Origin of the sequence: Xanthomonas theicola, from assembly GCF_014236795.1 — a bacterium.
In the GTDB taxonomy this organism is placed as follows: domain Bacteria; phylum Pseudomonadota; class Gammaproteobacteria; order Xanthomonadales; family Xanthomonadaceae; genus Xanthomonas_A; species Xanthomonas_A theicola.
In genome coordinates this window covers 3,392,801-3,507,523 of record NZ_CP049017.1, presented here as the reverse complement: position 1 = coordinate 3,507,523, position 114,723 = coordinate 3,392,801, and the positions used below count along the sequence as shown (strand labels likewise).

Genomic DNA, 114,723 nt, shown 5'->3' with positions numbered 1-114,723 from the left:
AGCGTTCGACCAGGTTGAGCCATGAGGCCGAGGTCGGAGTGAAGCGGACGTGGTAGCGGGGATGGGCCGCCAACCAGGCACGGACCTTCTCCGTCTTGTGCATACCGTAGTTGTCCATGATCAAATGGATCTCCTGCTTGCCCGGCACAGTGGCCTCGATGGTTTTCAGGAACCGGAGACATTCCACGCTGCGGCGGCGGGGCTTGAGCTGTCCGATGACCTTGCCGGTGGCTACATCCAATGCTGCAAACAGCGCGGTCGTCCCATGACGCCGGTAGTCATGGGCGCGCGTGGCTGGCTTGCCAAAGCTCAGCGGCAAGCCGGGCTGGGGGCGGTTGAGCGCCGGGATCTGGCTCTTCCCATCGACGCACAACACCAGCGCACGGTCCGGCGGAGCCAGGTACAGCCCCCACCACATCACGCCCCTTGTCCACGCAATGCGGATCCGTGGACAGTTTGAAGGTCTCTTGCAAGTGCGGCTTGAGACCGAAGGCATGCCAGATGCGTTGCACCGTGGCTGGCGAAACGCCGGTCTGCCGGCTCATTTGGCGCACGCTCCAATGCGTGGCGTTTGCTGGCGCGCTCTGGCGGACCTTGTCCACAATCTGCTGGACCTGTTCATCGTCTGCGCTGCGCGGACGTCCTGTACGCGGAGCATCCGTCAGCCCGGCCAATCGGTAGGCCTCGTAGCGTCGCCTCCACTTGGATACCGTCTGGATCGTGGTCTGCAAGCGCTCAGCGATCACGTTTCCCGGCTCCCCTGCTGCGCAACCCAACACGATCCGCATGCGTAGTTTCTCGTCCTCCGGCGCCTTGCGTATTCGCAGGCGGCCCTTCAGTTCCGCGCACTCGGCATCAGTGATCTGCAGCTTCGTGACGGGGCGTCCCGTGCGAGCCATCGCTATCGTCTCTTACACGGAAAACACTTCGACTGCCAAGTTGCTACATGGTTCATATTGTTTGTGAGACACCGCACTAACGCGGCGCAGCGGCCACGGTCGTGCGCTCAACGCGCGCCGTACAGCACCACGGTCTTGCCGCGGGCGTGCAGGAGGCCGTCGACCTGCAGCTTCTTCAGCACGCGGCCGGCCATCTCGCGCGAGCAACCGACTAGGCGCGCCAGTTCCTGCCGCGACACGCGCAGTTGCATGCCCTGCGGATGGCTCATCGCCTCCGGCTCCTGGGCCAGATCGTGCAAGGTGCGCACGATGCGGTCGGTGACGTCGAGGAACGCCAGGCGGCTGGCCTTGCGCGAGGTATCGAGCAGGCGCTTGGACAACTGCACGCCGATCGCGTACAGCACCCGCGGCGCATCGGCCGACAGCAAGCCCAAGAACAATTGATGCAACCGCTCGTAGCTGATCTCGGCCAACTCGCACGGAGTGCGAGTGCGCAGAATCACCTCGCGCTGGTCGGACTCGATGAACAGGCCCATCTCGCCGACAAACTCGCCGCTGCCGAAATAGCCCAGGACCAGTTCGCGGTCGTCGTCTTCCTCGGCGATGATGCTGACCGAGCCGCTGACGACGTAATACATGGTTCCGGCAGGATCGCCGGGCCTGAACACGTCGGTCCGCGCCGGATAGCGGCGGCGGTGACTGTGAGCCAGGAAGCGATCGATGGTGGTGGTGTCCAATGTCAGAGGACTTGGAGCGATGCGCACAGGTGACGCGGTGGAGGTGTTTCCGGGGCTCATGGCGGTTTCGCTACTGCGTGATTGTCGAAGCTTAACGGGACATGTTGTCTGCGGCAAACGCGCGCCATATCGCACGTTCCGCTATGGGCGTGTTTGGCCCATAATTGCATCCCTTTCTCCCCCCCATCATCTTTTTAGAGGATCCGCGCCGTGGTCAAGCCGTTGCCTCGCCTGAGGCTGCAAGGTTTCAACAACCTCACCAAGGCATTGAGCTTCAACATCTACGACGTCTGCTACGCGATCTCCGAAGAGGAGCGCCAGCGCTACATTGAGTACATCGATGAGCAGTACGACGCCGACCGCCTGACCCAGATCCTCACCGACGTGGCCGAGATCATCGGCGCCAACATCCTCAATATCGCCCGCCAGGACTACGATCCGCAGGGCGCGTCGGTGACCATCCTGATTTCCGAGGAGCCGGTGATCGACAAGAAGGCGGCCGGCAAGGAGATCATCTCCGACGCGGTGGTCGCGCACATGGACAAGAGCCACATCACCGTCCACACCTACCCGGAAACCCATCCGCAACACGGCATCGCGACCTTCCGCGCCGACATCGACGTGGCCACCTGCGGGGTGATTTCGCCGCTGAAAACGCTCAACTACCTGATCGAGCGGCTGGAATCGGACATCGTGATCATGGATTACCGCGTCCGCGGCTTCACCCGCGACGTGAAGGGCAAGAAGCACTACATCGACCACAAGATCAACTCGATCCAGAACTTCCTGTCCAAGAACATCAAGGCGCGCTACGAGATGTTCGACGTCAACGTCTATCAGGAGAACATCTTCCACACCAAGATGCACCTGAAGGACTTCGACCTGGACCAGTACCTGTTCGAGGAAAAGGCCAAGAACCTCTCTTTCAAGGAACGCATGCGCATCGAAGCGCTGCTCAAGCGCGAGATCGAGGAACTGTTCCACGGCCGTAACCTGGCCGAATAAAAAACGTCACGCGCGTCGGGACGGCTGGCCCGCCGCGTCGCGCGGCGCTTCCTGGCGACGGCGGCCCGATTGTAGACATCGGGCCGTTTTTGTTTTTATTTGTCTACGGAGACAGACAATGTCATGGCTCTATCTGCTGCTCGCAGGTGTGTTCGAAATCGCCTTCGCCCTCGCCCTCAAGTACAGCGAAGGCTTCACCCGGCCCTGGCCGACCGTGGCCACCGTGGCCGGCGCCGGCCTGAGTCTGTGGCTGCTGACCAAGGCGCTGGAGCACATCCCGCTGGGAACGGCGTATGCGATTTGGACCGGGATCGGCGCGCTGGGCACCGCAGCGCTGGGCATCGCGCTGTTCGGCGACGGCGCCTCGCCGGCGCGGTTGGCCTGCATCGGCCTGATCGTGGCCGGCGCGATCGGCCTGAAACTGGTCCAGTCCTGAGCGCTGCCACGCCTGCCCAGGGCGCGGGAAGACGCCTGCGCCGTCGCCAGGCGGCGTCCGGCAGCGACGGCGGCGCGGCCGGGCAATTCAGGCCACGGCGGTACGCCGCGCGCCGAGCACGCGCCCGATCAACGCTTGATGCGCGATCGCGGGCAGCAGCGCGGCGATCGACAGCGCGATCGCCAGGCGGGTGAGCAGCCCGCCAAGGTTGCCGGCGTACTGCAACTGGTCGAGGCGGCCGAAGCGCCCCGGGTCGGCATTGGCGTAGGCGATCTCCACGGTGGCGCCATCCAGCAGCAGCGCCCGGGCCTCGGCGCCGCTGGCCTCGAACGCGCCGCGGTGCAACTGGCCCTTGCTCTGGAATACATAGTGGAAGCGATAGCGCAGCAGCGGCCCGAAATGCCCGTCGAAGGCGCCATGGTCGGCGATCACCGGCACGGTTGCCACCGAATGGTCGCGCAGGATAGCGCTGGCATGGCGATAGTCACCGAGCAGGTGGTACAACAGCGCGCCGCCGCTGAGCGCGAACAGCGTTGCGAACAGCAGGCGCGAGAGCCAGCGGGCCAGCGACGACGGAAGATGGCGGGAACGAGTGGACATTGGTCTGTAGGCAAGGCGTGCACGAGCATGCCGTGGCGGGATGGTGCAAATCGGGTGCGAACAGCGCCGGATCGGGGAGCCCGGCGGTCCTGCATGCAGGTGGAAAGCTGACGTGGATCAAGTCAGCTTTCGTTCACTTTACCCCGACGGCGCCTGCATTGCCAATAGCGCCGCGACGCAGGCCCTTGCGCCGCCTGCCGCCGCCGCACGCCTGCGCAGCTACAGCCGATAGGCCACGGCCTTCATCAGCCGTGAGGCGGCCGCCATCAGCGTCGGCAGCGGCAGCGGCAGCTTCCGCGCCCCGGCCTGTTCGGCCTGCTCGGCGTGGCGCGCCTCGTCGGCCTTCATCACCTTCAGCACGTCTCGGCTGCGCAGGTCGGCCGACGGCAGCGTCTGCAGGTGCTCGTCTAGGTGCGCCTCGACCTGGCGCTCGGTCTCCACCACGAAACCGAGGTTCCAGCCATCGCCGCGCAGTCCGGCCAGCGTGCCGATCGCATAGCTGCCGGCGTACCAGACCGGATTGAACAGGCTCGGGCGGCTGTCCAGTTCGCGCAACCGCGCCGCGCACCAGGCCAGATGGTCGGTTTCTTCCTGTGCCGCGTGCAACAGGTGCGCGCGCGTCGCCGGATCACGGGCGACCGCGGCCTGGCCGAAGTACAGACCCTGCGCGCAGACCTCTCCTACATGGTTGATGCGCATCAGTCCGGCGGCATGCCGGCGTTCGTTCGTCGCCAGCACCACGTCGGCGGCGGCGGCCGGGTAGGGTCGCTGCGCCGGCGGGTTGCCGAAGACCGTCTCCAGCGCGCGCTGGGCCTCGACCAGGGCGCGGTCGAGCGGGGTGTGTAGGCGGGAAGTGGTCATGGGGGAGAGCTGGGGCGACGGGGGGCTCGATTCTCCCCTCCGGCCGCGGCGAAGCCAAGCGCGCCGGTCGGTGCCGGTGTCCACGGCAGGGGTGGGCTTGCATGCGCCGCCGCAGCTGCGTAGAATTTCCCCTCTTGCGTTTTTGCAATTCACAACGCGTGGCAAAGTTCAGGCAGCGAGCGGCCTGAATCCGCCCGACCAATCGAGTCTTTCAATGAGCACCTTCACAGCTAAGTCCGAGACCGTCCAGCGCGACTGGTATCTCGTCGACGCCGCCGGCAAAACGCTGGGCCGGCTTTCCACTGAACTGGCCCGCCGTCTGCGCGGCAAGCACAAGCCGGTCTACACCCCGCATGTCGACACCGGCGATTACCTGGTGGTGATCAACGCCGAGCAGATCGCGGTCACCGGCAACAAGCTCAACGACAAGAAGTACCATCGTTTCACCGGCTACATCGGCAACCTGAAGACCGAGACCCTGGCGCAGGCGCTGGAGCGTCACCCCGAGCGCGTCATCGAGATCGCGGTCAAGGGCATGCTGCCAAAGGGTCCGCTGGGTCGCGCCATGTACCGCAAGCTCAAGGTCTACAAGGGCTCTGAGCATCCGCATACCGCCCAGCAGCCGCAAGTTCTGGATATCTAAATCATGGCGATCACGCAAAACTACGGCACCGGCCGCCGCAAGTCCTCCACCGCCCGCGTGTTTCTGCGCAAGGGTACCGGCAACATCACCGTCAACGACCGCCCGTTGGACGAGTTCTTTGGCCGTGAGACCGCGCGCATGATCGTGCGCCAGCCGCTGGAGCTGACCAAGAACACCGAGAGCTTCGATATCTTCGTCACCGCCGCCGGCGGCGGCACCACCGGCCAGGCTGGAGCGATCCGCCTGGGCATCGCCCGCGCGCTGGTGGAGTACGACGAGACCCTGAAGTCGGAGCTGCGCAAGGCCGGCTTCATGACCCGCGACGCCCGCGAGGTCGAGCGCAAGAAGGTCGGTCTGCACAAGGCCCGCCGCGCGACCCAGTTCTCCAAGCGCTGATCCACCGCGCCTGGCGTGGAATCCTTCGGGATTCCCCTGGGAAATACGCAAAAGCCTGGTTCCGGCCGGGCTTTTGTCGTTTCCTGATTATCCCTGACTTTCAGTAATGGGAATTGCTCGCCGCACGCAGAAGTGGTTCCGGGCAGGGCTTGCAGCGCAACACGGCGATGGCCAATGGCGGCAGCAACTCGCGCAGCCGGAACCGTCGGTTGAAGCGGTCGGCGGCCTCGGCCAGGTAGCGCCGGGCATACTGGGCCTGCCGGATCGGGTGATAGACCCCGCGGATCGCGCTTGAGATTGGCCAGCACCACGTCGACCCACCGCGCCCCGGGCGCTTCGGTGGCCGCAGGCCCCCCGGCCTGCAGCGTGGTGTGGGCATGCCCGGCCTCTTCGAGCCGACCGAAACACGCCAGGCCATCGCGGTCGACCTCGCACTCCGGCGCCAAGCGGCGCGCAATCCAGTCCTTGAGCGAGGCATCGTCCAAGCCGCGTACCGGTTCGATCACCGCAAACGTGGGATGTTGGTCAGGCGCGTCGGTCTGCACGGCGATCTTCGTCGGGGCGCTTTGCGGCCGCGCGGGTGCGTGCAGCACAAGGTGATCGCTTGCGCCAGGAAGAATGGTGGTTGATCGAATGGCCCAAAGGCGAGACAAGCCGACCCGATACTTGCTGTCCAACCTGCCGGCGAACCGGTCGCGCAGGGCGCTGGTGAACACGGTCAAAGCGCGCTGGCGGATCGAACGCGATGATCAGGACCTGAAGCAGGAGTTCGGTTTGGACCCACGACGAGGGTCGTGGTTGGCGTGGTTTCCACCATCACGCCACGCTCTGCATTGCCGCCTACGATTATCTGATGGCCGAACGCTTGCGCGGATCGCATCAAAAAAACCGCCACGATGCGCGCAACCTGCCTTGCCCGAGAATCATCTCCCACGCGGCGCGCCCACAACGCGCTCAGCGCCACGTGGCCAACTCGCACATCACTCCTTGATAACGCCAACTACCGGCCCCCGATGGGGTGCTTGTCCAGAACCGGCGCGACGCCGAGCCTGGAAATATACATCTGATCGATCGCTTGATTCAGGCGCAATGCCTCTTCTTCGCCCAGCATTCTTTGCGGGACCGAAAGCGGCTTGGCGATCATCAGCTCCCTGGCTATTCCAGCCCGGGCATCGCCGCGCATTTCAACGACGCGCGAAAGCGCATACGCCGCCACAGGATCGCCCTTGCTGCTTCCGCCCTGATAGGACGCAAGCAGGCTCGGAGCGAACAGGTTACCCTCGGCACCGGCCTTGACGAGACGCCTTAGACTCAACTTCCAAGCGCGACACCCTCTCAGCCAGTAGGGTGTATGCATGTCAAGAAGCTATCTCCACCTGAGCGCAGAAGAGCGCGCGGTACTCCAAATCGAAACGCGACGTGGTCAGAGCTTACGCTCGATATCCAGGCTGCTGGATAGAAGCCCGTCGACATCGAGCAGGGAGCTGGCCAGGCAGCAAGCCACGGTCTACCGTGCTCGAGAGGCGGCCATGCGTTACCGGACAGGACGTCAGCACAGCGTTCGGCGGCGACGGCTGACACCGGGAACGGATTTATTCCAGATGGTGCGCGATCATCTGGTGCTGTGGCGCTGGTCGCCCCAGCAGATTGCTGCCAAGCTGCTCCTCATGTCCCCGGATGATCCTGCCCAGCGCGTCAGTCACGAAACCATCTACGCCACGATCTACGCGCACCCGCGCGGCGGCCTGAAAAAGGAGCTTGTGGAGGCGTTGCGCCAGCGCAGGCCGTCCCGGGGATCACGGCGCACGACCGCCGCCAAACGCAGCTGGGTGCCTGAGGAACCGCGGATCGTGCACCGACCCGAAGAGGTGCAACAGCGGTTGGTCCCAGGACATTGGGAAGGTGACTTGATCAAGGGAGCGTTCAATCGTTCCTGTATTGGCACCCTGGTGGAGCGCAAGACGCGTTTTGTGGTGCTGTGCCGGATGGACGGCTGCACCGCCACAGACGCACCGGAAGGTTTCACCCGTCAGATGAAGAAGCTCCCCGCATCCATGCGAACCAGCTTGACCTATGACCGTGGCACCGAAATGACGCGCTATGCCGAGCTGATGGAACGGTTGAACATCGACCTGTGGTTTGCCGATCCGCACGCACCGTGGCAGCGCGGAAGCAATGAGAACACCAACGGTCTACTTCGCCAGTTCCTGCCCAAGGGGGCGGACCTATCCGCCGTCAGCCAGGAATACCTCAATCACATCGCGTTGCTGATGAACACTCGCCCTCGCCAGACACTTGGCTGGAAGACGCCTAGCGAGGCAATGGAAGCGGACATCGCAGCGTTCAAATCACGTGTTGCACTTGAATCTTGAGACCGCCCGCTGTTGCGCGGTGACATCGGCGGGCAGCAACCTCGCATCGAGCATCGCCTGGGCGGCCCTATTGCCGGCCTCGGTCGCTTGTCGCAAGAGCACTTCCGGCGCCAGCGCATCGGCTTCCCATTGCTTCTCGTTCGGGTAACCGTGGCGGTCCAGCCATGCCTGCTCCGCCTTGCTTTCCGCACCTGACGGATCGTTTTCGAAGCTCATTCCCTCTCTTGTCCGAGGGACGTCCGGGAATGGATGTCTGACGCGCTGGGTTTTCAGCGGAGGCGGCGGACCCGGGGACTGCGCCGTTGCAGCCGGATCGGCACCACCGGCAGGTGACGTCCCAGACGAGGCGATTTTTTCGGCGGCAGCGATCTCGCGCTCCGGCGTTTCATTCTTCCCGGCGCGCTGCATCAAGACGGCGCCCACGATGACGATCAGCGCGAGCGCGCCCAGCCAGACCAGTTTATTACGCATTATTATGCATAATCCGCCTCAATGTGATTCCGTTGACGCTGCACAGTGCGCAACCCCTTTCCTGGAATAACTCTGCGCCCGAGGTCGCTGAGTGCCAATCCATTGCCTGCCACGGTTGCGAGGCCGGATTGCTACAGCGCGACTGCCGGCACGCGCCGTGCATCGCGGCCGCTCCTGCAGGTTCCGGTGGCGGGCCTATGCCGCCACCGACGCGTCGGCCACGCGCAGATGGTCGACGAACACGCGCAGCTTCGGCGGCAGATGCTCGCGCGCCGGGTAGTAGATGTGGAAGCCGGAGAACGGCCGTTGCCAATCTTCCAGCACCCGCACCAGCCGGCCCGCCGCCACATCGTCGGCCACGGCCGCGTCGAACAGTTGCGCCATGCCCAGTCCGGCCCGCGCCATGCCCAGCGCCACGTCGCTGTCGTTGACCAGCAGCGCGCCCTCCACGTCCACGCGGAAGTCGCGGCCGTCGCGGGTGAACTCCCAGGCCCAGACGCGTCCGCTGCTGCCGCGGTGGCGGATGCAGCGATGCGCGGCCAGATCCTGCGGCTGTTGCGGCGGCGCATGGCGGCGAAAGTAGTCGGGGGTGGCGACGATCGCCTGTCGCTGCGGCGGCCCGATCGGCAACGCCACCATGTCGCGCGCCAGGCATTCGCCAAGGCGGATGCCGGCATCACAGCCGCTGGCCACCAGGTCGGTCAGCGCCGGATCGATCGACAGTTCCACCTGCACCTGCGGATAGCGCGCCACGAACGCCGGCAGTTGTGGCAGCACCAGCAGGTCGGCGGCCACCCGCGGCAAAGTGATGCGCAGGTGGCCGGCGGGACGGTCGCGCCGCAGGTCCAGGTCCTGGAACGCGGCGTCGATCTGCCGCAGCCCGGGCGCGACCTGCTGCAGGAAGTGCGCGCCCTGCTCGGTGAGGCCGACCCGGCGCGTGGTCCGGTGCAGCAGCCGCACCCCGAGCCGGGCCTCCAGCGCACGCACTGTCTGCGACAGCGCCGAGGGCGACACCGACAGCTCGCTGGCGGCGCGGGTGAAGCTGGCATGATGCGCGACCCGCGCGAAGGCGATCACCGCGGACAGGGAATGGCCAGCCATTGTGAAGTGCTGCTTCATACGGGATTCCGATTCTGCGGATTTATCGGCCCCGCGACCAGCCCTAGAGTGAGCGCTCCCCTGGTTCTGGAGTCGTCCCATGTCGCTGGATCACTACCGCCTGCTCGGACGTTCCGGCCTGCGCGTCAGTCCGGTCGCGCTGGGCACGATGACCTTCGGCCACGACCGGGGCTGGGGCGCCGACGCTGCCGAGGCCGGGCGCCTGTTCGCGCGCTACATCGAACTCGGCGGCAATTTCGTCGACACCGCCAACACCTATGCCGACGGCAACGCCGAACGCCTGCTCGGCACATTCACCGCGGGCCGCCGCGAGCGCCTGGTGATCGCCAGCAAGTACACGCTCAATCCCTTCCCCGGCGATCCCAACGGCGGCGGCAACCACCGCAAGAACCTGCTGCAGTCGGTCGAAGCCAGCCTAAAGCGGTTGCGCACCGACTACCTGGACCTGCTGTACCTGCACATCTGGGATGAGACCACGCCGGTGCAGGAAGTGATGCGCGGCTTCGACGACCTGGCCAGCGCCGGCAAGATCGTCTACGCCGGCATCTCCGACACCCCGGCCTGGCAGGTGGCGCGGATGCAGACCCTGGCCGACCTGCGCGGCTGGTCGCCGCTGGTGGCGCTGCAGATCGAATACAGTCTGGCGCAGCGCACGGTCGAAGCCGAGCTGGTGCCGGTGGCCGAGGCGCTGGGCTTGGGCGTGCTGGCCTGGTCACCGCTGGCCATGGGCATCCTCACCGGCAAGTACAGCCGCCAGGACCTGGCCGCGGTGCAGCGCCGCGCCGCGCTCGGCCAGCCCGGCAGCGGGCGCGGCGATACCGCGCATGCGCACCAGATGCTGACCGAGCGCGCACTGGACATTGCCGAGGCGGTCGAGCAGGTCGCCGTGGAGATCGGCCGTTCGCCGGCCCAGGTGGCGCTGGCCTGGCTGCTGCAGCGGCCGGGCGACGGCGCGATCCCGATCGTCGGCGCACGCACGCTGGCGCAGCTGGACGACAACCTCGGCGCGCTGGCATTGTGCCTGGGTGCACCACAGCTGCAGCGGCTGGACGCGGCCAGCGCGGTGGCGCCGCCGTTCCCGCACGCGTTCATGCGCCTGCCGATGCCGCGGCAACTGGTGTCCGGCGGCACCCGCCTGCGGCCGCGCTCGCCCTGGCCCTGAGCAGGGCGCCGGCAGGTGGCGGAACGCGGCGCCGACCCGGCGCAAACGCCGGTCGTGGCATGGTCGTCGCGTGTTGCGAATCCCTGCGCGATTCGGTCTCGGGATCGGACAAGGATCCCGCGCGATCGCGACAACCCGTCACCGCACTGCGATTGCGGCCTGTCTCGGCATGCGAGGACACAGGACGCACCGCGTTTCTCCCCCGCATCTGTTTTCCCACTTCGCACACAGGAGCTTTCCGATGCAAACCCGCACCCTGGGCCGCAACGGCCCCCGCGTCTGCGCCCTCGGCCTCGGCTGCATGGGCATGAGCGCGTTCTATGGCGGCCGCCGCGACGACGCCGCCGCGATCGCGGTGATCCATGCCGCGCTGGACCGCGGCGTCACCCTGATCGACACCGCCGACATGTATGGCCCACATACCAACGAAGTGCTGGTCGGCAAGGCGCTGGCCGGGCGCCGCGACCAGGCCGTGCTGGCGACCAAGTTCGGCATCAAGCTGGACCCGAGCGACCCGGCCGCGCGCGGCATCGACGGCCGCCCCGAATACGTGCAGGCCGCCTGCGAGGCCAGCCTGCAGCGCCTGGGCGTGGACCATATCGACCTGTACTACCAGCACCGAGTGGACCCGAACGTGCCGATCGAGGACACCGTCGGCGCGATGGCGCGGTTGGTGGAACAAGGCAAGGTGCGCTTCCTCGGCCTGTCCGAGGCCGCCGCCGAGACCATCCGCCGCGCGCACGCGGTGCACCCGATCACAGTGGTGCAGAGCGAATACTCGCTGTGGTCGCGCGAGCCGGAGAGCGACGGCGTATTCGCCACGGTGCGCGAGCTGGGCATCGGCTTCGTGCCGTACTCGCCGCTGGGCCGCGGCTTCCTGACCGGCGCGATCCGCTCGCCGGCGGACTTCGAGGCCGAGGACTACCGCCGCCACTCGCCACGCTTCCAGGGCGAGAACTTCGCGCGCAACCTGCAACTGGTGGAACAGGTGCGCGCGCTGGCCCAGGCCAAGGGCGCGACCCCCGGCCAGCTGGCGCTGGCCTGGGTGCTGGCGCAGGGCGAGGACCTGGTGCCGATCCCGGGCACCAAGCGCCTGGCCTACCTGGAGGAGAACCTGGGCGCGCTGCAGGTGACACTGAGCGCCGAGGAACGCGCGCAGATCGACGCGATCTTCCCGGCCGACGCCGCCGCCGGCACCCGCTATCCGGCGGCGATGATGGCCACGCTGCGGCGCTGACCCACGCCGGCCTGCGTCAGGCCCGTATGGGCAGCGCGCCTGCGCCGGCCGGCACGCGGCGCGGGCCGATTTGCCCGCGCCACGCCGGCGTCGCATGATGCGGGGCGTGATCTCGTTCATCGTCCCCGCCCACGACGAAGCCGCCCTGATCGGCGACACCCTGGCGTCGCTGCATGTCGCCGCGCAGGCATTGCGGCTGGACTGCGAGACCCTGGTCGTCGCCGATGCCTGCAGCGACGACACCGCGCAGATCGCGCGCCGCCATGGCGCGCGGGTGCTGGAGGTGCGGCTGCGGCACATCGCCGCCACGCGCAACGCCGGCGCCGCCGCCAGCAACGGCCGCTACCTGCTGTTCGTCGATGCCGATACCCGCGTCAACACGCCACTGCTGGCGGCGGCGCTGCGCGCACTGCACACCGGCGCGGTCGGCGGCGGCGCGCAGGTGCGACTGCTCGGCGACGTCGCCTGGCACGAACGCGCGGTGCAGGCACTGTTCGGCTGGCTGTTCCGCCGCACCGGCATCGCCCCAGGCTGTTTCCTGTTCTGCACGCGCAGCGCGTTCACCGCCGCCGCCGGCTTCGACGAACGCTACTACGCCGGCGAGGACGTGGTGCTGAGCCGCGCGCTGGCCCGGCGTGGCCGCTTCGTGATCCTGCGCGAGCCGGTGCACACCTCCGACCGCAAGCTGCGCAGCTTCAGCAAGCGCGAGCACCTGGGCCTGCTGCTGCAACTGCTGCGCCGCGGCCGCGGGCTGCTGCACTCGCGCGACGCGCTCGGTTTCTGGTACGGCCCGCGCCGCGGGCGCTAGTGTGCCGTTCTCGAAATAAATTACCCATGAGCCTGTGACGCCATCGCCTCACGGCGCGCTGAATTTTGTTCAAAATATCTTCGCCCTTGGCGTTCCAGACATACCGCGTCGGTTGAGCATTTCGAAGTGCTGGAAACGTCGCAATTGAAGTTTCCAGTTCGCGTATCGACCCGAAACTACCATCGCGCAAATACACTGTGATGTCCCGAAAAAAGCGCTCGATCATGTTCATCCATGAACTGGAAGTCGGCGTGAAATGCATGTGCAAGCGTTTGTGCTTTTCCAGCCACGCCTTCACCTTTGGATGCTTGTGGGTGGCGTAGTTGTCGACAATCAAATGCAGTTGAAGGTGCTTGGGTGTTTCTCGGTTGATCTTCTTAAGGAAATCCAACCACGCCTGATGCCGGTGCTGGCACTCAATACTACTGATCAAACGGCCCTGAAGATAATCTAGCGCGGCGAACAACGTGACGGTGCCATGGCGTACGTAGTCGTGCGATTGTGTGCGGATGCGGCCAATCCCCAGGGGCAATCCGGGCTGGGTACGTTCAAGCGCTTGCACCTGGCTCTTTTCATCGCAGCAGAGCACCAGGGCCTTCTCTGGCGGGTTGAGATAGAGGCCGATAACGTCCCAGAATTTCTCTTCGAAGTTCGGGTCATTGGACCGTTTGAAAGTGCGGGTCAAGTGCGGTTTCAAGTCATTAGCCGCCCAGATCTTATGTACGCTGGTTGCCGAAATCCCCGCCGCTCGGGCCATGCTGCGACAGCTCCATCGAGGTTCGCCAATGTGCGGTTTAGTGACTTGCTCAATGACGCGCTGCACGGCTTCAACCGGCAAACAAGGCTTACGGCCCCGGCCCGGCTTGTCGATTAAACCGTCCAGTCGTTCAGCCTGGAAGCGTTGACACCAACCGGTGATAACGGGAAGTGAGAGTCCCGCCAGCCTGCCGATTCCAGCTCGCGCACAACCTTGGGACGCTAACAGGATAACTCGTGCCCGACGACCATCGCGCTGGCTGATGGTGGCTGATCGCACGCGCCGGCTTAGCTCGGCATGTTCTTCTGGGGTAAGGACGATTTTGGCAGTGCTCATCGGCGCTTCTCCGAACGTTGGATGACACTGCAAGTGTAGCCAAGATCGGTGAAATGTTGATTCGAGAACAGTACACTAGCTGACACTGCCTCGGCTGTTATGTTACGCTCAGTTAACAGGGGCACATTCGGGGAGGGCGGGCGTATGGCGTTTATCAACGATGCAGGCCGTAAGCGCTTGTGGGTAGGGTTGTTCGGCTGCATCGCGACGTGTTCGGTGCATGCCGCCCTGGCTGCGACGCCACCGAGTTTCACCGTGGGGTCCGCGAACGTCGCAACAGCCGATCCCACTGTGCCCAGGCCACCAGGCAAAGCTTGCACTGTCGAGCTGTTCAGCGGCTTTACCTTTCGTGATTTTTCCAACCATCCCTTCACCTATGCGCCGCCCGCTGGTTGCGGCACGTCGTGGTCGAAGGTCGTGCTTGAGGCCGACTTCGCGGTGACGGCAGGCCACCAATTCGACCGTACCGCGTCGTTATGGCTGGGGGGCGCGAATATCTACTTCGGGACGACACAGGAGCCCTCCCCCACCGTGTCGCCTAGTTGGCACATCGAACGCGACGTCAGCGACTTCGCCAGTTTGCTGAGCCAGCCACAAAGCGGCCAGGCAATCCTGGAAAACGTCGTCGATGACACCTATACCGGCATCATCAGCGGCTCGGCCCGGTTGGTCTTCTATCCGGCCAACATCTTGGCTCCGAAGGTGGACGCGCCCGACGCGGTGTTCCCATTGTCCGACAGCGCCGTGGGCGGTACCGGCGTGCTGTCACGCACACTCACCTTACCCACGAACGTAGAGCGCGCCTATCTTGACGTGTATGCACAGGGGCAGGGGCAGGGGGAGTTCTGGTTTTCCTGCGACCAGGGGCAGGGCTGTGCCGCGGGGCCGTATCGTGAAGTGCAGGTCTCCATCGATGGGCAGCAGGTGGGAGTCGCGCCGGTGTATCCGTGGATATTCACCGGCGGTATCGACCCGTACATGTGGCAGCCGACGCCAGGCGTGCAGGCACTCAATTTTCTACCTTACCGCGTCGACCTGACGCCGTTCGCCGCCGTGCTCAACGATGGCAGACCGCATGCGCTGGCCATCGTTGTCACCGGCGCCAACCGCGACTTCGCCGTCATTGGCAATCTATTCGTGCACCTCGACCATGCGCGCAAGGTGGTTACGGGTGCCGTCGTCGCCAACACCTTGCAGGGCCAGCCAGCCGTGGCGTCCGTAGACAAGCATGTCACCAATGCGGATGGCGTCACGGGCAACTCGACCACCACGCATGCCTCTCGCAGCTTTCGTGTGGCCGGATACGTCGACACCTCGCAGGGTCGGATCATCACTGACGTGAATCAGACTGTGACGTTCCGCAATACACAGACCGATTCGGTGCATGACCAGAAAGGCCCGCTGCATTTCCAGAAAGACGTCGACCAACTGTCGACCGTTGACAGCACGACGACGACCCGGCAAGGCCCCCTCGGCATCGCCGTGACGACGGAGACTCACTTCGACTATCCTCTGGTCGCGAGCTTAGGCACCACCTTCGAAGGCGCAGGCAAAATGGTCAAACCTAGCGCGGTAACCCAGGGCTTCTCGCGACAGTTCAGCAAGAAGCTGGGCCGCCTCCTGATCTACCGCAGCGACATCGACAACATCATCGACACAGCCGATACGCTCAACTTGACCGAGGGTAGGATCACTGGCAATACCGCACAACGTAGCATCCAGGAATTCCGTTTCAAGGACAATTTGGGCAATTGCTACAGCCGTGACATCGCTACTGCGGCAGGTGTACTGACCGCAGCGACGGATGGCGGCGCTTGTCCGCAGGGGCGAAACCGGTCGTCGTGGTTCACCCATCCCGACGGATCGCCCGACACGTCGAGGACGGAATATCCGCGCATTTTCTGAGTCGGAGCGGGGGGCGTGAAAAGAGCCTCAGCTATCAACTGCGCCCCAGAAGTTGGACGCCCGTTCAATTTGGGGCGTTTTTCATTTCTAAACCAACCTGAGAGTTCCCCCGGCTCTGCCGGGGAGGCAGTAGAAGTTTGACGTATCCGGGAGTCCATCCCGGAGACTCCGCAACGTGAGCGGCCAAGCACACGAGACGGAGAAACCGAGATGGATGAGTTTGAGAGCTTAAGTCACACCAGGTGGGAGTGTCTGTACCACGTTGTGTTCATACCGAAGTGTCGCCGTAAGACACTGTATGTGGGTCTGAGGAAGCATCTAGGAGAGGTGTTCCGGCGATTGGCCGAGCAGAAGGAGAGCCGGGTCGAGGAGGGCCATCTGATGCCAGATCACGTCCATATGCTGTTGAAGATTCCGCCGAAGTAGGCGGTGTCGCAGGTGGTGGGCTATATCAAGGGCAAGAGCGCCATCCACCTAGCGCGGGTGTATGTGGAGCGGAAGCGGAACTTTGTAGGGCAGAGCTTCTGGGCGCGAGGTTACTTCGTTACGAGGGTAGGTCGGGATGAAGGGTTGATCGGGGCATACATCCAGAACCAAGAGGCGGAAGATCGGCGCTTGGACCAATTGCAGTTGCTGAGGTAGTCGGCCACCTTCAGGTGGCCCTAACAAGGGAGGCGCGTAGCGCTCCCGCAGCCGCTTTGAGCGGCTCACATCTCTAAAGCCCCCGGCTTTGCCGGGGGATATTTACGTAAGAGCCTCTAACAAAACCAACTTGAAAGCTGTATCGGGAGTGGCACAATTGCCGGCATGGCCCCGACGTCCCCCCGCTTTCAGTAGCGGGGCTCTTTAGGGATAGTCTGATCAACGCGGTCGGAGGATGAGGCAAGCCATATCGACCACGCCCACGGCGCTCAGACCCTCGGTTTTTCGCCGTTTCCGGCGCATTTCCGGGGTATTTCCCGGATTACAGGCACACCCTCCCCACGACAGGCAGCAACTGCTTTCGCTTCAGCCACAGGTTCGACAGCGCAAACAGCGTCAGCACTTGCGCCGTGTTCTTCGCCAGGCCGCGATAGCGCACCTTGACGTAGCCAAACTGGCGCTTGATCACCCGGAACGGATGCTCCACCTTCGCCCTCAGGCTGGCCTTGGCGTGCTCCCAGCGCTGTGCCCACTTCAATTCGCGCTTGCTCTTGATCTGCTTCAGCTTCGAGGGCTTCTCCGCGATCAGATAGCGCAGCTTGCGCTTGCTCGCCATCTCCTCGCGCTTGGCCAGCCCGGTGTAGCCGCTGTCGCCGCATACCGTGTCTTCCTTGCCGTGCAGCAGCTTGTGCGCCTGGGTGATATCTGCGGCGTTGGCCGCCGTGCATTCCAAGTGGTGCACCAGCCCGGACTCATCGTCCACGCCGATGTGCGCTTTCATCCCGAAGTAGTACTGATTGCCCTTCTTGGTCTGGTGCATTTCCGGGTCGCGCTCGCCGTTCTTGTTCTTGGTCGAGCTGGGCGCGGCAATGATCGTGGCGTCCACGATGGTGCCGCCGCGCAGGCTCTGGCCCTTGCGCGATAGGTGCGCGTTGACCCGGTTGAACAGCGTGCGCGCCAGATCGTGCGTCTCCAGCAACCGGCGGAAGTTGAGGATCGTGGTCTCGTCCGGCACCTCATCCAACCCGCCGATCCTGGCGAAACGGCGCATCGACGCCGTGTCGTACAAGGCTTCTTCCGCGCCCGGGTCGCTCAGTGCGTACCACTGCTGCAGAAAGTGGATGCGCAGCATTGTCTCCAGCGGGTACGGCTGACGGCCCGGATGGCCCGACTTCGGATAGTGCGGCGCGATCAGCGCCAGCAGGTCTTTCCACGGCACCACCTGATCCATCTCGGCCAGCAACCTTTCGCGCCGCGTCTGCTTGCGCTTGCCGTTGTACTCCGCGTCGCCGAAAGACAATTGCATCGTCGTTGTCCTGTTGGGCTTTGTACGATTGTCGCAGGATCAGAGGGAGTTGTTCAGACCATCCTTAGGGATAGTCTGATCAACGCGGTCGGAGGATGAGGCAAGCCATATCGACCACGCCCACGGCGCTCAGACCCTCGGTTTTTCGCCGTTTCCGGCGCATTTCCGGGGTATTTCCCGGATTACAGGCACACCCTCCCCACGACAGGCAGCAACTGCTTTCGCTTCAGCCACAGGTTCGACAGCGCAAACAGCGTCAGCACTTGCGCCGTGTTCTTCGCCAGGCCGCGATAGCGCACCTTGACGTAGCCAAACTGGCGCTTGATCACCCGGAACGGATGCTCCACCTTCGCCCTCAGGCTGGCCTTGGCGTGCTCCCAGCGCTGTGCCCACTTCAATTCGCGCTTGCTCTTGATCTGCTTCAGCTTCGAGGGCTTCTCCGCGATCAGATAGCGCAGCTTGCGCTTGCTCGCCATCTCCTCGCGCTTGGCCAGCCCGGTGTAGCCGCTGTCGCCGCATACCGTGTCTTCCTTGCCGTGCAGCAGCTTGTGCGCCTGGGTGATATCTGCGGCGTTGGCCGCCGTGCATTCCAAGTGGTGCACCAGCCCGGACTCATCGTCCACGCCGATGTGCGCTTTCATCCCGAAGTAGTACTGATTGCCCTTCTTGGTCTGGTGCATTTCCGGGTCGCGCTCGCCGTTCTTGTTCTTGGTCGAGCTGGGCGCGGCAATGATCGTGGCGTCCACGATGGTGCCGCCGCGCAGGCTCTGGCCCTTGCGCGATAGGTGCGCGTTGACCCGGTTGAACAGCGTGCGCGCCAGATCGTGCGTCTCCAGCAACCGGCGGAAGTTGAGGATCGTGGTCTCGTCCGGCACCTCATCCAACCCGCCGATCCTGGCGAAACGGCGCATCGACGCCGTGTCGTACAAGGCTTCTTCCGCGCCCGGGTCGCTCAGTGCGTACCACTGCTGCAGAAAGTGGATGCGCAGCATTGTCTCCAGCGGGTACGGCTGACGGCCCGGATGGCCCGACTTCGGATAGTGCGGCGCGATCAGCGCCAGCAGGTCTTTCCACGGCACCACCTGATCCATCTCGGCCAGCAACCTTTCGCGCCGCGTCTGCTTGCGCTTGCCGTTGTACTCCGCGTCGCCGAAAGACAATTGCATCGTCGTTGTCCTGTTGGGCTTTGTACGATTGTCGCAGGATCAGAGGGAGTTGTTCAGACCATCCTTAGAGTCCGGGTTTCATCGTAGCGGCTTTGGCCGCTAGCTGTTGGGCATAGGCGGCCGGGGTCAGGCCGCCCAAGATCTTCTTCGGTCGCTCCTCGTTATATTCCCGTCGCCAGGTCTCGATCTCGGTGCGGGCGTGCAGCAGCCTCGGGAACCAGTGCTCGTTGAGGCATTCGTCGCGCAGGCGGCCGTTGAAGCTCTCGATGTAGGCGTTCTGGTTCGGCTTGCCTGGCTGGATCAAGCGCAGCTGCACACCGCGCTCGTGGGCCCACGTCACCATCGTCTTGCCGCAGAACTCCTTGCCGTTGTCGGTGCGGATCACCTGCGGCAGACCCCGTGTCAGCGCCAGCCGATCCAGCACCCGGGCCACGCCGTGGCCGGAGATGGCCCGCTCCACCTCGATCGCCACCGCCTCGTGCGTGGCATCGTCGACGATGGTCAGGGCCTTGAGCACCCGGCCCTCGGCGGTGCGGTCGAACACGAAGTCCATCGACCAGACCTGGTTGGCGGTTCCAGGCCGAAGCAACGGTTGGCGCTCGCCCAGCAGCACCTTCTTCCGCTTGCGCCGGCGCACCTGCAACCTGGCCTCCTGATACAGCCGTTCCACCCGCTTGTAGTTCACCGGCCACTGCTCCTGCCGCAGCTTCAGATAGATCATCCCGACGCCGTAGCGCTTGTGCCGCTGCGCTAGCGCCAGGATCCGCTCGCGCAGCTCGACGTTGCGATCCGGACGTGGGACGTAGCGCAGCGCGCTGGCGCTCATCCGCACCACGGCCAGCGCCCGCCGCTCAGGGAGCCCGCGCTCCATCAGGTGCCGCACCAGCATCCTGCGCGCCGGTGCGGTCACCACTTTTTTCGCAGGGCGTCCTTGATGACGTCGTTCTCGAACAGCTGCTCGGCCAGCAGCTTCTTCAGCCGCGTGTTCTCCGCCTCCAGCTCCTTGAGCCGCTTGGCCTCCGGCACGCTCATGCCGCCGAACTTGCTGCGCCACAGGTAGTAGGAGGCCTCGCTGAACCCGTGCCGCCGGCACAGGTCCTTCACCGCCACGCCGGCTTCGGCCTCACGCAGGAAGCCGATGATCTGCTCTTCGGAAAAGCGCTTCTTCACGTCCAATCTCCGTCTCGTTGGGGATTGGACTCCAAATCGCCGTGCTACTCAAAACCGGGGGGACGTCGAAGCATGAAGAGTGGATAGCGCTTAGAGTCTATGTAATCATCCGGGACGCGACACATAACATCATGCGGGGGCTCCCATCGTGAATTGGCGCTCCCGATTGAGCGCGTCACTGCGATGGTCGCGGCTTCGCTTGCCGATACTGGCGCTTGTCTCCTACGCGCTTCCCATTGGGATCGTTGTTCGAGCAAATACGCCCGTCGCAAACGACCGCATCGGAGGCATAGAACGCTTGCACGATAGGCACGGCATTCTCATAGCGTCGCAGTTCTTCTTTCGTTGATGCCAGCTCGCGCCGGTAATAGCCCAGCACGGCCCAGCCAACGAGCAGCACCAGCAGCAGAATGGCGCCTGCGGCACCGAACCACATCCACACCGTCTTGTTCGCCTTTTGTAGCTGCGCAGACGTGGCCGATACGTCACGGTCGTACTGCGCCGCGACGGGAGCTACGGCATTCTTGGCTTCCTTGGCGATCTGGGAACTGGCATCGCCGACGATGCCATCAACCCGGCGATGTACCTGTGTGACCTCGTTTTGTAACGCCTGCATCCGCTGATCGAAGGCGGCTTGCATGCGCGCTTCGCGCTGCTCGAATTTCGCGATTAGCGCGGATTGCAGCTTGAGCGTGTTTTGCAGCGACACAATCAGTTCGGATAGCTCTTTCTCGCTAGACATGAACGACCCTCGGTGATGGTGAAAGTTAGCGTGTCATCACGGGGCCTTGCACTTGGCGAGCCACCTCTTGCTGCTGGAGTTCTTGTCTTTGCTCGAAGGCAGCCAGTTCGCGCCCCCATTGTTCGTATGCCTGTACTTGTGGCGATTGCTCGATCTGATCGCATACTTTGGAAAAAGCGTCGTCGTCGTCGGCGGCCAGCGCGGCGGCCAGTCGGTCGAGGTCTGGATCGCCGGTACTGAAAGCCTGCTTGCCTTGCTGCATTCTGTCAGGCTGGGCGTTATAGCTGCTATCGAAAGAACCTGAGCGAGATTTTTCCTTCTCGTTAGGATCAAGCGGGACAACGGGCTCCCCCGAGTGGGGAGGCTTGATCTTCCGATCATCGTCGTCGCGCCACTGCTTGCCGTCGAACGAATAGCCGCTCCGGTTAGAGGCTAGACCAACGTTCTGATACAGGTTTTCGCCGAAATTAGGCGCATCCACCTGCTGCCCGTTCTTGTCTAGCGGCAACGATGGTTTCACGCCGGCCGATTTCAACAAAAGGCCTGTCACGCCGTTGCTGTTGTTGTACAGGGGCGAATATTCGAGCTTGGCATCGTTAATTTGCTGGCCCGCCGTCAGCGCAGAACTCAGCTTCCTTTCAATCTCTTGATCTGTTCCTTTCCAAACGATAGCGCGCTCGTGCTTCTCGCCGGGAAGCGGCCAATCCGGGGCGGCTTCCGATTGTTCTACAGGCTTCCCTTTGGAATCTCTGACAAGCGAGGGATCGTCGGGGTTGGCTTGATCTGCGGGCAGGGGGCGAATGGACCCGTCAGCTTGTCTTTGATAGACAGCATTGTATGGGGGGATGTAGGGAGCGGCATCAACACGAATGTTGCCGAACTTGTCGGAACCTAGCAGCGTGCTTTCTGCGAGGTTGGCAAGGTCGTTGCCTTCTGCACGCGCATCCGGACCGCCGCGAACGACAATTTGACTACCATCGGATCGTTCAAAAAGGAGATAAGTATGCCGTCGATCAGCGGCAACGGGGCTTGCTCCTACGATGATCTTGGCTTGGTCGTCTGGCATTTCTCACTCTCCGATTTCTTTAGGGGAGCGCGCCGCTTGAAAGCCGCTGATCGTGGCTCCGTCCTTAGAGTTCAACGTGACGATCCATGTGACGGGTGTCATTGGGGTCACAAGCCGCTTCTCTGGAGGCGGCGGCGGCGGAGTTAGATAAGAGCAAACCACGGACGACTGCGCGTCCGGCGATAGGGGCATCGTCGTTTCGCAAGCAAAGCCCTTTGACGTAAGTTTCCGTACCGCGTCCGAGATAGGTATGCCTGGGGCGATCCAACCGGCAAGCTGCGCCTTGGCCTCAGCGCTGGATTGCACTGGCCGGAAAGCATCAGAGCGGGACTCGTTGGAGTCGTTCATAGCGGCGCATCCTGTTGCAATTGATAGGGAAGCCCAAAAGAGCAGGAAGGGTCTGAAAAAGCCTGTAGTCGGTCTGTGCACCATAGCCCATCACGCCACGTGAATTTTTGATCCAAACATATGATGAAATGCTAAGTTCCAGTGTTGGGCGCCGGATTCCAGGGAGCCCATTCGTGAAGGTGACGTCAAAACGCCTCCCGCACCATAGCGAACTGCACGCCTTGCCGCATCATAGCCGTGCCACCCTTCGGAATCTACTAGTGTTCCGTCTCAAAAATAACGTTTCCTAAAAATTGTCTATGCTTCCCCTGTCAGCAACAGACCGGAGACGGGCAGATGAACTCGCAGAACATTACCCTGACACCCGAAGAGCACAGCCCACTCGCTACGTTTGGAACGCCAAAGGGGAAGACATCTTGAACAAAATTCAGCGAGCCCGCGAAGCAATGGCATCGCAAGCGTGAGGGATATTATTTCTGAGACAGCACACTAGCCATCGCCGAAGTGCCACAACTCATGTGCTGATTCGGGGCGCCAGCGAGTCCGCTGAACTCCGAATCGATTACATGGTTTTTGTCAAGCTGCAACGCATCACTGAACATGACGTGTGCCAAGTCAGTAGATGCGGCATAGTGGAGGCGGATAGCTTCGGTGACGGGCAACAGAATCCCGTAAGGATCGCCATCATGCCCAATGGCAATGCATTTGGAGTCCACGATCTCTCGTGGAAATGGATACCTGAAAGGCGGGATCAGCCAGTTCTGTCCCGCCTTCTTTCCTTCAAGCCGTCCGAACGAATGACCCAACCTTACAAGTTGTGTCCCACCCTCCGTAACGTTGGTGCCTCGCAGCATACGGCGAACACCCGCTTGCATTGGTTGCGCCCGCGTGTTCCGCCAGTGGGAGCCAATCTTGAGGCAAGGGAGTTGGCCAATACCAACTCGTGCCTGCTTACGTTCAGGCGCTGCGGGCGTTGGGGGTCTGTTGTTGGTTAAATTGAACAGAGAATCAGGAGTGAGGTGAACGTCGATCACCGGCTCATGCTCCGTATGCGTGACCGCACCGGGTCCTTCGATCCGTCAAGCCCGGCCGTCGTCGGGGAATTCCTTGATGGGCGGTATGCGTTCCGGCATCGCTCCATTCCGATTTATTGTTGTACATTCCGATGGAGCGATGGAGAGTCCGATCTAGCGCTGGAATTCACAGCGACGCCGGCCCCGGCGGCCTGACGATCGGCGTGGTAGGAGGAGCGGACCATCGGCCCGGAGGCGACGTGGCCGAAGCCCAGCTCGTAGCCGTAGACCTCCAGCGCCTTGTACTCCTCCGGCGTCCAGTAGCGCATCACCGGGTGGTGGTACGCGGTGGGCTGCAGGTACTGGCCGATGGTGACCATGTCCACGTCGTGCGCGCGCAGGTCGCGCAGCGTGGCCTGCACCTGCTCCAGGCTCTCGCCCAGGCCGAGCATGATCCCGGACTTGGTGGCGATGGCAGGATGCTGCGCCTTGAACTTCTGCAGCAGGGTCAGCGACCACTGGTAGTCGGCGCCGGGACGCACGTTCGGATACAGGTCCGGCACCGTCTCGATGTTGTGGTTGAACACGTCCGGCGGATTGGTCGCCAGGATCTCCAGCGCGCGGTCCATGCGGCCCTTGCCGCGGAAGTCCGGGGTCAGGATCTCGATGCGGGTGGCCGGCGCGGCAGAGCGGATCGCGCCGATGCAGTCGGCGAAGTGCTGGGCGCCGCCGTCGCGCAAGTCGTCGCGGTCGACGCTGGTCACCACCACGTAGCGCAGGCCCATGTCGGCCACGGTCTGCGCCAGGCTGGCCGGCTCACCGGCGTCCGGCGGCTTGGGCCGGCCGTGGGCGACGTCGCAGAATGAGCAGCGGCGGGTGCAGACCTCGCCCAGGATCATGAAGGTGGCGGTGCCGTGGCTGAAGCACTCGTGGATGTTCGGGCAGCTGGCTTCCTCGCAGACCGTGACCAGGCGGTTCTCGCGCAGCCTGGCCTTGAGGTTCTGCACCGCGTTGCCGGACGGGATCCGCACCCGGATCCAGGACGGCTTGCGCAACATCGGCGCGTCGGCGAACTGCACCGGCGAGCGATTGATCTTGTCCCCGCCCACTTGCTTGACGCCGGCCTGCAGCGGCGCGGGCGCGCTGTCGCCGGAAACGACCTGCAAGGGGATGGTGCGTGCGCTGGGCTGGGTCATGGCGTCGTCGGCGGGCAGGCGGTCAGGCCGCGTGCGTGGGCGTGAGGTCGGGCAGGGCGTCGAGCGGCTGCAGGATCAGCCCGAACTGGCGCGCCAGCTGGGCCAGCAGCACCGGTTTGACGGCCTGCATGCCGGAAGGACCGCCCAAGTCTAGCACCGAGGTCACCTGCAGGCCCTGGTAACCGCACGGGTTGATGCGCTGGAATGGGCCCAGGTCCATCGCCACGTTGAACGACAGGCCGTGGAAGGTGCAGCCGCGGCGCACGCGGATGCCGAGCGCGGCGACCTTGGCGGTGCCGACGTAGACGCCGGGCGCGCCGTCGCGGCGCTGGCCGAGGATGTTCCATTCGTCCAGCGTATCGATGATCGCCTGCTCGATCCGACACACGTAGTCGCGCACTCCGATGCGGAGCCGGCGCAGGTCCAGCAGCGGATACACCACCAACTGGCCCGGGCCGTGGTAGGTGACCTGGCCGCCGCGGTCCACGTGCAGCACCGGGATGTCGCCGGGCGCCAGCACGTGCTCGGGCTTGCCGGCCTGACCGAGGGTGAACACCGGCTCGTGCTCGACCACCCACAGCTCGTCGGCACTGGCCTCGTCGCGCACATCGGTGAAGCGCTGCATCGCCCGCCACACCGGCGCGTAGGGGTGGCGGCCGAGATCGCGCACCCGGCACGGCGGCAGCGCCGGCGCTTCGGGCGCGCGTGCGGCGTTGGCGGCGTCCGCTACAGCGTCCACTTCACTTCCGGGTGCGTGCGCAGCGCCTGGTGTGCGGCGTCGTACTGGGAACGGTCGGCGGCACGGAAGGCGATCCGCACCGACACGTACTTGCCGTTGGACGAATGCTTCCAGCTGACGCGTTCTTCCAGCACGTCCACGCCGGCCTGGGCGAGCAGGCGCGGCAACTCGGCCTCCAGTCCGGCGGTAGCCGCGCCCATCGCGCTGAGCTCGAAGACACCGGGGAACTGGAAACCGTGTTCGGGGTTATCGGAGGCGATGTCCATGGCGGCATTATCGGGCCGGCGCCGGGCAAACCCAAGGCCGCGCCGGGGCGCCGCAGGGGCGCACGGCCGCGCCGGCCCGGCCGGCGGCCGCAGCGGAACGACGCGGTCCGGCCAACGGCCCTCCCGGCCGGTCGTCGCCGCCTGCCTGGCGGCCGCTTGCCGCCTGCACACGGCTTCACGGCACACGCGCAGCACGCACGCTAGCGTCGCCTCGCTTCTCCTCCCTTTCCCTCCCTTTCGCACCGGACGTCGTCCATGCCGTCAGCGCGCCTGCCTCTCGCCTTCGCCGTCCCGCTCGCCATCGCCTCGCTGCCCGCCGCCGCCGACCGCTGCTCCACCAGCACGCTGGAGGACACGCCGCCCACAGGGAACTTCCGGGCCGACAACGACCTGCTCGGCGGCGCCGGCCAGGACCAGGGCTATACCAACGGCTTCGGTGCGACTCTGGTATCGCCGAACCTGACCGACTATATCGACGATCCCTGCCTGCCGCGGCTGGCGCGTGCGCTCAACCGCTACCTGGAATGGCTGCGCCCGGGCGCGTCCAAGCAACAGAACATGGTGTTCAGTTTCGGCCAGGCCATCTTCACCCCGACCGACAAGACCCGCCGCGGCCCGATCAAGGACGACCGCCCCTATGTCGGCGTGCTGCTGGTGAACATCGGCTACAACGCGCGCAACCAGGACCGCCTGCGCACCACCCAGCTGGCGCTGGGCATGGTTGGCCCATCCGCGCAGGGCAAGCAGGTGCAGGACGCGGTGCACGAGCTGCTCGGCAACGCCAAGTTCCTCGGCTGGGACAACCAGTTGCACGACGAACCGGTGTTCCGCGTGCTGCACGAACGCATGCGCCGCTGGCCCGGCGAGGCGGCGGTCAACGCCGACGGCTGGGGCTGGGACGCGATCCGCCATTGGGGCGGCGCGCTGGGCACGTTGGAGACGCATGCCAATGCCGGCGCCGAGGTGCGCTTCGGCTGGAAGCTGCCGGACGACTTCGGCAGCTCGCCACTGCGCCCGGCCGGCGAGAACACCGCCCCGCCCCGCGACGGCCTGGGCCGCGGCTGGTCGGCGCACCTGTTCCTGAGCAGCGACGCGCGCTGGGTGCTGCGCGACATCACCCTGGACGGCAACACCTTCCGCGACAGCCACAGCGTGAAGAAGCGCCCTTTCGTAGGTGAGGTCGGACTCGGCTTGGCGGTGATCCGCGGGAGGTGGAAACTGGCGCTGGCGCGCTACTGGAGCACCCGCGAATTCGATCTGCAGAAGCAGACCCCGGTGTTCGGCAGCTTCACGATCAGCCGGCGTCTTTGACGCCGGGAGTGGGGATTGGGAGTGGGAACGCAGAGGCTCCCTCTTCCCACCGGCAAGTTCGGCTGTGAGAGTCGAGCGGCACGACAAATGCAGGAGCCGCCGCTCCCCCCATTCTCGATTCCCCATCCCCAACAGCAAGAGGCTCGAGCGTCACGGAACGCAACCGTCGCCTCGCCCCGTCGCCAGGGCTCGCGCTTGACTTTGCCGTTCGGCTTCAACGGCGCATTCGCCTACGCCAACGTCGACTACACATGGTGAGGCGCGCGCGGCGCCAATCCCGTGGCGCCGCACGCTCCCCCGGCCACGGCCCCGGTCTGCCGCGGCTGTCGCGCACGAACGCGGCGCACGGCGGCGGCGGCACGCGATGCAGGCGAAGCAGCCATTGCCCACGGCCCTCATGCTGCCACCAGCAGCCGCAAGACCTGCTTCACCCCATGACCGGGCTGCCGCGGCCACTCTGGCGGTCCTGCCGCTGCTGCGCCTCCATGCCACCTGCCGCTCGCGCTGCTGATCCAGCGCCTGCGCCTGCTGCACCGTATCGTGCATCGGCGCCGCCTGCTGCGACACGTCCGTGGCGGCGCGCAAGCCGGGCGTCGTGCCGGACACCCACACCTTCTCGCCCGCCATCTGCACGCGGTCGATCTTGCCCGCCTCGGCGACGCCCTCCCGCTTGGCGTTCAACATCGCTTGCGCGATGTGATCGTCGCCGATGTGCGCCGGCACGTCCTGGCGGATGCGCGCGAACATCGCCCGATCGGCCGCCGACAGCGCGGCGATGCCCTGCGCCTGCGCCGCCGTGCGCTCGGCCGGCGGCGCCTGGCCGAGCAGGTGCGTCCACTGCCTGGCGTAGTCCTGCATCTCCACCGATTGCGCCTGGCGTGGATCGATGCGCACCGTTTTCGGCGTATCGAAGGCGCTGAAGCCCTGCAACCCTTGCACCTGGCCATCGGCGCCCATGCTCACGTTGGTGAGGCGCTGGCCTTCGCGCTCGGCCGCCACCAGCAGCCCGGCCGCCACCTTCTGGCTGTGCGGGCCGGACGCGATGTCCTGCCCGGCTTCCATGTAATGCACTTCGCGCAAGCTGCGCTTGAACGCAGCGTGGCCGGGATGGGCCGGGTCGCGCAGGTCCGCCGGCAGCGGCCCAGGAGCGGCGCGCGGCGCGGCCGGTTCCGGTGCAGCGCCGGGCGACAGCGCCGGCACGGGTTCGGCCTGCGCATCCGCTCCACCCGCCGGGACGCCCGGCAAGCCTGCCGCCGCCGGGCCGGCCCGCCCGGGCGCCATCTGCTGGCGCGCCGTGCGCGCGAGGTCCTGGATCCGCGCCTCCAGGCTCGGCACCACCGTCTCGGTCATCAGGTGGCGCCGGTGGCTTCCCTCGCGCTGGCCCCTGCCTGGCTTGCGAAGACGCCCGTCCTGGCCAGATTGCCCATCCCGTGCAACGTCGCCGGACTGAGCAGGGTCGCCACGCCGACCACCGCTGCGGTGGCGGCGCCCTGCGCGGCGTACATCCCAGGCAACTGCGCCGACGCCGCCTGGGCATGGCGCCCGGCCACGTCCAGGGTGGTGTCGGCCGCGCCGCCCGCCGCGGCGACGGCGTCGTGCTGCAGCCGGCCCACCTGGTCGGCCACCGCCTCCAGCGCGCCACCCGCCATGCGCGCGCCCAGGTGAAGGGCCTGCGCCTGCTCGGCCGCCGCATGCACCGCGTGCGCCGCATCGGCCCGCCCGCGCTACCGCGCATTCGCGCCGACCTGCGCCAGCCGCTCGGCCTCGGCCTGGGCCGGCGCGCCCAGCCCCGGCGGCAAGACCGCACCGGCCGGCCGCAAGGCGGCCGCCCCCAGCGCCGCCGCATCGCCTTCGATCCGCCCTCGCCGCACTCGGCCGCGGCCTGCGCCGCGCCCAGCGCCTGCCGGCCCTGCGCCGCGAGCGCCCCGCTCCGTTCCACTCCGAACGAAGGCAGGTTGTAGTCGGACTGCCGCAAAGGCGGCGGCAGCGACAATCCGCAGCCGGTGCAGGCCAGCAGCAAGAACGACAGCAACCACGCGCGCAACAGCTTAGGCACGGTCCATCCTCATGCAGCGAGCGGGGCGCAGGTACGGCCATGCCGCACACGATCCAGCCTAGCCCTTGTCCGCCGGCTGCGCCACACTCTCCTGTGCGCCCTTTTACCACCAGCCGCCTGCACTGTGCCCAGCAGCGCCCCGGTGGCGCAAGCGCCGCAACAGAAACGGTCCTGCCGATACCTGTCTCAACCTCAAGCGCCTGCACAGGCAGCGGCTGCCACGGGCCGCTTGCAACCGAAAATGGCAACGCCCCTGACGGGGCGCTGCCATTGCCGGATCAAAGCGAGTCTCAAGGCCGGCTCTTCACCGGCCGTTTGGATCACTCGGCTTCCCACCACATCCAGAAGCTGTCCCACAGGCGCTTGAAGAAGCCGGCTTCCTCTACCGCCTTCAGCGCCACCAGCGGCGCCTGCGCGACCACCTTGCCGTCCAGCGATACCTTCACCATGCCGATCGGCTGGCCCTGCCTGATCGGCGCTTCCAGGGTCTTGGGCACGTCGATCGACGGCTTCAGCTCGTTGTAGCGGCCGCGCGGCACGCCGACCAGCAGCGGCTGCGCCACGCCCAGCAGCACGTCCTTCTCGGTGCCCTTCCACACGCGCCGTTGCGCGACCTGCTTGCCCGGCTCGTACAGGCGATGGGTCTCGTAGAAACGGAAGCCCCAATTCAGCAGGGCCAGACTGTCCTCGGCGCGCTGCCTTTCGGAACTGTCGCCCATCACCACCGCGATCAGGCGCTGGTCGCCCCGCTGCGCCGAGCTGAGCAGGCAGTAGCCGGCCTCGGAGGTGTGCCCGGTCTTGATGCCGTCGACGCTGGGGTCGCGCCACAGCAGCAGGTTGCGGTTCTGCTGGGTGATGTCGCCGACCTTGAATTCCTTGATCTTGTTGTAGGCGTAGGTGTCGGGATAGTCGCGCACCATCGCCCGCCCCAGCAGCGCCAAGTCGTAGGCGGTGGTGTAGTGGCCGTCGGCGGACAGGCCGTGGGCGTTGACGAAGTGCGAGCCGGTCATGCCGAGCTTGGCCGCGTAGTTGTTCATCAGCGCCGCGAAGGCTTCTTCGCTGCCGGCGGTGTGCTCGGCCAGCGCGATCGCCGCGTCGTTGCCGGACTGGATCGCCATGCCTTTTTCCATGTCCTCCAGGCGCGCGGTCTGGTTGACCGGGAAGCCGCTGTAGCTGCCGTCGGTACCCGCTCCGCCCTCGCGCCAGGCGCGCTCGCTGAGCATGACCTGATCGTCGCGCTTGATCTTGCCCAGCTTCAGCTCGGCGGCGACCACGTACGAAGTCATCACCTTGGTGATGCTGGCCGGAGCCACCTGCGCGTGCTCGTTCTCGCCGGCCAGCACCTGGCCGGTGGCGTAGTCCATCAAAAGCCAGGACTTGGACACCGCCGGCTTGGGCGCCGGCGGAATCGCCACGGCGGCGGGAACGGCGGCGGCAGGCGATGCCGGTACCGGGCCGGGGGTCTGCGCGGAAACCAGGCCGATGGCGAAGGTTGCCACGACGGCGGCGGCGAAGCGGAATTTCATCTAAGACGGCTCCTGGCAGGCCCGAGGGCCGGTGGTGAACGGCAAGCATTGTAGGGCCGCCCGGCGCCCGCACAGCGGCCCGCGGCAGCGCAGGAGGAGCCTGGGTTAAGCCATCGTGGCCGCGTAGCGGCGCGGGCGCCGCGGCAGGGACAGCGCCGGGATGCCCGCGGCAAGGCGCCACCGCATCCGGGACCGTGCGTTCCCGGCTGCTCAGTTCTTGACGATCTGCGGGTGCCCCAAGCCGAGACCGGCGATACGGCTGGCCAGCTCGGTGGCACGGCCGTGGTTCTCGGCCGCGACCCGCAGCCGCCACAGCGTACGCCCGCCGGACACGATGTCGCTGACGCTGGCGCCAACGATGCCGGCCGAGGCCAGCTGCGACAGCGCGCGGTTGGCGTTCTCGCGGCTGGCGAAACTGGCCACCTGCAGCAGGATGCCGAGCGGGCCGTGCGACGGCGCACTGTCGGCGACCGCGCGGGTTGCCGGCAGTGCAGCAGCAGCCGGCGCCGGGGCCGCGACGACCGCCGGCGCGACGGCCACGGCCGCATCGACCTTGGCCGGCTTACCGGTGGCCACGCGCACCCCGCGCGATTTCATCCAGTTGTCGAAATGGTCGGCATTGGCCGCGGTGTCGGCATCGGCCTGCACACGGTAGCGCCAGCGCTCGCCTTCCGGCATGGCGGCAGCGGCCGCTTTCGCACTGGCGGCAGTCGGCGCGGCGTCGCGGCGCACCGGCACGCCGGCCGCCGCGACCGTCGCCGGCCTGGCCGGCAATGCCTTGACCAGCTTATCCATGTCCGTGGCGCGCCGCACCGCGCCGCCCGTCCCCGCCGCGCTGGCCAGCGCGGCGCCGGCCGCGACCTGCTTGTCGGCACGGCGCGAGGCGAGCAGGTTGCCGTTGTCGGCCGGGGTCAGCCCGCGCACTTCGACCCGACCGGTGCCCTTGCCGGTGATGCCGAGCTTGACCGCCGCCGCGTAGCTCAGGTCGATGACCCGGCCATCGTGGAACGGGCCGCGATCGTTGACCCGCACCACCACCGACTCGCCGTTGTCCAGGTTGGTGACCAGGGCGAAGCTGGGCAGCGGCAAGGTCTTGTGCGCGGCAGTGAACGCGTACATGTCGTAGACCTCGCGGTTGGAGGTCAGCCGGCCGTGGAACTTGCTGCCGTAGTACGAGGCGGTGCCGCGTTCGACGTAGCCGTGCGGGTCGTCGATGATCGTATAGGCGCGGCCCAGCACTTGGTACGGCGAGCGGTTGCCGATCGCCGAACGCGGCTCGTCGGTGACCAGCGGCTCGGGGATGCAGGCGACATTAGGCACATAGTCGGGGGTGCTGTCGCTGACGCCCGGCGCATACAGGCCGCCGGCGGTGTAGTTGCCGCGCTTGGATGGGTCTTCCTTGGCCGGCGCATACGGCGAGGTGGACGGGCAGCCGGTGGCGACGTGCACCGGACCGCGGCCTTCCACCCTGACCCCGGGCGCTGCGGCGCCGGCGGCGGTCTTCTTCGGGGCGCTGCTGCAGGCGGCCAGCGCCAGCAGGGCGACGACGGGAACGATCCGGAGCAGCGCGTTCTGGTTCATGCCGGTGGTAACTCCTTGCCGGCGATGGCCTGGGACAACTGGTACACGGCCATCGCATACATCTTGGAGATGTTGTAGCGGGTGATCGCGTAGTAGTTCTGGAAGCCCAGCCAGTACTGCTTGCCGGCGCTGCCGTCGAGCGCGATCGGGGTAGCGGTGGCGTCGGCCGGCACCGGCACGGTCGGCTGGTAACCGCGCGCGGCCAGGTCGGCCAGCGAATGGCTCGGAGTCCAGTCGCTCGGCGTGAATTCCTCGGCGCCGGGACGCAGCGTGGCCGGCACCGCGACCAGGCCGTCGCGCACCCAGCCGCCCTTCTTGACGAAGTAGTTGGCGATCGAGGAGAACACGTCGTCGTAGTCGGTGAACAGGTTGCGCTTGCCGTCGCCATCGCCGTCGACCGCGAACTGGCGGTAGCTGGACGGCATGAACTGGGCCAGGCCCATCGCGCCGGCGTAGCTGCCGATCAGGGTGGTGATGTCCAGGTTCTCTTCGCGGCCGAGCGCGAATAGCTGGCCGAGCTCGTCGCGGAAGAACAGTTCGCGGCGCACCTCGCGTTCGAGCTTGGCCGGATCGCCGCTGCGCGGATAGCGGAACGCCAGCGTGTACAGCGCATCGAGCACGCGGTAGCTGCCGGTGTTCTTGCCGTAGTTGGTCTCCACCCCGATGATCGCGGCGATGATCTCGGCAGGCACGCCGGTCCGCGCCTGCACCCGCAGCAATTCGTCACGGTGCGTGGCCAGGAACGCGCGGCCGCCGTCAATCCGTGCCTGGCTGACGAGTATCGGCCGGTACTCGTTCCACAGCTTGACCCGCTCGGCCGGACGCGACATCGCCGCCACGATCGGATCCTTGAACTGCGCCTGTGCCAGGGTCGTCTCGATCTGCGCCGGGTCCAGGCCGTACTTGGCGGCGGTGTCGCGGACGAAGTTGGCGCGCGCGATCTCGAACGGCACCGGGGTCAGGTCGACCGGCGGCGCCGGCGCCCCTTCGGGCGCGGTCCCGGCCGGCGGCGCCGGGCTCGGCGTGGATTGCGACGGCGCATCGACCGGCGGCGGCGGCGGCGGAGCCTTGGGCTGGGTCGCACATGCGACCAGGCCAAGCGTGATCAGGCAAATCAGCGGGCGTGGAATCATGCCAGCAGGTTAGCAGAGTCGAGATGAATTTCCACCAATAACATCATAAGAAATAAAGGACTTTGTATCTCGTCACAAGTGCACCTGCAGCATTCTTCCCAGCGCGTGCAACGCAATAAGGCCGCTGGCGGCGGACGCCAGCCCCGCGGCGGCGGCGGCAACGGACGCCACTGCCTCGCTCGACGGACGGGAAGGACGGAACAAGCGATGTTCACGTTCATCCGGCGTGACCGCTACCCGCACCCGGAGCGTGTTTGAACTTTTGAGTATGGAAGCAGCATTGCCGAGCATGAGGGATGGTGAAGACCACGAAGTGCAGGCCGGCCAGCGTATGCGACAGGCGCTCGTCGTCGCGTGCCGGTCGTCGGAATCGGTCGACCCAGCCAAAGCTTGCGTTCAATCACCCAGCGGCGCGGCAACAGGACCAAGCCCTTCTTGGCTTCAGGCAGCTTGGCCCCATGCAGTTCCATGCCTTCCTCTTGCGCCGCCTGGGCCGGCTCTTGTCCGGTGTCGCCTTGATCCACAAAGGGCACCTCTACCGTGTCGCCGGTCGCGTGCTGAACCTCCTGTGCCAGCGACCGCGCTTGCGCACGCTCTTGTTCGTTGGCCGGCGTGACCTGCATAGCGGGCAGTGGCCAAGCGTGTCCAAGGCCATCTGCACCTTGCTGCCTTCCTTGCGCTTGCAGCCGTCGTTGCCTGCTCGCGGTCCGCTCTCGCACGTGGATTGCAGCGTGCGATCATCCAGGATCACTGCGCTGGGTTGCCCTTGCTTGCCTTGGGCCACACGCAGCACCGAGTGCAGACCGTTGACCATCGCCTCACCGCAACCGGCCTGCAGCCAGCGTTGAGTCTGCTGGTACGCCGCCTCCCATGGTGGGAACCCGTGAGCAATCAAGCACCAGGGCGCACCAGCGCGGCCCATCCAGCGCAAGGCGTTGCACATCAACGCAACTCGTACTGGCGTTGCCGGGCCTGCGGATCCATCAGCGTCGGGTAAGGAGCGGCAAAGGCTCGCTGTTCGTCGGAGACGTCGGTTGGATGCGCGCGAGCAGGCTTCATCCATCCACAATCGCTGGGCGGTTCGAAATTCGTGACACGCTCTAGCCCGGCTTCTAGCGGTGACAGCTCTTGGCATATTCGGCCCGGCTGCTTCTGGGTCTGGCAGTGCAGTAGACAGATCGGAATTGGATGGGCACTGGGAAGCCACCCGGCGTCAGATATTGCGCCGTTTTCAGGCCAAGGGTTTCATTCTGGCGACGTTTGGCATCGTGATCGGGATGATCGGCGCTTACGGCATCGATCAGATGCTGATGAACTATTACGAACTTGGTCGCCTGCCGTTTTGCATCTTCCCATCGGCGCGACCGCTTTGTGAATAGTCGGCCGGCTCGCAGTCTATTCGCCTGCCCGGCGTGCCGCGTTGGTGGCGGCGCCGGCAGTAGCGGCGCAGGCGGCCATCATGTAACTGGATCAACTTTGAACACACCGGCTCTATCGGAAAGGCCGCCGGTGGTTGGCCGCCGGCGGCCCGGGTTGCGCGCCGCCGCGCCGCTGCAACGGCGCGTCGCTGTCCGCCATGTCGACCGGGGCGCGGTTGTCGGCATCGGCGGCACCGCATGGCCGCGCGCCTGTCGGCATCGGCGCACTCGTCCTTCCCTGCCGCGCACGCGCCATGCGCGGCCCGGCCGACCGCGTCTGGACCGGCGCTACAGCGCCGGGAACGCCGGCTTGCTGCTGCACGCCGGCACCGCGCCGGCGAGCGTGGTCGCATGAATGGTGGCGTTGCTGTCGGCGGTCAACTGCAGGTTGGACCGGTACACGCCGATGCGCGCGTTGTTCGCCTTGAGCACGGTAACGTCCGCCGACACGTTGGCCAGCACCAGGTCCAGCGGCGCCGAAGCGTTGTAGCCCTGCACCGTATTGCCCTTGCCCTTCGGCGAATCCTGCACCATGAGGCCATTGACCACAATTTCGGTGAAGGCCGGCACATGGCCGCTGTGGCCGCCGCTGTACAGCGGGTTGACGACCAGCGCATTGGCCACGCCGAACAGGCAGGTGTTGCGGTAGGTGACGTCGCTGACCGCGCCGCCCTTGGCCAGGCCGGTCTTGATCCGCAGGCCGTTGCTGTCGGTGCTGGGCGTGCCGCTGGCGTCGCTGCCGACCAGGCGGTTGCCGTCGATCAGGATGTTGCTGACGCCGTACATCACCTCGCTGCCGATGGAAATGCCATGGGTGCCGTAGAAGCGCGAGTTGCGCACGGTGATGTTGGCCGATTGGGAGGCGATGGTCTTGATCGCCACGCCGTCGTCGCCGCCCATCACGTCGTTGTCGTGCAAGGTGGCGTTGGTGACGCTGTCCAGGTCCAGGCCATCGGTGTTGGGGCTGCTGGCCGGCGACTTGACCCGTATGCCCCAGATGGTGACGCCGTCGGCGATGTGCACGAACAGATGGAAAAACGGCGCGTTGACCAAGTTGACGTGGTAGAAGCTCACGTCGCTGGCGTTCTGCACCTTGATCAGGTCGGGGCTGCTCTGGATCAGTTTGCCGGCCTTGGCCTTTTCCCCGAACTGCCACCAACTGTCGCTGCTGCCGAGCATCGGCAGGTCGCCGCGGCCGTCGATGGTGCCCTGGCGGCCGGCGCCGTTGCGCACGCCCATCACCCCCAGCGACTTGCCCTTGAGGTTGATCAGCGCACGGCAGCCGCCGCTGGAGCCGGCGGCCTTGCCGCAGGTGGTGGCGCCGGCGATCTGATAGTCGGACGGCTTGCGCGAGCCGAACAGGGTCACGCCGGCGTCGATCAGCAGGGTCACGTTGTCGCCGATGGTCAGCGGTCCGCTGAGGAAGGCATTGCCTGCACCGGCGCGCAGCAACACCGCGGTGCGGCCACCGGCGGCACCGCAACTGTTCAGCGCGGCCTGGATGCGCGCGGTATCCGGCGCGCTCTGCTCCTGGGCGGCGCTGAAAGTGCGGTCGCGCGTCTGCAGCGTGGCGCCGACGGTCTGCGCACAGATGCGGGGGACGGTCGGCTCGGCGACCATGCGTGCATCGCCGGTGGCGGCGGATGCGTCGCGTGTCGCCAGCGCCAACAGGCAGCCGAGAACCAGAACCAGGGAAGTTGCATGGGATGTCATCGAAGAGCTCCAGGTGGAGTCTGCAGGAAGGAGGGCTGCAGGCTGGCCGCGCGAACATACTCAACATCGATTGCAGCAATGGGACTGCCGGCACCCTCCGCGAGCTGTCGCCTGCGATCGTCGCCAGCCTGGCCGGATGCTGGTCGAAATGGTGGCCGCCGTGCAACGCCACGATCTGCGCGCCGCTGTCGCGCAATACCGGGCACAGCGTGTCCTTTTCCTGGTCGCCGTACACGCACAGCAGCTGCGACGGGGGGATGCGCGCGATCTCCGGCAGCACCGGCCTGGCGTCGTCGGCATCGCCCAGGTCCAGCCAGTTGCGCACGCGGATCTGGAAATCGGCCTTGCGGCCGAGGCCGAACAGCGCCAACAGTCCCACCTGCGCGCGCTGCGCCGGCGGCAGCCGGTTGTACATGAACGGCATCGCGGTGGCACCGAAGGAATAGCCAAGCAGCAGGATCGTTTGCGGGTGCCAGCGCTGCCGGTAGTGGCCGATGACCCGGCGCAGGTCGGCGCTGGCCTGCGCCGGCGGCTTGCTGCGCCAGAAGTAGCGCAGGCTGTCCCAGCCCACCACGGCGATGCCCCGACGCTGCAGGGCCTCGGCCATGCCCTTGTCGATATCGCGCCAGCCGCCGTCGCCGGACAGCACGATCGCCAGCGGCGCGCCCGGCACGCGCACCGGCAGTTCGATCAGCGGCAGGTCGTGGAGCGCACCGCCGCTGGCCGGCGCATGCAGGTGCGCGGCCACGCGCGCGGCCAACGCCGCGCCCGGCGCGCCGGCGGCCGGCGCCGCGACGGTGTCGACGAAGCCCTGCGCCACCGCGGCGGCCGCGGTGCCGGCACAGACTTCGGTCGGCGCGGCGGCGACGCCGATCGCGCCGCCCAGGGTCGCGGCGGGCGCAGCGCCGACGATGCGCGCGGCCAGGGTCGCGGCGGTTCCGGCACCGGCCAGCACGGGCAGGAAATAGTGTTCGCCGTGCAGGTCGCGCTGCAACCGCCGGCTCAGACGCTCGGCATCGTGCCAGGCGTGCGCGCAGCCCATGCCGTCGTGTCGCAGCCGCGCCAGATAGCGGTCGCCGTCGACCACCGCGACCAGCGCGCCGGTCGCGGCGATCGGCGCCGCCGCGGCCTGGCGCTGCGCCGGCGTGCCGCTGGCGAGCAGGATCACCAGGCCCTGTGGCGGCACCGCCGGCTGCACCACGCTGGCGCGGCCGTAGCCGCCGCAGTGCAGCGTGCCGGATGGAAAGCAGTAGCGGACCAGCGCATAGCCACTCAGGCCCAACGCAACGCCGGCCAGCAGCAACCGTTTCAGGAATTTCATCGACACGCATCCATGCCGGCACAGCCGAGCGGACAGGAATCACAGGCAGACGGGAGAAGGGCTAAGGCCAGAACTGGAGCGGACCCGAATCGGCGTGCGCTGGCTCCCACGGCGGACGCGGACTGGCGGCACGGATGCCGCGCATGGCTTGCCCGGAACAGATCCTGCACTCACGACAGGCCGCGCCAGGCGGCACCGCGGCTTGGCATCGGCGCCAATTGTCCGCCGTGCCGACACGCGCTGCAATCGTTGGTCACATGGCTGCTTGCTCGAGGTTAAACCAGTGCCCACGACCGCCGACGCGCCGGCCGGTCGCGCAGAGCGCCCCGCGCGGCATCGGCTGACGGCAGTGCTGCGGCGCGTGCGGACACGCGCGTCGCCCACAGTCGGGACGGCCGGCGCACCCTAGTAGCCGTGCACCGGACGGTGCGCCTTGACCGCCATCACCAGGCCCAGGCCGGCCAGCAGCGACACGGCGGAGGTACCGCCGTAGCTCATCAACGGCATCGGCACCCCGACCACCGGCAGCAGCCCGGAGATCATGCCGCCGTTGACCAGCACATAGACGAAGAAGGCCAGGCCGATGGCGCCGGCGAGCAGCCGCGAGAACGTGTCGCGCGCCTGCGCGGCGATCCACAGGCAGCGCCCGATCACCACCAGGTACAGGACCAGGACCGTGGCCACGCCGATCCAGCCGAATTCCTCGCTGAGCACCGAGAACGCGAAATCGGTGGTCTGCTCGGGGATGAAGTTCAGGTGCGACTGCGAGCCCAGGCCCCAGCCCTTGCCGTGCAGGCCACCGGAGCCGATCGCGATCTTGGACTGGATGATGTTCCAGCCCGCGCCCAGCGCGTCGTTCTCCGGATCGAGGAACATCATGATGCGGTCCTTCTGGTACGGCCGCAGGAACCAGAGCCAGGCCGCCGGCGCGGCCGCGGCGACGCCGCCGACCGCGATGCCCACCCACCACCACGGCAGCCCGGCCAGCAGCAGCACGAAGCCGCCGCTGGCGGCGATCAGCACGCCGGTGCCGAAATCCGGCTGCAGCATGATCAGCACGGTCGGCAGGCCGATGATCGCCGCACTGACCAGCACCGTGGGCAGGCGCGGCGGCAGCGGCACGCGGTGCAGGTACCAGGCGACCATCATCGGCATGCTGATCTTCAGCAACTCGGCCGGCTGCAGGTAGAACACCTTCAGATCCAGCCACTGTCGGCCATACTTGCCGGTGCCCAGCGCGAACACCGCTAGCAGCGGCAGCATCGACAGCGCGTAGATCAGCGGCGTCCAGACGCGCAGGCGCAGCGCCGAGACCCGCGACAGGCACCACATCGCCGCGGCGCCGGTGGCGAAGCGGATGCCCTGCGCCATCATCAGATGGTTGCCGCCGGCACTCTTGAGCACGGCCAGGCCGATCACCATCAGCGCCGCCAGGGCCAGGCACAGCGGCCAGTCCAGGGTGCGGGCGAAGCGGCCGCCGAGATCGGCCAGCCAGCGCAGGAAATCCTTCATCGCTCGTCCGGGATCTCGTCAGGAATCGGCGGCGGCGCGGCCTGCAGCGGCACGGCGGCGGCGTCCACCTGGACCGGGCCGATCAGCACCGGGCACTCACCGGCCGCCAGCGCGATCGCGTCGGCGGCGCCGCGCGAGCCCGGATCCTCGGCGTAGTGCAGCTGGCTGCCGAACGCGGTAGCGCCGCGCAGGCTGTCCAGCGGCTCGATGCCGGCGGGCAGGCGGCCGAGCAGCCAGGCATCGAAGAGCTTGCGCGCGATCGGCGCGGCGGTACTGGCGCCGTAACCGCCGCCCTCCACCGCGATCGCCAGCGCGATGGTCGGGGCCTGGGCCGGGGCGAAGCCTTCAAACAGCGACCGATGCCGCAGGTGCATCGGCAGGCTGCGCGGATCCACCGCGGCCAGACCCTTGCGGCTGACCACCTGCGCGGTGCCGGTCTTGCCGGCCATCTGGTATGGGGCGCCGACGGTGATCGAGTAGCCGCTGCCGCCCGGGCGCATGGTATCCATCATGCCCTCGCGCACCGCCTGCAGATTGTCGGGATTGTCGCTGATCGGCTTGCCCGCGCCGAGCGGCACCGGCGCCCACGGCTGGTCGAATGCGCTGCGCCGGGCCATCACCAGGTGCGGGGTGCGCAGCCGGCCGTCGGCGACGCCCGACACGGCGCGCACCAGTTGCAGCGGCGTCACTTTCCAGTCGCCCTGGCCGATGGCGATGTTGACCGTGTCGCCGGGATACCACGCTTCCTTGCGGCTCTTCATCTTGTAGGCCGGCGACGGCACGATGCCGCCGCTCTCGCCCATCAGGTCGATGCCGGTGGGCGCGCCGAAGCCGTAGCGGGACATGTACTGGTCGACCTTGGTGATGCCCATGTCGATGGCCAGCTTGTAGTAGTACGTGTTGACCGACTGCGAGATCGACTTGCGCAGATCGGTCCAGCCGTGCCCGCCGCGGTGCGAGTCGCCCCAGCCGCGACTGACCCCGGGCAGGTAGAACATGCCGGTGGACAGGATCTTGTCCTGCGGACGGCGCGTGCCGCTGTCCAGCCCGGCCAGGCCCATGAACGGCTTGATGGTCGAGCCCGGCGCCACCCCGCCCAGCACCAGCCGGTTGAACTGCGGCCGCGACGGATCGCTGTTGAGCGCCTGGAAGTCGGCATGCGAAATGCCGTTGACGAACAGATTGGGGTCGTAGGACGGCAGGCTGACCATCGCCAGGATCTCACCGGTGCGCGGATCGATCGCCACCGCCGAGCCCTGGTAGCTGCCGAACGCGGCGACCATCGCGCGCTGCAGGTCGGTGTCGATGGACAGGCGCAGGTCGGCGCCGGACTGCGCCGGCACCCGGCCGACGGTGCGGATCGCGCGGCCCTGCACGTTGGTCTCGACCTTCTCGTAGCCGACCCTGCCGCGCAGCGCCTCTTCGTAATAGCGTTCCAGCCCGGACTTGCCGATGTGGGTCAGCGCGGCATTGCCTTCGCCGAGCATCTCCAGGTCTTTCTCGTCGATGCGGCCGACGTAGCCGATGATGTGCGCGAACAGCTCGGCGTAGGGATAGTGGCGGGTCAGGTACGGCTCCAGCTCCACGCCGGGGAAGCGCCAGCGGTCCACCGCGAAACGCGCGCGTTCCTCCTCGCTGACTCGCAGCTTCAGGGTGATCGGGCGGAAGCTGCGGCTGGCCTTGCGCGCGGCCTGGAAGCGCTCGAGGTCCTCCGCCGACAGCGCGATGACCTTGCCCAGTTCGGCCAGCAGCGCGTCCATGTCGGCGACTTTGTCCGGGGTCACGTCGAGCCGGAACGCGGGCACGTTCTCGGCCAGCAAGCGGCCGTTGCGGTCGTAGATCATGCCGCGCCCCGGCACCACCGGCCGCGGCTTGATGCGGTTGGAGTCCGAGCGCGTCGCGTAGACGTCGTGGTCCAGCACCTGCAGCTTGAAGTACCACGCGCCCAGCCCGACCAGCGCGCTCAGCACGCAGAGGAAGCCCAGCACCGCGCGGCGCCGGAACTGCTCGGCCTCGGCATGGGGGTTCTTGTGCATGCGGCGCGGCGCGTTCAGGGCCATGCTACTTGCTCCGCCGGCCCAGCCGCAGCGCGTCCAGCAGCACGAACAGCGGCGGCCACAGCGCCATGCCCAGCAACGGCGCCCACCAGTAGTTCCACGGCAGCGTCGGCTCGCCCACCGCCAGGTGCACGGCTGCGGCGATGATGCGGTCGTTGACCAGCAACCCGCCGATCGCCAGCGCCTGCTGCGACATCGGGAAGAAGCGGATGCGCGCGCGGAAGCGCTGCAGGATGAAGCTCAGGATCACCAGCCGCAGCGCCTGCTCGCCGAGCACCCCGCCGTACAGCAGGTCGGCGACCACGCCGACGGCGAAGGGGAAGCCCAGCCCGACCTTGTCCGGGGTCTCGATGACCCAGTACGCCACCACCAGCGCCAGCCAGTATGGACGCAGCGGCTGCAGCACCAGCGGCAGCGGCAGCAGGCTCAGTACCAGCGCCAGGACCACGCTGACCGGCAACACCCAGCCCTTGCTGCGCAGGCGGCTCATTGCGGCGGCTCCTGCGGAGCCGCCGGGACTTGGGACGCGGGACGCGGACGGCCGGGACCGGGGACCGGGGACCGGGGACCGGGGACCCGGTCAGCAGCGGAAGCCCGGTCGGATACCGAGCCAGCGGTCGGCGCAGAAGCTGCCGCCGCAGCGGCCACAGAACCACGCCCTTGCGCCGGCCCATGCGTCGCATTGCTGTCATTGCCGTTGCTGTTGCCGCTACCGGGCCCCCGGTCCCCGGTCCCCGGTCCCGGCCGTCCGCGTCCCGCGTCCCGAGTCCCGAGTCCCGGCTTCAGCAGCAACACATCCCGCCCCCGGTCCAGCTTCGCCGCCGGTTTCAGGGCGCCGACCAGGAAGGCGTGGGTGTCGTCCGGGCGCAGCGCCGACACCGTGCCGACCGGGAAGCCGGCCGGGAAGCGCCCGCCCAAACCCGAGGTGACGATCTCGTCGCCGACTTCGACGCCGGCGCTGAGCGGCACGTTGCGCAGTTCCAGGGTGTCGCCGCGGCCATAGACGATCAGGCGCACGCCGTTGCGCGCCACCACCACCGGCACCGCGTGGTCCGGGTCGGTCAGCAGCAGTACCGTGGAGTGCAGCGGGGTCACCTCGATCACCTGGCCCATCAGGCCGCCGGCGTCGATCACCGCCTGGCCGACGTGCACGCCGTCGCGGCTGCCGGCATCGAGCACCAGGCGCTGCCGGGTCGGGTCCAGGTCGATGTCCAGCACAGGCGCCAGCTGCACGTCCAGGCCGCGGCGTTCGGCCACGCCCAGCAGCCCGCGCAACTGCGCGTTGTCCAGCGCCGCGGTCTGCAGCCGGGTCAGGCGCGCCTTGGCGATCAGCAGTTCGTTGCGCAGCGCGCGGTTTTCCTTGACCAACTGCGCATGGCTGGCGGCGTTCTCCTGCACCTGCGACCCGAGCCGGCCGGGCAGCCCGGCCAGCGCCCAGACCGGCTGCACCAGCAGGTTGGTCTGGCTGCGCAGGCGCGCCAGCCAGCCGGCCTGCGCATCGAGCACGATCAGCACCACCGCCAGCGCGAGGTAGGCCAGCAGGCGCGGCGTGCTGGCGGCTTCGCCCGGGCGGGCGGTGACGGGAGGACCGGCGTAGGGAGGCACGGGCTAGAGCCGGGAATGGGGAATCGGGAATGGGGAATCGGAAAACAACAGCGCGCTCCCGGCTCGATCAGGCCCAGGCGCAGGCACGGTGGCGGACGTGGCGCCGGCAATGTCGGTGCGGATGGGATGTTCGATTCCCCATTCCCCATTCCATTCCCGGCCTCATCATCACTCCGGCGCGAAGAACTCGTTGCCGTGCATGTCCACCAGCTCCAGCGCGCGGCCGCCGCCGCGGGCCACGCAGGTCAGCGGGTCGTCGGCGACCTGCACGTGCAGGCCGGTCTCCTCGGAGATCAGCCGGTCCAGGTCGCGCAGCAGCGCGCCGCCGCCGGTCAGCACGATGCCGCGCTCGGCGACGTCGGCGCACAGTTCCGGCGGGGTCTGCTCCAGCGCCAGCTTGACCGCCGAGACGATCCCCGACAGCGGCTCGTGCAGGGCCTCGAGCACCTCGTTGGAGTTGATCTTGATCATCTTCGGCACGCCCTCGGCGAGGTTGCGGCCGGAGATCTCCATCTCCTGCACTTCCGCCTGCGGGTAGGCGCAGCCGATCTCCAGCTTGATCCGCTCGGCGGTGGCCTCGCCGATCAGCATGCCGTGGTTGCGGCGCACGTAGTTGGTGATCGACTCGTCGAAGCGGTCGCCGCCGATGCGCACCGACTGCGAGTAGACGATGCCGTTCAACGAGATCACCGCCACCTCCGTGGTGCCGCCGCCGATGTCGATGACCATCGAGCCGCGCGCCTCGGTCACCGGCATGCCGGCGCCGATCGCCGCGGCCATCGGTTCCTCGATCAGGTACACGTCGCGGGCGCCGGCCTCTTCGGCCGATTCCTTGATCGCGCGGCGCTCGACCTGGGTCGAGCCGGCCGGCACGCAGACCAGCACGCGCGGGCTGGGGCGCAAGAAGCGCGACTTGTGCACCTTCTTGATGAAATGCTTCAGCATCGCCTCGGTGTAGGTGAAGTCGGCGATGACCCCGTCCTTCATCGGGCGGATGGTGGTGATGTGGCCCGGGGTGCGGCCGAGCATCTGCTTGGCCTCGGCGCCGACCGCGGCCACCGAGCGGGTGCCGCCGATCGCGCGGTCCTGGCGCACCGCGACCACCGACGGTTCGTTCAGCACGATGCCCTGGCCGCGCACGTAAATCAGAGTGTTGGCCGTGCCCAGATCGATGGACAGGTCGTTGGAGAACATGCCGCGGAGTTTCTTGAACATCGGGGGATTGGGTCCTGGGTGGCGCGCGCGGTCGCCAGAATGGCGAAAAAATGGGCAGAAAACGAGGTCCGCTAGACTAGCAACCCACCCCGGTGCGGGCAAGGAAAATTCTCGCTGAAACCGCGCGTTGCGCGCTCCCGGCGAGACCGTCGCAGATCGCGCTTGTGGCCGTGCCGGGCGGCAGCCGTTACCCTTTGCGCCGCGGCGACCCCGCGCTGTGCCCGCCTGAATGCGGGCTCTTCCTTTCGCCAAGGCCTGCCCGATGTCCGCACTGATCTGTGGTTCCCTCGCTTTCGACACCATCATGGTGTTCCCGGACCAGTTCAAGAACCACATCCTGCCGGACAAGGTGCACATCCTGAACGTGTCGTTCCTGGTGCCGCGGATGCGCCGCGAGTTCGGCGGCTGCGCCGGCAACATCGCCTACAACCTGCACCTGCTCGGCGGCCAGCCGATCCCGATGGGCACGGTGGGCCAGGACTTCGGCCCGTACCGCGAGCACTTCGAGTCGCTGGGCATCGACCTGTCGCGGGTCAAGGTGATCGAGGAGCTGTTCACCCCGCAGGCGTTCATCACCACCGACCACGACAACAACCAGATCACCGCATTCCATCCGGGCGCGATGATGCGCAGCTACGAGAACCATGTAAGGGACGTGCCCGGCGTGACCCTGGGCCTGGTCGGCCCGGACGGACGCGAAGGCATGATCCAGAACGCCGAGGAGTTCGCCGTCGGCGGCATCCCCTTCATCTTCGACCCCGGCCAGGCGATGCCGCTGTTCAACGGCCCGGAACTGCGCACCTTCATCGAACAGGCCGACTACGTGGTGGTCAACGACTACGAGTCCAGCCTGCTGCAGGAGCGCATCGGCTGGAACGAGCAGGACATCGTCGCGCGGGTGCAGGCCTACATCACCACCCAGGGCCCGAAGGGCGCGCTGGTGTACACCCCCGAGAAGACCTACGACATCCCGCCGGCGCACGAGCGCCGCGTGGTCGACCCGACCGGCTGCGGCGACGCGTTCCGCGCCGGCCTGATCTTCGGCATCCAGCGCGGCTGCGACTGGCTGACGATCGGACGGATGGGGAACCTGATGGGCGCCTTGAAGGTCGAGCACCCCGGCACCCAGAACCAGCGGTTCGACTTCGCCGAGTTCAACGACCAGTTCAAGCGGCAGTTCGGCTACGCGCTGTAAGCGCGGTCTGCGGCGGCGCCAGGCCGCCGCGAGCAACCGGCCTGGCGGCTGCTTGCGGGCCATGGCCCCGCGTCTACACTCGCGCGGTCCGCATCGGTGGAGGATGCCGTGGGACATACGCTTCTTCGGGCCGGCGGGCGCCTGGCCTCATCGAAGAACACCAGCCGCCCAACAAACGCCGAGCCTGACGCTGCCGAACAGCCAGAAGACCAGCACAATCGCCGACCTGCAACGCGACGGCAAGGCGATCAAGGCCGACGACAACCGCGCGCTGGACGAGCCAGAACCACGCGCTGCTCAGGCAGATCCGCGACGGCGTAGGCAGGATCGACCAAAGCATCGGCAAGCCGTACGACGAGGCCAGCGAGCACTGAGCCGGGCCGCGCTGGCGGCATGCCGGGACAACAGCGCGATGCATCCGGGCAAGGACGGCTCGCTCGCGTCGAACGCCCTGAACCGCGCGGACCACGTCGTGCTGGGCGACAAGGGCAATCTGTTCGTGGTCCAGGGCGACATGCGCGATCCACCGTGCACCGCGCCACCTGCCGGCCTTCCCGCAGCAACTGCTTGCACACCTTGCGCACACCGTCGACCTGGCGGTTCTGGTCCCGGACACGGCGGATCTGCGCCTCCAGCGATCCGGGCGAGCGTCGGGATCGGCCTCCCGGGCCGCATGGCTGTAGACCCTCGACCGCGCCATCTCCAACACCCGGCAGATCGGCTCGACTGCGTCGGTGGCGCGATGCGCCGCAACCAACCCCGTCATGGCGTGAAACGGCGGTCCAGCCCCGCCTGGGCGAAGGACGCCGACGCCTTGCGCAGGATCTCCTTGGCCCGGCGCCGCTCCCGATTCTCCCGCTCCAACGCCTTCATCCGCGCTCGCTCCTCCGTCGTCAGGCCTGGGCGCAACCCTTGGTCGCGCTCGGCCCGGCGCACCCACCAGCGCAACGTCTCGGCCGCGCACCCGATCTTCCCGGCAATCGACGCGAGCGCCGCCCACGGCGAACTGTGCTCGCCTTGATGCTCCAGCACCATCCCAACTGCCCGCTCCCGCACGTCCGGGCAATACGTCACTGCCTGCTTGCTCATGACGCCATCCTCTCAACAGTTGGAGATTCCAAGTATCCCGGGGCGGTTCAGTGTCTCTCGCCCGGGCCTGGACCGGCGCCTGCGCCGCCCTGGGGCGGGCAACCTTAACGCCCTCAAACCCCAGGAGCCTGCGGTGGCCCCCAGGACATTCAAGAGCTACGAGCCGGGCGATGTGCATGTGGACGTGAAGTACCTGCCGCAGATGCAGGATGAAAGCAGCCGACGCTACCTGTTCGTGGCCATCGACCGGGCCACACGAGGGGTGTTCGTACAACTCGAGGCCAACAAGACAACCGCCAGTGCACAGGCCTTCCGGAGAGCCTTGCACAAGGCCTGCCCGATCAAGATCAGCAAGAGGCTGACCGACAACGGCAAGGAGTTCACGGATCGCCTGTTTGCCAGCAAGGAGCGCGAACCCAGCGGCCACCATGAGTTCGACCGACTGTGCCAGGAACTGGGCATAGAGCACCGGCTGACCCAACCCAGGACCCCGAGAACCAACGGCATGGTCGAGCGGTTCAACGGCCGCATGGCGGACGTTCTGAAGACCCACCGATTCCACAGCCGTGAAGACAGGGAGCAGACCTTGCTGCGCGATGTGGCCTTGTACACCCCCCCGTTGCCGCAGTCGGCGCTGCGCAGCAAAACGCCTGTGCAGGCCATGAAGAACGGGTGCCAGGAGCATCCGATCCTGTTCCACAAGCGGCCAGATGATCGGCCGGGATGCGACAACTAGGCATGGCCTGCAACTCAGGGGAGGCCGCTACGCCGCGCCGCGCCACCACGCCAGCAGCACGGCGCAATCGGCGAAGTGCAGGTCGGCCAGCGCCGGCCACGGGTTGTCCGGATGCAGCAGCACCGTCGTCGCGCCGGCATGGCGCCCGCACTGCAGGTCGTATTCGTGGTCGCCGACCATCGCCAGCGAATGCGGCGCCACGCCCCAGTGCGCGGCCAGCTGCTGCAGGCCGCCGGGATGCGGCTTGGGCGGCGCTTCGTCGCGGCCAAGGATGGCGACGTCCTCGAACAAGTCCTCGACCCCGATCTCGCGCAGGGTCAACCGCGCCAGTTCCCGCGCATTGCGGGTCAGCACCGCCAGCCGACAACCGGCCGCGTGCAGCGTGCGCAGCAGCGACGGCGCGCCGGGCGCGGCGACGGCGTCCAGGGCCAACGCGCGTTCGTGCTCGAGCAGCCAGGCGTGCTTGGCCGCGCCCTGCTCGACCGGCAGCGCGGCCAGGTGCTGCAGGATGTCGGCCTGTTCCGGAATCTGCAGCACGCTGCGGATCAGCGCGAAATCGTGCACGGCGCGGGTCAGCGTGCCGTCCATGTCGAACACCCAGTGCCGCACCTGGCGCAGGCGTGCGCCGGTCGCCGCCGCATTCAATCCCATCCCGGCATCTGCGATCCGTCCAGGCCACCGGTCTCGAACATCGCGGTGCGCGTACCGCCGCCGGCCTTCACCGGAAATTCGATCTGCAGCACCGTGGTCTTGCGCGCCAGCTTCCACAGCGCCTTGTCGTCGCTGATGAACATCGCGATCGCCTCGTCGGTGTTCGGCCGCCATGCAGCCGCCGCGCGTGGCGCGGCAGCGTCGGCCTTGAGCTGCACCTTGCAGCCGCCGGCGCAGCGGAAATCGCCGGCCTGCAGCACCAGGTAGGCGCTGCGCTTCCACTCCGGATGGTCGCGGAACACCAGTTGCACCGGCTTGGGGCCGCTGCCGTCCACATCGACCTTGTCGCGGCTGTACAGCATCGCCGAGCGCTGCGTGCCCTTGCCGGCCGGCACCTGCGAATACTCCCAGGCGGCTTGCATGCGCCGCAGCTCGCGTGCCGCCTCGCCCTTGGCCTTGACCTCGGCATAGCCGGGTTCGATGCGCGCAGCCGCGTCCGAGCCGGGATACTGCTGCAGCAGCGCCGCGCCATGGATGCGCGCCAGGTCCCAATTGCCGGACTTCGCCGCAGCATCGTATTGCTTGGCCAGGTCGTCGGCGGCCTGCGCCTTGGCCTGCGCCTCGGCTGCGGCCTGCGCCTTGCGCTCGGCCACGTGGTCGCCGCAACCGGCCAGGGCGACGGCGCACAGCGCGCCGAGCAGAATGCATTTCATCGGGGAACTCCTCGTTGGATCAGGTTCTCGATCGCCTGCGCGATCGCGTCCGGTTTCTCGACGATGGACATGTGGCCGCTGCCGTCGAGCAGCACCTGCAGCGCCTGCGGCACGCGCCCGGCGTACAGCGCCAGCGCGCTGGCGTCGATCACCATGTCCTGCCGGCAGTTCAACAGCAGCGCCGGCTGGCCGATGCGCGCGGCTTCTTCGAACGGCAGGAAGGCTTCCTCGCTGCGTCCGATCCGCGCCAGCACTTGCTGCTCGAAGCCGGCCTCGCCGCGACGCCAGGCGACGATCGACGGCACCGCCCAGGACGGAATGCGCGGCTTGCTCGGCGCCAGCAGGAACACGGTGTCGATGTAGCGACGCAGCGAGTCGGCGTCGTACACCGCGAACGGGTTCTCGCCGTCCAGCACCGCCTGGCCGAAGGCGTTGTCGGCAAAGCGCACGCCGGCGGCGTTGAGCAGGCCGACGCGGTCGAACAGGTCGGGATGGCGCGCGGCAGCGAGCACGGCGATGCCGCCGCCCATCGAATGCCCGACCAGCACGCATTCGCTGCCCACACCGCGCACGCACTGCGCGGCGAACGCGGCCAGGCGCTCGGCCTGCGCGGCGAAGCCGTAGTCCACGCCGTCGATGCGCTGGCTCTCGGCCCAGCCCGGCAGATCGGGAATGAACAGGTGATAGCGGGCGCCGAGCGCATGCGCCAGTGGCAGCCAGTTCTCCTTGCTGCCGGTGAAGCCGTGCACCAGCAGCAGACTCGGCGCGGCGGGATCGGCCGCGGCGCGGCGCAGATAGGTCCAGCGATGCTCGGCGACCTGCGCCTGGCAGCGCCGTAGGCCGCTGCCCCTGCGCAGATGCTGGCCTTCCAGGCGCAGCAGCAGGAACGGCTTGCGGCGCAGCAACACCATGCCGCCCAGCAGCAGCGCCAGCACCATGGCCAGCACGCCGAACGCCACCAGCGGCAACAACGCCATCAGCAACATGAAGGGCCGGGGAACCGGAGACGTGCCATGCACCTACCTTCGCATGCGGCCCGGCCTGCGCCAAGTCCTGCGCGGGACGGCCTGTTATGGGCGGACGCCGGGGCGTGCCACCAACCGATGTGGGAGCGAGTTCGGTCGCGACGGGCTTACCGCGACCTGATTCCCGATCCGTCGCCTCCGCTGGGCCGGAGAGGGTCGATGCGGCAAGCCGCTGATTCGACAGAGGTGGTGCGACGATGGCCAAGAAGCACCCGATCCGGTTCCAAGCGGGCATGGGCCTGCCGGCGCTCTTGCGGTCCTAGGGGAGCCAGGCCCGATGCCGGCAAGCCGTACTTGAACAACGATGGCCGCAAGGCTTCTTTTGCCCAGCGTGTGGACATCGGCGGTCTTGCCCGTTGCACAGCCGCGACCTGCTCCAATGCAATCGCTGCCAACAGCAGGCCTGCTCGACGCGCGGCACCTTGTTCGCCGATGCCACATCGCCGTTGCGCAGCTGGTTCCTGGCGATCTACTCGCTCAGCCAGCACGGAACGGCATCCCGGCCCTGGCGCTGCGCCGGCAGCTCGGAGTGAGCGAGGACACCGCGGGGCCGGCCGCTGCCAACAGAGCCGGCGCTCATCCGGGTCGACACCCTGCTGGGCACCATCCAGAATGCTTGGCATGGCGCCATCACGCCTTGCCCCCGAAGTCCCTACAGCGCTACCTGAGCGCGTTCTGCCATCGCTTCAACCGACGCGTGGACCTGGCGGCCTGGATCCCATGATCGATCTGCGCCGCCCTCCACCCTCCACCGCGGCCCTATCGGCTCGCAACGTTGGATGCGCGATGGGGGGAATCAGGTTCGAAGCACGGCCCGACCTCGGCCCGGGAGCGGCCCCGACCCACCCACAGCCCACGCTTGCGCTCCACGTCCACCACCACGGCGGTCTAGCGATGGCCCCGCTGGATCGCAAACTCGTCCATCGCCAGCCTGCGCACCCCGTCCAGGTCCACCGGCCCCAAGGTTGCGCTCCAGGTGCCGCGTGTCGATCGCCTTGGCCGTCTTCCAGTCGATCCGGTGCCAGCCAGCGGCATGCAACACCGACGTCACCGCGCACAGCCGGGCCACGCTGTCGGCCAGTCGCCGCGTCACCCGGCAATAGGTTCCAGCCAATCCGGTCGCTCCAGCCGCGGACCGCAGAATCGGCAAACTAGCCGCAGGCGAGGCACATGCAACGCCGCCGGGTCTTCAAACACCGGCAGGTCGCGGATGTGTCGTATCGTACGGTCGCGAATGGCATTCACCACGCCGCCGCAGCCCATGCAGTACCGCTGCGCATCTGGTACCGGTCCAGTTCCATCACCAGCCAGCGCTGCTCCCCGCGCACCTCATGGCGCCACTTGCCGACACGGCATCCCTCCCAGCCCAGCCGCCCAACTGGGGCATACAATCTTGTTCGGCCACAAGCGACCTCCCGTTTGCTGCCCTAGACACCAGCGAATCTGACCAGTCGGTCGTGTGCCTCTCCACTCATGTTGGGTGAAGAACAAAAAAAAGCCCGCTGGCAGCGAACTGCCAGCGGGCTTTGCTCCCTCCCCCACGTCGGGATGCAGGTCGATCCTGAGCGCTTTTTTTGCGCATTGCACGCTGCACTGCAAAACGATACTGCCCAGTACAGTCTGCTGCGCCGCGGCGCGACCGGCCTGCACCTGGTGCCGTCCCGCGTGCGTGCGCCGCAGCCGGCGCCGGCCGCTCACGGCGCCGGCGTGGCCGCGCTGTCCGCCAGCCACGCCGGCTGTCGCTCGTACCACTCGCGCGCTCCGAGCAGATGCCACTGCCGTTGTTCGCCGCGCAGCGCCACGCCGATGCCGAGTACGCCCCAGCGCGCATACAGTGCGCCCTGGGTGCCGGCATCGCCGACGCGCAGGCGCACACGCAGCGACAACCGCTGGTTTTCCGCGGACAGGTGATCCAGCCACAGCGCGTCCTTGCGCCAGCGCAGCTGGCCACGCGCATTCAACTGCCCAGCATCGGCCAGCTTGAGCAGCCATGCCGGCGCATTGCTGCGCTGCGCGAACACCGCCAGTACCGGACCGGCATCGCGCAGTTGCATCTGTACCTGCGCATCGGCCCGCGTGGCCGGCGCCGCGGCGATGCGCCCCTGCGGCACGCGCAGCGTGGCCCACCAGTCGCGCTGTTTGGCGCCGTCGCCGTAGCGCACGCCCTGCAGGCGCAGCGTGCTGCCGCTGAGATCGAAACGCTTGTCGTGCAGTTCCGCGCGCCGCAATCGCGCGTCGAGGTCGAGATCGCCCGCCAAGGCAAGCCCGGCGGCCTGCAGCTGCGCCTGGCGGCCGCGCACGCGTATCTTGCCTGCACCGACCTGTCCGGATGCGTCCAGTTGCAGGTCGCCGCTGAGCGATCCGCTGCCGCCGAGCACGCGCACCTGCGCCGCCGGCAGGTAGCGGTTGTAGGCGCGCAGGTCGGGCACGCGTGCGTCGTCGAAGCGCAGGCGCGCCTGCAGCGAGTCGTGCAGTGTCGCCAGCGTGCCGTCGCCGTCCAGGTCCAGGCGCAGGTCCTGGCCGTGCACGAAGATCGCCTTGGGCTCGGCCACCGGCGCCAGCGCGAACGTATGCATGCGCACGTTCACCTGCGTGCGCGGCTGCGCGGCGCTGCCGACGATGCGTCCGCTCGCCTGCGCCTGGCCGCGGATGCGCAGGCGCAGTACGTCGGCCACGGCCTGGACGTCGGGCACGTCGAGGCGGCTGCCCGGCTGCAATGCGCCGTGCGCCAGGCGCAGATCGGTGGACACATCGCCGCCGCCGTCGAGCCGGAACCACGGCTTGCGCACCAGCAGGTCGCCGATCCAGTTCAGCGATTCGAAATGCCAGCGCGCCTGCACGCTGCCGGACAACCGCGGCAGCAACGCCGCCGGATCGGTGAAGGGCAGCGTGCGGCCGGCGATGCGCAGGTCGGCATCGAGCATGCTGCGCGGATCGACCTGGCCGGGCAGGCGCGCGCGCAGCCGCATGTCGCGATCGACGTCGAGCAGCAGCGCCAGCACGCCGCGATCGGTAGCGCCGACGCCGGCGTGCAGTGGCACCCGCCAATTGAGCTTGCTGCCCGGCTGCAGTTCACCGCGCAGCATGCGCAGGTTCGCATCCACGCGGCCGAGTCCTGGTTCAGTGCTCAGCTGCGTCTGCGCCCCGGCGGTGTCGATGCGCAGCGCCACGCTGCGTCCGTGCAGCTGCAGCGCCAGGTCGGCGATGCCGAGCTTGCGCAGGCCCGGCGCCTGCGCGCGGTAGTGGCGCGGAAACGAGAAGCGCGCGTCTAGGTGCGCCTGGTCGGCGATCTGGCGCTTGCCGTAGCGCACGCTGGCGTCGTCGAACACGATCTGCGAGGGGAACAGTTCCGACGGCCCGCCGCGGATCTGCTTGAGGAAGCCCACCGTGCCATGGCCCTTGCCGTCGATCGCCAGCGCGCCGATGCGCGCGCGGCGCAGCGTGCCGCTGTGGATCGCATCGAAGCGCAGGGTCCAGCCCCGGTCGCTCTGCGGCGGCGGCGGGATGGCGTCGGCGACGCGGTCAATCTCGCCGATCATGTTCACCGCCTCCAGCCACGGCAGGCGCACCTGGCGGTGCAACAGCGGCAGCAACGCGATGCGGGCGCTGGCGCGATCGGCGCGCAAGGTCCATACGTTGCGCTGCACATGGCCGCGCATGCGCAGGTTCCAGGCGGTGACGACGCCGGGCAGCATGGTCAGCGCCGGCCCGGTCTGCATGCGGAACTTCTCCGGCTTGCGGTTGGTCGCCATGTCGAACAGCGGCGTGTTGAGGAACACGTTGCCCAGCAGCAGATACAGCAGATAGGTGATCAGCAGTCCGCGCACCAGCAGGCGCCACGGACGCGGCAAGCGCCGGTAGCGTTCGAGGGCGGCGTTCGGCGAGAGGCGGGCGAAGGGCGGCACTTCCCCACTATCGCCGCGCCGCGGCGCGGGGCGCGTGAAAGCCGGACCGCCACTGCACCATCGGCGCAAACCCGCGGCTGACGCGATCGGCGATCGAGCGCATTGCCGCACACCTGATCGCCTTCCTCCAGCACGAAGTGGGCAAGGGCCGGCTGCCGGCCAACCTGCTGCCGCTGCAGTCCGGCGTGGGCAACATCCCCAACGCGGTGCTGGCCGGCCTGGCCAGCAGCGGCTTCCGCGACCTGAGCGCCTTCACCGAGGTGATCCAGGACGGCATGCTCGACCTGCTGCGCAGCGGCGTGCTGAAGGTGGCCTCGTGCACCGGCTTCGCGCTGAGCCCGGAGGCCAACGAGGAGTTCAAGCGCAACATCGATTTCTACCGCGAGCGCATCATCCTGCGCACGCAGGAGATCTCCAACCATCCGGAACTGGTGCGGCGACTGGGCTGCATCGGCATGAACGGCATGATCGAGGCCGACCTGTACGGCAACGTCAACTCCACCCACGTGATAGGCGGCCGCATCATGAACGGCATCGGCGGCTCCGGCGACTTCGCCCGCAACGGCTTCCTGTCGATCTTTCTCAGCCCCAGCACTGCCAAGCACGGCAGCATCTCGGCGATCGTGCCGATGGTCAGCCACGTGGACCACACCGAGCACGACGTCTCCATCATCGTCACCGAACACGGCCTGGCCGACCTGCGCGGGCTGCCGCCGCGGCACCGCGCACGACAGCTGATCGACCATTGTGTGGACCCGGGCTACCGCGCGCAGCTGGAAGACTATTTCGACCGCGCGCTGCACGACAGCTACGGCAAGCACACCCCGCACCTGCTGCCCCGAGGCGCTGTCCTGGCACCAGCGCTGGCTGGACATCGGCACGACGCACGCGTCGAAGTGAGTCGAGCCGCTTGCGGAGCGACACCGGGCCTCTGGCCACCGGGGGCGACTGGGCGCGGCGACGCAGCGGTGCAGCGGCCGGCGCCGTGCAGCGGAACCCGCACCAGGATCACGTAGACGTCGCCAAGCCACGCAGACACACAACCGACGTATCCTTCGCCGATGCTGACCTCCCTGGCCGTCTCCAACTACCGCTCCCTGCGCGAACTGGTCCTGCCGCTCGCCGGGCTGACACTGATCACAGGTGCTAACGGCAGTGGAAAGTCGAACGTCTACCGCGCACTGCGACTCCTCGCGGAGACTGCGCAAGGCGCCGTCATCGCCGCCCTCGCACGCGAAGGAGGGCTGCCGTCGGCCTTGTGGGCGGGGCCGGAAAGAATCGGGCGCGCGGTCAGGCGCGGCGAGCATCCGGTCGAGGGCACGGTGCGGCAACAGTCCGTCAGCCTGAAATTGGGCTATGCCAGCGATCAATTCGGCTATGCGATCGACCTCGGGTTGCCGCTGCCGTCGTCGTCGGCGTTCGCGCTGGACCCGCAGATCAAGCGCGAATGCATCTGGGCCGGACCATTCCTGCGGCCGGCGGCGTTGCTGGTGGACCGCAGCGGACCCGCGGTGCGGATGCGCGATCACGCCGGACGCTGGGTCGACGCCGACGCCGGCATCGCCAGTTTCGACAGCGTGCTGGCGCAGTTCTCCGATCCGCGTGCCAGCCCCGAGATGCACACGGTGCGCGAGAGCATCCGCCGCTGGCGCTTCTACGATCATTTCCGCACCGACGCGGCCGCGCCCGCACGCACGGCGCAGATCGGCACGCATACCCCGGTGCTGAGCAACGACGGCGCCGACCTTGCCGCGGCGCTGCAGACCATTCTCGAGATCGGCGATGCGGAGCAACTGCACGAGGCCATCGACGATGCCTTTCCGGGCGCGACGCTGTCGGTCGAGGTGGCCGCCGGACGCTTCGATATCGCGATGCGCCAGCACGGCCTGCTGCGCCCGCTGTCCGCTGCCGAACTGTCCGACGGCACCTTGCGCTACCTGCTGTGGATCGCCGCCCTGCTGACACCGCGCCCGCCGGAACTGCTGGTGCTCAACGAACCGGAGGCGAGCCTGCATCCGGATCTGCTGCCGGCGCTCGCACGGCTGATCGGCGCGGCGGCACGGCACGCACAGATCATCGTGGTCTCGCATGCCAGCCGGCTGATCGCCGCGCTGGAACAGCAGCCGGACTGCCTGCACCACATGCTGGTCAAGGATCACGGCCAGAGCGACGTGGCTGACCTGCGCGAACTCGATCGTCCTGCATGGCATTGGCCCACGCGCTGAGCTGCGCCTGTCGCCGAATGCCCTCCCGTCCCGGCGAACAGCGCCGGGCAGAGGTTGTTCGCCGAGCGGGCCTGGTGCCAGCGGCCGCAGCCTGCATGCACACCACGCAGCCAGCTGGCAATGCGGCGCGAGTTGCCGATAATGCGCCGATGGCCTCCACGTCGCCCTGGTTCCTCTACCTGCTCGAATGCCGCAACGGCAGCTATTACGCGGGCATCACCACCGATCTGCAGGCGCGCTACCAGGCGCACCTGCGCGGCACCGGCGCCAAGTACACGCGCGCGCATCCGCCGCTGCGCCTGCTCGCCAGCCGCGCCTATCCAGATCGGGCGGCCGCCTCGCGCGCGGAGTGGGCGATCAAGCAACTGCCGCGCGGACGCAAGCTGGCGTTCCTGGTCGTCGCCGATTGTGCGGCCACGGCCGACGGCGCATATGCCGCGACCTGCACGCCGGATCGCTGAGCACGTCGCCTGCGCGCTGAACCGCCCCGAAACCGGCTTTAACGCAACCCGAACACCTTGCCAGCCGCTGGCACACGCCGGCAAACCGCAGCCACGGCACGGGCGCATAACGTCACCACCGGCCGGATGCCGTCGATGAAGAGGCTCTCTCCCTTTGGATTCGACGGCACGGCCGGGTCTTTTTTGGCGACACGCAACGGACGCCCTGGGTGTTGCCTGCGACCTGCCACGCGCACACGGCCGCTTGCGATAGGACGCGCCTGGCGCAGCACCGCACCGCACGCGCCAGGCTGCTCTGGTTGACGCAGCATGTCGCGGCTGAAGCCGCTGCTACAAAGGCGGGCGACCCCTTCCAGGTTCGCTTTGGAGGAGGCTTCAGCCTCTGTTGTCACCTGAGCTGAAGTGCATTGCTTCTTCGCTTGTCGCGGCTGAAGCCGCTCCTACAAAAAGCGGCAAGCGCGGTTCGTGCTTGCTGCTTTGCTCGGGCCGCGGCGGGCATCGCGATGGCGGCGAATCTTTCGGGCGACGGGCACCACCGGCCCGGTGCCTGCCGCGTCACCGCGCCGCTCAGGCAGCCTGCGAAAGCCGTGCCTGGCGCCGTGCGCGCACCGCCTGCGCCAGGCGCTCCAGCACCTGCACCGAGCTGTCCCAGTCGATGCAGCCGTCGGTGATGCTCTGCCCGTAGCGCAGCGGCTGGCCGTCGACCAGTTCCTGGCGGCCGCCGACCAGGTGGCTCTCCACCATCGCGCCGACGATGCGGGTCTGCCCGGCTTCCAGCTGCGCGGCGATGTCCTCGATCACCTTCGGCTGGTTGTCCGGGTTCTTGCCGCTGTTGGCGTGGCTGGCATCGACCATCAGCCGTGCCGGCAACCCGGCCTTCTCCAGCACCTGGCCGGCGGCGGCGACGCTGGCCGCATCGTAGTTGGGCAGCTTGCCGCCGCGCAGGATCACGTGGCAATCGGGGTTGCCGGTGGTGGTGGCGACCGCGGTCTGCCCGTCCTTGGTCACCGCCAGGAAGTGATGCGGATGCGAGGCCGCGCCGACCGCGTCGACCGCGATCTTGACGTCGCCGCTGGTGCCGTTCTTAAACCCGACCGGGCACGACAGCCCCGAAGCCAGTTCGCGGTGCACCTGGCTTTCGGTGGTGCGCGCGCCGATCGCGCCCCAGGCCACCAGGTCGGCGATGTACTGCGGCGAGATGATGTCGAGGAATTCCACGCCGGCCGGCAGGCCGAGGCGGTTGATGTCGCGCAGCAGGCCGCGCGCCAGGCGCAGGCCCTTGTTGATGTCGAAGCTGCCATCCAGGTTGGGATCGTTGATCAGGCCCTTCCAGCCGACCGTGGTGCGCGGCTTCTCGAAGTACACCCGCATCACGATCTCCAGCGCGTCGCCGTAGGTGTCGCGCAGCGGGCGCAGGCGTTGCGCGTACTCCATTGCCGCCACCGGATCGTGGATCGAGCACGGGCCGATCACCACCGCCAGGCGGTCGTCGCGGCCGTGCAGGATTTCGTGCAGCGCCGCGTGCGAGGCGGCGACGGTCTGCGAGACCTGTTCGTCACAGGGCAGCAGCGACAGCAGATAGGCGGGCGGGATCAGCGGTTCGATCTTGCGGATGCGCAGATCGTCGGTATGCGGGGCCATGGGGAATCTCTCGTCGGGTTCTGGGTGGGGGCCAGGTCCGGCGGCATGAAAAAAGCCGCCAGGTTCGCTGGCGGCTTTCGGGATGCGGCTGAAGTTTCCTTCAGGGTGAACGCACTCCTTCCTCCGCCAGCGGCATCGGAAAACCGTAGTACCAAAAGTAAAAGCTGCGGCAGGAAGCATTCATGAGGTGCATTGATAACACAGCGTTTGGGGGAGTGCCACAGTTGCTGATGCAACTGTGGCGGCCGGACTCGGGACTCGGGACTCGGGACTCGCAAAGCAGGCTCTCGCGTGCGGACCGGTTCTCGGCTCTTCGAGTCCCGAGTCCCCGGTCCCGGGTCCCGCCTCAAAAGTCGAACACATACTCAGCCGCCACCTCGCGCCCGACCGCGTCGTACAGCGTGGTGTTGTAGAACTGGTAGCCGTAGTAGCGTTCCTTGTTGTCGTAGCCGGTGGTGTTGAGCACGTTGTTGACGTACAGATTCACCTTCATCTTCGGGGTGATGCGGTAGCCGGCGGTCAGGTTCCAGTACACCGCCGGGCCGACCCGGCCGAAGTAGCGGGTGGTGCTGTCGCCGAAGTGCGGGTTGGCGCTGTCGGTGACCCGGCATGCGTCGGACGGACTCGGCTGGTAGCCGTCGTCGAAGCGCGTGCAGGTACCCCAGTTCACCGCCTGGGTGGAGCCGAAGCGCTTGACGTAGACGGTCAGGTCCAGCGGGCCGCCGTTCTCCCAGTGCACGCTGCCGCGCAGCTTGCTGCGGATCTTCTGGTCGCGCAGGTTCTTGTAGTCGTCGGTACGGTAGGTCTGCTCGCGGTAGCCGATCAGGTTGTTGTAGTCCAGAGCGAAGCTGAAGTTGCCCCAGCGCGCGGTGTCCATGCGGTACTTCAGCGAGGCATCGACGCCGGACACCTGCATCTGCGCGATGTTGATCGGGCCCTGCTCGACGCCGGTCACGCGGCCGCTGGCATCGCGTGCCACCCGCGAGACGATGCGCGCGCAGTATTCGGCGCCGCCCGGGTTGACCCACACGCCGCCGGCGGTGGTCAGGCCGGTGCGGCAGCCCGCTTCGGCGCTCAGGATCTCGTCGCGGTTGAGGTCCTTGATCATGTCCTGCAGGCGGATCTTGTAGTAGTCGACGGTCAGCGACAGGCCGTCGGCGATGTCCCAGACGAAGCCGGCGGTGGCCGAACGCCCGTGCTCCGATTCCAGGTCCGGCGTGCCGCGGCGGTTGACCTGCATCAGGTAGTAGACGTCGGCGTTCTCGGCGCTGCAGCCGCCGGTCAGGTAGTAGCCCTGCTGGATGCAGCGGTACTGGTCGATCACGGTCTGCTGGGTGGAACTGGGTTCGCCGAGCACGTAGTGCATGTCCGGGGCGCGGAAGCTGGTGGCGAGGCTGCCGCGCAGCAGCAGCGTGTTGAGCGGACGCCACTCCAGGCCGGTGCTCCAGGTGGTGTCGCTCTGCTTGCCGATCGCCGAGCCCAGGTCGCTGCTGTAGGACTTGTAGTCGCCGTAGCGGTCGTGGCGCGCGGCCAGGCTGGCGTTGAGCGAAGACAGCAGCGGTACGTCGAACTCGATGCCGCCCGAATAGCGCAGGCGCTCGCCGCCGCCGTAATCGACGACGTCCAGCGGATAGCAGGTGTTGGCGCAGGGATCGGGATCGAGCCGGTAGCCCTGCTTGGCCACCTCGCCGACCGCGGCGAACTTGATCGGCCCGGCCCAGCCCTGGAACAGTTCGCCGGTGATGTTGGCGCTGGCCTGGTTGACCCACGAATCGGCCTGGTTGTGCGCCTTCACCGCCAGGTCGTTGTACTGCGTGCCGGTGAGCGGCTGGTACCAGCGTTCCTCGTTGAGGTCGTAGATCGGGGTGCCGTCCGCGGTGCTGCCCAGTTGCGCGCCGAGGAAGTAGTCGGTGGCCTTCTGCGTGTCCACGGTGCGCACGTATTCGTCGGTGGTGTAGCGCGCGCGGCCGAGCGCGACTTCCCAGTCGAAGCGGTCGGCCAGCGTGCCCTTGAGCCCGGCGCTCAGGTCCCAGGACAGTTCCTTGGTGGTATTGGCCAGGTTCTTCCAGCCGCCGGATTCGTAGCGGGTCAGCTGGCGGATCGCGTACAAGTTGCGGTCGCTGCCGGTGTCGCGGAACGGGCCCAGGTACACGTACGGCGGATCGTAGCTCCAGTAGCCGATGCTCTTGTTCACCGACAGCGTGCTCCAGGCCTGCATGCCGTTGTCGAAATCGAAGGTGCCGTAGAGATAGGCCGAACCGCTGTCGCCGCCGCTGGCGGCGAGCCAGTCGGCATAGTCGTGGGCCATGCCGCAGTAGCCGCCGAGGTTTCTGACGGTGTCGCTGTTGTAGTCGTAGCTCAGCCGCTGCGCATCGATGAACTGGCCGCCGAAGCGCGCGCAGGTGCCGGGGGGGGGGGCCAGGCGCTGGTTGCTGCCGGCGTCGAGCAAGGTCAGGCCGGTGGCGGAATTGAAGCCGTACTTGCGCGCCTGCGCGGTCCAGTTGCTGTAGGACTCGTCGTCCTGGTCGTCCATCTTCGGGCGCTCGCCGACCGACAGGGGATCGCGCCGCGTCCACTGCAGCGCATAGGTCAGGTTCCACCTGTCGCCGCCGGTGCCGCCGACCCAGGACAGGTCGAATACGTCGCGGCCGCCCTCGGTGGCGGTGCCGCCGCGCAGGCGCACCTGGTTGCCTTCGTAGCCCTTCTTCAGGATCACGTTGATGACGCCCGCCACCGCGTCCGAGCCGTAGATCGCCGAGGCGCCGCCGGTCAGGATCTCGATCCGCTCCACCGCCGCGGACGGGATGTTGCTGTAGTTGGCGAAGTTGCTCTCGCCCGCGTACGGCTGCGGGTAGTCGGCGACGCGATGGCCGTTGACCAGCAGCAGGGTGCGCCCGGGACCGAGGTCGCGCAGGCTCACCGGCGAGGCGTTGGGCGTGTGCGAGCCATAGCGCGTATCGGCCTCGACGCTGCCCTGCTGGTTGAGCGTGTTGAGCACGTCGTACACGGTGAGGAAGCCTTCCTGCTGGATCTGCTGCGCGCTGATCACCACCACCGGTTCGGCGCCCTCCACGTCCGAGCGTTTGATCCGCGATCCGGTGACGACGACCTGACCCAGGTCGGTGGCGGCGGCCTTGGGCGCTGCGTCGTCGTCGGCGTCCTGCGCCAGCGCCTCGGGCGCGCCGTGCAGCGCCAGCACGATGCCGAGCGCGAGAGTGGTGAAGTGATGACGAAGCATGCGGATCTCCCTGCTGCAGGCTGGGGCGGAACGCCGACGGACGACGGCGTGGCGATGCGCGTCCTCGTCCTGTCGCCGGACAGGGCCTCCCCGGCGCTGCCGTTGCCCACAGCGCAGCCGTATGCATGCGATGGCATGGGCTGCGCTGCGCCGCATCGGCGCGCTCAAGGAATGACGAGCGTGCGAGCGCACAGATCCCCTGGCGCACTCGCCGACTTAACCTGCAATGCGGCGACAACGTTGTCAACACGCTGCCACGTCGCTCTTGTAGACGATGCCGCTTTATGCGATATTCTCCAGATTGAATGCCGATTTGCGCAGGGTCCGCACTGCATCGACACCGCGGCGGCCGCAACGCTGTGGACACATTGCGGAACACGGCGTTGTTGCGGGAGTTCTCGACCGTCGGATCCGATACCTACGGTTACCGCGATGAGGCCTACTTCTTCCTCAGATCAGGGCGGCCTTCCCCGGAGTTGGGTGAAGAACCAAAAAAAGAGCCCCGCATCGCTGCGGAGCTCCTTTCGGTTGCGTACTGCAGTCGGCTTGCGCCGGCTGGATCAGAAATCCATGCCGCCCATGCCGCCCATGCCGCCGCCCATGCCGCCAGCCGCGGCCGGCTCTTCCTTCTTCGGCGCTTCGGCCACCATCGCTTCGGTGGTGATCATCAAGCCGGCGATCGACGCGGCGTTCTGCAGCGCCGAACGGGTCACCTTGGTCGGGTCCAGGATGCCGAACTCGACCATGTCGCCGAACTCGCCGTTGGCGGCGTTGTAGCCGAAGTTGCCGGTGCCTTCCTTGACCCGGTTCAGGATCACGGACGGCTCTGCGCCGGCGTTGGTGACGATCTCGCGCAGCGGCGCTTCCATCGCGCGCAGCGCGATCTGGATGCCGTGGGTCTGATCTTCATTGGCGCCCTTCAGCTCGCCGATCGCGGTCAGCGCGCGCACCAGGGCCACGCCGCCGCCCGGGACCACGCCTTCTTCCACCGCCGCGCGGGTCGCGTGCAGGGCGTCTTCGACGCGCGCCTTCTTTTCCTTCATTTCGATTTCGGTCGAGGCGCCGACCTTGATCACCGCCACGCCGCCGGCCAGCTTGGCCACGCGCTCCTGCAGCTTCTCGCGGTCGTAGTCCGACGAGGTCTCTTCGATCTGCGCCTTGATCTGCTTGATGCGCGACTCGATGCCGGTGGTCTCGCCGGCGCCGTCGATGATGGTGGTGTTCTCCTTGGAGACCTGCACCTTCTTGGCGCGGCCCAGGTCCTTGATGGTCGCCTTCTCCAGCGCCAGGCCCACTTCCTCGGAGATCACGGTGCCGCCGGTTAGCACGGCCATGTCTTCCAGCATCGCCTTGCGACGGTCGCCGAAGCCCGGGGCCTTGACCGCCACGACCTTGACGATGCCGCGGATGGTGTTGACCACCAGGGTCGCCAGCGCTTCGCCCTCGACTTCCTCGGCCACGATCAGCAGCGGCTTGCCGGCCTTGGCCACGCCTTCCAGCACGGGCAGCAGGTCGCGTACGTTGGAGATCTTCTTGTCGTGCAGCAGGATGAACGGCTCGTCCAGGTCGGCCGACTGGCTCTGCTGGTTGTTGATGAAGTACGGCGACAGGTAGCCGCGGTCGAACTGCATGCCCTCGACCACGTCCAGCTCGTTGTCCAGGCCCGAGCCTTCCTCGACGGTGATGACGCCTTCCTTGCCAACCTTCTTCATCGCGTCGGCGATGATGTTGCCGATCGACTCGTCGGAGTTGGCCGAGATGGTGCCGACCTGGGCGATCGCCTTGTCGTCGGCGGTGGGCTTGCTGATCTTCTTCAGCTCGGCCACGGCGGCCACGACGGCCTTGTCGATGCCGCGCTTGAGGTCCATCGGGTTCATGCCGGCGGCGACCGCCTTGGACCCTTCGCGGATCAGCGCCTGCGCCAGCACGGTGGCAGTGGTGGTGCCGTCGCCGGCGTTGTCGGAGGTCTTGGACGCGACTTCCTTCACCATCTGCGCGCCCATGTTCTCGAACTTGTCGGCCAGTTCGATTTCCTTGGCGACGGAGACGCCGTCCTTGGTGATGGTCGGGGCGCCGAAGCTCTTCTCGAGCACGACGTTGCGGCCCTTCGGGCCCAGGGTGGCCTTGACGGCGTTGGCGAGGATGTTGACGCCGCGCACCATGCGCGAACGGGCGTCTTCACCGAAACGGATATCTTTGGCAGCCATGTGTGTACTCCGGGATTCGTAATTTGGGATTGGGGATTGGCTGGATGCGGAGTCCGGGGGAGATCGGGGACTGCGGAGCGGAAAGCGCCGCGCCTATCCCCAATTCCCACTCCCGAATCCGCGATCGGGACTTTCTTAGTCCACGATCGCCAGGATGTCGTCTTCGCGCAGCACCTTGTACTCGATGCCTTCGGACTTGTAGCTGGAGCCGGCGTACTGGCCGTAGATGACCTTGTCGCCGACCTTGACCGCCGGGGCGCGGACGCTGCCGTTGTCCAACGGCTTGCCAGCGCCGATGGCCACGATTTCGCCCTTGGTGGACTTCTCCTTGGCCGAATCCGGGATCACGATGCCGCCGGCGGAAATTTCATCGGCTTCGATCGGCTTGACTACGACGCGGTCGTGAAGCGGCTTGATGCTCATTGCGAGAGACCCTCTTTAAGTGATTGATTTGTCTTGGAAAGGCTGGCGATGTTAGCACTCGTCCATGACGACTGCCAGCAGCGCTCGCGAAAAAACCCGGTTCACCGGGATGCGCTTGTTATGGTGCTGGCCGGCGCCCTTTCAAGGGCTGGCCGCAAAAATTTTTCGCCCGGGCATGCCCGACCGAGTCGGGAACTGGTACCCCGATTCCGCAATGCGGTCATACAGGCAGGCTAGCCTCGCAGGACTCCCCTGGTGGGGGAGGGCCATCCGAAGGAGTTGTCGATGAAGCCATCTGCCGTTGCGCGGCCTCTCGCCTGTCTGCTGGCCCTGGCCGGCCACGCCCAGGCTGCCGTGTTCATCAACGAACTGCATTACGACGATGCCAGCGCCGCCGGCGATGCCGGCGAGGGCATGGAGATCGTCGCCACCGCCGGCGAGAGCCTGAGCGGTTATAAGGTGCATCTGTACAACGGCAGCAGCCCCGGCAGCGCCGTCGTCTACGCCACGACCTCGGTGCCGGCCGGCAGCCTGGTCAACTGCGGTGGGCAGGTGCGCATCGCCACGGTCGGCTATGCCAGCAACGGCGTGCAGAACGGTCCCAACGACGGCCTGGCGCTGGTCGACGGCAGCGGCAAGGTGGTGCAGTTCCTCAGTTACGAGGGCGCGATCACCGGCGGCGGCCCGGCCGCCGGAATGGACAGCCAGAACCTGCCGGTCAGCGAGAGCAACACCACCGCGGCGGGCACCTCGTTGCAACTGCGCGGCAACGGCAGCGCCGCGGCCGACTTCAACTGGGCCGGCAGCTCGGCCAGCAGCTTCGGCGCCTGCAACAGCGGCCAGACCTTCAGCGGCGGTGGCAACGCTGCGCCGTCGGTGGCTTCGACCACCCCGGCGCAGGGCGCCAGCAACTTCCCCGCCGCCGGCGACCTGGCGGTGAGCTTCAGCGAGGCGGTGACCCTGGCCAGCGGCGCGTTCGGGTTGAGCTGCAGCCAGTCCGGCACGGTGGCGCTGAGCTACCCCAGCAGCGGCACCCGGTTCGCGATCTCCAGCAACAGCGCACTGGCCGCCGGCGAGAGCTGCAGCCTGAGCATCCTGGCCGCGCGCGTGCGCGACGCCAGCGGCGCGCATCCGGCGCAGGACAGCAGCATCGCCTTCAGTGTCGCCAGCGGCAGCGGCGTCGGCAACTACTACGCGCGGGTCAACACCTCCAGCGCCAGCCAGTTGCGCTGCTCGCTGCACGAGACGATCAAGGGCCACACCGTGTACCCGTACAGCAGCCGCTCCGGCACCAGCACCTGGACCATCCTGGAGATCGCCGACGAGGACCCGAACAATAGCGGGCGCATCCTCGACGCCTACCGCAACCGCAGCTACGCCAAGGTCAGCGACCGCGCCGGCAGCGGCCGCGGGCTGAAGTACAACCGCGAGCACAGCTGGCCGAACTCGCTGGGCTTCGGCTCGGCCAGCGGCGACAAGGGCCTGCCCTACGCGCCGTACACCGACACGCACATGCTGTACCTGACCGACGCCATCTGGAATGCGGACCGCGGCAACAAGCCGTACGCGAACTGCGACAGCAACTGCGGCGAGCGCATCACCGAGGCCAACGCCGGCTTCGGCGGCGGCAGCGGCAGCTATCCGGGCAATTCCAACTGGGTACGCACCCCGGACGGCAACCGCGGCAGCTTCGAGGTGTGGAACCACCGCAAGGGCGACATGGCGCGTGCGGTGATGTACATGGCGATCCGCTACGAAGGCGGCACCGACGCGGCCACCGGGCAATCCGAGCCGGACCTGGAGCTGACCGACGACCGCAGCAAGATCGTGCAGACCTCGGCCTCGCCGGCCTACATGGGCCTGCTGTCGACGCTGATCGCGTGGAGCCAGCAGGACCCGCCCGACGCTGCCGAGCGCGCGCGCAACGAAGTGGTGTACAGCTTCCAGGGCAATCGCAATCCGTTCATCGACCATCCGGCGTGGGCGACCTCCGCGCTGTTCGCCTCGGCCAAGCCGGCCAGCTGCCAGTTGCTCAACTGAGCCCCGTGCCCAGCGCGCCGCTCGGGACGCGCCGGGCCTCGCGCCGGCGCGTTGCAGGCGCTCGCCGGCACAACCGCGGCCGCACCCGCTACCTGGGTGCGGCGCCGCGGCACGCCGCGCCCTCGGTCCGCCGCCGCGGGCCCGTGCGTGCGCGCCCGAACGACGCCCGGCAAAGCCCTGTCGGCGTCCCTATACTGTCGGCCGCATGTCCTCGCCCTCGCTCTGTTTGCTGTTCAGCACCTGCCCCGATCCGGCCAGCGCCGCGCGGATCGCCCAGGTCCTGGTCGCCGAACGGTTGGCCGCGTGCGTGAGCCGGTTGCCCGGCGTGCACGCCACCTATCGCTGGCGGGACGCGGTGGAGCAGGCCGAGGAAGTGCTGCTGCTGATCAAGACCGCCGCCGACCGCGTGCCCGCACTGCAGCGGCGGCTGTGCGAACTGCACCCCTACGACGTCCCCGAACTGATCGAGCTCGAGGTCGCCGACGGCCTGCCCGCCTACCTGCAGTGGGTGCATGCCGAAACCCGTGAGGAACCGTAAGCCAATGGCGTTGCTGCACCGTATCGTCGCTCTGTGCCTGCTGGCCGTGGCCGCCTTCCCCGCCCTGGCGATCAGCGAGAAGGACCTGCTGCCGGTCGACCAGGCGTTCGTGCTGAGCGCGCAGGCGCCCGAGCGCGGGCGCATCGCCCTGCACTGGACGATCGCCAACGGCTATTACCTGTACCGGCACCGGATCGCGGTGCGGGTGGTCGGCGGCTTCAAGGCCAACCCGACCCTGCAACTGCCGGCCGGGCACAAGAAGAACGACCCGTACTTCGGCGCGGTGGAGACCTACCACGACCACCTGAGCGCGGTGCAGAGCGGCGTCGCCGACCCGGGCGTGAGCACCTTGCAGGTAGAGGTGCGCTACCAGGGCTGTGCCGACGCCGGGGTGTGCTATCCGCCGCAGAAACGCCTGCTCAGCGTGGCGCTGCCGGCGGCGGCGGACGGCGCGGCCAACCCGGCGCTGGCGCTGCCGGGCAGCGGCCCGGGCGGCGCCGGTGCCGCCGTCACGCCGCTGTTCGGCGCCGCCGCCAGCGCCGGGCAGGGCCTGCCGTTGCCGTCGGACCAGGCATTCGGCTTCGAGGCCATCGTCGGCGACGGCGACACCCTGCTGCTGCGCTTCACCCCGGCGCCAGGCTATTACCTGTATCGCGACCGCACCGCGCTGGCGCTGGACGGCGCGCCGGGCATCCGCACCGGCATGCCGCGCTGGCCGCAGGGCCGCTCGCACCAGGACGAGCACTTCGGCAACGTGGTGGTGTACTTCGACCAGGCCGAGGTCACCGTGCCGCTGCAGCGCCAGCGCCCCGATGCCGCCGACGCGATCCTGGTCGCCACCTTCCAGGGCTGCCAGACCGACGGCATCTGCTATCCGCCGATGACACGGCGGGTGAAGCTGTCGCTGCCCAGGGGCAAGGTCGGCCCCGCCGACCAGGCCGAGGTGGCGCCCTTGCTGGTGACCGCGCTGGACAGCAGCCAGGCCGACGCCAGCGCGGCGGCGGCCGATGCAGCGGCGACGCCGGATGCGGTGGCGCACAATGCCGCACGCAGCACCGCGCCGGTGGCAGAACCGGCGAACCTGCTGTGGATGCTGCTGCTGGCGCTGGGCGGCGGCGTGGTGCTGAACCTGCTGCCGTGCGTGCTGCCGATCCTGTCGCTGAAGGTGCTGGGCCTGGCGCAGAGCGGCGAGAGCCGCAGCCGCGCGCGCCGCCATGCGCTGTGGTACACGCTAGGGGTGCTGGTGTCCTTCGCCGTGGTCGGCGGCATTGCCGTCGCCGCGCACCTGCTGTGGGGCTTCCAGCTGCAACGCCCTGGCTTCGTCGCGGTGCTGGTGTATCTGATGTTCGTGGTCGGGCTCAGCCTGTCAGGGGTGTTCACCCTCAGTACCAACCTGGGCGGCCTGGGCCAGTCGCTGTCTTCGCGCAGCGGCCCGGTCGGCGACTTCTTCACCGGCGTGCTGGCCTGCGTGGTGTCCAGCGCCTGCATCGGCCCGTTCATGGGCCCGGCGCTGGGCTATGCGCTCACCGCGCCGCCGGCGACGGCGATGCTGGTGTTCCTGGCCCTGGGCCTGGGCCTGGCGCTACCGTTCCTGCTGATCGGCTTCGTGCCCTCGCTGGCCCGGCGCCTGCCCAAGCCCGGTGCGTGGATGGAGACGCTCAAGCAGGTGCTGGCGTTCCCGATGTACCTGACCGCGATCTGGCTGCTGTGGGTGCTGGGCAAGCAGCGCGGCGTGGACGCGGTGGCGCTGCTGCTGGTCGGCGCCACCCTGCTGGCGCTGGGCCTGTGGTGGTTCGAGCGAGCGCGCTGGCGCGGGCACACGACCGGCATGCGCCTGGCCAGCGTGTTGCTGCTGCTGGCGCTGGCGCCGGCCTGGGGCGTGACCCGGCTGCCGCCGCCCGGCGCCACGGGGGAGCGCAACACGGTGGCGTATTCGCCGCAGATGCTCGACCGGCTGCGCACCGACAACCGCGTGGTGTTCGTCAACATGACCGCCGACTGGTGCGTGACCTGCAAGGCCAACGAGCGCAACGTGTTCAGCAGCGCCGCCTTCCGTGACACGCTCAAGCGCGTCGACGCGGTGTACATGAAGGGCGACTGGACCAACGAGGACCAGCGCATCAGCGCCTTCCTCGCCGGACACAAGGCGGTGGGCGTGCCACTGTACGTGGTCTACGGCCCGGGCGCGCCGCCGACCGTGTTGCCGCCGGTGCTGAGCCAGGCGGTGGTCGAGGACGCCCTGCTGCGCGCGGCGCGGTGAAGGCCACGCCGCCGCGCCTGCTCGCGGTGGCGGCCGTGGCGGCGGCGCTGGGCGTGGCCGCCGCGCACGCGTGGTGGCGCGCGCCCAGGGTATCGCCGCCGGTGACGGCCACCGCCAGCGCGGCGCCTGCAGGCGTCGCCGCGGCACGCCCCGGCGACCTGGCGCCTGCGCTGCGCCTGTCCACGCTCGACGGCAGCGGCCTGACCCTGGCCCAGTTCCGCGGCCGCCCACTGCTGGTCAACGTGTGGGCCAGTTGGTGCGAACCGTGCGTGCGCGAGATGCCGGAACTTGATCGCCTGGCACGTGCGCAGCCGCGTGACGGGCTGCAGGTGCTGGGCATCGCCCTGGACCATCCCGAGGACGTGCGCGGATTCCTGCAGCGAGTGCCGATCGCCTACCCGATCGCGCTGGAAACCCCGGGCCCGGCCGACGCCAGCGTGTGCCTAGGCAATCGCCAGGGCCTGCTGCCCTACAACGTGCTGATCGGCGCCGACGGCCGCATCGTGCGTCAGAAGCTGGGTCCGTTCGCACCGGGCGAAGCCGAGCGCTGGGTGCGACTGCGCTAGATAATTTTCGATTTATTTACGTAAAGGCAGGCACCGAGTAGGTGGGTTCAACCGCGATTTCACGGACACTGACAAGAAGGGCGATTGAGGCCCTGAGGAATGTTCATGTCGAAGCGAAGGAAGTCCAGTGCGCAGTTCAAGCGTGGGGCGATTGAGCAACCCAGCCAACCGGGTGTCAGTGGTGCTCAGGTGGCCCGGGAACTTGGGATGCGGGACAACCTGCCGACCCGCTGGAAGCGGGAGGCCCAGCGCCAGGGCAAGGTGGCCTTCGGCGGCACCGGAACGCCGCGTGAGGAGGAGCTGGCGCGGGTGAAGCCAGCGGTTACGACGACTGGAGCAAGCGATTGCCCAGCGCCCGCCAGCTCGACAATGAGCGGCGGCTGGGGCGTATTCGCCAGCTGCATGCAGACAGTCGGGGAACGCTAGGGGCCGGTCGCATGCGCGAAGACCTTGTCGATGAAGGTGAAAGGGCCAGCTTGAACCGCGTGGCCTGGTGGATGGCGGTCAACGGCCTGCAGGGCTGGCCGCGACCGGAGCGTCGTGGCCCGCACGGCCAGCCGGCATTGACACCGCCAGGCGTGCGCAACCTACTGGAGCGGGACTTCACCGCGCTGGAGCCGGAGACCCAGTGGGTCTCCGACATCACCGAAATCAAGACGGACAAAGGCAAGCTGTACCTGTGCATCGTGCTGGACCTGTTCGACCAACGGATCGCGGGCTGGCCCTCAAAGCCGTGGCTCTGGGCGCGTTCGGGTGACAGCGGCAGCATCCGGTCCTTGCGGTCCAGCACCGGATGGCGGTCTTCTCGTCGACGCAGAACACGGCAGCATGCGCGCGTGGCTCCAGGTAAGCCCGATCGCGTCGGCCACCTCGGTCTCCAAGTCCGGATCGTTGGACACCCTATGGGGATCCAGCCGGTGTGGACGCACGCCGTGCTTGCGCCAGATGCGCTGCACGGCGGAGAACGCCACATCCCCCCGGCTCGGCAGCCAGTTCGCGGCGGCTCCAATGCCTCGAGCCGTCGCGGGGCAGGTGCTGGAGCGTGCGATTGAGCACCCGCGCCTCCAGCTTGGCCACCGAGCGGGTGGGTGTTCGACCTGGGGACAAGGACACCAGGCCAGCCAGGCCTTGTGCCTCGAACGCCCAGGTCCATCTCGAAACGAACGCATCGGTGCACGCAAGCGTGGACCGAATGTCCACACGGCGTTCTCCCTCGGCCCACAGCAGCACGCAACGCGCACGACGCGCACGCGCCGCGTTGCCATGGCGCTTGCCCATCACGGCAACGAGTTCAGCGCGTTGTTCACAAGTCAGTATCGTTCGGGGCGTGCCTGACTCTTTGAGGACAATGCATCCAATTTCAATGATTCAATGGACTAATGCGGGTGCCTGACCGTGGCGTAAGGATTGGGTTCGGCCGGGTCCGGGCGCAGCGTGTAGCGCTTGTAGGTCCACTGGTACTGGGCCGGGTCGCGGCGCGCCACGCGCTCCACGCCGGCGTTCAGCGCGCTCGCCGCGCGCAACGGGTTCGGGTCGGCGATCGCCGCCGGCGCCGGCTGTACCTGCAGCGCGAATTCCAGGTCGCTGCCGACGCGCTCGCACCAGGCGAACAGCACGATCGCGCCGGTCCGCTCGGCCAGCCGATTGACCAGGGTCATGGTCAGCGCCGGCACGCCGAAGAACGGCGCGAACACCCCGTCGCCGGCCTTGGGCTGCTGGTCCGGGAGGATGCCGACCGCGCCGCCGTCCTTGAGCGCCTTGAACAGTTGCCGCACCGCCGGGCCTTCGGCGCGCATCTGGCGCACGTTGTCGCCACTGCGTACCCGCTGCAGGAAGGCGTCGCCGACGGCCGATGCCGGCGCGCGGTAGACGATGGCGATGTCCCCGCGCGAGGCCAGCCACTGGTTGAGCAACTCCCAGTTGCCGAAGTGCGGCGCGGCCACGATCACCCCGCGGCCGGTCGCCAGCGCGGCGTCGTACAGCGCCTGCCCGTGGCGATGACGCAGCCGCGACAGGTTCCGCGCCGGCGACCGGGTCCACAGCACCAGCGTCTCGAACGCCTGCCGCGCGGCGGAACGCAGCACGTCGCGGTGCAGTGCGATGCGCTCGCTCGGCAGCAGGTCCGGATAGGCCAATTCCAGGTTGCGGCGCGCGACCCGGCTCTCGCGTGCGTCCAGGCGCAGCCACAGCCCGGCCAGGCCATCGGCCAGGCGGCGCAGCCATGGCCAGGGCAGGCGCGCCACGGCGGCGGCGCAGAGGTATAGCAGGGTCGCGAGCGTTGCAGGTTTCATCGCCCCAGTTTATCCGCTGCGCCGGCCGCGCCAGGCTGGCGCGGCCGCGCGGGGCCCGACCGGTATCACGGATCGACCCGATCGCGCGCCGGCGCGGCTTCCGCATCCGGCGCAGGTCGGCGATGATGCCGGCGGGATGACAGCGCCCCGCCGAACCCGGATGCTTTCGAGTCCCGAGTCCCGAGTCCCGAGTCCGACCTATGCTCTCCCTGATCCAGCGCGTCAGTCAGGCCGAGGTCCGCGTCGACGACACGGTGGTCGGACACATCGGTGCCGGACTGCTGGCGCTGGTGGCGGTGGAGCCGGGCGACGACGAGGCCAGGTTCCGGCGCATGGCCGAGCGCCTGCTGGGCTACCGCGTGTTCGCCGACGGCAACGGGCGCATGAACCGCTCGCTGCGCGACACCGGCGGCGGCCTGCTGCTGGTCAGCCAGTTCACCCTGGCCGCCGATACCGGTTCGGGGATGCGCCCCAGCTTCACCACCGCGGCGGCGCCGGCCGAGGCTGAACGCGGCTTCAACCGATTGCTCGACATCTGCCGGCAGCAGCATCCGCCGGGGGTGGAAAGCGGGCGTTTCGGCGCCCATATGATCGTCAGTCTGGTCAACGACGGCCCGGTCACTTTCTTGCTCCGGCCCTAGGCCGGGGCGCTCCTGGTGGAGCGGTTCATGCTTCTCGTCCGGCAAGCGGCGGTCCGGGCTGTTATAATGCTAGGTTCACTCATTCACCTTCCTGCCGGTGGCGCGAGCACTCATGGCCAACGAACGTCCTGCCCAGCAATCCGACATCAAGCAACTGATCAGCAAGGGCCTGGAACAGGGCTATCTGACCTACGCCGAAGTCAACGACCACCTCCCCGACGACCTGGTCGATCCCGAACAGATCGAAGACATCATTGGCATGATCAACGGCATGGGCATCGATGTCCATGAAGTCGCCCCCGACGCAGAGACCCTGCTGCTCAACGACGGCAACACCGGCAACCGCGAAGTCGACGACACCGCCGCCGAAGAAGCCGCCGCCGCGCTGACCGCGCTCGACACCGAGGGTGGCCGGACCACCGACCCGGTGCGCATGTACATGCGCGAGATGGGCACGGTGGAGCTGCTGACCCGTGAAGGCGAGATCGCCATCGCCAAGCGCATCGAGGAAGGCCTCGGCCAGGTCCAGGCCGCGCTGGGCGCGTTTCCGCTGGCGGTGGAGAGCCTGCTCGAGGACTACGAGCAGCACAAGGAAGGCAAGAAGCGCCTGGCTGAGATCGTGGTCGGCTTCAACGACCTGATCGAAGAAGAGCCGGCGCCGCCGCCGGTGGTGGCCGCCAGCGACGACGATGCCGCCGATGCCGATGCCGACGATGCGGACGACGATGTCGACACCGCCGAGGAGGACGCCGGCCCGACCGGCCCGGATCCGGCCGAGGTCGCGCGGCGCATGGACCTGCTGGCCAGCGAATACGCCAAGTTCAAGAAGGCGCACGCCAAGAACGGGGCCGAGCACAAGCTGGTCACCAAGCTGCGCACCGACATCGCCGAGGTGTTCGTCACCCTGAAGCTGCCGCTGCCGCTGACCGACGTGCTGGTGCGCAAGCTGCGCGCCACCATGGCCCAGGTCAAGGACCACGAGCGCCGCGTGCTGCACCTGGCCACCCACGTGGCGCGGATGCCGCGCAAGGACTTCATCCGCTCCTGGGAAGGCAACCAGACCAACGTGGCCTGGGTCGACGACGCGCTGAAGCGCAAGCAGAAGTGGTCGTCGGCGCTGCGCGAGGTCAAGGAGCAGATCGTCGCCGAGCAGGAAGCCACCGTGGCGGCGGAGCGGGCGACCTACCTGAGCCTGACCGAACTGAAGGAAATCAGCCGCGCGATGGCCTACGGCGAAGCCAAGGCGCGCAAGGCCAAGAAGGAGATGGTCGAGGCCAACCTGCGCCTAGTGATCTCGATCGCCAAGAAGTACACCAACCGCGGCCTGCAGTTCCTCGACCTGATCCAGGAAGGCAACATCGGGCTGATGAAGGCGGTGGACAAGTTCGAGTACCGCCGCGGCTACAAGTTCTCCACATATGCGACCTGGTGGATCCGCCAGGCCATCACCCGTTCCATCGCCGACCAGGCGCGCACCATCCGTATCCCGGTGCACATGATCGAGACGATCAACAAGTTGAACCGCATTTCCCGGCAGATGCTCCAGCAGTACGGCCGCGAGGCCACGCCGGAGGAACTGGCCAAGGAAATGGACATGCCGGAGGACAAGATCCGCAAGGTGATGAAGATCGCCAAGGAGCCGATCTCGATGGAAACCCCGATCGGCGACGACGAGGATTCGCATCTGGGCGACTTCATCGAGGACACCAACGTGGAGTCCCCGATCGAGAACACCACCAACATCAACCTGTCCGAGACCGTGCGCGACGTGCTCGCCGGGCTGACCCCGCGCGAGGCCAAGGTGCTGCGCATGCGCTTCGGCATCGACATGAACACCGATCACACCCTTGAGGAAGTCGGCAAGCAGTTCGACGTCACCCGCGAGCGCATCCGCCAGATAGAGGCCAAGGCGTTGCGCAAGTTGCGCCATCCCAGCCGCTCCGAACAGCTGCGCAGCTTCCTCGACATCGACTGACCGCGCGCGGTGCGCCTGGCATCCTGCGTTGCTTGAATCGGGACACCGGCCGCGCGCATGCTGCGGCAGATGTTGCACAGGGAGCGCAACCGCCTGGACGTCGCTGCGCTCGTGGTGCGCGACTGGAGCCTGGAGCGCATCGGCCAGGTGCAGGTACCGATTGCAGGTACCGATCGCGCAGATCGAACGGGCCATCGACGCCCCTATCGACCAGGCCCCCCTTGCGCGGGCAGCGCGAACGGCTGGTGAGCATCGAGCGGATCGCCGACACGTGCGCGGCATCGATGCTGGCCGAACGTGGCAACGTGGAGCGCTTCGCCCCTGCCTCGGCGGGCCACCGCCTTCGCCGGACTGAGCCCGCGCTTGCAGGAGTGCGGCGCCCGCCCCGCCAGGCCAGGTCTGCATCGCCCGCACCGGTTCACCGCGCCTGCGCGCTGGACCCTGCATGCCGGCCCTGCTCGCCATGACGCCTCACCCGCTCGTCCGTGCGCGGAAGCAGCGCCTACGCGAAGGCATTTGCATGCTGGCGTGGCGTCTCACAAAAAATATTGATTAAGAGCGGCTAACAAAACCCTGGAAGAAGTCGTAGGCAGAAGAAGTCGTAGGCAGATGATGGAGCAAGCAAGCGACAGCCAGGCCAGATGGATATCGATCCGGCGTTCAAAGCGGATGCGCAGCTTGCCCATGCCTGCGAACCAGGCGTGAGTGCGTTCCACGACCCAGCGATGACGCCCCAGGCGGTCGTTGCGCTCAATCCCCTTGCGAGCGATGCGTGGCGTGATGCCCCGCTCCTTGAGGTGGTGGCGGCAACGGTCGATGTCGTCGGCCTTGTCAGCGTGCCGCTTGCCTGGCCAGCGTCGTGGGCGCCCCGGCTGGCCGCCGACGCCCAGGTCACCACCGGATGGGCAGCATCGCGATCCTGTCCGCTGGCGGCGGTCACGCTCACGGCCAACGACAGGCCCAGCGTATCCACGATCAAGGGCGCTTGCGTCCCTTGACCTTCTTCCCGGCATCAACGCCGCTGACGCCGCCCTGCGGGGAAATCCGTGTGGACTGGGCATCCAGCCCGCCGCCGTGGGCGCCTCGGGGCGTGCCTGACGCTGGCGCCACTGCGCGCCAAGGCGCTCATGCATCCGCTCGAAATTGCCTTGCTCGCTCCAGCGCCGGAAGGTGCGATGGACGTTCTGCCAGCGCGGGAAATGGGTCGGCAGCATCCGCCACGCACCGCCGGTGCGCACCCCGTAGCAACACGCATCGACCAAGGTTCGGCGGCGGATCTCGGGTGGCAGTCCGCCGCTGCCCGCCTGCTCGAACACATCCTGCACCAACGCCCACTCGGCATCGGTCAGGCAACGGGGACAGGTTTGCTCCGGCTCGTGACGGCCATGGGCATCGGTGTAGCCGTAGCGAGGTGGTCCCGGCTCGGCCTATCTGACCACCACCGCCTCGGCGCTGGGAACATGCCGAACCCCCAGCGTGCGCAGGCTGGCCATCCCCGTGTCTCATGCGCGTCACTGCCGGTAAGGCGCTTGAACTGCCGACCAATCTCCTCCAGCATCGCCGTCGGATCCGATTGCACAATGGCCGCCAGATGCACCGCAGTCGGCTTGAATCTTCGCTGGGCGTCCCCGTCCTGGCCATGCAGACTGGCTCGTATCTTGGGCAAGACAAGTCTATTATATTTTGTAAACACCCTCTTGACATAATAGTGGCAGGAAACCTCCAGCCTGCCGCGCAGGCTGCCGCATCCCCGCTCCACGGCTGTTCGGCCTCATCGGTATCGACGCTCGCCTGCAGCGCGGCGGTCGGATCGGGCTGCAGGACCACTGGCAGGGAAGCGCAGCGGCAAGCGCAAGGGCCGCCGATAGGCAGAGCGCCAGGGTCGAAGTGTCGCGTCCCATGGAGAAAATCCTTTTCCGGTACGGGCATCCACGCCCGGGAGTGCCGCGATGATCTTGGTTGATCCCTATTCCATAAAGATCTTCGCCGGCGCGCCTCATTCCTGCCAGCGTGGAAGCTGCTTGCGCACGGGCACGTTTTTCAGCGTGACGTACCTGGGCAGGCCGTCGCCGCCGTAGGGCAGCGGCGCCTCGCCCCGGATCAGCGGTGCCAGGTATGCGCGCGCGCGCGCGGTGATGCCGAAGCTGTCCTTGCGCAGGAAACCGGCCGGCATCTTCTTTTCGTGATTGGCGATCCGGCTCAGCGGCGCCGGCTCCACCTTCCAGCGGTACGGCGCGTCGCTGCTGCGCACGATCACCGGCATCACTGCGTTTCTCCCCTCCAGGGCGTAGCGCACCGCGGCCCGGCCGACCGCCTGGGCCTGTTCCCAGTCGGTCTTCGAGGCCATGTGGCGGGCCGAGCGCTGCAGGTAGTCGGGCAAGGTCCAGTGCACCTTGTAGCCGAGTTCGGCCTTGACCTTGCCGGCCAGGTAGGATGCCACGCCGCCCAACTGGCTGTGGCCGAACGCATCGGTGCCGCCGCCGGCATCGGCGACGAAACGCCCGTCCGTGGTCTGGATGCCTTCGCTGGCGACCACCACGCACCAGCCGACCTTGTCCACGACCTTGCGCACCTTCGCCAGGAAGGCGCCTTCGTCGTAGGCGCGCTCGGGGAACAGGATGATCTGCGGCGCGTCGTCTGGCGACTGCGCGGCCAGTCCGGCCGCGGCGGCCAGCCAGCCGGCGTGGCGGCCCATCGCCTCGTAGACAAATACCTTGGTCGAGGTCTCGGCCATCGCCGCCACATCCAGCGCCGCCTCGCGCACCGACACCGCGGTGTACTTGGCGGCCGAGCCGAAGCCCGGGCAGGTGTCGGTGACCGCGAGGTCGTTGTCGATGGTCTTGGGCACCCCGATGCAGTGCAGCGGGTAGCCGAACGCGCCGGCCAGCTGCGACACCTTCCACGCGGTATCGGCCGAATCGTTGCCGCCGTTGTAGAGGAACCAGCGCACGTCGTGCGCCTGCAGCACCTGCAGCAGACGCTCGTACTTGGCGCGATCGGCCTCCAGCGACTTGAGCTTGTAGCGGCACGAGCCGAATGCGCCGCCGGGCGTGTGCGCCAGCGCGCGGATCGCCGCAGCCGATTCCTTGGTGGTGTCGATCAGTTCCTCGCGCAGCGCGCCGAGAATGCCGTTGCGCGCGGCCAGGACCTTGACCTTGCGTGTGCGCGCCTCGCCGATCACGGCGGCGGCGCTGGCATTGATGACGGCGGTGACGCCGCCGGATTGGGCGTACAACAGGGTGCCTTTGGCCATGGTCGGGGCTCGCTTCTGGGGTGGGGGACATTGCCGGGACATTGCCCGGATGCGGTAAGCTGAGGCTCTTGCGGCGCAGCGCAGGCGTGGCCCCGAGTCTAACGCCACCGGCCGTGCACGGTCATTTCCTCGAGGAGTCAGGTTGATGCGATTGGTTCTGTTGGGACCGCCCGGATCGGGCAAGGGCACGCAGGCGGCCCGCCTGAAGGACAGGCTGCAGATCCCGCACATTTCCACCGGCGATCTGCTGCGCGCCGAAGTCGCCGCCGGCACCGCGCTGGGCGTGCAGGCCAAGGAAGTGATGGCGCGCGGCGATCTGGTCTCCGACGACATCCTGCTCGGCATGCTCGAATCGCGCCTCGGTCGCGGCGACGTGGCCAACGGTTTCATCCTCGATGGCTATCCGCGCAACCTGGCCCAGGCCTCGGCGCTGGACGAACTGCTGGTCAAGATCGGCCAGCCGCTGGACACGGTGGTGCAACTGGACGTGGCCACCGAACTGCTGGTCGAGCGCATCGCCGGCCGCGCCAAGGCCGAGGGCCGCGAAGACGACAATCCCGAATCGGTGCGCAAGCGCCTGCGGGTGTACAACGACTCCACCGCGCCGGTGATCGGTTTCTACGACAAGCGCGGCACCTTGGTGCGCGTGGACGGCGTCGGGTCGCTGGACGAGGTACTGGCGCGCATCCTGGACGCGATCGGCCGCTGAGGCCGCTTCAGCGCCGACAGCGCGGGCCGTCGGCAAGCCCATGGCGGTACCGGTCGCGGCTGCAGCCGCTCTTAGAACCTGTTCACGATCTTTTGAGTAGTAGTGTCAGGCATGCCAGGTGGATGAACTGCAAGCTGGTGTTGAGCTTGCGCTCGCAGTTCTTCCATAGCCTTCGGTTCTTTTCCAGCCACGCAAAGCTGCGTTCGACGATCCAGCGCTTGGGCATGACCTTGAAGGTGTGCAGTTCGCTGCGTTTGGCGATCTGCACCGTGACTTGCTTGCCCAGGATCTCTCGTACGCCTTCGGCGAATGGTTCTGCGGTATAGCCGCTATCGCACAACAGGCTTTGCACGTGTCCCAGGTTCGGCTTGCAACGATCCAGGGATTGGAGCGCGCCTTTGCGGTCGGTCACTTCCGCCGTCGTCACCGCGACCGCATGCGGCAGGCCTTGGGTATCGACGGCGATGCGACGCTTGATCCCCGAGACCTTCTTGCCCGCGTCATAACCCTTCTGGCCGGCCGTGTCCGTGTTCTTCACGCTCTGTGCGTCCACGATCAAGAACGTGCTGCAAGCGTTGCGCCCCTGTCTCTGGCGGGCCGCGCCAACCTGATTTTTTGAGCGCCCGCTCCAGCAGGCTGACTCCTTCATCGTCTGGTTCGCTCCACTTGGCAAAGTAGCAGTGCACGGTGCGCCACTTCGGGAAGTCGCTGGGCAGCGCTCGCCACTGACAGCCGGTGCGCAGCAGGTACAGCACCGCGCACCACACGTCCTACAGATCCACGGTCCGTGGCTTGGTACGCTTGCGCGCCTGCTCCAGAATGGGGCGGATCTGCTCGAACCGCTCCCGGCTCATGTCACTCGGATACGTCTTTGTTCGCATCCGCAGAGTTTGCACTACCAGGGAAAGATCGTGAACAGGTTCTTACACAGGCGTGCAGCAACACGAGGGCGTTGAAATTGCCCATCTCACCCGGCCGGCCTTCACGGTTGCCGATGCGCGCCTCGATGTCGGAGAGCGTCTGCGTGTAGGCCGTGACCTGGATGCCGGCGCTGCCGCCCTTGCTGACCATCGGGATGAACTCGTCGTCCATCGGCTCGTTGAACGCGTGCACGTTGATCGGGGATCTTGGTGTTCACGGATGCGCTGGGCAGTCCATCGTCCACGCCGAACTTGTAGAGGCGCCCCGCGACCAACAGCAGATCGGAGAACATCGAGTTGTCCACGGTGGCGACCACCTGCGCATCGGACAGCGCGTCCACGCCTGCGTAGACCACCGCGCGTTTGCGGATGATCTGCATCCAGTCGAAGATCGGCCGCGGGTCGGCCAGGTCCGAGTAATCTGGGCCAACGGTTGCGCGATCTTGCCGGTGGTGAGCTGCTCCAGCAGAGGCAGCAGGCTTGCCACGATCTTGTCGAAGTACATACGGTCATAGGGCGATCCGGCCTATGCCGAGGATGAAGCGCGCTTGCATCCGGCGCCGGTGCTGTCGGCGCCGACGCTGGTGCTGCATGGCGGTGCCGACACCTGCAATCACCCTGACAGTTCCAAGGGGCGGGAGGCGTTCTTCAGTGGTTGGTACGAGCGGCAGGCGGCTACTTCCCCGCGCGCAGCTACGGCGTGGTGGTGCGCAAAGGCAAGTAGCTATCGCCGCAGGCGCGCGCCTTCATCGAACTGATCCGGCCGGACCTGTTCACCTCGCGCGGCTACGACGAGAGCGGGCCGTCGGAGCGCTGACCCGGCCGCGGTGCGGAGGCGTGCGCCGCAGCCGCGGCCGTCGGCGGTGCAGGAGCGGCCAAGCGGGCGGGTGCCGCCTGCGGTCGGCCATCTGCTGCAACGCCGTGTCTCAGCCGGGCTCCAGCCAGAAAACTTGTCCACAACCTGGAACCCGGAATGCAGCAACTTGGGGCTAATATCCAGGGCTGGACGGGCTGCAGATCCGATGCGAAGGCAATGGTTGCCGGCCCCGCGGAGAGCACATGGACGAACTGGCAGCTTCGGATCTGAAAACGATCCTGCATTCCAAACGAGCGAATCTCTACTACCTCCAGCATTGCCGCGTGCTGGTCAACGGCGGCCGCGTCGAGTATGTGACCGATGCGGGAAAGCGTTCGCTGTACTGGAACATCCCGATTGCGAACACCACGACGCTGTTGCTCGGAACAGGCACCTCGATCACCCAGGCCGCGATGCGCGAGCTGGCCAGGGCGGGCGTGCTGGTTGGCTTCTGCGGCGGCGGCGGCACGCCGCTGTTCACCGCGAATGAAGTGGATGTCGAGGTCGCGTGGTTCTCTCCCCAGAGCGAATACCGTCCCACCGAATACCTACAGGCCTGGGTCAAGTTTTGGTTCGATGACGACCTGCGGTTGTGCGCGGCCAAGGCATTCCAACAAGCGCGTACCCGGCGCATCGGCGAGCAATGGCTTCTACGTCCGCTCAAGGAGGCCGGTTTCGCCCCTCCCGCGGCCCGCCTGCAGGAACTGCTGGCCAGAAGTTCCTGGAACATCGCATTGGCGCAGGACAACACGGCCCTGCTGACCGAGGAGGCACGCTTGACCAAGGCATTGTTCAAGCTGGCCGTAGACACGACTGGCTACGGCGATTTCACCCGTGCCAAGCGCGGTACAGGCAACGATCCGGCCAACCGCTTCCTCGACCACGGCAACTATCTCGCCTATGGGCTGGGGGCGACCGCGACATGGGTGCTGGGACTCCCGCATGGGCTGGCGGTGCTGCACGGCAAGACCCGGCGCGGCGGATTGGTGTTCGATGTTGCCGACCTGGTCAAGGATGCCAGCATCCTGCCGCAGGCGTTCCTGTCGGCGATGCGCGGCGACGACGAACGATCGTTTCGACAGCGCTGCATCGAAGCGCTGGCGCGCAGCGAGTCGCTGGATTTCATGATCGATACGCTCAAGGAAGTGGCGCTGGCGACGGCCTTGCCGAAGCGCGAGGGCGCAGCATGAACATTCTGCTGGTGTCCCAATGCGACAAGCGCGCACTGACCGAGACCCGGCGCATCCTCGACCAGTTCGCCGAGCGCCGCGGCGAGCGCACCTGGCAGACGCCCATCACCCAGGCCGGCCTGGATACCCTGCACAAGCTCCTGCGCCGCACCGCGCGCAAGAACACCGCCGTCGCTTGCCATTGGATCCGCGGCCTGGACCATAGCGAACTGTTGTGGGTGGTCGGGGACGCTGGCCGCTTCAATGCGCACGGTGCTGTGCCGACAGGTGCCACCATGCGCAACGTCCTGCGTCGCGGCGACGAAAACGATTGGCATCGCGCCGAAGACATCCGGCTGCTGGCGCAATTGGCCGCCTTGCTGCACGACCTGGGCAAGGCCAGCATGGCCTTCCAGGCGCGGCTGCGCGGGCAATTGCAGGAGCGCAACCTCTACCGCCACGAATGGGTGTCGCTGCGCATGTTCCAGGCCTTCGTCGGCCAGGACGACGATGCGGGCTGGCTGCGCCGCCTGTCCGATCCGGGTGACAGCGACATGCTCGGCTGGACAGCGGAGGGACGCTACCGCCGCGATGGCCTGGATCCCGAGCCCGGGCGCGCGTTCGACCAGTTGCCGCCGCTCGCTGCGGCGATCGCCTGGCTGGTGTTGACGCACCATCGCCTGCCATTGGTCCCCGTGGTCGACGAGAAAGGCGCGCAGGACTGGCTCGGGCACCGTGCTCGCACCCTCGATCCCGTGTGGCTGGAGGCGCCGCTGTCGCTGGTCGGACACGATTGGAACGAAGTCCGCCAGCCGGCCGAGCTCGCCAGGATCGAGCCTTATTGGAATCCTGCAGGCCCATTGCCGGTCGCCGCGCCGGCGTGGCGTGCACAGGCCGCGCGCTTGGCGAAGCGTCTGGCCGAACTGCGCGGGCGCCGCGACGGCGACTGGCTAGGCAATCCCTACGTGATGCACCTGGCGCGCCTTAGCCTGATGCTGGCCGATCATGCCTATTCCAGACTGGGGCTGGACAAGAACGACCAGCCCGTCCCCGAACGCAGGCCGCATCTGCAGGCAGACGCCTGGCTGATGGCCAACACCACCCGCAACCGGGTCGGCGCCCCCGTTCCCAACCAGTCTCTGGTCGAACACCTTCTCGGCGTGGCCCACAGCGCCGGCCTGATCGCCCATGCCCTACCTGGCTTCGAACGCTACCTGCCGCGGCTTGCCCAGCACCGTGGCCTGCGCAGGCGAAGCGCCGATCCCCGCTTCGCCTGGCAGGACAAGGCGGCCGATGCCGCGGCCGCGCTGCGCGACGCGGCACGCGCGCGCGGCGCGTTCATCGTCAACATGGCGTCCACCGGCTGCGGCAAAACCCTGGGCAACGCGCGCATCCTGTATGCATTGGCCGATCCGCAACACGGCATGCGCGCCACCTACGCGCTCGGATTGCGCTTGCTGACATTACAGACCGGCCGCAGCTATCGGACCGACCTGCACTTGCGCGACGACGAACTGGCCATCCGCGTAGGCGGCTCTGCCAGCCAGGCGCTGTTCGATTACTACCAACAGCAAGCCGAATCCACTGGCTCGGCGTCGGTGCAGTCGCTGCTGGAAGAGGACAGCCACGTGCTGTACGAGGGCGCGACCGCCGACCACCCATTGCTGTCGCGCGCGCTGCGCGACCCGGAAATCCGCAGGCTGCTGTCCGCGCCGATGCTGGTCTGCACCGTGGACCACCTGGTGCCGGCCACCGAATCGCTGCGCGCCGGGCGCCAGATCGCGCCGATGCTGCGGCTGATGAGCGCCGACCTGATCCTCGACGAACTGGACGACTACGATCTGGACGACCTGCCCGCCCTGACCCGGCTGGTGCACTGGGCTGGAATGCTGGGCACGCGCGTGCTGCTGTCCTCGGCAACACTGCCGCCGGCACTGCTCGAAGGGATGTACGCGGCCTACCACGCCGGACGCACGCACTACCAGCACAACCGCGGCGCCGACGGCGGCAGCGCGAACGCGGTGGCGGCGACGCCATGCATCTGGGTCGACGAATTCGGCGTACAGACGGGCGCCTGTCCCGATACGACTTCCTTTGCGCAGCAGCACCTGCAATTCGTCGGCCGACGTGCCGTGCGATTGCAGAAGGCCGAGCCGCTACGGCGGGGCGCGCTGCTGCCATTGCAGCTCCAGGCGCGCCAGCGCGAACGGATCCATGCCGAATTCGCCGGGCATGTCCGCGCGGCCTGCCTGGACCTGCATGCCGCTCACGCGCACGCCGATCCGGCCGGCGGCAAGCGCGTCAGCTTCGGCCTGGTGCGCATGGCCAACATCGATCCGCTGTTCGACGTGGCGCAGGCACTGTTCCGGCTCGGCGCCCCGGAAGGCACCCGCATCCACTTGTGCATCTACCACGCGCGCTTCCCGTTACTGCAGCGCTCGGCCATCGAACGGCAGCTCGACGCGGCATTCGATCGCCGCGGCGACGGTCTGGCGGTCTATCGCCTGCCCGCGATCCGTGCGGCGCTGGACGCCTGCCCGGAACGGGAGCAGGTGTTCATCGTGCTCGCCAGCCCGGTGTGCGAAGTCGGCCGCGACTGGGATGCGGACTGGGCCGTGGCGGAACCATCGTCGATGCGTTCGCTGATCCAACTCGCCGGGCGCGTGCAGCGCCATCGCCGCACGCCGGGCACCGCGCCCAACGTGCTGATCTTCGACACCAATCTGCAACACTTCGCCCAGGACAAAGGACCGGACAACCAACCTGCCGCGATCTTCGTCCGGCCTGGCTTCGAGCAATCGGGCCAACCCGCCGACCATCGCTTCCGCCTTGTCGCCCACCGCCTCGACAAGTTGCTGCGGCCCCACGAGTACCGGAAGCTCGACGCGTTGCCGCGCATCCAGCCGCCGCCGCAGACCGATTGGCGGCCCAAGCATCGGATGGTGGATCTGGAGCACTCGCGCGTGGCCGACTGCATGCTGCCCAAGCCACGTACCACCACGTCCGGCTCGTGCCGCAGTGCCACGACGTTTCCGCTCGATGCCGCGTGCGCCTGGCAATACCCGCAGGCTGCGCTGACCGGCGTATTGCCGCAGCAACAACCATTTCGCCACGACCCGCTGCCCTCGGCCATCCTGGTCCTGCTGCCCGACGATGAAGAAGAACAGCTCGTGCTGCACCGCATCGAGGAAAGCGGCGTCCGCCGCGGGCAGACGCTCTATACCGCCGTCGAGCGCAGCCAGCGCCATGCCGTCCGACTCGATCCCGGCCCGCGCATCTTGCCATGGGGCGAGTTCGACCTGATGGCCTTGCTCGCCGAGCAGGCCGAGCACCTCGACCTCTCCCCGCAGCACTGTGCCGAACGGCTGGCGACGGTGGAGGTGCCTGAGAGCAAGCAAGGGTGGCGATATCACCCTTGGCTTGGGTTCGCGGCAAAACGTTGAAGAACATTTGCAAGTTTTTGGAGCTGCCTTTCGGCAGTAATGAGAATGGTGAAACAGGTCACGCAATTTTCTGAGCTACTTATTCAGTAGTTAAACCGATCATGCAATGGTAAAACAGATCATGCAATGGTTTGACAAGGGTGGCTGTCTTCGGTCTACTAGTAGGCGTCCTCAGTCCTGCTGGCGGCAGGACTGAGGGCATTGCAGCTTGCCGATTGGACACCGGCCCTATTGCACGAGGAATGACGCGCAGAAGGAGAAGTGGATGTGACTAGCAATCGCATGTTCGTCATATCGGATTGAGGGCAGCCCCCTCCATCCGGCATCTCACGGTAGCGACAAGCTGCCGTGGGGATTCTACAGACATGCCCTCTCAAGAGCGAATGAACAAAAGGACTTCCCATGACAGAAGAATCGGGACGCTCAGCGCGCTCCGAGCACTTCCGCACGGCCATCGCCACATTCATCGACACACGGCGCGAAGCCAAGCTGAAGGGCAAGGAAGACGGTGCCGACACGGCATCCAAGTACGCATACACAACGTGGCTGGCCGATGCGGCGCGTCGGGTCGGCCAGATCCAGGCGGTGACCCATGTGCTCAAGGCCACCCACCCCGATGCGCGCGGCAGCAGTCTGCACGTCTCGCCCGGCGCGCTGCCACGGCACGTCGAGATCGGCAGCCACGTGCTCGGCGAGGACTACGCCGAGGACGTGGTCGGCAACGCCGCGGCGCTGGACGTGTTCAAGTTCCTCAAGCTGGAAGTCGAGGGCCGGCGCCTGCTCGACTGGATGCAGGCCGGCGACGGCGACTTACGCGACGCACTGAGTGCCGACGCCGCAGTGGCGACCGACTGGATGAGCGCGTTCGGCAGCCTGGTACGCCGCGACCCGCAGCCCAGCTCGCACGAGGCGGCCAAGCAGGTCTACTGGCTGGCCGGCGAGGAGCCGGCCGACGACATCCAGTACCACCTGCTGCAACCGCTGTTCTCCAGCAGCCTGGCGCATGCGGTGCATGCCGATATCCGGGAGGCGCGCTTGGGTGACGGCAACAAGGGCGCGCGCCAGGCCTATCGCGACAAGCGACCGTTCGACGGCGTCTATCGCGACTACCGCAACCTGGTCGCGCGCAAGCTCGGCGGCACCAAGCCGCAGAACATCAGCCAGCTCAACAGCGATCGCGGCGGCGTGAACTACCTGCTGGCCTCGCTGCCGCCACACTGGACGCAGGAACGTCCGCGCAGCCTGCTCCACCTGGACTCGGCGCTGGACCGCTTCGCGTGGTTCGAAGGGGTACGCGAACTGATCAAAGCGCTGGGCGACTTCCTGTTGACCGATCCTCCCAAAAACGACGCCACCCGACACAGGCGCGAAGCGATCGAACAAGCGCTGGGCCTGCAACTGGCTTACTTTGCCAGCACCATTCACGCCCGCTTCGAACCAGGCTGGACGCGCGACCCCGACTGCCGGCTGCCGTTGTGCGAGCGATTGTGGCTGGACTCCGTGCGAATCGATCTGCCGAACCGCCAAGACCTGCAACACCCCGAATGGGAGCGGGACGATGGCGACTTCAAGGCGGCCTACGACGTCGGCGACTGGCCCGACGAGGTCGCCGGACGCTTCGCCAACTGGATCAACGACCAATTGCGCGAGGCGGGGGTCAGCGGCCTTGGCGATGATCAATATCGGCACTGGGCCAAGCAAGCCATCGTCGATGCGGCCTGGCCGGTGCCGCTGCAGCGGCATGCGCCGGCAGGAGGTGCGGCATGAAGGCCTGCCCGGCATGCGACCATCTGCTGGTGCTGCCGCGCCTGCGGGTACAGAACGCCAACGCCGTGTCCAGCCCGCTCACCCACGGCTTCCCGTCGATGACCGCTTTCCTGGGCCTGATGTGGGCATTGGAGCGTAAGACACAGGCGGCCGGACTGGATATCGCCTTCCATGCCGTCGGCGTGGTCTGCCACGACCACCAGGAGCAGGTCACCGAGAGCGGCTTCGTCAAGGCGTTCCGGCTCACCCGCAACCCGGTCGGCAAGGACGGCGGCAGCGCCGCCATCGTCGAGGAAGGCCGCATCCACCTGGAACTGAGTCTGGTGTTCGCCGTGCACAGCGAACGCGGGTTGCGCGATCCGGCCACCCAGGCAGCGGACATCGCTACCGTCGCCAACCTGCTGGCGGGCATGCGCGTGGCCGGGGGCAGCGTGCTGCCACCGCCGCAGGCCGGCCGCCATCGCCGCCAGCCGCAGGCCATCGCCTTGACCGGCAGCGAGGACGACCAGCGCGCAGTCTTCCGGAAACTGTGCCTGCGCCTGCTGCCCGGCTTCGCACTGGTGGCCCGCGACGACCTGCTCGAGACGCGGCTGGCCGAGCTCCAGGCGCATGCGCCCGACAGCACCCGGCTGGACGCGTGGCTGTCGTTGGCGCGCATCAACTGGCGCTACCTGCAGGATGCCGATGGCGGCAAAGGCGAATGGCGCAACGACCGCCGCGGCCACGGCTGGATCGTACCGATCCCGGTGGGCTACGGCGCGCTCGGCGACCTGCATGCGCCCGGCAGCATCGCCAACGCACGCGACGCCGCCACGCCGTTCCGCTTCGTCGAAAGCCTGTACTCGGCCGGCGAATGGCTCAGCCCGCACCGGCTGCACTCCCCGCAACAATTGCTCTGGTACGCCGACAGCCAGCCCGATGCCGGGCTGTATCGCTGCCGCAACGACTACCGCCCCGCGACCGATGCCGGCATGCCGGACTACGACTTCAATTGACCGCCCACCACGACAAGGAGTTCCACCATGGCCAACGACACCCTCAAGACCGCCTCCGTCCTCGCCTTCGAACGCAAGCTCGATCCTTCCGACGCGCTGTTCTTCGCCGGCAGTTGGAACGATCGCCGCGATGCAGGCACCTGGCAGCCGGTGCAGATCCGCGAGAAGTCCGTGCGCGGCACCATCTCCAACCGGCTCAAGGACAAGAGCAAGGAGCAGAACGACCCGGCCAAGCTCGATGCCGCCATCCAGAACCCCAACCTGCAGACCGTGGACGTGGCCGCGTTGCCGCTGGATGCCGATACGCTGAAAGTACAGTTCACCCTGCGCGTGCTCGGTGGTGCCGGCGAACCCTCGGCCTGCAACGACGCCGACTACCGCAGGAAGCTCCTCGCCACCGTCGGCGGCTATGTGCAGCAGCACGGCTTCGGCGAACTGGCCCGGCGCTACGCCGCCAACCTGGCCAATGGCCGTTTCCTGTGGCGCAATCGGATCGGCGCCGAGCAGGTCGACGTACAGGTGGTCCACCTGCGCGACGGCAGTGCCGCCGCGCAATGGAGCTTCCAGGCGCACGACCACGCGCTGCGCACCCTGACCCCGCCGGACGCCGAAACCGACGCCCTGCAGGCACTGGCGGAGTTGATCGGCGCCGGGCTGGCAGGCCGCGCGCATGTGCTGCTGCACGTCACGGCCTTCGTCCGCCTCGGCGCCGGGCAGGAAGTGTTCCCCTCGCAAGAACTGATCCTTGAGCGAGGCCGTGGCGACAAGAGCAAGACGCTCTATGCCGTCGGCGAAGGCGCCAAGGCCGTGGCCGCGATCCATTCGCAGAAGATCGGCAATGCCTTGCGAACGATCGACACCTGGTATCCCGGCGTCGACGAAAACGGCGCCATCGCCATCGAGCCCTACGGCTCGGTCACCACGCAAGGCAAAGCCTACCGTCAACCCAAGGAGAAACTGGATTTCTACAACCTGCTCGACGCCTGGGTGATCAAGGACAAGGCGCCGGACGTGGAGCAGCAGCATTTCGTCATCGCCACGCTGATCCGCGGCGGCGTGTTCGGCGACGCAGGTTGAGGTGGCACGATGCAGCACTATCTTGATCTCCACCTCAGGCCCGACCCCGACACCGCCGCCCATCACCTATTGGCGGCCCTGTACGCACGCCTGCACCGGGGGTTGGTGGAACTGGACACCACACAGATAGGCGTCAGCTTCCCTGGCCACGACGACACGGCGCCAAGCCTGGGCTCGCATCTGCGCCTGCACGGCGCGGAGTCTGCATTGGAGCGACTGATGGCAACGCCCTGGCTCAAGGGCATCGGCGAGCACCTATCGCTTTCCGGCGTTGCCCTGGTGCCTGCCGGAAGCTCGCACCGGCAGGTGACGCGTGTCCAAGCCAAGAGCAGCCCTGCGCGCCTTCGGCGCCGCGCCATGCGCCGGCATGGCTGGGACGCCGCGACCGCAGCCGAACGCCTCCCCGAGGCGGCGGCCGAGCGACTCCGGTTGCCCTTCGTCACCCTCGGCAGCCGAAGCACGGGCCAGGCGGCCTTTCCGTTGTTCATTCGGCATGGACCGTTACTGCCGCAAGCCCGGCAAGGTCCATTCAACCGCTATGGCCTCAGTCATGAGGCAACCGTTCCCTGGTTCTGACCCTTTTTCACAACCCCCATAAAGTGGGCGAAGAATCAATCACTTAGGGATAGTCTGATCAACGCGGTCGGAGGATGAGGCAAGCCATATCGACCACGCCCACGGCGCTCAGACCCTCGGTTTTTCGCCGTTTCCGGCGCATTTCCGGGGTATTTCCCGGATTACAGGCACACCCTCCCCACGACAGGCAGCAACTGCTTTCGCTTCAGCCACAGGTTCGACAGCGCAAACAGCGTCAGCACTTGCGCCGTGTTCTTCGCCAGGCCGCGATAGCGCACCTTGACGTAGCCAAACTGGCGCTTGATCACCCGGAACGGATGCTCCACCTTCGCCCTCAGGCTGGCCTTGGCGTGCTCCCAGCGCTGTGCCCACTTCAATTCGCGCTTGCTCTTGATCTGCTTCAGCTTCGAGGGCTTCTCCGCGATCAGATAGCGCAGCTTGCGCTTGCTCGCCATCTCCTCGCGCTTGGCCAGCCCGGTGTAGCCGCTGTCGCCGCATACCGTGTCTTCCTTGCCGTGCAGCAGCTTGTGCGCCTGGGTGATATCTGCGGCGTTGGCCGCCGTGCATTCCAAGTGGTGCACCAGCCCGGACTCATCGTCCACGCCGATGTGCGCTTTCATCCCGAAGTAGTACTGATTGCCCTTCTTGGTCTGGTGCATTTCCGGGTCGCGCTCGCCGTTCTTGTTCTTGGTCGAGCTGGGCGCGGCAATGATCGTGGCGTCCACGATGGTGCCGCCGCGCAGGCTCTGGCCCTTGCGCGATAGGTGCGCGTTGACCCGGTTGAACAGCGTGCGCGCCAGATCGTGCGTCTCCAGCAACCGGCGGAAGTTGAGGATCGTGGTCTCGTCCGGCACCTCATCCAACCCGCCGATCCTGGCGAAACGGCGCATCGACGCCGTGTCGTACAAGGCTTCTTCCGCGCCCGGGTCGCTCAGTGCGTACCACTGCTGCAGAAAGTGGATGCGCAGCATTGTCTCCAGCGGGTACGGCTGACGGCCCGGATGGCCCGACTTCGGATAGTGCGGCGCGATCAGCGCCAGCAGGTCTTTCCACGGCACCACCTGATCCATCTCGGCCAGCAACCTTTCGCGCCGCGTCTGCTTGCGCTTGCCGTTGTACTCCGCGTCGCCGAAAGACAATTGCATCGTCGTTGTCCTGTTGGGCTTTGTACGATTGTCGCAGGATCAGAGGGAGTTGTTCAGACCATCCTTAGCGGCCATCCTCGCGGGAAGGGAGGATGGCCTTCCTTTGCCTTATTGTTATGGATTCCAAGCACTTAGGTTATTGTTGGTCTTGTTCACTGCCGCATAGGCAGCTCAGAAAGACTCAAGACCTGCGGGTTGCCGCTGCCTGATGTTCACTGCCGCATAGGCAGCTCAGAAAACGCCGGCCGTGGGCGTCATCGGCGGTATCGAGTTCACTGCCGCATAGGCAGCTCAGAAACGCTGGCGGCGCCCTGACTCGAACAGGGCTCGGTTCACTGCCGCATAGGCAGCTCAGAAAAACTGGGCCGCCCGCTCAGGCTCAGGAGCCGAGTTCACTGCCGCATAGGCAGCTCAGAAAGAAACCACAGCCAAGCCCTGCCATCCGGCGGGGTTCACTGCCGCATAGGCAGCTCAGAAAGGCAAGCACTGCGTCCTCGGCGTGGGCCAGAGGTTCACTGCCGCATAGGCAGCTCAGAAAAGCTCGATCAGCGAGCGGGCGCCGGCGATCACGTTCACTGCCGCATAGGCAGCTCAGAAATGCAAAGAAGACGTCATGCCGGATCAGAAGACGTTCACTGCCGCATAGGCAGCTCAGAAAAACGGGACAGGCGGTATCAGAGTGTACGGGCTGTTCACTGCCGCATAGGCAGCTCAGAAAAGGTGTAAAACCGTCCTCCCATGACACGCTCAGTTCACTGCCGCATAGGCAGCTCAGAAAACATCCTGCTCCGACCGTCATCCGTTTCGAACGTTCACTGCCGCATAGGCAGCTCAGAAAAAGACAAAAGCACCTCTGGCGTAAGGCGGAGAGTTCACTGCCGCATAGGCAGCTCAGAAAAAATGCCGCCCTCCGATCAGCCAGATACTCAGGTTCACTGCCGCATAGGCAGCTCAGAAAAATCTGCTTGCTGAGCGTCCGCGGACCGTGGGGTTCACTGCCGCATAGGCAGCTCAGAAATCACGCCAGAGGAGACAGTAGATCGGCGCATCGTTCACTGCCGCATAGGCAGCTCAGAAATTGCCGATGAAGGACGGGTTGATGTACGTGCCGTTCACTGCCGCATAGGCAGCTCAGAAATGTTCGACACGCTGCCGGATCCGCAGGAGGTCGTTCACTGCCGCATAGGCAGCTCAGAAAGCAAGCTCATCCGCGAGGTCCAACTGTGAAGCGTTCACTGCCGCATAGGCAGCTCAGAAAAGTCCGTAACGCACTTTGCCGAACGCGTCGGAGTTCACTGCCGCATAGGCAGCTCAGAAAACGGGAGAGTGAGCCGGATCACGCCGACCTCCGTTCACTGCCGCATAGGCAGCTCAGAAACGATCACGATCTACCCGGACGCCAGCGGTAAGGTTCACTGCCGCATAGGCAGCTCAGAAACATATGACATCCAGGTATTCATCCTTGAGGACGTTCACTGCCGCATAGGCAGCTCAGAAAGGCGCGGCCTGAATGCCCGGCAGGCGGTCCACGTTCACTGCCGCATAGGCAGCTCAGAAAGTACCGCTCAAGTAGTGCGACGGCGAGCACATGTTCACTGCCGCATAGGCAGCTCAGAAATGGCTGCGCCTGGTCGTCGCGCTGGGCGTGCTGTTCACTGCCGCATAGGCAGCTCAGAAAACATGCGGCGCTGGCCGTGCAGCCCGTTGAAGGTTCACTGCCGCATAGGCAGCTCAGAAAAGTTAATCTCACGATTGCCGCTCTTGGTTTCCGTTCACTGCCGCATAGGCAGCTCAGAAACCTGGTTGACACCGCTCAGCCGGCCGTCACGGGTTCACTGCCGCATAGGCAGCTCAGAAACACCGGCCGCCGCGCTTGCTGGGGGTCACCTCGTTCACTGCCGCATAGGCAGCTCAGAAATCCGGTGGCAGGCAGGAGTAACGACAATGACCGTTCACTGCCGCATAGGCAGCTCAGAAAGCTGCAAGCGCTGGTGAAGAAAGCTGCGCAGAGTTCACTGCCGCATAGGCAGCTCAGAAACTGTTCTGGCTTGTTCTCAACGATGGCGTCTGCGTTCACTGCCGCATAGGCAGCTCAGAAAAGGCCGAGCATGAACGCGGTCTTACCCATGGCGTTCACTGCCGCATAGGCAGCTCAGAAATGGCTCGCTGCGCGCCGGCAGCGGCTGCCCGCGTTCACTGCCGCATAGGCAGCTCAGAAATTGGTAGAGCAGATCGGCGAGCACCTGAGCTAGGGCCTGTTAACACTAATGGCCCGAGCGTTTAAACTATCGGGCATGGAGATCACGCCAGCACAATTTTCCCTAAGGATGGTCTGAACAACTCCCTCTGATCCTGCGACAATCGTACAAAGCCCAACAGGACAACGACGATGCAATTGTCTTTCGGCGACGCGGAGTACAACGGCAAGCGCAAGCAGACGCGGCGCGAAAGGTTGCTGGCCGAGATGGATCAGGTGGTGCCGTGGAAAGACCTGCTGGCGCTGATCGCGCCGCACTATCCGAAGTCGGGCCATCCGGGCCGTCAGCCGTACCCGCTGGAGACAATGCTGCGCATCCACTTTCTGCAGCAGTGGTACGCACTGAGCGACCCGGGCGCGGAAGAAGCCTTGTACGACACGGCGTCGATGCGCCGTTTCGCCAGGATCGGCGGGTTGGATGAGGTGCCGGACGAGACCACGATCCTCAACTTCCGCCGGTTGCTGGAGACGCACGATCTGGCGCGCACGCTGTTCAACCGGGTCAACGCGCACCTATCGCGCAAGGGCCAGAGCCTGCGCGGCGGCACCATCGTGGACGCCACGATCATTGCCGCGCCCAGCTCGACCAAGAACAAGAACGGCGAGCGCGACCCGGAAATGCACCAGACCAAGAAGGGCAATCAGTACTACTTCGGGATGAAAGCGCACATCGGCGTGGACGATGAGTCCGGGCTGGTGCACCACTTGGAATGCACGGCGGCCAACGCCGCAGATATCACCCAGGCGCACAAGCTGCTGCACGGCAAGGAAGACACGGTATGCGGCGACAGCGGCTACACCGGGCTGGCCAAGCGCGAGGAGATGGCGAGCAAGCGCAAGCTGCGCTATCTGATCGCGGAGAAGCCCTCGAAGCTGAAGCAGATCAAGAGCAAGCGCGAATTGAAGTGGGCACAGCGCTGGGAGCACGCCAAGGCCAGCCTGAGGGCGAAGGTGGAGCATCCGTTCCGGGTGATCAAGCGCCAGTTTGGCTACGTCAAGGTGCGCTATCGCGGCCTGGCGAAGAACACGGCGCAAGTGCTGACGCTGTTTGCGCTGTCGAACCTGTGGCTGAAGCGAAAGCAGTTGCTGCCTGTCGTGGGGAGGGTGTGCCTGTAATCCGGGAAATACCCCGGAAATGCGCCGGAAACGGCGAAAAACCGAGGGTCTGAGCGCCGTGGGCGTGGTCGATATGGCTTGCCTCATCCTCCGACCGCGTTGATCAGACTATCCCTAATCGAACACTGCCTGCCGGCACAGCGCGGCAATGTCAGCATGACCAACCTGCAAGTGGTCAACGCCATCCTTTACGTTGCCGAGCATGGCTGCAAATGGCGCGGCCTGCCCAAGCGCTTTGGCAACTGGCACACGGTGTACACATGGACCGGCCAGATTTCCGTAGACACTCAGTCGCCGCTCTGCGCGTAGCGCCTTTCAAACTCTACCGGTGACACGCCGCCAGCGGAACCATGCCGGCGGATCGGGTTGTAGAACATCTCGATATAGTCGAACACGTCCGATGCCGCCATGGCGCGTGTCGGGTAGATCCGACGCTTGATACGTTCCTTCTTCAAGACGCTGAAGAAGCTCTCGGCCACGGCGTTGTCATGGCAGTTCCCGCGTCGGCTCATGCTCGGCACCATCCGGTGCGCCTTCAGGAACGACTGCCAATCGCTGCTGGTGGACTGGCAGCCCTGGTCGGAGTGCACCATCACGCCAGGACCGGGCTTGCGCCGCCACGCCGCTGCCACCAGTGCCTGCAGCACCAGATCGCTGGTCATTGTCGAAGCGGTTGCCCAACCCACGATCTGGCGCCAATACAGCTCCATTACCGCTGCCAAGAACAGCCAGCCCTCGTAGGTGCGGATATAGGTGATGTCCGTGACCCAGACCTTGTTCGGGGCCTGCGGAATGAAGTCCCGGTTGAGCACATTCGCCACCACGCCGACCGGACCTCCCCGCTAACGCGGCTTGCTGCCGTAGCCAACCTGCGCTCGCAAGCCTTCGGCCTTCATCAAGCGCCGTACCCGGTGACGGCTGCAACGCTCGCCGGCCTCACGCAGATCCAGGGTGAGCTTGCGATAGCCGTACACCGCGCCGCTGGCCAGCCAGTGGTGCTTGATCAGGCCCAGCAAGCGCTGGTCCTCGCGTTCGCGGACGCTGGTGCCGTTGCGCAGCCAGGCCTAGAGCGTGTTATGAACTTTGAGTCGATCCGGCTATCGTAGCGGGATGCAGAGCAAACGCCCATATCCGACCGACATTTCCGACGAAGAGTGGGCGTTCGCAGCGCCTTACCTGAGCCTGATGACCGAGCACGCTCCGCAGCGCAAGTACGAGCTGCGGGCAATGTTCAATGCGCTGCGCTGGATGGCACGTGCTGGAGCGCCATGGCGCCTTTTGCCCAAGGACTTCCCGCCATGGGAAGCGGTCTACCAACAGACACAACGCTGGCTGCAGGCGGGCTGCTTTGAAGCCATGGTCAACGACCTGCGTTCCATCCTGCGTGTTGCCCAAGGCAGACATGGCCAACCCAGTGCTGTCATCCTGGACGGGCGGACGCTGCAATCCACCTGCGAGAGCGGCACACGTGCAGGCTACGACGGCTATAAGCGCAAGAAGGGCAGCAAGGTGCATATGGCGGTGGACACGCTCGGATATTTGCTTGCAGTGCAAGTCACACCTGCCGACGAGCAAGAACGCGCTCAGGTGCGCTCGCTGGCGCAAGAGGTGCAACATGTCACGGGCGATACGGTAAAACTGGCGTTCGTGGATCAAGGCTACACCGGGCAGGAGCCGGCGCAAGCCGCGCAGGCAGAAGGAATCGAACTGCACGTGGTGAAACTTCCCGAAGCCAAGAAAGGATTCGTCTTGCTTCCTCGGCGCTGGGTCGTCGAACGCAGCTTCGGCTGGGTCAACCGATTCCGACGATTGGCACGCGACTATGAGCGCTTGCCGGAAACCTTGGCTGGCTTGCACTTCGTCGTCTTCACCGTGCTCATGCTCAGCAACGCCGCTACCATCCTTCAAAGTTCATAACACGCTCTAGTAACCACTGCGATGCACGCCCAGCACCCGGCACATCGTCGCCAGACGAAACTCCCGGACGTGCGCACGCATGAACGCGTACTTCGCCCTTACCCCTTGGCAAAGTACGCGGCGGCTTTTTTTAGGATGTCGCGCTCCTCGGTTACCCGCCTCAGTTCGGCCTTGAGCCGGCGAATCTCCGCTGAGTCGGTCGACGCCGCTGCAGCGCCGGCTGCCGGCGCCATCTTCCTGGCGGCCTGCACCCACCCGTATAGCGTGTGCTTGGGAATCCCGATTCGGGAGGCCACATCCACCACCGTGAAGCCGCGTTCGATCACCTGCTTCACCGCCTCGGCCCGGAACTCATCCGTGTACTGCTTGCTGTTGCCCATAAACACCTCGGTCATTGCCATCAATTATGGCGTCCGGATGTCTACGAAAGGCTGGCCGGTCCAACACGCATGAACCGCTGGGCCAAGGCGGGTGTGCTGGACCGGATGTTGGCCCAATTGCAGAAGTCCCAGATCGTGCGCATCAAAATCGAAGCAATCTCGCTGGACTCCACCAGCATCAAGGTGCATCCCGATGGCACGGGCGCATTAAAAAAAACGGTCCGCAGGCCGTCGGCAAGTCCCGCGGTGGATGGAACACCAAGATTCATATGGTTGCCGCAGATGCTCGAACAGCCATCACCTTTGGATTGACGCCTGGTAACGTGCATGACGCACCTGCAGGCCGCACGTTGCTTGAACACCTGGGGCCAGTGGAGCGGCCGATTCATTTGTTGATGGACCGTGCCTACGAAGGCAACCAAACCCGCCAGTTGGCGCTCGATCTTGGCTTCGTGCCGGTGGTCCCGCCGAAATCCAATCGGGTCGAGCCTTGGGAATACAACCGGGAGATGTACAAGCGGCGCAACGAAGTGGAGAGACTGTTCCGTCGCCTGAAAGGCTACCGCCGGATTTTCTCGCGCTTCGAGAAGCTGGATGCCATGTTCCTTGGATTCCTCAGCTTCGTCCTGGTCGTTGATGGGCTTCGGATGTGTTAACAGGCCCTAGTTCACTGCCGCATAGGCAGCTCAGAAACAGCACCGAGGCGGCCAAGCTGATCACCCAGGCGTTCACTGCCGCATAGGCAGCTCAGAAATGGTCCACCGGCACGCCGTCCGGCCAGCGCTGGTTCACTGCCGCATAGGCAGCTCAGAAAATCGTGGACATGCTCCACAACCGGAACAAGGAGTTCACTGCCGCATAGGCAGCTCAGAAACGTATGTTCGTACCGACATCACGCAACCAGGCAGTTCACTGCCGCATAGGCAGCTCAGAAATACGACATGCTGCGCAAGCCGTTCAATGAGGTGTTCACTGCCGCATAGGCAGCTCAGAAACTTGTGATCGATCAGGACTTGCAACAAGTTGCGTTCACTGCCGCATAGGCAGCTCAGAAAATCGAAGCCCTGGCGAGGTCACCGCCCTGCGAGTTCACTGCCGCATAGGCAGCTCAGAAAAATTTCGACAGCCGTACAGCTAAGCGGCTGTCGTTCACTGCCGCATAGGCAGCTCAGAAAAGCACGCCCATGTACGTCGGCGCGCGCGGTAAGTTCACTGCCGCATAGGCAGCTCAGAAACTTGGGTGCGATATTAGTCTCAATTTCGTTCTTGTTCACTGCCGCATAGGCAGCTCAGAAATTGGCCCGGATGATGCCGGTGCGCCGCTGTGCGTTCACTGCCGCATAGGCAGCTCAGAAATGCCCGCGGCGCGCGGCGTGATCTACGTCCACGTTCACTGCCGCATAGGCAGCTCAGAAAGTTGCGGTGCCGATGAATCTGCCCAGCTTGCGGTTCACTGCCGCATAGGCAGCTCAGAAATTCGTGCAGGTCCAGCCATGAGCGGCTTCGAGTTCACTGCCGCATAGGCAGCTCAGAAACTCCGAGAAAGAGAAAGCAGCCATCGCTGCAAGTTCACTGCCGCATAGGCAGCTCAGAAATTGATCAGGGTCGTGGTCTTGTCCGGTTTCCAGTTCACTGCCGCATAGGCAGCTCAGAAATGGATCATCGAGCACTTCCCGCCGCACCACACGTTCACTGCCGCATAGGCAGCTCAGAAAGCAACCACGATCGGGCCAGGGTCATCACCAGCGTTCACTGCCGCATAGGCAGCTAAGAAACATAGGCAACGATCTCGAAGCCGAACGAACGGGTTCACTGCCACATAGGCAGCTCAGAAAAGGAAGATTCGGTTGACACCCGGCGACTGGTCGTTCACTGCCGCATAGGCAGCTCAGAAAGTACTGGCCGCCCTGGGCGGCGAGAAATCCGGGTTCACTGCCGCATAGGTAGCTCAGAAAAGGTCGAAACCCTCGAACACCTGCCGGATGTCGTTCACTGCCGCATAGGCAGCTCAGAAATTGATCAACTGGTACTCGCGGGTCTTCATGAGGCTATCTCATTGAGAACCAGTTTTCCACCTGGTTGAGCCGCGACGAGTAAGTCGGCGTGACGTGCCAACGCACGTTGCGATGCGAGGTGAAAAAGTCGGCCGCCCGCCGTGTCTTGTGGCGGCTCACATGATCACAAATGACGTGGATTTCCCGGCGTTCAGGCTGGCTGGCGACGTCATCCATCAGATCAGAAAGGCCACAAACTGGTCGCTGGTGTGGCGCGGCGCCGTCTTGCCCACCGCCTCGCCGGCAGCAGTATCAAATGCTGCGAACGAACTGAGCGTTCCGTTGCGTTGGTACGCCAAGCCGTGGCTCTCGGCACGCCCCGGCGACAAAGGCAGCATCGGGCCCTTGCGCTCGGGTGCCTGGATCGCGGTTTTCTCATCCACGCAGAACACCGCCGAGTGCGCCGGTGGGTTCAGATACAGCCCGATCACGTCGGCTGCCTTGGTCTCCAACGCCGGATCGTTGGAGACCATGCGCCGCTCCAACCGCTGCGGCTTGACGCCGTGCTTACGCCAGATGCGCTGCACGGCCCAGACCGACGCATTGCCCAGTTCTGCCGCGAGCGTGTAGCTGCTCCAATGTGTCGAACCGTCGGCTGGTTCGTGCTTGAGGGTGCGGTTCGGGACACGCGCTTCCAACTCGGCAGGCGGCTGCACAGGAGCGCGCCCGGGGTGGCCAGCGTACAGGCCGGCCAGTCGCTCGCTGAGAAAGCGTCCCGACCAACGCGCGATGAAACGCCAGTCGCAGCCCAATGCGCTCAGGATCCCCTCGCGCGATTCACCGTCCCCGAGCAGCAAGATCAATTTTGCGCGTCGCACGTCCGCCGCGCGAACCGTACGGCGGCGTGCCGCTGAAAGCAGTTGCTCGCGTTCGGTATCGGTTAGATGCATCTTGCCCATGGCGCATCTGTCAACACAGATCGGTGCCAAGTCAACGACGCAGTGGACTAGGGCGCAGGCTGCAGGCGCTGCAGCGCCGCCAGCAGGCCGGCGTGGCTGTAGGGCTTGGACAGGAAACCGGTATGCGGCGGCAGCGCCGCGGCATCGGGGTTGTTCATGCCAGAGGTGAGCAGGGCGGGGATGGTGACCGCACGCCGGCGCAGTTCGCGGACCATGCTCACGCCGTCGCAGCCGGGCATCTGCACGTCGCTGAAGATCAGGTCCACGTCGGAATGCTGCTCCAGCAGCGCCAGCGCCTCGTGCGCGGTGCCGGCGGACAGGACGCGATAGCCATCGGCGTCGAGCATCATCGCAGCCAACTCCCGAATCGTCTGGTCGTCCTCGACCAAAAGAATCGTGATGAGGGCGCGAGTTCCGCGCATAATACTGATGCCACGTCGGCTTCGTTGGCTGCAGCTTCGCCACTGTACGGTGAAGTGCTGGTGAGGCCGTTGCGCTGAACCTCCCAACCGCGAGACGCAGCTTGTCCAACCATGCCCGCTATCGACAGATCGTCGAACTTTCCCGCGATTGCATCAAGGAAATCGGGCGCGACGGCATCGTGCGTTCGATCAATGCGCATGGCCTGGTCCTGTTGGGGGCCGCCGAGCCCCGGCACATCGTCGGCCGCGAATGGCTGGCGCTGTGGCCGGAGGACGTGCGGCCGCCCGCCGAGAAGGCGCTGTGCGCCGCGCTGCGCAACCAGCAGTCCGAGTTCTGGGCGCAACGCGACACCCTGGACGGCGTGCCGCGCTGGTGGCACGTGCTGGCCAGCCCGCTGACCAACGCCGACGGGGAAGTGGAGAGCGTATTGGTGATCAGCCGCGACGTCACCCAGCATCGCCAGATCGAGGAGGCTCTGCGCACCCTGGGCCATGTGCCGGAGGCCGTCGCCGCGCCGCTGGCCGACACCGAAGTGCTGGGCCGGCACTGGCGGGCCCAGCACCTCCAACTGCGCGGGCAGTTGGACATCGCCCTGGCCGCGCAGCGCGTCGCAGAGCGGGCGATGACCCAGGCACAGAAGGGCGAGGCGATCGGGCAGATGCTCGCCGGCGTTGTCCACGACTTCAACAACATGCTGCAGACCGCGATGACCTCGGTGAGCATGGTGGCCGAACATCCGCACCGGCTGCAGCCGGACCAGCGCAAGCTGCTCGGCATCGCCGGTGAGGCGCTGCAGCATGGCGCGCGGATGACCCGGCGCCTGCTCGGCTTCGCCCGCGCGCACCCGGTCAAGCCGGAGTGGCTGGACCTGTGCGACGTCGTCGCGCAGATGCAGCCGCTGTTGGCGCAGGCGCTGGACGGAGAGATGAAGCTGCAGCTGGCGACCGCGGATGGCGCCGCCACCACCTATGCCGACCGCAGCTCGGTCGAGCAGGCGGTGATGAACCTGGCCCTGAATGCGCGCGATGCCTGCCAGCCGGGCGACGTGGTGTCGATCCGCTGCGGCACCCTGCAGGTACCGCCGACGCAGGGAGTGACGGCAATGCGCCAGCCGGGGCGCTACGTGACCCTGGCGGTCAGAGACCAGGGCGAGGGCATGTCCGAGGAGACCAAGTCGCGGTTGTTCGAGGCCTATTTCACCACCAAGCCCGAAGGCAAGGGCACCGGCCTGGGCCTGGCCCAGGTGTACGGCCTGGTGCGTCAGGCCGGCGGCTTCGTCGATGTGGATTCGGAACTGGGGCGAGGCACCACCATCACCCTGGCGTTCCCGTATGTCGCCGAGGCGCCCCCGCCCGAGGCCAGCGACGGCGCGGCGGTGCTGTCGTCGGCGTCGGCGTCGGCCTGAGCCGCCTCTAGCCGGTCGCCGCGGCCGGCTGGCAGGTCGGTTGCCGCCGCAGGGCGGCAACCGGCACGCGGCGCGGAACCTGGCCGTTGCCGGACACGCATCATGGTGCTGTGCTGCGCTTAGCCCGGGAGATGAACGGACCTGCCGGCGGCGCTGCCGCCGCCTTGTCTCGCCAGTTCTTCGCGAAAGCTTACTATTGGGGGTTTACAGTGGCGGCCGTCTTTTGCCCGCCGACAGGAGAGCACGTGGGAATGAGTGGCAATCACAGCAAGACGGAGCCGCTGCCGGCAGCGGCGGCCACATCCGCCGCGACGTCCCCGCATGGCGGTTCCCGGTCGCGGCGCCCTGTCCGACGAGGCTGGCGGAACGCATGAGCATGGTCGTCCCCCCGCCGATCCTGCCCGAATCCGCCGCCCCCCTCGACGCCGGCCGCGCGGTGCTGCCGCCGGCGGCGCCGTTGCCGATGCCGGTGCAGTCGCTGCGCGCGGGCAAGGTGTACAACATGCGCCTGCCCAGCACGCCGCCGGGCATGGTCTGGCGGCGCCTGTACGTGTTCGGCACCACCGCGGCGATGACCGTCTACGCCAGCATGCTGATCGGCAAGGTGCTGCTGATCGGCGGCGTCAGCGTGCTCGAGGCCTGCCTGATGGCCCTGTTCGTCCCGCTGTTCGCGTGGATCGCGTTTTCGTTCGTCAGTGCGCTGGCTGGATTCGTGACCCTGGTGTTTGGCGCCGGGCGCAAGCTCGGCATCGACCCGGACGCACCGTTGCCCGCCGTGCACAGCCGCACCGCGTTGCTGATGCCTACCTACAATGAGGACCCGCACCGGCTGCTGGCCGGATTGCAGGCGATCTACGAATCGGTCGAGGCCACCGGCCAGATCGCCCACTTCGACTTCTTCATCCTCAGCGACACCACGCGCGCCGCGCTCGGCGTCGAGGAAGAGCAGGCCTACACCGAGCTGGTCGCGCGCACCGGCGGCCAGGGCCGCATCTACTACCGGCGCCGCGCCGACAACGCCGAGCGCAAGGCCGGCAACATCGCCGACTGGGTGCGCCGTTTCGGCGGCGCCTACCCACAGATGCTGATCCTGGATGCCGACAGCCTGATGACCGGCGACAGCATCGTGCGGCTGGTCGCGGGGATGGAAGCCAATCCCGATGTCGGCCTGATCCAGACCTTGCCGGAAGTGGTCAACGGCAATAGCCTGTTCGCGCGCATGCAGCAGTTCGGCGGCCGCGTCTACGGTCCGGTGATCGCCTACGGCGTGGCCTGGTGGCACGGCGCCGAGAGCAACTACTGGGGTCACAACGCGGTCATCCGCACCCAGGCCTTCGCCGAACACGCCGGCCTGCCGGCGCTGCCGGGGCGAAAACCGTTCGGCGGCCACGTGCTCAGCCACGATTTCGTCGAGGCCGCGCTGATGCGTCGCGGCGGCTGGGCCACGCACATGGTGCCGTACCTGCAGGGCAGCTACGAGGAAGGTCCGCCGACGCTGACCGACCTGCTGGTGCGCGACCGCCGCTGGTGCCAGGGCAACCTGCAGCATTCCAAGGTGGTCGCCGCGCGCGGTCTGCACTGGATCAGCCGCATGCACATGATGATCGGCATCGGCCACTACTTCACCGCGCCGATGTGGGGCCTGCTGATGCTGATCGGCATCGCGATCCCGCTGCAGAGCAGCGGCATCGATCTGGTCGCCGCGGTGGTGGCCCCGTTCTCGCCGGCGCGCTACTGGCACCAGCAGGATTCGACCCGGATGTTCTGGGTATTCGCGGTGACCATGTTCGTGCTGCTGGCGCCGAAAGCGCTGGGCTACATCGCCATGCTGCTGAAGCCGGAGGAGCGGCGCGGTTGCGGCGGTGCGCTGCGCGCGCTGCTGAGCATGCTGCTGGAGACCGTGCTGGCGGCGTTGATGGCGCCGGTGGTGATGTACGTGCAGTCGCGCGGCGTGGCCGAGGTGCTGGCCGGCAAGGATTCGGGCTGGGACGCGCAGCAGCGCGACGACGGCCGCCTGTCGTGGCTGGCGCTGGCGCGCAGCTACGGCGGGCTCAGTGCGTTCGGGCTGATGATGGGCGCGATGGCCTACCTGGTGTCGCCGTCGCTGGCAGCCTGGATGGCGCCGGTGGTGATCGGCATGGCGCTGGCGATCCCGGTGGTCGCGGTGACCTCCTCGCGCGCGGTCGGGCTGTGGCTGCGCAAGCTGCGCATCCTGGCCATCCCCGAAGAGCGGCAGCCGCCGGCGGTGCTGCTGCGCGCGGCCCAATTGCGCCGTGCCGCCGCCGCGCGCCGCGCCGCCGGCTGACGCGGCGGGCATAATGCGCTCCATCACGATGGGGACACCGCACATGCTGGAAACGCTGGAACACGAAACCGCCGCGGCGCCGGCCTGGACCGTCCTGTGGTTGCACGGGCTAGGCGCCGACGGCCACGATTTCGCGCCGCTGCTGCCGGAGCTGCTGCGGCCGGGCTGGCCGGCGTTGCGCTTCGTGTTTCCGCACGCGCCGGTGCGCGCGGTGACGATCAACAACGGCGTGCGCATGCGCGCCTGGTACGACATCGTCAGCGCGGATTTCTCCAACCGCGCCGACAGCGCGGGGGTCGCCGCGTCGGTCGTCCAGGTCGAGGAACTGATCGCGCGCGAGGATGCGCGCGGCGTGCCTGCCGAGCGCCTGCTGCTGGCTGGCTTCTCGCAGGGCGGCGCGATCGCCCTGGCGGCCGGACTGCGCCGCGAACGGCCGCTGGCCGGCTTGATCGGCCTGTCCACCTACTTGCCGGAACTGGCCGACGTCACCCGCTGGCATGCGCCGGCGGCGCTGTCGCAACCGCTGTTCATGGCGCACGGCCAGGCCGATCCGGTGATCCCGCAGCCCTATGCCGAGCAGACCGCACAGGCGCTGCAGGCGCTGGGTATGCCGGTGCGGTGGCAGTGCTATCCGATGGCGCACCAGGTCTGCGCCGAGGAGATCGCCGATCTCGGCGACTGGATGACCCGGCGCTTCGCCGCCGGCTGAGCTCACCGTCGCAGCGCCGCCGAGCCGGCCGCGGATGACGGCCCGCCGGCCTCGGGGCTACTATGCGCCAGACCGCGCCGCAGCCGACCGAGGTGACGTACGTGAAGGTGCTGATCGCCGACGACGAACCCTTGGCGCGCGAACGCCTGCGCGCGCTGCTGGCCGAGCATCCCGGTGTCGAGGTGGTGGCCGAGGCCGGCAATGGCCTGGAGGCGCTGTACGCCTGCGCCGAGTTGCGCCCGGACTTGGTGTTGCTGGACATCGCCATGCCCGGCGTCGACGGGCTGGAGGCCGCGCGCCACCTGGCCAGCTTCGAGCCGCGCCCGGCGGTGGTGTTCTGCACCGCCTACGACGCGCACGCGCTGTCCGCGTTCGAGGCGGCGGCGATCGACTATCTGATGAAGCCGGTGCGTGCCGAACGGCTGGCGGCGGCGCTGGAGCGTGCACGCACGTTCATGGTCGGCCGCCGCGGCAGCATCGGCGCCGCCGCGTCGGAACAGCGCCGCACGCACCTGTGCGCGCGCCTGCGCGGCAGCCTGCGCCTGATCCCGGTCGACGCCATCCACTACCTGCAGGCCGAGGAAAAGTACGTGGTGGTGCACCATGCGCGCGGCGAGGACCTGATCGAAGAGTCGCTGAAGTCGCTGGAAGAGGAATTCACCGAACGCTTCGTGCGGATCCACCGCAATTGCCTGGTCGCGCGCCACGAACTGGTCGAGCTGCGGCGCCTGGGCGAGGGCCAGGTGCAGGCGGTGCTGCGCCACGGCAAGCAGCCGCTGGAGGTGAGCCGGCGCTGCGTGGCGCCGCTGCGGCAGGAGATCCGGCATCTTTGATGAGCCGGGATTGGGGATTGGGATTGGCGGCAATGGTGGCGTCCGCTGCTGCGCCGGCGGCCCGCGGCGGCGCTTTTCGCGATAATGGGCGGATGAAGATCCTGCGCATCGCTACCCGCAAGAGCCCGCTCGCCCTGTGGCAGAGCGAACACGTCGCCGCCTGCCTGCGTCAGGCGCATCCGCAACTGGACGTGGTGTTGGTGCCGATGAGCACCCGCGGCGACGAGGTACTGGACCGCTCGTTGGCGGCGATCGGCGGCAAGGGCCTGTTCCTGAAGGAGCTGGAGTTGGCGATGCTGCGCGGCGAGGCCGATTGCGCGGTGCATTCGCTGAAGGACGTGCCGATGGAGCTGGATCCGCCGTTCGTGCTGCCGGCGATCCTGGCCCGTGCCGACCCCGCCGATGCGTTGGTCTCCAACCTGTATGCGTCGTTGGACGCGCTGCCGCTGGGCGCGCGCGTGGGCACCTCGTCGCTGCGCCGGCAGGCGCAGCTGCGCGCGCGGCGCCCGGACCTGCAACTGCTGGACCTGCGCGGCAACGTCGACACGCGCCTGGCCAAGCTCGACAACGGCGGCTTCGACGCGATCGTGCTGGCCTGCGCCGGGTTGCAGCGGCTGGGCCTGGAGGCGCGCATCAGCCAACGCCTGCAGGCGCCGGACTGGCTGCCGGCGCCGGCGCAGGGCGCCATTGCGGTGGAATGCCGCAGCGACGACGCGGCGGCGCTGGCCTTGTTCGCGGCATTCGACGATGCGCCCACCCGCGCCTGCGTGGAGGCCGAGCGGGCGATGAACCGCGCGCTGCACGGCAGTTGCCACGTGCCGGTGGGCGCCTTCGCGCACTGGCGGGGCCAGGACCTGCTGCTGCAGGGGCTGGTCGGTGGGGTGGCCGATGGACGCCTGGTGCGCGCCGATCTGCAGCTGACCGCGCAGGATCCGCAGGCGCTGGGCACGGCGGTGGCCGAGGCGCTGTTCGGCGCCGGCGCGCGCGCGCTGCTGGATCTGGACCTGCCGGGCTGAGCGATCCGAACCGGGGCGCGTGCGTTCTGCGCCAGCAATGGATCCGCCGCAGCGGCTTCAGCCGCGACCGGCGCCGCCAAATCCGTCGCGGCCGTGAAGCCGCTCCTGCAAGAACACCGGGGCCGCTGCCGATCGGCGAGGCTGTCGCGAATCCCTGCCTACTTGAACTTGTAGACCACGTTCATCGTGGTCAGCGTGTCGGTCTTCTTCTTGTCGTCGCTGACGTCGCTGTTGTAGCGCGCCTGCCAGCCGGCCTTCAGCGCCAAGCGCGAATTCATGCTGACCGAGATGCCCAGGTCGTTCTGGGCGAAGGTGTTGTACGCGCCCGATTCGATCAGCAGGGTGTTGCCGAGTTCGGTGTTGGCGGTCAGGCCGTACTTGAAGTCGACCAGGCCGCGGCCGATCAGCCCGGTCTCGGTCCGTTTCTCGACCACGTCATGGGCGCGGCGCACGCCGGGACCGATCTGCACGTCGATGCTTCGGCGCTCGCCGTCCATGATCCGGGTGCCGTAGCCGATGCCGATCGTGGCCAGCCGGTCGTAGGTGGCGAAATCGTCGCGCTCGTAGCGCAGCGAGGCGGTCAGCTGGCGGTGCTCGCCCAGCTGCAGCGCGCTGCCGGCACTGCCGGTGTAGCGATTGGAGGTGGTCTGGCGCACGCGCTTGCTGCTGCCGTCGTCGTTGGTGTCGGTATACTCGGCGCTGGCACGCAACGCGAACAGGTCCAGGCTGTGGATCCAGTCGCCGTCCACGTACTGGCCCTTGAGCCGGCCGTTGAAGCTTTCGTTGGAACTGTTGCCCCTGGATGAGGCAAAGCCCAACTCGCCGGAGCCGCTCCACGGTGAACTGTCCGGCGGCTCGGTCGGCGCGGCGGCCACGGCCAGGGACGTGCCCAGCAGCAACAGGGTGATGGCGGATGCTACGGCGGCGCGGCGGGGCATGGATTCTCTCTCCGGTGGGGGACGCAGCCTGCGGCTAACGGAATAGAAACGATTTCATCATACCGGATCCACATGATGTCCTGGCCGCGGCCGCGCTCCGGCTTCATCGGCGGTTCGGCCGCGGCGCCCAAGCGCCGAGCGTTTTTCCGCCGCGGACTCAGACATAATCGGGGCCATGGACCGCTACGAACGCATCAACGCACTGCACAGGCTGCTCAAGTCCGCCCGCTGCCCGGTGACGGTGGCCCGCCTGCAGGACGAACTGGGCTGCTCCCGCGCCACTGTCTACCGCGACCTGGCGTTCCTGCGCGACGCGCTGATGGCTCCGGTCGAAGGCGACGGCGAGGCTGGGTTCCGCTACGAGTCCGGGGAGAGTGATCGTTTCGAACTGCCCGGGCTGTGGCTCAGTTCCGAGGAACTGCATGCGCTGCTGGCCTCGCAGCAATTGTTGGCGCGCACCGGCGGCGGGGTGCTGTCCTCGGTGCTGGCGCCGCTGCAGCAGCGCATCGAGAGCCTGCTGGCGGCGCAGGCCGGAGCCAACTACTGGCCGGTGGAGCGGGTCCGGGTGATCCCGCACCGCGGCCGCAAGCTCGACGAAGCCAGCTTCCGCACCGTCGCCTCGGCGGTGCTGGAGCGCAAGCGGCTGTCGTTCGACTACCGTGCGCGCTCCACCGACGAGTCGACGAAACGCACGGTGTCGCCGCAGCGCATCACCCATTACCGCGACAACTGGTACCTGGATGCCTGGGACCACGGCCGCGACGCGGTGCGCAGCTTCGCGGTGGACCGCATCAACCATGCGCGGCTGCTCGACCCGCCGGCGCAGGACGTCGCCGATCAGGAACTGGACTGGCAGCTGGCGGCCAGCTACGGGATATTCTCCGGCGCGCCCAAGGGCTGGGCGACGATCGTGTTCAGTCCCAAGGCGGCGCGCTGGGTCGCCGACGAGCATTGGCATTCCAAGCAGCAGGGACGCTTTCTGGCCGACGGCCGCTACGAGCTGAAGGTGCCGTACAGCGTCTCGCGCGAGCTGCTGATGGACGTGCTGCACTACGGTTCGGATGCGGAAATCGTCGAGCCGCGCTCGCTGCGCGAGCAGGCCAAGGCGCTGCTGTCGCTGGCGCTGAGCAACTACAGCGACGACTGACGCGCTCCCGATCCGCGCGATCGCGTTGCAGGAGCGGCGGCGGCCGCGGCGGGCGTATCGGCCACCTGTCGCGGCTGCAGCCGCTGCTGCAACACGTCCAGCGGGGCCGTGCAGTCGCTCAGGATGGTGCCGATGTTGCTTTCGATCCAGTCCACCAGCGCATGCGCGTGCGTCGCCACGTCCCTGTCCAGCGGCGTCAGGTCGTACTCCACGTGCGGCGGCACCACCGGATAGGCGATGCGCTGCACGAAGCCGTCCGCTTCCAGTGCCTGCAGGGTCCGCGACAGCATCTTCTCGCTGACTCCTTCCAGGTTGCGGCGCAGATCGCCGAAGCGGTGGATGCCAGTGCGCAGCGCCACCAGCACCAGCACCCGCAACGGCTGGTCACATGACTGAGCACCGCGCGCGAGGGGCAGTTCTGCGCGAACACCTGGCCGCGGGTGGGGGGCCGCGGCGGGCATGCCCGGATCGTCGAGGGGGTCGGAAAGGACGCTGGCCAAGCGCTGCACCTGGTCTGTGGGAAGGAGCGGCCCGATATACATGGAGCGGCCGGTGCTTGGCTGAGCGGCGCATGATCGGCACATGCGCCGGCCGCAGCGGTTCAGGGCTTCTTCGGCACTTCGAAACCGAGCTTGCCGACCTGGTTGCGGTGCTGCGCCACGCGCTTGAGCTTGTCCACCTTGATCCCGTAATCGCGGTCCAGCTTGCCGACCAGTTCATGGTACTGTTTGTGGTTCATGTCCGGCTTGCGCGCGAAGACCCAGGCCAGGTCGCGGCCGGGATAGTCGATCAGCGCCCAGGAATAGTCCGGCGCCACCTCCAGGATGCGGTACTTGGTCGGGACCACGGCGAAGAACCAGGTGGTCCAGCGACGGTTGCCGGTGCCGTCCTTGACCGAGGCGCGTGAGGTGACTTCCTTGGCCGGCTCGTCGAAGCCTTCGCGGTACTGGTAGCGCACGCCGATCTTGCCGTCGCCCTTGAGCGTGTACTCGTCGCTGCTGGCGACATGCCCGCGCTCGGCGAAATAGGGCACGTGCGCGATCACGTACCAGCGGCCCATGAAGCGCTTCAGGTCGATCGGCGGCTGGCGCGAGGACTCCTGCTCCGGGGATTTCGCCCGCGCCGCCGGCACGGGGACGACCATGCCGAGCAGCAGCATGGAGGCGAACAGGGAGAGCAGGCGCATAGGGCGAGGATCCAGAGGCTTGAAGGGACACGCTAATGAGTATCGGGCGAAAGCGATGTCAATAGTGGGTCGCACGTTGAGATGGCGGCGCGGCAGGCTGCACGCCTCAGCCCGGCTCAGGAGTCGCCGCCATGCCGATCGCCCCTTCGTTCCGTCCTGTCCACGCGCCACACCCCGCCCTGCACCGCCTGGTGCGGCAGGCGCTGCTTGCCGGACTGGCGCTGGTCCTGGCGTGGCCGGCCGCGCGCGGCCACAGCGCAATGGCTGGGCCGGCTGCCGCTGTGGCTGCTGGGCATGCCGCTGAGCGCGGGGTGGGCGCTGCCCGCTTCCCGATGCCGCTGCGCCTGCTGCGCCGGGTCCGCGCTCGGGTATGGCCGCGGGTGCAGGTGCGGCGGCGTGCGCCGGCGTGGCGGACCACCCGCGCGGCCTGACCTTCGGCAGGGGAGGCGTTGCGGCACTGCATGCTACGGTTCGGGCCTGCCCTCACGGACCGGAAACCATGCCTTCTCTCGCACATGCCTGCCTGCTCGCCGGACTGATCGTCGTCGGTGCCGCCGCGGCCAAGGAACCCGCGATGCCCCAAGACTCCTATGCCTGGCTCGAAGACGTCACCGGCGCCAAGCCGCTGGACTGGGTCAAGGCGCAGAACGCCAAGACCGAGGCGCGGCTGGCCGCTGCGCCGGGCTTCCAGGCGCGCGAGGCGGGCATCCGCGAAGTGCTCGATTCCGATGCCAAGATCCCGGCCGTGCAGAAGATCGGCCCGTACTACTACAACCTGTGGAAGGACCGCGCGCACGAGCGCGGGCTGTGGCGGCGCACCACCCTGGAGGAATACCGCAAGCCCGAGCCGAAGTGGGAGACGGTGCTGGACCTGGACGCGCTGAACAAGGCCGAGGGCGAGAACTGGGTGTGGCACGGTGCCGACTGCCTGCGCCCGGAGTACCACCGCTGCCTGATCGCGCTGTCGCGCGGTGGTGCCGATGCCGATGTCACCCGCGAATTCGACCTGGGCAGCAAGCAGTGGGTCAAGGACGGCTTCTTCCGCCCCGAGGCCAAGGGCGGCTTGGGGTGGATCGATGCCGACACCGTCTACCTCTACACCGATTTCGGCGCCGGCTCGCTGACCAGCTCCGGCTATCCGCGTCTGGTCAAGCAGTGGAAGCGCGGCACCCCGCTGCAGAGCGCGACGCTGGTCTACGAAGGCAAGCCGGAGGACATGTACATCGCCGCGATGCACGACGACACACCCGGCTACGAGCGCGATTTCGTCAGCCGCACGCTGGCGTTCTACAACGACGAGCTGTACCTGCGCCAAGCGCATGGATATGCGAGCGACGCCGGCGCAGGATGCACAGGAGCGTCCACCGATGATCGCCTGACCAAGATCGACGTGCCCAACTCGGCCAACAAGCGCGTGCACCGCGAATGGCTGACCCTGGAGTTGCGCGATCCGTGGACCGTGGGCGGCACCACCTACCCGGCCGGCGCGCTGCTGGTCGCCAGGTTCGACGATTTCATGGCCGGCAAGCGCGCCTTCCAGGTGCTGTTCACGCCAACCGAAACCGCGTCACTGGCCTCGTTCGCCTGGACCAAGTCGCGTCTGGTGCTGAACGTGCTCGACAACGTCAAGAGCCGGCTGTGGGTACTGACCCCGGGCGAGGGCGCGTGGGCGCGCGTGCCGTTCCCGGTCGGCGACCTGGCCTTCGGCAGCACCAGCGTCGAGGCGGTCGACGCCGACGAGAACGACCAGGTGTGGCTGACCTCCACCGATTTCCTGACCCCGACCACGCTGATGCTGGCCGACGTGCAGCGCGGTGCGCAGAGCATCGAGACGCTCAAGGCGATGCCGAGCTTCTTCGACGCGTCCAAGGACGAGATCGAGCAGCACTTCGCGGTGTCCAAGGACGGCACCAAGGTGCCGTACTTCCTGGTCCGGCCGAAGCGGCTCAAGCGCGACGGCAGCAATCCGACCCTGCTGTACGCCTACGGCGGTTTCGAGATCTCGATGACCCCGTTCTACTCCGGCGGCCTCGGCCGCGCCTGGCTCGACCAGGGCGGCGTGTATGCGCTGGCGAACATCCGCGGCGGCGGCGAGTACGGCCCGCGCTGGCACCAGGCGGCGCAGAAGCAGAACCGGCACAAGGCCTACGAGGACTTGGCCGCGGTGGCGCAGGACCTGGCCGCGCGCAAGATCACCTCGGCCAAGCACCTCGGCGTGCAGGGCGGCAGCAACGGCGGACTGATGGCCGGCAACATGCTGGTGCAGTACCCGCAGCTGTTCGGCGCGGTGGTGGTGCAGGTGCCGCTGCTGGACATGAAGCGCTACAGCCACCTGCTGGCCGGCGCGTCGTGGATGGCCGAATACGGCAACCCCGACACCGACGACTGGAACTACATCCAGTCGTTCTCCCCGTACCACCTGTTCGACCCGAAGAAGACCTACCCGCCGGTGATCTTCCTGACCTCCACCCGCGACGACCGGGTGCATCCGGGCCATGCGCGCAAGATGGCGGCGAAGATGATCGACGCTGGCAAGGACGTGACCTACTACGAGAACATCGAAGGTGGCCACGGTGGCGCAGCCAACAATGCGCAGGCCGCGCACATGCAGGCGCTGGCGTATGGGTTCCTGTGGGAGCGGTTGAAGGACTGAGCGCGGCGCCGCCGTCGAGCCGCATGATCGGCGGCGGCGCCGACGCAGTCACCTGTTGCCCGGCTCGACCGTTCTTGCCGCGTCGGTGCGGCCAGCAGGCAAGGGCGCATCCGGTTCAGGCTTGCGTCGGGGGTCAAGGTTGCGGCCGAGTTCCAGCAGCAGCTCCTGGTTGCCGTCCTTCGGCCAGCCACTGAAATGCGCGACCAGCTTGCCGTTGCGCAGCAGATAGAAGGTCGGTGTCGCCCAGTCGTCGATCATCGGCCAATCGGCCGTCCTGCGTGCCAGCACGATCGATTGATCAGCATGCGCGGCATTCCATTCGACGAATACGTCGTAGTCGATGCGTCTGCCCACCGGGGCGATCCATCGCACTGTAAGGCCCTGCAGCAGCGGACTCCCTCGAAGAGCATCCATGGCCCTGCGCGAGAAGCCGCAATGCGGATGCACAACCGCGATCAGTGTGGCGTCGTGCAGCGGGATCTCGATCTCGCGCAGCTGTCGTTGGCGCGTCTCCATCACATAGGCATTGGGTCTGGCCGGCGGTGGCGCCGCGACGACGCGCGGCACCGACTCCAAGGCTACGTCCGGATGCTGCAAGGCCAATTGCCTGACCTGGTCGAAGCGGCGGAACTGGATGAGCGAAGCGTGGTATATCTTCACCGCGTCGGGTGCGATGCTTGGCCCCAATCGCTGCACCACGCTCGCCATGTCCTCCAGGTATTGCGGATCGTCGCTGTAGTAGGCGAGCCGTTGCGTGGCGCGCATCAGTACGTCCAGTTTGGGCGCGGATGCAGTTTGCAGGTCTGCCGATCGGATCAAGGGTGCGAAATCGCGTGCATACGCATCGCGCAGACGTGTCACTCGCTGTTCCCGTGCATCATCCAAAGTCGCCTGGTCGAGTGCGACCAGGCGGACGTATGCATCCTGCAATGCCGCTGCCGAGGGCGCTGCCCGGCCCGCGTTGGCACTGCACAGCAACGCGACAAGGACCAGTACGCGGACGCGGACGCGGGACCGGCAGTGGATCGACATGCAAGGACCTCCGGCAATATGGCAAAAGCGTGTGCCAGCGAGCATGCGCAGGATCTGCGGTGAATGCATCGCCGGATCGGGCCTGTCGAGCATCGTAGCGTTTTGCGGACATCCGTCAGCAGTTACTGCCGATGCATATCTTGCCGAGGCTCTCGACGCAGGTGGCTCTGCTCCGGCACTCGTAGTCCTGCATAGTCCACCGGTAGCGGCTGCCATGGGCTTTCATCGCTGGCGGGAATGTCCGAGCGTGCGCGGACAACGGACATCACGGCCTTGCTGATCGCGTCCGGTTGCCTGATGCCTGGGACCGAGCGGATCGTCGCTTGCTGTCCGAACAACATCATGAGCTTGTAGGCTTCATACTGCCGTCAGTTCCGAGGCGATGTCTTCGTAGGAGTAGCTGGCCAGGCCGCTGGGGGAAAAGACCAGGCTATCGATGAATCGCTTCCTCGCCCCCGGCGTCAATCGGCGTAACGGGGAGTCTGCAGGCACGGCAGCCAAGTAACCACGCAAATCCGCGCGCGACTTGATCGGTGCGGTCAACTGGTCGATGAGTCTCTGGTCCAGTGCAAGACCGTTGCCGCCAGACGCTGTTGGTTCCTGCGCTATGGTAAGGGTTGCGTAGCAAAGAACCGATATGGTGATGCCGAACTTGATGAAATTCTTCATGATGTTCCCTGTATGAAAAGTCGAATTTCGTGTGCTAGCGTGGTACGCGATGTCATTCCATCACACAGCGCATCCGCGCCAGTCCTGGCGATTTGACTGGCGCGCTCATGTCGCCTTGGTCGAGACGCGCGTTTGCGCGGCGCCGCCTGTCCACCAAATTCGCTTGTACATCTCTGCAATCGCCCCGTCAAGACGGTTGCGCTGTGCCGCGCGCACCGTGGAAGGCCGACCTTTCTTGCTCGGAACCTGTCGGCCCCCTAAGCCGAACGGCGCTCAGCCGCTCGCGTTGGCGCCTGAGCCCAAGCTTGGTGCCGAGTCCTGCCAGTGCTCCAGCCCGCGCGCGATCCGTGCCGCCGCTTCCTGCAGCCGCGGCAGGCTCTGCGTATAGGCGATGCGCACATGCTGGCGTGCGCGGTGCTGGCCGAAGTCCACGCCCGGGGTGAACGCCACGTACTCGGTTTCTAGGAAGTGCGCGCAGAACGTCTGCGCGTCGTCGGTGAAGGCGCTGACGTCGGCGTACAGGTAGAACGCGCCCTGCGGCTCGACCTCGATGCGGAAGCCGAGCGCGCGCAGCGCCGGCAGCAGGTAGTCGCGGCGCTGCGCGAATTCGGCGCGGCGCGCTTCCAGGATCTGCAGCGTGTCGGGGCGGAAACAGGCCAGCGCCGCGTGCTGGGCGATGCTCGAGGCGCTGATGTACAGGTTCTGCGCCAGCTTCTCCAGCGACGCCACCGCCGCGCGCGGGGCCACCAGCCAGCCCAGGCGCCAGCCGGTCATGCCGAAGTACTTGGAGAAACTGTTGAGCACGTAGGCCTCGTCGTCGACCTCGAGCACGCTGGGCGCGTCGATGCCGTAGCTGAGTCCGTGGTAGATCTCGTCGACCACCAGGTGGCCGCCGCGTGCGCGCAGCGCCTGTGCCAGCGCCGCCAGTTCGGCGCGGTCCAGCAGCGTGCCGGTCGGGTTGGCCGGCGAGGCGACCAGCGCGCCGACGCTGTGGGCGTTCCAGTGTCGGTCCAGCAAGGCCGGCGTCAACTGATAGCGGCTGTCCGGGCCGACCGGCACCAACTGCGCGCCGCCTTCGACCAGGCGCAGGAACTGCCGGTTGCACGGGTAGCTGGGGTCTGCCAGCAGCCAATGCTTGCCCGGATCGACCAGCAGCGCGGTGGCCAGCAGCAGTGCGCCGGAGCCGCCGGGGGTGACCATGATCCGCGCCGGGTCCAGGTCCACGTCGTGGCGCTGCCGGTAGAATCCGGCCAGCGCTTCGCGCAGCGCCGGCAGCCCACGCGCGGCGGTGTAACGGGTGTGGCCGGCTGCCAGTGCGGCCTGGCCTGCGGCGACGATCGGCGCGGCGCTGGTGAAGTCCGGTTCGCCGATCTCCAGGTGGATCACATCGTGGCCGGCGTGTTCCAGCTCGTTGGCGCGGGCCAGCAGCGCCATCACATGGAATGGCGCGATGTCGCGGCTGCGCTGGCTGTAGCCTGGCGGCGCGGCGTGCGATTCGGTCGGGACGGTGGCCATGGCCCGATCATAGAGGAGCGCGCCGCACGATGCCGTTGCGCGCTTGCCAGGATGCGGCGTTGCGCGGAGACTCGCCCGGTACCGTGCGGCGCTGCGCCGCATGCCTGCCGCCTCCCGGCCCGGGCGGCGCGTCCTCAGTTGCGTTTCCGCCGCCGGAGCCCCATTGGATGCAGCACCGTCCCTTGCTAGCGAGCTTCCTCCTGCTCATGACTTCGCCCTTCGCTTCGGCCCTCGCCATCGACGCCACCCCGCCGCATCCGGCCAAGCGGCCGCACACGGTCACCGCGCCGTTCGGCGCCGCCCGCCAGGACGACTATTACTGGCTGCGCGACGACAAGCGCGAAAACCCGCGGATGCTGGCCTACCTCAATGCCGAGAACGCCTACGCCGACCGGGTGCTGAAGCCGCTCAAGCCGCTGGAGGACACGCTGTACGCGGAGATCGTCGGGCGCATCAAGCAGGACGACAGCAGCGTGCCGTATCGCGAGCGCGGCTACTGGTACTACACCCGCTTCGAGAGCGGCAAGGACCACCCGGTGCACGCGCGGCGCAAGGGCGGCATGGACGCGGTGGAGGAAATCCTGCTCGACGTCAACGCGATGGCCGCCGGCAAGGGGTATTTCAGCCTGGGCGAGGCGGTGGTCAGCCAGGACAACCGCATTCTGGCCTGGACCGAGGACGACGTCGGCCGCC

86 protein-coding genes, 20 pseudogenes, 2 CRISPR repeat arrays and 1 other annotated feature (2 of these 109 only partly in view) are annotated in these 114,723 nt (G+C 66.9%); of the genes and pseudogenes, 47 read left to right on the top strand and 59 right to left on the bottom strand.

Annotated features, from left to right (window positions below; translation table 11 throughout):
• Positions 1–899 (bottom strand): annotated as a pseudogene (locus G4Q83_RS16325) (IS630 family transposase) (it extends 194 nt beyond the left edge of the window).
• 107 nt (positions 900–1,006) lie between these two features.
• Complete coding sequence (crp, locus tag G4Q83_RS16320; protein WP_128419659.1) at positions 1,007–1,696, bottom strand: cAMP-activated global transcriptional regulator CRP; 690 nt, start codon at positions 1,694–1,696, stop codon at positions 1,007–1,009.
• Between the two features lie 150 nt (positions 1,697–1,846).
• Between crp and speD the strand changes: the two genes are divergently transcribed.
• Entirely contained in the window at positions 1,847–2,641 is a 795-nt protein-coding gene (gene speD, locus G4Q83_RS16315; RefSeq protein ID WP_128419658.1) for an adenosylmethionine decarboxylase, read from the top strand.
• Between the two features lie 118 nt (positions 2,642–2,759).
• Positions 2,760–3,077: a DMT family transporter gene (locus tag G4Q83_RS16310; RefSeq protein ID WP_128419657.1), complete on the top strand. Its 318-nt coding sequence runs from the start codon at positions 2,760–2,762 to the stop codon at positions 3,075–3,077.
• Positions 3,078–3,164: 87 nt separating this feature from the next.
• Here G4Q83_RS16310 and G4Q83_RS16305 read toward each other — a convergent pair whose 3' ends face one another.
• Together G4Q83_RS16305 and coq7 are read right to left on the bottom strand one after the other, a co-directional pair.
• Positions 3,165–3,677 carry a hypothetical protein gene (locus G4Q83_RS16305; RefSeq protein WP_128419656.1) on the bottom strand — a complete coding sequence of 171 codons (513 nt, stop codon included), beginning with the start codon at positions 3,675–3,677 and terminating at the stop codon, positions 3,165–3,167.
• A gap of 219 nt (positions 3,678–3,896) precedes the next feature.
• The gene (gene coq7, locus G4Q83_RS16300; protein WP_128419655.1) at positions 3,897–4,538 is read right to left on the bottom strand and encodes a 2-polyprenyl-3-methyl-6-methoxy-1,4-benzoquinone monooxygenase; all 642 of its coding nucleotides are present in this window, start codon (positions 4,536–4,538) and stop codon (positions 3,897–3,899) included.
• Positions 4,539–4,752: 214 nt separating this feature from the next.
• Here coq7 and rplM point away from each other — a divergent pair, with 214 nt between their 5' ends.
• Positions 4,753–5,181, top strand: coding sequence for a 50S ribosomal protein L13 (gene rplM, locus G4Q83_RS16295; RefSeq protein WP_128419654.1), 429 nt, complete (start codon positions 4,753–4,755; stop codon positions 5,179–5,181).
• A 3-nt stretch (positions 5,182–5,184) separates the two neighbouring features.
• On the top strand, positions 5,185–5,577 hold the full coding sequence (rpsI, locus tag G4Q83_RS16290) for a 30S ribosomal protein S9 (protein WP_128419653.1): 393 nt from the start codon (positions 5,185–5,187) through the stop codon (positions 5,575–5,577).
• A 100-nt stretch (positions 5,578–5,677) separates the two neighbouring features.
• Here the strand turns inward: rpsI and G4Q83_RS16285 are convergent.
• Together G4Q83_RS16285 and G4Q83_RS16280 are read right to left on the bottom strand one after the other, a co-directional pair.
• Positions 5,678–6,137: pseudogene (locus G4Q83_RS16285) on the bottom strand (transposase); the annotation flags it as partial.
• A 440-nt stretch (positions 6,138–6,577) separates the two neighbouring features.
• Positions 6,578–6,934 (bottom strand): hypothetical protein, encoded by a 357-nt coding sequence (locus tag G4Q83_RS16280; protein ID WP_246432128.1) that lies wholly within the window; start codon positions 6,932–6,934, stop codon positions 6,578–6,580.
• Here G4Q83_RS16280 and G4Q83_RS16275 point away from each other — a divergent pair.
• On the top strand, positions 6,933–7,949 hold the full coding sequence (locus tag G4Q83_RS16275) for an IS30 family transposase (protein WP_185817236.1): 1,017 nt from the start codon (positions 6,933–6,935) through the stop codon (positions 7,947–7,949). The genes G4Q83_RS16280 and G4Q83_RS16275 overlap by 2 nt on opposite strands.
• On the opposite strand, the gene G4Q83_RS23570 is transcribed toward G4Q83_RS16275, so the two are convergent.
• Both G4Q83_RS23570 and G4Q83_RS16265 read right to left on the bottom strand, forming a co-directional pair.
• Positions 7,926–8,420, bottom strand: a complete 495-nt coding sequence (locus tag G4Q83_RS23570) for a hypothetical protein (RefSeq protein WP_246432127.1) — start codon at positions 8,418–8,420, stop codon at positions 7,926–7,928. The genes G4Q83_RS16275 and G4Q83_RS23570 overlap by 24 nt on opposite strands.
• 195 nt (positions 8,421–8,615) lie before the next feature.
• Positions 8,616–9,539 (bottom strand): LysR family transcriptional regulator, encoded by a 924-nt coding sequence (locus G4Q83_RS16265; protein WP_246432126.1) that lies wholly within the window; start codon positions 9,537–9,539, stop codon positions 8,616–8,618.
• A gap of 79 nt (positions 9,540–9,618) precedes the next feature.
• Here G4Q83_RS16265 and G4Q83_RS16260 point away from each other — a divergent pair, with 79 nt between their 5' ends.
• The 3 genes from G4Q83_RS16260 to G4Q83_RS16250 all read left to right on the top strand — a co-directional run bounded on the left by G4Q83_RS16260 (position 9,619) and on the right by G4Q83_RS16250 (position 12,746).
• Positions 9,619–10,701, top strand: a complete 1,083-nt coding sequence (locus G4Q83_RS16260) for an aldo/keto reductase (RefSeq protein ID WP_128421701.1) — start codon at positions 9,619–9,621, stop codon at positions 10,699–10,701.
• Positions 10,702–10,942: 241 nt separating this feature from the next.
• Entirely contained in the window at positions 10,943–11,938 is a 996-nt protein-coding gene (locus G4Q83_RS16255) for an aldo/keto reductase (RefSeq protein ID WP_128421702.1), read from the top strand.
• Positions 11,939–12,044: 106 nt separating this feature from the next.
• Positions 12,045–12,746 (top strand): glycosyltransferase, encoded by a 702-nt coding sequence (locus G4Q83_RS16250; RefSeq protein ID WP_170069205.1) that lies wholly within the window; start codon positions 12,045–12,047, stop codon positions 12,744–12,746.
• Positions 12,747–12,766: 20 nt separating this feature from the next.
• Here the strand turns inward: G4Q83_RS16250 and G4Q83_RS16245 are convergent.
• Positions 12,767–13,839 (bottom strand): annotated as a pseudogene (locus G4Q83_RS16245) (IS630 family transposase).
• A gap of 144 nt (positions 13,840–13,983) precedes the next feature.
• Between G4Q83_RS16245 and G4Q83_RS16240 the strand changes: the two are divergent.
• Positions 13,984–15,744 carry a peptide-N4-asparagine amidase gene (locus G4Q83_RS16240; protein ID WP_158255074.1) on the top strand — a complete coding sequence of 587 codons (1,761 nt, stop codon included), beginning with the start codon at positions 13,984–13,986 and terminating at the stop codon, positions 15,742–15,744.
• A gap of 210 nt (positions 15,745–15,954) precedes the next feature.
• Positions 15,955–16,386, top strand: a pseudogene (tnpA, locus tag G4Q83_RS16235) (IS200/IS605 family transposase).
• A 322-nt stretch (positions 16,387–16,708) separates the two neighbouring features.
• Here the strand turns inward: tnpA and G4Q83_RS16230 are convergent.
• The 8 genes from G4Q83_RS16230 to G4Q83_RS16195 form a co-directional block, all read right to left on the bottom strand.
• Positions 16,709–17,692 (bottom strand): IS5 family transposase, encoded by a 984-nt coding sequence (locus G4Q83_RS16230; RefSeq protein WP_185817191.1) that lies wholly within the window; start codon positions 17,690–17,692, stop codon positions 16,709–16,711.
• Between the two features lie 182 nt (positions 17,693–17,874).
• Entirely contained in the window at positions 17,875–18,858 is a 984-nt protein-coding gene (locus G4Q83_RS16225) for an IS5 family transposase (RefSeq protein ID WP_185817191.1), read from the bottom strand.
• 64 nt (positions 18,859–18,922) lie between these two features.
• A protein-coding gene (locus G4Q83_RS16220) for an IS3 family transposase (protein WP_185817403.1) occupies positions 18,923–20,028 on the bottom strand; the annotation gives its coding sequence in 2 pieces (ribosomal slippage) (positions 18,923–19,770 and positions 19,770–20,028; 1,107 coding nt in all).
• A gap of 175 nt (positions 20,029–20,203) precedes the next feature.
• A complete protein-coding gene (locus G4Q83_RS23565) occupies positions 20,204–20,770 on the bottom strand; it encodes a hypothetical protein (protein WP_246432125.1) in 567 nt (188 codons plus the stop codon).
• 25 nt (positions 20,771–20,795) lie between these two features.
• Complete coding sequence (locus G4Q83_RS23560) at positions 20,796–21,836, bottom strand: hypothetical protein (protein WP_246432124.1); 1,041 nt, start codon at positions 21,834–21,836, stop codon at positions 20,796–20,798.
• A gap of 1,495 nt (positions 21,837–23,331) precedes the next feature.
• Positions 23,332–24,393 (bottom strand): lipoyl synthase, encoded by a 1,062-nt coding sequence (gene lipA / locus G4Q83_RS16205; RefSeq protein WP_128419340.1) that lies wholly within the window; start codon positions 24,391–24,393, stop codon positions 23,332–23,334.
• Positions 24,394–24,415: 22 nt separating this feature from the next.
• Entirely contained in the window at positions 24,416–25,132 is a 717-nt protein-coding gene (lipB, locus tag G4Q83_RS16200) for a lipoyl(octanoyl) transferase LipB (RefSeq protein WP_128419341.1), read from the bottom strand.
• Positions 25,120–25,398 carry a DUF493 family protein gene (locus tag G4Q83_RS16195; protein ID WP_128419342.1) on the bottom strand — a complete coding sequence of 93 codons (279 nt, stop codon included), beginning with the start codon at positions 25,396–25,398 and terminating at the stop codon, positions 25,120–25,122. The genes lipB and G4Q83_RS16195 overlap by 13 nt, the downstream gene beginning before the upstream one ends.
• A 255-nt stretch (positions 25,399–25,653) precedes the next feature.
• Here G4Q83_RS16195 and G4Q83_RS16190 point away from each other — a divergent pair, with 255 nt between their 5' ends.
• A complete protein-coding gene (locus tag G4Q83_RS16190; protein ID WP_128419343.1) occupies positions 25,654–26,709 on the top strand; it encodes a lipid A deacylase LpxR family protein in 1,056 nt (351 codons plus the stop codon).
• A gap of 150 nt (positions 26,710–26,859) precedes the next feature.
• Here the strand turns inward: G4Q83_RS16190 and G4Q83_RS23555 are convergent, their stop codons facing one another.
• The 7 genes and pseudogenes from G4Q83_RS23555 to G4Q83_RS16160 form a co-directional block, all read right to left on the bottom strand.
• Positions 26,860–28,059, bottom strand: coding sequence for an XVIPCD domain-containing protein (locus tag G4Q83_RS23555; protein WP_246432123.1), 1,200 nt, complete (start codon positions 28,057–28,059; stop codon positions 26,860–26,862).
• Complete coding sequence (locus G4Q83_RS16180; protein WP_128419344.1) at positions 28,059–28,406, bottom strand: hypothetical protein; 348 nt, start codon at positions 28,404–28,406, stop codon at positions 28,059–28,061. The genes G4Q83_RS23555 and G4Q83_RS16180 overlap by 1 nt, the downstream gene beginning before the upstream one ends.
• Before the next feature lie 679 nt (positions 28,407–29,085).
• Positions 29,086–30,291: a D-alanyl-D-alanine carboxypeptidase family protein gene (locus G4Q83_RS16175; RefSeq protein ID WP_128419345.1), complete on the bottom strand. Its 1,206-nt coding sequence runs from the start codon at positions 30,289–30,291 to the stop codon at positions 29,086–29,088.
• A gap of 210 nt (positions 30,292–30,501) precedes the next feature.
• Positions 30,502–31,872 (bottom strand): septal ring lytic transglycosylase RlpA family protein, encoded by a 1,371-nt coding sequence (locus G4Q83_RS16170; protein WP_128419346.1) that lies wholly within the window; start codon positions 31,870–31,872, stop codon positions 30,502–30,504.
• Entirely contained in the window at positions 31,869–33,005 is a 1,137-nt protein-coding gene (gene mltB / locus G4Q83_RS16165) for a lytic murein transglycosylase B (protein ID WP_128419347.1), read from the bottom strand. Before mltB ends, G4Q83_RS16170 begins: the two co-directional genes overlap by 4 nt.
• 72 nt (positions 33,006–33,077) lie before the next feature.
• Positions 33,078–33,296, bottom strand: coding sequence for a hypothetical protein (locus G4Q83_RS22650; protein WP_221893119.1), 219 nt, complete (start codon positions 33,294–33,296; stop codon positions 33,078–33,080).
• Positions 33,223–34,064, bottom strand: a pseudogene (locus G4Q83_RS16160) (IS5 family transposase). The gene G4Q83_RS22650 and the pseudogene G4Q83_RS16160 overlap by 74 nt, the downstream one beginning before the upstream one ends.
• A 161-nt stretch (positions 34,065–34,225) precedes the next feature.
• Between G4Q83_RS16160 and G4Q83_RS24755 the strand changes: the two are divergent.
• Positions 34,226–34,384 (top strand): hypothetical protein, encoded by a 159-nt coding sequence (locus G4Q83_RS24755; RefSeq protein ID WP_185817235.1) that lies wholly within the window; start codon positions 34,226–34,228, stop codon positions 34,382–34,384.
• A 327-nt stretch (positions 34,385–34,711) separates the two neighbouring features.
• On the opposite strand, the gene G4Q83_RS16150 is transcribed toward G4Q83_RS24755, so the two are convergent.
• From G4Q83_RS16150 to G4Q83_RS16120, 7 genes and pseudogenes are all read right to left on the bottom strand, one after another.
• Positions 34,712–36,136 (bottom strand): glycoside hydrolase family 28 protein, encoded by a 1,425-nt coding sequence (locus tag G4Q83_RS16150; RefSeq protein WP_128419349.1) that lies wholly within the window; start codon positions 36,134–36,136, stop codon positions 34,712–34,714.
• A 175-nt stretch (positions 36,137–36,311) separates the two neighbouring features.
• Positions 36,312–36,743: pseudogene (locus G4Q83_RS23545) on the bottom strand (AcvB/VirJ family lysyl-phosphatidylglycerol hydrolase); the annotation flags it as partial.
• Between the two features lie 1,119 nt (positions 36,744–37,862).
• On the bottom strand, positions 37,863–38,969 hold the full coding sequence (gene rodA / locus G4Q83_RS16140) for a rod shape-determining protein RodA (RefSeq protein WP_128419350.1): 1,107 nt from the start codon (positions 38,967–38,969) through the stop codon (positions 37,863–37,865).
• Entirely contained in the window at positions 38,966–41,029 is a 2,064-nt protein-coding gene (gene mrdA / locus G4Q83_RS16135) for a penicillin-binding protein 2 (protein WP_128419351.1), read from the bottom strand. Before mrdA ends, rodA begins: the two co-directional genes overlap by 4 nt.
• A gap of 1 nt (position 41,030) precedes the next feature.
• The gene (gene mreD, locus G4Q83_RS16130) at positions 41,031–41,516 is read right to left on the bottom strand and encodes a rod shape-determining protein MreD (protein WP_128419352.1); all 486 of its coding nucleotides are present in this window, start codon (positions 41,514–41,516) and stop codon (positions 41,031–41,033) included.
• On the bottom strand, positions 41,513–42,631 hold the full coding sequence (gene mreC, locus G4Q83_RS16125) for a rod shape-determining protein MreC (protein ID WP_128419353.1): 1,119 nt from the start codon (positions 42,629–42,631) through the stop codon (positions 41,513–41,515). Before mreC ends, mreD begins: the two co-directional genes overlap by 4 nt.
• A gap of 168 nt (positions 42,632–42,799) precedes the next feature.
• On the bottom strand, positions 42,800–43,846 hold the full coding sequence (locus G4Q83_RS16120; RefSeq protein WP_128419354.1) for a rod shape-determining protein: 1,047 nt from the start codon (positions 43,844–43,846) through the stop codon (positions 42,800–42,802).
• A 262-nt stretch (positions 43,847–44,108) separates the two neighbouring features.
• Here G4Q83_RS16120 and G4Q83_RS16115 point away from each other — a divergent pair, with 262 nt between their 5' ends.
• Positions 44,109–45,041 carry a carbohydrate kinase family protein gene (locus G4Q83_RS16115; protein WP_128419355.1) on the top strand — a complete coding sequence of 311 codons (933 nt, stop codon included), beginning with the start codon at positions 44,109–44,111 and terminating at the stop codon, positions 45,039–45,041.
• Between the two features lie 203 nt (positions 45,042–45,244).
• Positions 45,245–45,567: pseudogene (locus G4Q83_RS23540) on the top strand (XVIPCD domain-containing protein); the annotation flags it as partial.
• Positions 45,568–45,733: 166 nt separating this feature from the next.
• Positions 45,734–45,849: a sequence feature (AL1L pseudoknot), on the bottom strand.
• Positions 45,850–45,968: 119 nt separating this feature from the next.
• On the opposite strand, the pseudogene G4Q83_RS24750 reads toward G4Q83_RS23540, so the two are convergent.
• Positions 45,969–46,130 (bottom strand): annotated as a pseudogene (locus G4Q83_RS24750) (IS3 family transposase); the annotation flags it as partial.
• 52 nt (positions 46,131–46,182) lie between these two features.
• Here G4Q83_RS24750 and G4Q83_RS16100 point away from each other — a divergent pair.
• Positions 46,183–46,866, top strand: a pseudogene (locus G4Q83_RS16100) (DDE-type integrase/transposase/recombinase); the annotation flags it as partial.
• Between the two features lie 27 nt (positions 46,867–46,893).
• On the opposite strand, the gene G4Q83_RS16095 reads toward G4Q83_RS16100, so the two are convergent.
• From G4Q83_RS16095 to G4Q83_RS16085, 3 genes are read right to left on the bottom strand one after another with little or no spacing between them, the layout of a single operon-like run.
• Positions 46,894–47,517, bottom strand: a complete 624-nt coding sequence (locus G4Q83_RS16095) for an HAD family hydrolase (RefSeq protein ID WP_128419357.1) — start codon at positions 47,515–47,517, stop codon at positions 46,894–46,896.
• Positions 47,508–48,230: a hypothetical protein gene (locus G4Q83_RS16090; protein ID WP_128419358.1), complete on the bottom strand. Its 723-nt coding sequence runs from the start codon at positions 48,228–48,230 to the stop codon at positions 47,508–47,510. The genes G4Q83_RS16095 and G4Q83_RS16090 overlap by 10 nt, the downstream gene beginning before the upstream one ends.
• A complete protein-coding gene (locus G4Q83_RS16085; RefSeq protein ID WP_246432122.1) occupies positions 48,227–49,207 on the bottom strand; it encodes an alpha/beta hydrolase in 981 nt (326 codons plus the stop codon). Before G4Q83_RS16085 ends, G4Q83_RS16090 begins: the two co-directional genes overlap by 4 nt.
• A 374-nt stretch (positions 49,208–49,581) precedes the next feature.
• Between G4Q83_RS16085 and G4Q83_RS24745 the strand changes: the two are divergent.
• A pseudogene (locus G4Q83_RS24745) lies at positions 49,582–49,788 on the top strand (hypothetical protein); the annotation flags it as partial.
• Positions 49,789–50,051: 263 nt separating this feature from the next.
• Here the strand turns inward: G4Q83_RS24745 and G4Q83_RS24740 are convergent.
• From G4Q83_RS24740 to G4Q83_RS16065, 3 genes are all read right to left on the bottom strand, one after another.
• Positions 50,052–50,306: a hypothetical protein gene (locus G4Q83_RS24740; protein ID WP_425509773.1), complete on the bottom strand. Its 255-nt coding sequence runs from the start codon at positions 50,304–50,306 to the stop codon at positions 50,052–50,054.
• Between the two features lie 38 nt (positions 50,307–50,344).
• Positions 50,345–50,518, bottom strand: a complete 174-nt coding sequence (locus tag G4Q83_RS24735) for a transposase family protein (protein ID WP_128419361.1) — start codon at positions 50,516–50,518, stop codon at positions 50,345–50,347.
• A gap of 431 nt (positions 50,519–50,949) precedes the next feature.
• Positions 50,950–53,160 carry a hypothetical protein gene (locus G4Q83_RS16065; protein WP_128419362.1) on the bottom strand — a complete coding sequence of 737 codons (2,211 nt, stop codon included), beginning with the start codon at positions 53,158–53,160 and terminating at the stop codon, positions 50,950–50,952.
• A gap of 95 nt (positions 53,161–53,255) precedes the next feature.
• Here G4Q83_RS16065 and G4Q83_RS16060 point away from each other — a divergent pair.
• From G4Q83_RS16060 to G4Q83_RS16050, 3 genes and pseudogenes are all read left to right on the top strand, one after another.
• Positions 53,256–54,060 (top strand): annotated as a pseudogene (locus G4Q83_RS16060) (acetyl-CoA hydrolase/transferase C-terminal domain-containing protein); the annotation flags it as partial.
• A gap of 161 nt (positions 54,061–54,221) precedes the next feature.
• Positions 54,222–55,385 carry an AAA family ATPase gene (locus G4Q83_RS16055; RefSeq protein WP_128419363.1) on the top strand — a complete coding sequence of 388 codons (1,164 nt, stop codon included), beginning with the start codon at positions 54,222–54,224 and terminating at the stop codon, positions 55,383–55,385.
• A 149-nt stretch (positions 55,386–55,534) separates the two neighbouring features.
• Positions 55,535–55,846 carry a GIY-YIG nuclease family protein gene (locus tag G4Q83_RS16050; protein ID WP_128419364.1) on the top strand — a complete coding sequence of 104 codons (312 nt, stop codon included), beginning with the start codon at positions 55,535–55,537 and terminating at the stop codon, positions 55,844–55,846.
• Positions 55,847–56,413: 567 nt separating this feature from the next.
• Here G4Q83_RS16050 and G4Q83_RS16045 read toward each other — a convergent pair.
• The 4 genes from G4Q83_RS16045 to G4Q83_RS16030 all read right to left on the bottom strand — a co-directional run bounded on the left by G4Q83_RS16045 (position 56,414) and on the right by G4Q83_RS16030 (position 63,355).
• Positions 56,414–57,487 (bottom strand): 3-deoxy-7-phosphoheptulonate synthase, encoded by a 1,074-nt coding sequence (locus tag G4Q83_RS16045; protein WP_128419365.1) that lies wholly within the window; start codon positions 57,485–57,487, stop codon positions 56,414–56,416.
• 346 nt (positions 57,488–57,833) lie between these two features.
• Entirely contained in the window at positions 57,834–60,725 is a 2,892-nt protein-coding gene (locus tag G4Q83_RS16040) for a TonB-dependent receptor plug domain-containing protein (protein ID WP_128419366.1), read from the bottom strand.
• Positions 60,726–61,285: 560 nt separating this feature from the next.
• Entirely contained in the window at positions 61,286–62,932 is a 1,647-nt protein-coding gene (groL, locus tag G4Q83_RS16035; RefSeq protein ID WP_128419367.1) for a chaperonin GroEL, read from the bottom strand.
• Positions 62,933–63,067: 135 nt separating this feature from the next.
• Entirely contained in the window at positions 63,068–63,355 is a 288-nt protein-coding gene (locus tag G4Q83_RS16030; protein WP_128419368.1) for a co-chaperone GroES, read from the bottom strand.
• A 285-nt stretch (positions 63,356–63,640) separates the two neighbouring features.
• Between G4Q83_RS16030 and G4Q83_RS16025 the strand changes: the two genes are divergently transcribed.
• The 5 genes and pseudogenes from G4Q83_RS16025 to G4Q83_RS16005 form a co-directional block, all read left to right on the top strand.
• The gene (locus G4Q83_RS16025) at positions 63,641–65,395 is read left to right on the top strand and encodes an endonuclease (RefSeq protein ID WP_128419369.1); all 1,755 of its coding nucleotides are present in this window, start codon (positions 63,641–63,643) and stop codon (positions 65,393–65,395) included.
• Positions 65,396–65,600: 205 nt separating this feature from the next.
• Positions 65,601–65,933, top strand: a complete 333-nt coding sequence (gene cutA / locus G4Q83_RS16020) for a divalent-cation tolerance protein CutA (protein WP_128419370.1) — start codon at positions 65,601–65,603, stop codon at positions 65,931–65,933.
• A gap of 4 nt (positions 65,934–65,937) precedes the next feature.
• Complete coding sequence (locus tag G4Q83_RS16015) at positions 65,938–68,193, top strand: protein-disulfide reductase DsbD family protein (RefSeq protein ID WP_128419371.1); 2,256 nt, start codon at positions 65,938–65,940, stop codon at positions 68,191–68,193.
• Positions 68,190–68,759 (top strand): TlpA family protein disulfide reductase, encoded by a 570-nt coding sequence (locus G4Q83_RS16010; RefSeq protein ID WP_128419372.1) that lies wholly within the window; start codon positions 68,190–68,192, stop codon positions 68,757–68,759. Before G4Q83_RS16015 ends, G4Q83_RS16010 begins: the two co-directional genes overlap by 4 nt.
• Positions 68,760–68,864: 105 nt before the next feature.
• A pseudogene (locus tag G4Q83_RS16005) lies at positions 68,865–69,481 on the top strand (IS3 family transposase); the annotation flags it as partial.
• A gap of 654 nt (positions 69,482–70,135) precedes the next feature.
• On the opposite strand, the gene G4Q83_RS16000 reads toward G4Q83_RS16005, so the two are convergent.
• Positions 70,136–71,050, bottom strand: coding sequence for a lauroyl acyltransferase (locus tag G4Q83_RS16000; protein WP_128419373.1), 915 nt, complete (start codon positions 71,048–71,050; stop codon positions 70,136–70,138).
• Positions 71,051–71,250: 200 nt separating this feature from the next.
• Here G4Q83_RS16000 and dtd point away from each other — a divergent pair, with 200 nt between their 5' ends.
• Positions 71,251–71,691, top strand: coding sequence for a D-aminoacyl-tRNA deacylase (dtd, locus tag G4Q83_RS15995; protein WP_128419374.1), 441 nt, complete (start codon positions 71,251–71,253; stop codon positions 71,689–71,691).
• A 112-nt stretch (positions 71,692–71,803) separates the two neighbouring features.
• Positions 71,804–73,666: an RNA polymerase sigma factor RpoD gene (gene rpoD / locus G4Q83_RS15990; protein WP_128419375.1), complete on the top strand. Its 1,863-nt coding sequence runs from the start codon at positions 71,804–71,806 to the stop codon at positions 73,664–73,666.
• A 536-nt stretch (positions 73,667–74,202) separates the two neighbouring features.
• On the opposite strand, the gene G4Q83_RS24730 is transcribed toward rpoD, so the two are convergent.
• Positions 74,203–74,982, bottom strand: a complete 780-nt coding sequence (locus G4Q83_RS24730; protein WP_425509772.1) for a transposase — start codon at positions 74,980–74,982, stop codon at positions 74,203–74,205.
• 680 nt (positions 74,983–75,662) lie between these two features.
• The gene (locus G4Q83_RS15980; protein WP_128419377.1) at positions 75,663–76,919 is read right to left on the bottom strand and encodes a 6-phosphofructokinase; all 1,257 of its coding nucleotides are present in this window, start codon (positions 76,917–76,919) and stop codon (positions 75,663–75,665) included.
• A gap of 145 nt (positions 76,920–77,064) precedes the next feature.
• Here G4Q83_RS15980 and G4Q83_RS15975 point away from each other — a divergent pair, with 145 nt between their 5' ends.
• Positions 77,065–77,628 (top strand): adenylate kinase, encoded by a 564-nt coding sequence (locus tag G4Q83_RS15975; RefSeq protein WP_128419378.1) that lies wholly within the window; start codon positions 77,065–77,067, stop codon positions 77,626–77,628.
• Between the two features lie 82 nt (positions 77,629–77,710).
• Here the strand turns inward: G4Q83_RS15975 and G4Q83_RS15970 are convergent.
• Both G4Q83_RS15970 and G4Q83_RS15965 read right to left on the bottom strand, forming a co-directional pair.
• A pseudogene (locus G4Q83_RS15970) lies at positions 77,711–78,509 on the bottom strand (IS5 family transposase).
• 55 nt (positions 78,510–78,564) lie between these two features.
• Positions 78,565–79,062: pseudogene (locus tag G4Q83_RS15965) on the bottom strand (type IV conjugative transfer system coupling protein TraD); the annotation flags it as partial.
• A gap of 165 nt (positions 79,063–79,227) precedes the next feature.
• Between G4Q83_RS15965 and G4Q83_RS15960 the strand changes: the two are divergent.
• The 7 genes and pseudogenes from G4Q83_RS15960 to cas6f all read left to right on the top strand — a co-directional run.
• Positions 79,228–79,365 (top strand): annotated as a pseudogene (locus tag G4Q83_RS15960) (LysR family transcriptional regulator); the annotation flags it as partial.
• Positions 79,366–79,607: 242 nt separating this feature from the next.
• A complete protein-coding gene (gene cas1f, locus G4Q83_RS15955) occupies positions 79,608–80,594 on the top strand; it encodes a type I-F CRISPR-associated endonuclease Cas1f (RefSeq protein WP_128421556.1) in 987 nt (328 codons plus the stop codon).
• Positions 80,591–84,016 (top strand): type I-F CRISPR-associated helicase Cas3f, encoded by a 3,426-nt coding sequence (cas3f, locus tag G4Q83_RS15950; RefSeq protein WP_128421555.1) that lies wholly within the window; start codon positions 80,591–80,593, stop codon positions 84,014–84,016. Before cas1f ends, cas3f begins: the two co-directional genes overlap by 4 nt.
• A gap of 402 nt (positions 84,017–84,418) precedes the next feature.
• On the top strand, positions 84,419–85,783 hold the full coding sequence (gene csy1, locus G4Q83_RS15945; protein ID WP_128421554.1) for a type I-F CRISPR-associated protein Csy1: 1,365 nt from the start codon (positions 84,419–84,421) through the stop codon (positions 85,781–85,783).
• On the top strand, positions 85,780–86,778 hold the full coding sequence (gene csy2 / locus G4Q83_RS15940) for a type I-F CRISPR-associated protein Csy2 (protein ID WP_128421553.1): 999 nt from the start codon (positions 85,780–85,782) through the stop codon (positions 86,776–86,778). Before csy1 ends, csy2 begins: the two co-directional genes overlap by 4 nt.
• Positions 86,779–86,805: 27 nt before the next feature.
• A complete protein-coding gene (csy3, locus tag G4Q83_RS15935) occupies positions 86,806–87,855 on the top strand; it encodes a type I-F CRISPR-associated protein Csy3 (RefSeq protein ID WP_128421552.1) in 1,050 nt (349 codons plus the stop codon).
• A gap of 9 nt (positions 87,856–87,864) precedes the next feature.
• Positions 87,865–88,431, top strand: a complete 567-nt coding sequence (gene cas6f / locus G4Q83_RS15930) for a type I-F CRISPR-associated endoribonuclease Cas6/Csy4 (protein WP_128421551.1) — start codon at positions 87,865–87,867, stop codon at positions 88,429–88,431.
• A 161-nt stretch (positions 88,432–88,592) separates the two neighbouring features.
• Here cas6f and G4Q83_RS15925 read toward each other — a convergent pair whose 3' ends face one another.
• A complete protein-coding gene (locus tag G4Q83_RS15925) occupies positions 88,593–89,576 on the bottom strand; it encodes an IS5 family transposase (RefSeq protein WP_185817191.1) in 984 nt (327 codons plus the stop codon).
• A 150-nt stretch (positions 89,577–89,726) separates the two neighbouring features.
• Positions 89,727–91,795: a CRISPR direct-repeat array (repeat unit 28 nt; unit sequence GTTCACTGCCGCATAGGCAGCTCAGAAA).
• A gap of 170 nt (positions 91,796–91,965) precedes the next feature.
• On the opposite strand from G4Q83_RS15925, the gene G4Q83_RS15920 reads away from it, so the two are divergent.
• Together G4Q83_RS15920 and G4Q83_RS15915 are read left to right on the top strand one after the other, a co-directional pair.
• Positions 91,966–92,949: an IS5 family transposase gene (locus G4Q83_RS15920; protein WP_185817191.1), complete on the top strand. Its 984-nt coding sequence runs from the start codon at positions 91,966–91,968 to the stop codon at positions 92,947–92,949.
• Between the two features lie 99 nt (positions 92,950–93,048).
• A pseudogene (locus G4Q83_RS15915) lies at positions 93,049–93,210 on the top strand (transposase); the annotation flags it as partial.
• Positions 93,211–93,236: 26 nt separating this feature from the next.
• On the opposite strand, the pseudogene G4Q83_RS15910 reads toward G4Q83_RS15915, so the two are convergent.
• Positions 93,237–94,013, bottom strand: a pseudogene (locus G4Q83_RS15910) (IS3 family transposase); the annotation flags it as partial.
• Positions 94,014–94,059: 46 nt separating this feature from the next.
• On the opposite strand from G4Q83_RS15910, the gene G4Q83_RS15905 reads away from it, so the two are divergent.
• Positions 94,060–94,866, top strand: coding sequence for an IS5 family transposase (locus G4Q83_RS15905; protein WP_185817193.1), 807 nt, complete (start codon positions 94,060–94,062; stop codon positions 94,864–94,866).
• Between the two features lie 9 nt (positions 94,867–94,875).
• Here the strand turns inward: G4Q83_RS15905 and G4Q83_RS23520 are convergent.
• A pseudogene (locus tag G4Q83_RS23520) lies at positions 94,876–95,246 on the bottom strand (transposase); the annotation flags it as partial.
• A gap of 63 nt (positions 95,247–95,309) precedes the next feature.
• On the opposite strand from G4Q83_RS23520, the pseudogene G4Q83_RS15895 reads away from it, so the two are divergent.
• A pseudogene (locus G4Q83_RS15895) lies at positions 95,310–95,902 on the top strand (IS5 family transposase); the annotation flags it as partial.
• Positions 95,903–95,911: 9 nt separating this feature from the next.
• Positions 95,912–97,261: direct repeats of the CRISPR family, unit length 28 nt; unit sequence GTTCACTGCCGCATAGGCAGCTCAGAAA.
• Between the two features lie 33 nt (positions 97,262–97,294).
• Here G4Q83_RS15895 and G4Q83_RS22645 read toward each other — a convergent pair.
• From G4Q83_RS22645 to G4Q83_RS15885, 3 genes are read right to left on the bottom strand one after another with little or no spacing between them, the layout of a single operon-like run.
• Positions 97,295–97,477, bottom strand: a complete 183-nt coding sequence (locus G4Q83_RS22645; protein ID WP_221893087.1) for a transposase — start codon at positions 97,475–97,477, stop codon at positions 97,295–97,297.
• Positions 97,477–98,199 (bottom strand): IS630 family transposase, encoded by a 723-nt coding sequence (locus G4Q83_RS15890; protein WP_221893086.1) that lies wholly within the window; start codon positions 98,197–98,199, stop codon positions 97,477–97,479. The genes G4Q83_RS22645 and G4Q83_RS15890 overlap by 1 nt, the downstream gene beginning before the upstream one ends.
• A gap of 47 nt (positions 98,200–98,246) precedes the next feature.
• Positions 98,247–98,549 carry a response regulator gene (locus G4Q83_RS15885; RefSeq protein WP_246432399.1) on the bottom strand — a complete coding sequence of 101 codons (303 nt, stop codon included), beginning with the start codon at positions 98,547–98,549 and terminating at the stop codon, positions 98,247–98,249.
• A gap of 173 nt (positions 98,550–98,722) precedes the next feature.
• On the opposite strand from G4Q83_RS15885, the gene G4Q83_RS15880 reads away from it, so the two are divergent.
• From G4Q83_RS15880 to hemC, 5 genes are all read left to right on the top strand, one after another.
• On the top strand, positions 98,723–100,027 hold the full coding sequence (locus G4Q83_RS15880) for a two-component system sensor histidine kinase NtrB (RefSeq protein ID WP_128421100.1): 1,305 nt from the start codon (positions 98,723–98,725) through the stop codon (positions 100,025–100,027).
• Between the two features lie 370 nt (positions 100,028–100,397).
• Positions 100,398–102,332, top strand: a complete 1,935-nt coding sequence (gene mdoH / locus G4Q83_RS15875) for a glucans biosynthesis glucosyltransferase MdoH (protein WP_128421101.1) — start codon at positions 100,398–100,400, stop codon at positions 102,330–102,332.
• Positions 102,333–102,375: 43 nt separating this feature from the next.
• Positions 102,376–103,041, top strand: a complete 666-nt coding sequence (locus G4Q83_RS15870) for an alpha/beta hydrolase (RefSeq protein ID WP_128421102.1) — start codon at positions 102,376–102,378, stop codon at positions 103,039–103,041.
• Between the two features lie 62 nt (positions 103,042–103,103).
• Positions 103,104–103,874 (top strand): LytR/AlgR family response regulator transcription factor, encoded by a 771-nt coding sequence (locus G4Q83_RS15865; protein WP_185817231.1) that lies wholly within the window; start codon positions 103,104–103,106, stop codon positions 103,872–103,874.
• A gap of 92 nt (positions 103,875–103,966) precedes the next feature.
• Positions 103,967–104,890, top strand: coding sequence for a hydroxymethylbilane synthase (gene hemC / locus G4Q83_RS15860; protein ID WP_128421103.1), 924 nt, complete (start codon positions 103,967–103,969; stop codon positions 104,888–104,890).
• Between the two features lie 158 nt (positions 104,891–105,048).
• On the opposite strand, the gene G4Q83_RS15855 is transcribed toward hemC, so the two are convergent.
• Complete coding sequence (locus G4Q83_RS15855) at positions 105,049–105,828, bottom strand: DUF481 domain-containing protein (RefSeq protein WP_128421104.1); 780 nt, start codon at positions 105,826–105,828, stop codon at positions 105,049–105,051.
• A 175-nt stretch (positions 105,829–106,003) separates the two neighbouring features.
• On the opposite strand from G4Q83_RS15855, the gene G4Q83_RS15850 reads away from it, so the two are divergent.
• Positions 106,004–106,975 carry a helix-turn-helix transcriptional regulator gene (locus G4Q83_RS15850; RefSeq protein WP_128421105.1) on the top strand — a complete coding sequence of 324 codons (972 nt, stop codon included), beginning with the start codon at positions 106,004–106,006 and terminating at the stop codon, positions 106,973–106,975.
• Here the strand turns inward: G4Q83_RS15850 and G4Q83_RS15845 are convergent.
• Positions 106,960–107,346, bottom strand: coding sequence for a winged helix-turn-helix transcriptional regulator (locus G4Q83_RS15845; protein WP_281401972.1), 387 nt, complete (start codon positions 107,344–107,346; stop codon positions 106,960–106,962). The genes G4Q83_RS15850 and G4Q83_RS15845 overlap by 16 nt on opposite strands.
• A 230-nt stretch (positions 107,347–107,576) precedes the next feature.
• A complete protein-coding gene (locus G4Q83_RS15840) occupies positions 107,577–108,161 on the bottom strand; it encodes a lipocalin family protein (RefSeq protein ID WP_128421106.1) in 585 nt (194 codons plus the stop codon).
• A gap of 131 nt (positions 108,162–108,292) precedes the next feature.
• Here G4Q83_RS15840 and G4Q83_RS15835 point away from each other — a divergent pair.
• Both G4Q83_RS15835 and G4Q83_RS15830 read left to right on the top strand, forming a co-directional pair.
• Positions 108,293–108,592, top strand: a pseudogene (locus G4Q83_RS15835) (hypothetical protein).
• Between the two features lie 68 nt (positions 108,593–108,660).
• Entirely contained in the window at positions 108,661–110,814 is a 2,154-nt protein-coding gene (locus G4Q83_RS15830; RefSeq protein ID WP_128421107.1) for a prolyl oligopeptidase family serine peptidase, read from the top strand.
• Positions 110,815–110,862: 48 nt separating this feature from the next.
• Here the strand turns inward: G4Q83_RS15830 and G4Q83_RS15825 are convergent, their stop codons facing one another.
• The 3 genes from G4Q83_RS15825 to G4Q83_RS15815 form a co-directional block, all read right to left on the bottom strand.
• On the bottom strand, positions 110,863–111,939 hold the full coding sequence (locus G4Q83_RS15825) for a hypothetical protein (protein ID WP_128421108.1): 1,077 nt from the start codon (positions 111,937–111,939) through the stop codon (positions 110,863–110,865).
• 264 nt (positions 111,940–112,203) lie between these two features.
• Entirely contained in the window at positions 112,204–112,515 is a 312-nt protein-coding gene (locus tag G4Q83_RS15820) for a hypothetical protein (protein WP_128421109.1), read from the bottom strand.
• Between the two features lie 273 nt (positions 112,516–112,788).
• A complete protein-coding gene (locus G4Q83_RS15815; protein WP_128421110.1) occupies positions 112,789–114,030 on the bottom strand; it encodes a pyridoxal phosphate-dependent aminotransferase in 1,242 nt (413 codons plus the stop codon).
• 206 nt (positions 114,031–114,236) lie between these two features.
• Here G4Q83_RS15815 and G4Q83_RS15810 point away from each other — a divergent pair, with 206 nt between their 5' ends.
• Positions 114,237–114,723 carry the start of a S9 family peptidase gene (locus tag G4Q83_RS15810; protein WP_185817230.1) on the top strand. Its footprint extends 1,601 nt past the window's final position, so only the first 487 of its 2,088 coding nucleotides appear in the window; it begins with the start codon at positions 114,237–114,239; the stop codon falls past the right edge of the window.

Excerpts from the sequence above, each read along its gene's own strand:
- rpoD (WP_128419375.1), top strand. The coding sequence starts at position 71,804 with ATGGCCAACGAACGTCCTGCCCAGCAATCCGACATCAAGCAACTGATC.
- cutA (WP_128419370.1), top strand. The coding sequence starts at position 65,601 with ATGTCCTCGCCCTCGCTCTGTTTGCTGTTCAGCACCTGCCCCGATCCG.
- G4Q83_RS16230 (WP_185817191.1), bottom strand. The coding sequence starts at position 17,692 with ATGCAATTGTCTTTCGGCGACGCGGAGTACAACGGCAAGCGCAAGCAG.
- G4Q83_RS16305 (WP_128419656.1), bottom strand. The coding sequence starts at position 3,677 with ATGTCCACTCGTTCCCGCCATCTTCCGTCGTCGCTGGCCCGCTGGCTC.
- G4Q83_RS24735 (WP_128419361.1), bottom strand. The coding sequence starts at position 50,518 with ATGGGCTGCGGCGGCGTGGTGAATGCCATTCGCGACCGTACGATACGA.
- G4Q83_RS23565 (WP_246432125.1), bottom strand. The coding sequence starts at position 20,770 with ATGTCTAGCGAGAAAGAGCTATCCGAACTGATTGTGTCGCTGCAAAAC.
- G4Q83_RS15840 (WP_128421106.1), bottom strand. The coding sequence starts at position 108,161 with ATGCGCCTGCTCTCCCTGTTCGCCTCCATGCTGCTGCTCGGCATGGTC.
- mrdA (WP_128419351.1), bottom strand. The coding sequence starts at position 41,029 with ATGGCCCTGAACGCGCCGCGCCGCATGCACAAGAACCCCCATGCCGAG.
- G4Q83_RS15815 (WP_128421110.1), bottom strand. The coding sequence starts at position 114,030 with ATGGCCACCGTCCCGACCGAATCGCACGCCGCGCCGCCAGGCTACAGC.
- G4Q83_RS16255 (WP_128421702.1), top strand. The coding sequence starts at position 10,943 with ATGCAAACCCGCACCCTGGGCCGCAACGGCCCCCGCGTCTGCGCCCTC.
- mdoH (WP_128421101.1), top strand. The coding sequence starts at position 100,398 with ATGAGCATGGTCGTCCCCCCGCCGATCCTGCCCGAATCCGCCGCCCCC.
- G4Q83_RS16120 (WP_128419354.1), bottom strand. The coding sequence starts at position 43,846 with ATGTTCAAGAAACTCCGCGGCATGTTCTCCAACGACCTGTCCATCGAT.
- G4Q83_RS16055 (WP_128419363.1), top strand. The coding sequence starts at position 54,222 with ATGCTGACCTCCCTGGCCGTCTCCAACTACCGCTCCCTGCGCGAACTG.
- G4Q83_RS16280 (WP_246432128.1), bottom strand. The coding sequence starts at position 6,934 with ATGCATACACCCTACTGGCTGAGAGGGTGTCGCGCTTGGAAGTTGAGT.
- cas3f (WP_128421555.1), top strand. The coding sequence starts at position 80,591 with ATGAACATTCTGCTGGTGTCCCAATGCGACAAGCGCGCACTGACCGAG.
- G4Q83_RS15865 (WP_185817231.1), top strand. The coding sequence starts at position 103,104 with ATGCGCCAGACCGCGCCGCAGCCGACCGAGGTGACGTACGTGAAGGTG.
- cas6f (WP_128421551.1), top strand. The coding sequence starts at position 87,865 with ATGCAGCACTATCTTGATCTCCACCTCAGGCCCGACCCCGACACCGCC.
- G4Q83_RS15820 (WP_128421109.1), bottom strand. The coding sequence starts at position 112,515 with ATGAAGAATTTCATCAAGTTCGGCATCACCATATCGGTTCTTTGCTAC.
- G4Q83_RS16090 (WP_128419358.1), bottom strand. The coding sequence starts at position 48,230 with ATGAAATGCATTCTGCTCGGCGCGCTGTGCGCCGTCGCCCTGGCCGGT.
- dtd (WP_128419374.1), top strand. The coding sequence starts at position 71,251 with ATGCTCTCCCTGATCCAGCGCGTCAGTCAGGCCGAGGTCCGCGTCGAC.
- G4Q83_RS15975 (WP_128419378.1), top strand. The coding sequence starts at position 77,065 with ATGCGATTGGTTCTGTTGGGACCGCCCGGATCGGGCAAGGGCACGCAG.
- mreD (WP_128419352.1), bottom strand. The coding sequence starts at position 41,516 with ATGAGCCGCCTGCGCAGCAAGGGCTGGGTGTTGCCGGTCAGCGTGGTC.
- G4Q83_RS16265 (WP_246432126.1), bottom strand. The coding sequence starts at position 9,539 with ATGAAGCAGCACTTCACAATGGCTGGCCATTCCCTGTCCGCGGTGATC.
- G4Q83_RS15850 (WP_128421105.1), top strand. The coding sequence starts at position 106,004 with ATGGACCGCTACGAACGCATCAACGCACTGCACAGGCTGCTCAAGTCC.
- G4Q83_RS16240 (WP_158255074.1), top strand. The coding sequence starts at position 13,984 with ATGGCGTTTATCAACGATGCAGGCCGTAAGCGCTTGTGGGTAGGGTTG.
- G4Q83_RS16030 (WP_128419368.1), bottom strand. The coding sequence starts at position 63,355 with ATGAGCATCAAGCCGCTTCACGACCGCGTCGTAGTCAAGCCGATCGAA.
- hemC (WP_128421103.1), top strand. The coding sequence starts at position 103,967 with ATGAAGATCCTGCGCATCGCTACCCGCAAGAGCCCGCTCGCCCTGTGG.
- csy2 (WP_128421553.1), top strand. The coding sequence starts at position 85,780 with ATGAAGGCCTGCCCGGCATGCGACCATCTGCTGGTGCTGCCGCGCCTG.
- G4Q83_RS23560 (WP_246432124.1), bottom strand. The coding sequence starts at position 21,836 with ATGCCAGACGACCAAGCCAAGATCATCGTAGGAGCAAGCCCCGTTGCC.
- G4Q83_RS16085 (WP_246432122.1), bottom strand. The coding sequence starts at position 49,207 with ATGGCGTTGTTGCCGCTGGTGGCGTTCGGCGTGCTGGCCATGGTGCTG.
- G4Q83_RS15905 (WP_185817193.1), top strand. The coding sequence starts at position 94,060 with ATGCAGAGCAAACGCCCATATCCGACCGACATTTCCGACGAAGAGTGG.
- G4Q83_RS15855 (WP_128421104.1), bottom strand. The coding sequence starts at position 105,828 with ATGCCCCGCCGCGCCGCCGTAGCATCCGCCATCACCCTGTTGCTGCTG.
- crp (WP_128419659.1), bottom strand. The coding sequence starts at position 1,696 with ATGAGCCCCGGAAACACCTCCACCGCGTCACCTGTGCGCATCGCTCCA.
- lipA (WP_128419340.1), bottom strand. The coding sequence starts at position 24,393 with ATGACCCAGCCCAGCGCACGCACCATCCCCTTGCAGGTCGTTTCCGGC.
- G4Q83_RS15825 (WP_128421108.1), bottom strand. The coding sequence starts at position 111,939 with ATGCTCGACAGGCCCGATCCGGCGATGCATTCACCGCAGATCCTGCGC.
- G4Q83_RS16115 (WP_128419355.1), top strand. The coding sequence starts at position 44,109 with ATGTCCGCACTGATCTGTGGTTCCCTCGCTTTCGACACCATCATGGTG.
- G4Q83_RS15920 (WP_185817191.1), top strand. The coding sequence starts at position 91,966 with ATGCAATTGTCTTTCGGCGACGCGGAGTACAACGGCAAGCGCAAGCAG.
- G4Q83_RS16190 (WP_128419343.1), top strand. The coding sequence starts at position 25,654 with ATGCCGTCAGCGCGCCTGCCTCTCGCCTTCGCCGTCCCGCTCGCCATC.
- G4Q83_RS16275 (WP_185817236.1), top strand. The coding sequence starts at position 6,933 with ATGTCAAGAAGCTATCTCCACCTGAGCGCAGAAGAGCGCGCGGTACTC.
- rodA (WP_128419350.1), bottom strand. The coding sequence starts at position 38,969 with ATGAAGGATTTCCTGCGCTGGCTGGCCGATCTCGGCGGCCGCTTCGCC.
- csy1 (WP_128421554.1), top strand. The coding sequence starts at position 84,419 with ATGACAGAAGAATCGGGACGCTCAGCGCGCTCCGAGCACTTCCGCACG.
- G4Q83_RS16015 (WP_128419371.1), top strand. The coding sequence starts at position 65,938 with ATGGCGTTGCTGCACCGTATCGTCGCTCTGTGCCTGCTGGCCGTGGCC.
- coq7 (WP_128419655.1), bottom strand. The coding sequence starts at position 4,538 with ATGACCACTTCCCGCCTACACACCCCGCTCGACCGCGCCCTGGTCGAG.
- csy3 (WP_128421552.1), top strand. The coding sequence starts at position 86,806 with ATGGCCAACGACACCCTCAAGACCGCCTCCGTCCTCGCCTTCGAACGC.
- G4Q83_RS15885 (WP_246432399.1), bottom strand. The coding sequence starts at position 98,549 with ATGATGCTCGACGCCGATGGCTATCGCGTCCTGTCCGCCGGCACCGCG.
- G4Q83_RS22650 (WP_221893119.1), bottom strand. The coding sequence starts at position 33,296 with ATGCTCGGCAATGCTGCTTCCATACTCAAAAGTTCAAACACGCTCCGG.
- G4Q83_RS23555 (WP_246432123.1), bottom strand. The coding sequence starts at position 28,059 with ATGACCGAGACGGTGGTGCCGAGCCTGGAGGCGCGGATCCAGGACCTC.
- G4Q83_RS15890 (WP_221893086.1), bottom strand. The coding sequence starts at position 98,199 with ATGGGCAAGATGCATCTAACCGATACCGAACGCGAGCAACTGCTTTCA.
- G4Q83_RS16150 (WP_128419349.1), bottom strand. The coding sequence starts at position 36,136 with ATGACATCCCATGCAACTTCCCTGGTTCTGGTTCTCGGCTGCCTGTTG.
- rpsI (WP_128419653.1), top strand. The coding sequence starts at position 5,185 with ATGGCGATCACGCAAAACTACGGCACCGGCCGCCGCAAGTCCTCCACC.
- G4Q83_RS15870 (WP_128421102.1), top strand. The coding sequence starts at position 102,376 with ATGCTGGAAACGCTGGAACACGAAACCGCCGCGGCGCCGGCCTGGACC.
- G4Q83_RS16000 (WP_128419373.1), bottom strand. The coding sequence starts at position 71,050 with ATGAAACCTGCAACGCTCGCGACCCTGCTATACCTCTGCGCCGCCGCC.
- G4Q83_RS16040 (WP_128419366.1), bottom strand. The coding sequence starts at position 60,725 with ATGCTTCGTCATCACTTCACCACTCTCGCGCTCGGCATCGTGCTGGCG.
- G4Q83_RS15830 (WP_128421107.1), top strand. The coding sequence starts at position 108,661 with ATGCCTTCTCTCGCACATGCCTGCCTGCTCGCCGGACTGATCGTCGTC.
- G4Q83_RS16260 (WP_128421701.1), top strand. The coding sequence starts at position 9,619 with ATGTCGCTGGATCACTACCGCCTGCTCGGACGTTCCGGCCTGCGCGTC.
- cas1f (WP_128421556.1), top strand. The coding sequence starts at position 79,608 with ATGGACGAACTGGCAGCTTCGGATCTGAAAACGATCCTGCATTCCAAA.
- G4Q83_RS16025 (WP_128419369.1), top strand. The coding sequence starts at position 63,641 with ATGAAGCCATCTGCCGTTGCGCGGCCTCTCGCCTGTCTGCTGGCCCTG.
- groL (WP_128419367.1), bottom strand. The coding sequence starts at position 62,932 with ATGGCTGCCAAAGATATCCGTTTCGGTGAAGACGCCCGTTCGCGCATG.
- G4Q83_RS15980 (WP_128419377.1), bottom strand. The coding sequence starts at position 76,919 with ATGGCCAAAGGCACCCTGTTGTACGCCCAATCCGGCGGCGTCACCGCC.
- rplM (WP_128419654.1), top strand. The coding sequence starts at position 4,753 with ATGAGCACCTTCACAGCTAAGTCCGAGACCGTCCAGCGCGACTGGTAT.
- G4Q83_RS16045 (WP_128419365.1), bottom strand. The coding sequence starts at position 57,487 with ATGGCCCCGCATACCGACGATCTGCGCATCCGCAAGATCGAACCGCTG.
- G4Q83_RS16225 (WP_185817191.1), bottom strand. The coding sequence starts at position 18,858 with ATGCAATTGTCTTTCGGCGACGCGGAGTACAACGGCAAGCGCAAGCAG.
- G4Q83_RS23570 (WP_246432127.1), bottom strand. The coding sequence starts at position 8,420 with ATGCGTAATAAACTGGTCTGGCTGGGCGCGCTCGCGCTGATCGTCATC.
- G4Q83_RS16095 (WP_128419357.1), bottom strand. The coding sequence starts at position 47,517 with ATGGGATTGAATGCGGCGGCGACCGGCGCACGCCTGCGCCAGGTGCGG.
- G4Q83_RS16170 (WP_128419346.1), bottom strand. The coding sequence starts at position 31,872 with ATGAACCAGAACGCGCTGCTCCGGATCGTTCCCGTCGTCGCCCTGCTG.
- G4Q83_RS22645 (WP_221893087.1), bottom strand. The coding sequence starts at position 97,477 with ATGGATGACGTCGCCAGCCAGCCTGAACGCCGGGAAATCCACGTCATT.
- G4Q83_RS15925 (WP_185817191.1), bottom strand. The coding sequence starts at position 89,576 with ATGCAATTGTCTTTCGGCGACGCGGAGTACAACGGCAAGCGCAAGCAG.
- G4Q83_RS16175 (WP_128419345.1), bottom strand. The coding sequence starts at position 30,291 with ATGAAATTCCGCTTCGCCGCCGCCGTCGTGGCAACCTTCGCCATCGGC.
- G4Q83_RS16195 (WP_128419342.1), bottom strand. The coding sequence starts at position 25,398 with ATGGACATCGCCTCCGATAACCCCGAACACGGTTTCCAGTTCCCCGGT.
- mltB (WP_128419347.1), bottom strand. The coding sequence starts at position 33,005 with ATGATTCCACGCCCGCTGATTTGCCTGATCACGCTTGGCCTGGTCGCA.
- G4Q83_RS16310 (WP_128419657.1), top strand. The coding sequence starts at position 2,760 with ATGTCATGGCTCTATCTGCTGCTCGCAGGTGTGTTCGAAATCGCCTTC.
- G4Q83_RS16050 (WP_128419364.1), top strand. The coding sequence starts at position 55,535 with ATGGCCTCCACGTCGCCCTGGTTCCTCTACCTGCTCGAATGCCGCAAC.